Origin of the sequence: Escherichia sp. S10b (genome assembly GCF_028421345.1) — a bacterium.
Taxonomy (GTDB): domain Bacteria; phylum Pseudomonadota; class Gammaproteobacteria; order Enterobacterales; family Enterobacteriaceae; genus ECMA0423.
The window spans coordinates 1-115,343 of sequence record NZ_JAHZSO010000164.1 but is presented as its reverse complement, the minus strand read 5'-3'; the positions used below and the strand labels follow the sequence as shown (position 1 = coordinate 115,343).

Sequence of the window (115,343 nt, the reverse complement as noted above, 5' to 3'; positions counted from 1 at the left end):
TGGGTTGTCGCCAATGACGGGGCGTGCACACAAAATGGAGTGGCCCAAACCTAAAGGTTCACCCTGACGCACGTTCATAATGGTCACGCCCGGCGGACAGATAGATTGTACTTCCGCCAGCAGTTGACGCTTCACGCGCTGTTCAAGGAGAGATTCTAATTCATAAGAGGTGTCGAAGTGGTTTTCGACCGCGTTCTTGGACGCGTGAGTTACCAGGAGGATTTCTTTGATCCCTGCAGCCACAATCTCGTCAACAATGTACTGAATCATTGGCTTGTCGACGATCGGTAGCATCTCTTTGGGAATCGCCTTAGTGGCAGGCAACATATGCATCCCAAGACCTGCTACCGGTATAACTGCTTTTAAATTCGTCATTCTTTTCCTACCTCTAAGTGGCTGATAGTGCGTAAATTATTGCCATAGGTTAGCCAAACGTTATGGCTATATACCAAAGCTTAGTTCCGCATAACTTTGATTAAACCTTACGATAACACTACACACCATCAGCATCTGGGTTACTCGGATTACTCGGAATTCCGCATACTGATAATTTAATCAGTACCTCTTTCCGAATAATAGTAGTCCAACCTGGTCCTTTTTTCTCTGACTCGTCTGCATTACTCAGAAACAAACGTTATGTCGTCTTTTTTGGCATGAACGAATTCATACTGCAGAGTTCGATCCAGACCTTGCGACAGCGTATACGGTGCCACAAAACCTGAAGAATGCACTTTCGTTGCGTCAAACTGTGTTGTTGCGCAGAATTTTTTCACGCGCACAGAGCTGACAGCGTATTTTTTGCCCGTAATTTTGCTCAGGATATCAAAGCAATATCCACCCAGCATTCCTAGTGGGTAAGGCAAGTGCACAGAAGGGATCTTTTTGTTCAGGCTTTGTTCAACTTCAGCAACCAACTGGTTCATGTTCAGGTCTGGCTTATCAACATAGTTATAAACCTCATAACCTGCGGCAACATTCTTCAGTTTGTACTTGATAAACTCAACAATGTTTCCAACATAAGCCATGGACTTATAGTTAGTCCCTGCGCCCACCATCATAAACTTGCCGCCAGCGATCTGTTTCAGCAAGTTATAGACGTTACCGCGGTTGCGTTCACCGAAGATAACGGTAGGACGGATGATGGTTAATGAACGTTCTGTTGGTGCTTTGTTATACCATTCACGCAGCACTTCCTCTGCCTGCCACTTACTTTTGCCGTAGTGGTTGAAAGGGTCGTGTGGATGGTTTTCGTCAGGGTTGTGTTTGTTCAAACCATAAACAGCAACGGAACTGGTAAAGATGATATTTTTAACGCCATTTTTTTCCATGGCCGCCAGCACATTGCGGGTACCCTGAACGTTGACATCATAATAGAGAGAAGTAGGGCTGACGTCATCGCGGTGTTCCGCTGCCAGTAGTACAACAGTGTCAAAACCGGCTAACGCCTGGTCGAGTGCCTGTTGATCACGAACATCGCCAATCTGTGTGATTTCTGGATAAAAGTGGCTCTGCTGTTTGTCCAGGTTCTTGATATTAAAGTCAGCAATTGCCGTTTCAAGTAGTCGGGTTCCTACGAATCCGGAAGCTCCTATGAGCAAAACGTTATCGTTCATAAATCACTTTAGTCTGGTTGTTACGTAAGAAACACAAGATAAAGATGAGTACCTTCCCTGAGTAGTCAATGCTGCCCAGCCCCAGCTTTAACAGTTAGTGTGAGGATTATAATCTTTTAGAACATTATATCCAGTAAGTTTATGAATGGTCGCAAATCTACTCCCTCCGTTCTGGCAATCTAAAGTTAATCTTCTCCACATTAACAATATGGTGATTAATCCTGTCGATATCGACGGAGATTTGTCCTTTTTCATTCACCGCATGAACATTTGCAAGAGACAGCAGTGTTTCTTTTTTCGCCATAAACACGCCGCGAACGTCTTTGCGCATGTCAAAGTTCATGCTCAATGCGGGTCCAACTGAGGATTCCTGCATCACATTGATATTTCGCATAAAAAGATGTTGCGGTTTGTTGTGTAACTCCAGCGACGCACGCTTCATCTCAATGTTAGTCAGCGCCACAAAGGAGACAGCATTCCCGGCGGAGATTTGGATGCCGCGCAATTTATAAGCAAGATGAGTATTATCCAGTTGAATATCATTCACTCGGAAATTCTGCGGTATCGAGAGATATTTGCCTTTAATTACCCCATAGCCGATTAACATCCCGGCACTATTAATCATTTCAATATTATCAATCACAAAGTTGTCACAACCATAAATAGCAACTGTGGCGTTATCAATACCTGCTTTCTTACTGAAATCCGGCGTGATATTACGAGCTTTGATATTACGGATAACAAAATGTTTACCATTTTCAACATGGATCAGTTGCCGACAATCTGATCCCGTGATATTCGCAACGACAAAGTTTTTCACTGCCTGGTCTTCCGGGTAGTTGTTATCGTAGGTACTTCCCGCAAGACCTATGCCAATGCCCCAGTTGATTTTGCCGTTAGTACAGTTGATGCGCTCGATGACATGGTCAGATATCAAAATATCACTGTCGTTAATTGCCACGTTCCATTCAATGGCGTCGCCTTGTAAGTCACTGAACTTACAATTGGTGATGTTGGCACCGATTATCTGGTTATGAAATCCCTGGCGCAAAATAGCGTAATTAGCGTGGTTAACGGTGAGATTATCGATGGTCAGGTTGCGCATGACCCGTTTATTTTTGCCGCCGATATAAATCTGCGTTACCGGGCCAAAACCGCTCATCGCCAGCCCTTTGATGATGCAGTCAGAACCGCGCACATCCAGGGTGATGTTATGCATACGGCCGCCCTTCTCCCCTGTCACCTGGCTGCCGTCTTGTAAGACAAAACGCCCTCTGCCGTTGCCGCGCAGGCTTCCAAGGATGTGCAACGTTTTGCCAGGAGGAATGAAGATGCCGGTGTTGATATTTTCACAAACGAATCCGGCAGGCACGACGACCGTTTGCCCTTCGCTGAAGGCTTGTTTAAATGAGGCGATCCAGTCGTGTGGGTTGTAGTCGTTAATGTTAACGATTTGTCGGGCGGGAAGCGCGCGAGCGAAAGGGGTATGGAGGAAGGCAAGCGCCGAGCTTGCCGTCAGGAAGGTGCGTCGGGAGAGTTTTTTAAATGGCATACGTTCTCCTCTATAAAGCCTGCAGCAAGCTGGCGAGTTCTCGATTGATCACCTGCTGGTTAAAATCGTGTTCGACTTTTTCGCGCGCACGTTTGACAACCGTAGTAAGTTCGTCGGTGTCCAGTTGGCTAAACGCCGCCAGTCGTTGCGCCAGTGCACAGGCATCGTTCTCAGGCACCAGCCAACCGGATTTATCGGCCTCCACCAGTTCCGGTATTCCGCTGTGCAGAGTAGAAACAACCGGAATGCCAACCGCCATCGCTTCCATTAGCGCCACCGGAATACCTTCCATATCGCCATCCGCACCTGTAACCGATGGCAACAGGAAGACATCCGCGTCATCGAGCATCGCTTTCACTTCATGGCTCGGTTTAAAGCCCGGCATCTCTATCACATCTTCCAGTTGATATTGTTCGATGAGGGTGCGCAGGCGTCGTTCCCACGGGCCAATGCCGAGGATGCGATAGCGAAATGCCACGCCCTGCTCTTTCAACTGGCGGCAGGCTTCAATCGCCACATGCAGGCCTTTTTTCTCGGTTAAGCGTGCGACGGAGATGATTTCCAGCGGCGTTGCGGGCGCTTTCACCGGACGCGGGCTAAAACGCGTCATGTCCACGCCCATGCGCGATACGGCGATTTTTTCCCTCGGGCAGCCCATTTTTTGCAGCCTTCCGGCCCACAGATTGCTTATTGGTAACATCAGGTCGCCACGGCGAAACAGTTGTTGATATTCGGGAGTGTAGTGGTTGAGCACTTCCCGACTGGAGATATCAATACCGTGGAAGATAGTGGCAATTTTGCCGCGAATGACACCCAGTTCGCGTAGTTTTGCCGCGGTTACCCCAGCAGGGCCAAAATGAGCGATAAACACATCGGCATGAAACGGTGTTGCGACCTGGCCGCAAATGGCAGACAAAATCAGGTTCCGCGACTCAGCACCATAGCGTTTGAGGTTAAGCGCCTGCCAGGTATTTTTACGATGAATACCGCGCAACGTCTGGCTGGCGCGGTGGCGCAGTTTCGCCACTTTGCCTTGTGGCTCGTCCTGTAACCAGCGGGTTCTGGCGGCAAGGTTATATTTTGTCCATGCCGCGTGGGTGTTTTGTGTGTCGCCTTTTTGCAGCGCGACAATCTCCACCTCAAAGCCCATATCAATAAACGCGGTAATTTGATTGAGGACGAAGGTTTCCGACGACAGTGGAAATTTCAGTAAAAAGAAGCCGACCTTCATTTCGCCTCCCCGATGCGTTCAAGCACAGATTTCACCATCTGCATTCCCGTCTGACGTTCGCGACTGACGGCTTCGTTAAGTCGCGTGTTCAGTGCCGGAAGCTGGCCTAAGGTATCCGCAACCATCGCTTGCAGGCTGCCGTCTAATAAATGACGGATATCAATTGCCATCTCTGGTAGCCCCAGTTGTTGCATAATCCCGGCGGATTTATGTTCATAGTTGATGGCAATCGCCGGAGTGGCAAAGTTCATCGAGATAATGGCAGAGTGCAGGCGCGTACCGACGGTGAGTTCACAGGCCCCCAGAATTTTGCCCATTTCCAGATCGTTGAGTTCATCCATCACCACGTGGTAACGGGCAGGATCGCTGATGTGCTGGCGAAGATTGAGCGCCACCATGCGGTCGTCTTTGTTATAGCTGTCGATACCCGTACAGGTGGAGAGCGCAATCACCTGATACCCTTCGTCGAGAATGCGATTGACCACCCCGGCAAAGGCTTTTTCATACGCTTGCTGAGTGGTGCCGAGACGTTTGTCGAACGGTGCCAGTTCGCGCAGGGTAATTGCTACCGTTTTCTGTTGTGCGGCAACGTCCAGCCAGTGTTGAACGGCATAGCTGGCGGTGAAGTCTTCTGTGTGGTGATCGACCAGCCACGCAGTATCGACGCCATGTTCGACTTTTGCGGTGGTGATATTGCTGCGTTTCATCAAATCAAGGCTGACCGATTCGCGCAGGATCAGCGCGTCGCAGTGACCAAAAACGTAGTTCGCCAGTTGGTTAAATTGCTCATCCTGGAATGGACCAACGCTGTGACCAATCATAAATAGCGGCTTTTTCGCCATGAAAGTGCAAAGCGCGTGTTCAAACTGCGGCACGCCGTAGAGATCGACAAAAAACGATCCGCCGACCTGAATAATGGCGTCGTAACCTGACAGCAGGCGCACGAAGTCAGTGAATCCCTGGGCGATGGCGATATTACGCAGCTTGCCAGTGTCGGTGACGCGTGAGAGCAATACCTGATGCTGATAGCGGCGACGGAGGACTTTTTTAACGCGCCCGACAACGCCCGCCGCGCTGTTGTGTTTTTTCATTTGCAGGAACAGCGGATCGCCCATTACCGGGCGGTTGAGCAGCCAGGAAGAACTGACCGGATAGCGGCTCATCACGTCCACTTCGGCGTGTGGATTGAGGATGTTGATGGCATCAAGTAAGCCGCGCAGGATGGCGCTGTCGCCACGATTGCCGCAAGTGTGGTTGCCCAGAATAAGTAATTTCATTATGACCTCAAAAGGAGTTCTAAATTGCGTCGGTGCTATGGTTGATGATTAAGAGTTAAACCGGTGACATATTCAAAGCTGTGCTCGATCAGTCCCCTCGCCCCCTGGGGAGAGGGTTAGGGTGAGGGGGAAAATGCGCACGACCTTACGGGGATAGCCATTCACCCCGCCCGTAAAAGCATTTTCATTTTTTCGCTGCGACAAAACTGACGCTTCACTTCCACCACCAGCGGATGGCGCGACAGCACAATCATCACCACAAACGCCAGCACGCCCGCGGCTATTTGCACCGCCAGCAGCATCCCCAGCGCCAGTTGCCCTTTCAGCAATAGGCCCAGCGCATAACTGACCACCAGTGTCGGCAGCGAGAGATAAAACGGCAGCCACAAACTCAGGATGTACTGACGATAACTGGAACCGAGCACCGGTTTAATCATCACGAAATAGCTCAGAATGGTGTTGATCATCTGCACCAGCAGGAAACCAAGCGTGACGCCGATTGCGCCCGCCATCTGCCCACCAATAACAATCGCCGGAATAAACATAAAGGTTTTGAATACGTTGAATTTAAAGCTGATATCGACCCGCGCTTTCGCCATCAGCAGCGAACCAATCGGGTTCCCCACTGAGCGCAGCAGCCCCACCACACACAGCAATTGCAGCACCGGAATAATGCTGTTCCACTTCTCACCAAAGACCAGCGGTACACAGTTATTCGACACCACCATCAGCCCCAGCAGCGCCGGAAAGTTGATAATCCCCACTACCGACAGCAGCTTGTAGAAGTTAACGCGCAGCTTTTCGGTGTCGTCCTGAATTTTGGCAAATGCCGGAAACAACACGCGGGTGATGATTGGGTTCAGCTTCATCGGCGGCACAACGGCCACGTTGTACGCCAGGTTGTATCCCCCTGCCACGCCCGCGCCGAGAATACGCGCCAGCACCAGCGTTGAAAGGTTGGTATTGAGATAGTTGATGATGCTGTCCGCCGTCAGCCAGGCACCAAAGCGTAAGTTCGGTGCCACCGACGCCAGCGAGAAATGCAGACCGGGGCGATAAATTTTGCGACCAAAGTAGCCAAACAGCAGCGTTCTTACCGCACTATTGACCAGATAACCGAGGATCGCGGTCATCGCCAGTGGCCAGAAATGGGCGCTAACCACCGTAAAAGTGAAGCCCGCCAGCACCGCGCTGGTTTCGATCATGCCGATTTTGTTGAACTCCAGCTCTTTTTGCATCAACGCGCGGAACTGCTGTCCGTGGGGGATCACCACAAACGCCAGCGACAATATTTTAATCAACGGTGCCAGGTCTGGGTTGTTCAGCACGTCACCAATGAGATCACTCAACAAAAACACCGCCACGCACACCACAAGCCCCAGCCCGACGTTCAGCCAGTACAACGTGGTAAGTTCCAGGTGACTGATTTCTTTTCGCTGAATAATCGAGTTAGCGATACCGAAGTCAGAAAGCGTATCTGCCAGCGCGATAATCACCAGCGACACGGTAAGCAGGCCGAACTGGTGGTTGTCGATAATCCGCGCCAGCACGGTCATCTGCACCAGCCCGAGGCCGATGATGATCACCGTGGCAATCGCCGACCACTTCGCGCCGCTGATGGTTTTTTCACGTAAGCTCATATCAATATGCCGCTTTGTTAACGAAGCCCTTGAATACCGTCAGGAAAACGATTTTGATATCGAACCAGACGCTCCATTCGCGGATGTACTCAAGGTCGAACTCGACGCGTTTTTCCATTTTCTCCAGCGTGTCGGTTTCGCCACGCCAGCCATTAATCTGCGCCCAGCCGGTAATGCCCGGTTTCACCTTATGGCGCAGCATGTAGCCTTCAATGAGCTGTCGATACTGTTCGTTATGCGCCACCGCGTGCGGACGTGGACCGACAATCGACATCCCGCCAGTCAGCACATTGATAAACTGCGGCAATTCGTCCAGCGAGGTGCGGCGCAGAAAGTTCCCCACTTTGGTGACGCGCGGATCGTTCTGCGTCGCCTGAGTCACCACTTTGTCGTTCTCCATCACTTTCATGGATCGGAACTTCCACACTTTGATCGGTTTGCCATCCATGCCGTAGCGAGTCTGGCGGAAAATAACCGGCCCCGGTGAGCTCAGTTTCACCGCCAGCGCAATGCAGCACAGCACCGGGGAGATCAGCAGCAGGATAAGCGTCGCCAGCACAATGTCTTCCGCACGTTTGAGCAGGCGGTTAACCCCGGAAAGCGGCGTGTCATACAGCGGCACCACCGGTACGCCATTCATCTCTTCGAGGCGTGAATGGAGAATGTTGAAGGTAAAGACATCGGGGATCAGCAGCACCGAACAGGTGGTGTCCGCCAGTTGATGGACCAGTTTTTTCACTCGCGCGCCGTCGCACATCTGCATCGCGATATAGACGTTATGAATCTTGCCCGCTTTCGCATCCTCGACCAGTTGTTGCAGATTGCCCGCCCTGTCGTTAGAAACGCCGCCCGGTTTTGGGTCGTGGTATACGCCCACCACTTCAAACCCTAACCACGGCTGATTACGGAAGCTCTCCATCAGCATTTGTCCGGCGGCTAAATCCCCCGCTACGGCGACCATGCGCTTGTTATAGCCATGATTACGCAGCCAGCCCGCCCCAATGCGAATACATGAACGGCAAACCACCAGTCCGATACTGGTCAGCCCATACCACGCCAGCCAGATTTTCAGTTGCGTGTCGAAATCATTGTTGAACGCCACCAGTCCGGCGCTGAAAATCACGCTTAAGGTCCAGTTTTGTAGCAGCAGGGCAAATTCTGTCGCTGCCCGAACACCGCGCCATGAGCGATAAAAATCGGTGATGCCGCCCAGCATCTGGAACACCACCAGCGTAATCAGCGCCACCAACAGGTGCATGTAGAGGAATGACAGTCCGCTCACTTCGCAAACCAGCCATAGCCCGGCAAACATGATGGTGATATCTGAAAAGCGTTGCACCATAGAGATTAACGATGCATTGGTTTTCGCTCGCTCGCGCTTTTTTAGATTTGTCATCGTTGTTCCTGTTATTAGCCCCTTACCCGCAGTGGGGTAAGGGAAGATCCGACATTACTCGTTCAGCAACGTCAGCAGAGTTCGCGTTCGCGCTTCCATCAGCGGCACATCACCGCGCGATTCCACATTCAACCGCACCACCGGTTCGGTGTTGGAGGAGCGCAGGTTAAAGCGCCAGTCGGCAAAGGTCATGCTGATGCCATCGGTGCGATCCACCGCCAGCGCCTCACGGCTAAAATGCTGTTCCACGCGGTTAATCGCCTCAACGGGTTGCGCCAGTTTGCTGTTGATCTCACCGCTTGCCGGAAACGCCGCCATCCGGTCGCGCACCAGTTCGCCCAGCGTTTTTCCTTTCAGGCACACCAGTTCGGCGACCAGCAGCCACGGGATCATGCCGCTGTCGCAGTAAGCGAAATCACGGAAGTAATGGTGGGCGCTCATTTCGCCACCGTAGATAGCGTCTTCCTTGCGCATACGTTCTTTAATAAAGGCGTGTCCGGTTTTCGACATTACCGGGGTGCCGCCTGCGGCAGTCACCACATCAACGGTGTTCCAGGAGAGACGTGGATCGTGGATGATCTTCGCGCCGGGATTTTTTTCGAGGAATGCTTCTGCCAGCAGGCCGACAATGTAGTAGCCCTCACTTTTTCGTCAAACAGGAAACAGCGGTCAAAATCGCCATCAAAGGCAATGCCCATATCCGCGCCGTGTTTGATGACCGCATTACGGGTGTCGTCGCGGCATTCCGGCAGCAACGGGTTAGGAATACCGTTGGGGAAATTGCCGTCCGGCGTGTTATGCACTTTGATTAACTCCACCGGTGCGCCGAGGGCTTTAAAACGGGCTTCGATGGCGTCCACCACCGGACCCGCTGCGCCGTTCCCGGAGTTGATCACCAGCTTGAGCGGCGTAAGGTTTTTGACATTGATATAACCGAACAGGTGATCAACGTATGCATCACGCAGGTTGATTTGCTGATAGCGACCGCGTTTGGTTTCATCAACGGGAGGAAAGTCGTTGGCTTCTGCCAGACGCTGGACGTCGCGCAGTCCGGTATCACCGCTGATCGGGCGAGCCCCTTCGCGCACCAGCTTCATGCCGTTGTAATCCATCGGGTTATGGCTGGCGGTAACTTCGATGCCGCCATCCACGCCGAGATGGAACGTGGCGAAATAGATCTCTTCGGTGCCGGACATGCCAATATCCAGCACATCGACGCCCGCATCCTGTAAACCTTTCGCCAGCGCCAGTTTTAAGGTTTCGCTGGTGAGGCGGACATCACCGCCTAACACAATGGTTTTCGGTTTGAGAAATTCGCCATAGGCGCGACCAATGCGCCAGGCAATATCTTCATTCAGTTCTTCGCCTAATTTCCCGCGAATATCATAGGCTTTAAAGCAGGTTAATTTTTTCATGTCGTTACCCTTTTTCAGGCAATAGTTGGCCCTGACCGAAACGGCCAATTTTGTTTTTGTCGTTATTTACCGAAGAATTAATCCGGTTGATTATGCAACTGCTACACCCGTCCGTAGCGATCCGCGAAGCGCACCACATCATCCTCTTCGAGATAAGAGCCGGAGCGTACTTCAATTAAATCGAGCGGAATTTTCCCCGGGTTTTCCAGGCAATGCGTCGCCCCCAGCGGAATATAAATGGACTCGTTTTCACCAAGCAGCTTGATATCACCGTCGATGGTGACTTTTGCCGTTCCTGCGACCACTACCCAGTGTTCCGCGCGGTGATGATGCATCTGTACCGACAAACCTTCGCCCGGTTTCACGGTGATGCGTTTCACCTGGTAGCGATCGCCCGCGTCGATAGAGTCATATTTGCCCCACGGGCGATACACTTCGCGATGCACCCGATGCTCATGGCGACCATCGGCTTTGATCTGCTCGACCACTTTTTTCACATCCTGAACCGCGTTACGGTCGGCAATCAGCACCGCATCTTTGGTCTGCACTACCACCAAATCTTTCACCCCGACGGTGGTGACCAGGCCAGATTCGGCATACACATAGCTGTTTTCGGTTTTGTGATTAATCACATCACCGTGGCAAACGTTGCCCTCGGCGGTGTGGGCGCTGATCTCCCATAAAGAGGACCAGGAGCCGACATCGCTCCAGCCTGCATCCATCGGCACCACAACGGCATCTGCCGTTCGTTCCATGACCGCGTAATCCACCGACTCTTCCGGGCAGGCCAGAAACGCTTCTTCATCCACACGAATAAAATCGAGATCCGGATCGACGGCGCTCATCGCTTTTTCACAGGCGTCGAGAATATCCGGGCGATATTTTTTCAGTTCTTCGAGATAGCATCCGGCGCGGAACAGGAACATGCCGCTGTTCCAGTAATATTCGCCGCTTGCTACATAGGCCTGGGCGGTTTCCAGATTCGGTTTTTCGACAAACTGCGCCACTTCAAAGGCCACCGTATCCTGCTCACCCGCAGACACTTCACCGCGACGAATATAGCCATATCCGGTTTCAGGTAGATCCGGCACAATGCCGAAGGTCACCAGCTTGCCCGCTTCGGCATATGGCATGGCATTACGCACGGCGGCACGGAACGCGTCTTCATCGGCAATCACATGATCCGCCGCCAAGACCAGCATTAACGGGTCGCTCTCCGGGCTATGACGTTTTGCCGCCAGCGCCGCCAGCGCAATGGCAGGTGCAGTGTTACGCCCTGCCGGTTCGAGAATAATGTTCTCGGTGAGTTTGTTCAGTTGACACAGCTGTTCCGCGACAATAAAGCGGTGCTGCTCATTGCAAATCACCACCGGGCTTTCGCACTCCACGCCGTTCAGGCGGCAGATGGTGGTTTGCAGCATGGTGAGATCGCCTTTCAGGCATAAAAACTGCTTGGGGTAAAGTACGCGGGAAAGCGGCCATAAGCGGCTACCGGAGCCACCTGCCATCACAACTGGATAGAGTTTCGACTGCGCCATAATTATCCCCGAATATCATTTATAAATTGACGTAACACGTTCTCTTTATCGAGCGTGCGTTCGGCATATTCACGTGCCACCGTGTTGTGTTTGGGCAGCAGGAGCGCCTGACGGATCCCCGCCACCAGCGCCTCGACCGATTCCGGTTCTACGCAAACCGCAATGCCCGGAAAGGTTTCGCAAAGCTGTCCCAGTTCTGTGTGGGCTTCAGCAGTAATCACCGCGTTACCGCCTACCGCCAGAATATTGGTCAGTTTCGACGGTAATACGGCATCTGCCGCGCCGCGTTTTTGCACTACCAGATGGCAATCGCCCATCTTCAGCAGTGCGGGTAAAGCGTCATACGATTGCAGCGGAAAAAATTGCATGATGTGCAGACCACGCTGTTGCGCCATTTTTTCCAGCCGAGCTTTGCCGCCGCCCTGCCCGACAATGGCAAAAATCAGCGGTTCATCACGCAGGCGATCGGCAGCTTCAATAACGTTTTCCAGCCCCTGCTTTTCACCAATATTGCCGGAGTAAAGAATGATTTTTTTGTTATCCGGCAGGCCAAGCTGGTTACGAAGGGCATCAACATCGGCGTCTGCGACATGCTGAAAACGGGCAATTTCTGACCAGTTGGGGAAGAAGATGACGTTTTCTGCCGCCACGCCTTTTTCGATGGCTTTATTCATCATCGAACGCGAAATCGTGGAGACGTTATCGACGTTATGCAGTCCGCTACGTTCGAACGCCGTCGCCAACTGTGCCACTTTGCCGCCTTTGCCTTTTCCGGCAAGGCCCAGCCCCAGCATGGCGTCCACTTCGTAATCCTGAATATGCAGCACGGTACGCGCACCAGAGAGTTTCGCCAGCAGGCGCATTCCCGGCGTGCAAAACAGCGTTGGCACTACGCCAATAATGCGATCCGGCTTCCAGCGACGTTGCGCCATCAACGGGAAAAAACTGCTGACGGCAAAACTGCCGAGATGTAACAGGCGTTTCAGGGTGCTCGGCTGTTTTGGCACGTACAGCGGGCAGCGCCACACCGTGGCGGCCCCCTCTTCTCGTTTGTACCGCCAGGCGGAATAGTTCTCGCCCACCTGCCATTGCGGGTAGTAAGGCGGTGCGGTAATAACCCGCACCTCATGACCTTGTGCCGCCAGCCATTCCACCATCTCGCCGGTGTACTTGCCGATGCCGGTTAACTCCGGCGAGTAGTTAATGCCGTAGACCAGTATTTTCATAATCCGGGTACTCCGGCACGCTTCTCAGCGAGAAAATAGGCGCGGCTGTTAGCGTGAACATTGTCACTGGCGAGCAACGCGTCCGGCGTCAGCCAGCGGTAATCGTCATGCTGCTCATCCGGCAGTAACAGTTCTTCTTCCGCTACTCTGAAGCGAAAACCGAGCACCACATAGTGAGTGGTGAAATCCGTGCCAGAGAAGTTATCGTCATAAAAGTGCTGCCAGACACCGTAAAACTGGCCTGCTGTTATCGGCAGACGCAGCCCCAGTTCCGCCATCGTCAGCCGCTCAAATGCGGCTTCCAGCGTTTCGTCTTTCTGCACGCGCCCTCCCGGCACAAACCAGTAACCCTGCGCCGGGCGGTTGGTTCTTTTGCCAAGCAGAAACTCGCCGCGACTGTTCTCGACAATAAAGTCGAGAGAGACAAGCGGAGTGGAGCGCACTACCGTGGCAAAGTCTTCCTGACGTAAAAACATCATTACCCCCGAAAGCGGTCTTGATTCTCAAGGAACCACTGGTAAGTGCTGGCAAGCCCCGCTTCCAGTGAGATTTCGTGATACCAGCCAAGCTGATGCAGGCGCGTCACATCCAGCAGTTTGCGCGGCGTACCATCCGGTTTACTGGCATCAAAAACCACCCGACCTTTGTAACCCACCACTTTGGCGATGGTTTGCGCCAGCTCGCGGATAGTGCAGTCAACGCCCGTGCCGACGTTAATGTGCGACAGCATCGGTTGGGTGTTCTCCAGCCAGACTTCGTGCGCCAGCTCCATCACATGAATGCTCGCCGCCGCCATATCATCGACGTGCAGAAATTCGCGCATCGGTGTACCGCTGCCCCACACCACCACGTCCGGTGCATTCTGTGCCGTCGCCTCGTGGAAGCGACGCAGCAATGCAGGGATCACATGCGAATTACTCGGGTGGAAGTTGTCATGCGGGCCATACAGGTTGGTCGGCATGACCGAGCGGTAATCGCGTCCATACTGGCGGTTGTAAGATTCGCACAGTTTGATCCCGGCGATTTTGGCAATAGCATAAGGCTCGTTAGTCGGCTCCAGCGTACCCTGCAATAACTCGCTTTCTGCCATCGGCTGTTTTGCCAGTTTCGGGTAGATACAGGACGATCCGAGAAACAGCAGTTTGTTCACGTCGTTCTGATGCGCGGCGTGAATGATGTTGCTCTCAATCATCATGTTCTGATAGATGAAATCCGCCGGATACGTGTTGTTGGCAACAATGCCGCCCACTTTCGCCGCCGCCAGATAGACCTGGTCAATACGTTCGCTGGCAAAGAAATCATGCACGGCGCGGCTGTCCAGCAGGTTCAGTTCATCGCGGGTGCGTAATACCAGCTCTACATCACCGCGCTGTTCGAGCTGCCGCCTGATGGCGGAACCGACCATCCCGCGATGGCCAGCAATAAAAATGCGTTGTTTACTCATGCTTATGACTCCAGCGCGATCGCCACGTCGTAGCCGTGAGATTTCAGCAGAGAGTGTTTTTTCGCCGCTTCGAGGTCATTAGCCACCATTTCAGACACCATCTCTCTGAGGGTGATTTCCGGTTTCCAGCCCAGTTTTTCGTGCGCTTTGGTCGGGTCGCCGAGCAGTGTTTCTACTTCAGCAGGACGGAAGTAGCGCGGGTCAACGGCGATAATCACATCACCCGGTTTAACGCCTGGTGCATCATGCCCGGTGACGGAAACCACAATGCCCTTCTCTTCAACGCCCGTGCCTTCAAAGCGCAGTTTGATGCCCAGCTGTGCCGCCGCCATTTCCACGAACTGACGCACGGAGTACTGAACGCCGGTGGCAATAACGAAATCTTCCGGTTGTTCCTGTTGCAGCATCATCCACTGCATTTTTACGTAGTCTTTGGCGTGGCCCCAGTCACGCAGGGAATCCATATTGCCGAGATACAGGCACGACTCCAGCCCCTGGGCGATATTGGCGATTGCGCGGGTGATTTTGCGGGTAACGAAGGTTTCGCCACGGCGCGGGGATTCATGGTTGAAGAGAATACCGTTGCAGGCGTACATGCCGTAGGATTCGCGGTAGTTAACGGTGATCCAGTAGGCGTACAGTTTGGCGACCGCATACGGAGATCGCGGGTAGAACGGCGTGGTTTCTTTCTGCGGAATTTCCTGCACCAGACCGTACAGTTCAGAGGTGGAAGCCTGATAGAAACGGGTTTTCTTTTCCAGACCGAGGAAGCGGATCGCCTCGAGCAGGCGCAGCGTACCCATCGCATCAACGTCAGCGGTATATTCCGGTGACTCAAAAGAAACCGCAACGTGGCTCATTGCCCCCAGGTTGTACACTTCATCCGGCTGTACTTCACGCAAAATGCGCGTCAGGTTGGAGGTATCACTCAGATCGCCATAATGCAGATGGAATTTCGGGTTGCAGGTGTGCGGATCCTGATAAATGTGATCCACGCGCTCGGTGTTGAATGACGATGCACGACGCTTAATACCATGCACCTCGTAACCTTTTTCCAGCAGAAACTCTGCCAGGTAAGAACCGTCTTGTCCGGTTACACCGGTGATGAGAGCGACTTTTGACATGTCTTATTCCTCTGTATTTTTTGAATTTATTCAGTTTCAACGCGTTCGCGTATCACCACTGCGGGATTCCCCCGGCAAACCACATTTGCCGGAAGCGATTTAAAAACACTGCTTCGCGCACCCACGACGGTGCCGTTGCCGATCGTGACGCCAGGGGCAACAAAGACATCGGTTGCCAGCCAGCATTTCTCGCCAATCACAATAGGCGTGGCGTTAATGGTGAAATGTTGACTTGCATGGTCGTGGCTACCGGTGCATAAATAACTTTTTTGCGATATCACCGAATGTGCGCCAATGGTTATTTCACCGAGGGTATATAAATTGACCTCATCGCCGACCCACGCGTAATCACCTAAGGTTAATTTCCACGGATAGGTAATTTTTACTGACGGACGAATCACTACGTTTTTTCCTATTTTTGCGCCGAATAAACGTAATAAAAATGCCCGCCAGCGATACAATACTTGTGGCGACCAGGCAAATATTGTTGCCTGTACTGCCCACCACAATTGCACTTTAATAGCGTTGCCACCCCGGAACCCTTTCGGCACCGAGAATCCACTTAAATCCTGCATCGTTTTCCCTTATATTCAGCTTTTGTTATATAAGGCTTTCGTCTTTGAGGTCGTACGTTGGCGTAAATGCCAGGATAATTCAGCCCAAAAGCCAGGCACGTGCAATATCTGCCGTTGGACTTTTTTGGCGTCAGCACACAATTCCATATTATTGGTGGTTGATACCCCACCCATAGAAAATTCAGACACCAGGCCATTGAGTTTTTTAAATGCATAACCAGCTTTATACATTTTGGCCGCCAGCGCGTAGTCGGACGAAACTTTATATTCCAGGTCATAACGCCATTTCTTCAAGCCGGACACCGGGAAAAATATCGCCTGATGACTGGCGGGCAGGCTGTGGTAAATATACCAGCCCGGTTTGGCGCTACGTTTAATTTTATGCCCGTCGCCAAAATCCAGCAGCGCATCGCCGGTGATCATCACGTTATCTTTTTGCACTTTTAACTTACGGACAAAATATGCGGCATCCTGATGAAAAATATCGCCCGAGTTGAGAAACAACGCGAACTTGCCTTGTGCCATCGCAATGCCCTTGTTCATGGCGTCGTAGATACCGTTATCTGGCTCGCTGACAAAGCGTAGGTTATAGATACCATTGAGATTTTCCAGGTACTCACGGGTGCCGTCATTGGAACCGCCATCGACAACAATCCATTCGAAGCTGATATCGTCCGCCTGCGCCAGATGCGCCAGCGAGGCGTGTGTTTTGACTATCCCTTCGAGGTTACGAAACGCGACAGTGATTATGCTAAGCAACATGTTTTACCTCGTAATACCCGTCATACTTCAAGCGGCATGTGCGTTGGTTTTCCTCGCTCACCAACTTCCTGCAACTCGAATTATTTAGGGTGTATATTTAACGCTTTTCGCAAAATAAACGGACAGACGATTAAAAATGCATATTCCGGGCTAAATATCGAACCGGTAAAAAACAGCGATACCGGAGTAAAAAGATATAATTGCACGCGAAAATTGCGGTTATCACCAAAAGCGTTGATCATCATTTTTATCACTTTCCCCATGTACCACAGTGATAAAAACACCGCGAACCAGGAAAAATAAATAATCAGCAGATACAAACCATTGTCTATGGTTTTTCCGACATCCGCACCGTTAAATATTCCGAATGATGCGACATATTCATAAAGTGAGCCAAATCTGACTACACCGTCAATATGGGTCAAAGAATAACCGACCATCACCAGCGGACCGACAATACGATAATATGATGACGATCCTTCTGTACCTAAATCGCCCAGACGGGTGGAAATATAAGGAAACGCGATTACCACACCAACCAGGAATACAGCCAGAGAAATCAATGCTAACGGTAACTTTTTCTTAATCGCCTCTTTATTCAGATATTGAAATGCCCACTCCAGCAAATAAAACAGGATAAAGGTCATAACCCCTGAAAACGATCCGGATAATATTATCCCTGCGAGAATCATAGCATCGGTTTTAGGCGTTTTGATACCAAACTGTTTGATGCTGAGCCAAATTGAGATTAACGCCAGAGCGAAAAATGCCGGTTCGAAATAAAGTGCTGTCGTGCGCTTGCCGCCGAATTTGATGAAATTCAGCACATAGCTGTTGCTGTAAATCAGATATTTCGAAATCGACTCCATAATACTGCTGCCACCGGTGAGGATAATTTGCGCCATCTCCATCGCCGCCAGCGCCACCACCAGCCCGACCACCAGATAAAAGAAACGTAAAATCTTGCGATGGTTGTGTGGCGAAATCGTTTTAAAGCGAATACTCCACACCATGCCAATAATGATCACAATATAGACAAACAGCATGGTTGAAGTGACGTATTTACTGGCATCCAACGACTGACCAAACAGGTAGTTAAACGCCGTGAGTCCCGCGCCAATCCCTAAGGCAATCATCAATTTTTTAACGCTGATGCGTTCTAAAAACAGCAGTAACAAAACAGGTAAAAAAGTGACGATGGTGATGGGGAAACTTTCGCCAAGCTGGGCGATTTTGACGTTAACCAGCAGGTAAATCAGCGGCAGCAGCAGGTAGCTACAGATTCTGATAGAAGTTGACATACTCCTCCAGCATCTGTTGTCCACTGTAGGCCGCGCGGCTGCGTTGGCTGAACTCAGCCAGCGTGGTACCAAATATCGCCTGCGCGATTTCCGGTTTGCTTAACTGCACCAGTTGCAGCACGTCTTCTTCGCTGACGGTTTTACCGCCGGATTTTTGCAACACTTCACGTGCCGCGTCGCTATGGGTGGCAATCACCGGCACGCCAATTGATAACGCCTCACACAAAATCAGTGGGTAGTTATCGACGCGAGAACTGAATACCAGCGCATCCATCTGATTGAGCGCGCTCATCAACTTGCGCTTGTCAGTTTCAAAGCCGTGATTAACCACGTTGCCAGCGGTGAACGGCGAGAACTTACCAAAGGTATGCAGTTCGATTTTGTCGCCCAGCGCCATCATCTCACGCACCAGTTGCTGGTTAGTCTTGCCGTCGTAACGCAGGTCATGCGCCACCACCGCGATTTTCGGCTTGCCCTGGGTTTCGCGCACCGGAGGCAAGTCCGCCAGAATCGCTTCGGTTGCCATATCAATACCATTATTGATGATCCGGCAACGCCCTGGACCGTACAGACTATTGAAAGCATCAGCCACATGCTGGCTGGGGGAAATAAACTGACAACCCAGCGCCAGCATCTCACGGAATAACTGGCGTTTGCCCGCCACCAGCTGGTGTGCGCGATCAATCTTCACCGGCGGATAGTTATTTAAGGTCGGGCATTTCTCGCAGCCCGTTTTCCAGCCTTCACAACCGTCAGTAAAGGCGCAGCGCCCGGTTACACTCCAGTGGTCGTGCAGCGTCCAGACCAGAGTGACGTCCGGTTTATGGTTTTTCACTTTTTCGCAAAAGCGCACCACGCTCTTAAGATTTAGCCAGTAGCTATGCAGCACATGGAAATGCAGGACCACCGGCCCCGGGGTGCGGGTAATGGTGCGATATAACTCATTGAAATTGCCGAACAGATCGCGATTAAACAGACGAAACAGGGCAATATTCGCCATTGCGGTCATCCGCGGCGTATGTTTGATTACCTGCGGATAGTTCTGATGGCTGACGCTCTCTTTGCCGCCTTTGCCGTAGCCGTAGACAAAATGTGACGCCAGCCCCTGTTGCAGCGCACGCTGGTGGAGATCTAACGCCACACCTGCCGCCCCACCTTCCGCCAGTCGCACATTAAATTGCAGAATATTCATTTAATTACCTTCACTCGCGCTTTTTCTCCCACCACCAGCGCGTTGTCCGGGACAGAGTCGAGCACCACGCTGCCCGCGCCCACGGTGACGTTGTTACCAAGCGTGATATCACCAAGAATAATGACGTTGGCACCGAGTTCGACGCCGTTGCCAATGTGCGGACATGCCATGTTATCGGCCCCCCGATTGCCGATAGTGACGCCGTGGCGAATGGTGAAATCATCCCCCGCTACCACGTTTTTATTGATCACTACGGCGTAACCGTGATGGATAGTAAAGCGGCGGCCAATGGTCGCGGCAGCCTGGATTTCATAACCGAAAAAGCATTCGGTGATAATGCGATACAGCACCAGCAGCGGGGCCGCCCACAGATTGTTGAGAACGTTCTTTTTGCGCCACACCGAACAAAAATGAGCGACGCGATAGGCAAGAACCATGCAGCACGGGCGTAAACTCCAGCTGTTGGCGCGTAGATCTTCCAGCATCTTTAGCGCCCCCGAATACCATCAGCCAGACGTTTGCCGTTACGCACCGACAGCAGCGTCAGCAAAGTGCGCCAGGTCATACGTTTATTGCGGATCTGGTAGAGGGTAAACAGCTGATATTTTTTACTGGCACGGTCGAATTTGTCTTTGTGCTTGCGGTAAAAGTGGAAGTATCCGGAGAATTTTTTCGGTGACGAGGTGATCTGCATTTCACCGTGATTGATATGCAGGATCTGCGTCGCTTCTTCCACTTTCCACGGTTCGCCATACTCCACCACCATCCGCAGGAAGATGTCGTAATCCTGTGCCGCTTTCAGTTCGGTATCGAACAAACATTCTTTGAAACGCCACGCCCAGGTAAAGACCTGATTGCCAATGATATTGCGTTTATAGAACAGGCGGCGTGAATACGGCGATTTGGGATACAGCGGCAAACTTGCTGGTTGGGAATAGACTTCGCCCTGGCAAACGTAGTCGTTAGCGTACAAAAAGGCGTGAGTGACCAGTTGCTGTTTATGGGCGAGGAAGACGCTCAGGCGGTTGGGCGTCCATTCATCATCATCATCGATCCCGGTGATGTATTCCCCTTGCGCCAGCATAATCGCCTGGTTACGCACCGCGCACGCCCCGCTGTTAATGTCGTTGTGGATGTAAGTGATACGCGGATCGTTGAGGGCAGTGACGTACTGTTGCAGTTGTTCCCAGGAGGTGGAACAATCATCCACGATGATCATCTCCCAGTTGCTGTAGTCCTGGCGCAGAACCGATTTTATCGCCCGAATCGCCAGTTGTTGGCGGTTCCAGGTTGGCATATAGATTGAGATCAGCGGATTGTCTTTCATAGGTTGTTCTCCCGGCTTATGAGCTGGTTTGCTTGCCGGATGCGGCGTGAGCGCCTTATCCGGCCTACGGGGCGGTGCGAATGCAGGCGTCGTTATTTCGCATCCGACTTATATTCGTATTCGTAATAGCCATAATCCTGATACGCGCTGGCGCGGCGGAAGATGGAGTTCAGAATCACCCCTTTCACCGGAATACCATTTTGCTCAAAGCGGCTCAGACTGGTTTCCACTTCTTTCAATGTGTTGACCGCATAACGCGCCACCATTAACGTGGTTCCGACATGACGACCAACAATTGCCGCATCGGTCACTGCCAGAATCGGCGGCGTATCAATCAACACCAGGTCGTAGTTTTTACTCGCCCAGTTCACCAGTTCGGCAAAGCGTTCGCTCATCAACAGTTCAGAAGGATTTGGCGGCACCTGACCGCGCGGGATCAGGTCAAATTTGGCAATAGAGGTCGGTTTAGCAGCGGTAGTAATATCGCCCTGACCAATCAGAATTTCCGACAGGCCATTAACGTTATTAGTGCCCAGCAGCTCGTGGGTGTAGCCTTTGCGCATATCGCAGTCGATCAACAACACCCGTTTATTGGTCTGGCTGATCACCGCCGCCAGGTTGGCGCAGACAAAGGTTTTACCGATTGACGGGCTAACCCCGGTCATCATCAACACATTGTTCTGTGCCTGCATCATCGCGAAGTGCAAACTGGTACGCAGACTGCGGATGGCTTCAATCGCCAGATCGGTTGGATTCCCCACCGCCAGTAGCTGGCTCTGTTTATAGCGTTTAATCCCTTTGATGGTTTTGACGCTATCGCGCGCTTTCTGCCATTCCGACAACGGGATGCTGGCATAGACGCTGATACCGTGTTCTTCCAGCACCTGCGGGCTTTCGATGCCGCGATTAAACAACGAGCGCAGCAGCACACCCACGATAGAGAGCATCAGGCCAAGAATAATCGCCCCAAGGATAATCAGCCCTTTCTTCGGTTTCAGTACACCTGGCTGGGTGATTGCCGGGTCAACAATGCGCACATCGCCGACGGTGCTGGCTTCGGTGATTTTCAGCTCCTGCTCTTTATTCAGCAGTTGCATATAGACCTGCTGACCAGACTCGACATCGCGGGTCAGACGGACAATTTCCTGCTGGGTTTTCGGCATCGCCGTTACGCGACCATTAAGTTTGGCTTTTTCGTCTTCCAGCGCCTGACGTTTCTCCAGCAGCGTGCGGTACGCGGGGTGAACTTTGGTGTACAGCTTGGAGATTTCCGCCTCTTTAAAGGTCAGTTCGTTCAACTGCGCGTCGATGTTCACCATCGAATCGAGCACCGCTTTCGCTTCCAGCGGCAGATCAACAGAATCTTTATCCTGACGGAAGGCATTCAGTTTGTTTTCGGCAACATCGAGGCGGCTACGTACTTCCGGTAACTGTTGCGCGAGGAAAGCGAGGCTTTTCGACGCTTCCGCCGATTTGCGCTCAATATTTTGTTCCTGATAGTTACGGGCGATGCTGTTAAGAATGTCGCGGATCTGTTCGCGATCTTCACCGGTATAAGTCAGGCTCAGTACGCCTGCGTCTTTGCCGTTCTCCGTTACCGTCAGGCTGTTTTGCAGTTGGTTGATCATCCCCAGCGTGGAGTATTTGGTGACGGTAAACTCACTGCCCGGGCTGGCGTGAATGGCTTCAACCATCAGCGTGACGCCTTCTTTTTTCAGTATCTGGCCCGCTTGCCCACGGGCGCTAAAGCCGCCATCGCTGCTCAGGGTGTAGTTTTTATCGTCCAGCACATTAAGCGTAAACACCTGATCCGCCATCTCTTTCGGGCGGTTAAAGGTGGTCACTTTCACCGTTTCGTTCTGACGTCCCATCAGGCGATCCCAGCCCGCACCGAAAATCGGGAACGTGTTTTTGCTCACCGCAATATCGAGGTCGAGATCGTCCACCGTTTTACCAAGCACCAGGCGCGAACGAATCAACTGGATCTCGGCGTCCGATGCAGGCGGTTTGTTGGCTAACGCCGATCCGATATCCTGCACTAACGAATTGCCGCTGTTTTGCTCGATTTGTACCAGTGCGTCGGCACTATAAATCGGCGTGGCGAAGAAGGTGTAAACCACGGCACAGACGGCAAATACGGCGGTGATGCCAATCACCCACCAGCGCGCTTCAATGACGGTGCCGACCAGGCGACCAATATCGATTTCATCACTGCCCGTTACCGGAGCGGCATGTTGTTTTACTTTTTCTGTCATTCTTATACCTGCTCTGCGTTCAATGCCTGCGCCCACTGGCGGGCAGACCGTTCAAGTAATGTGTACACCGCTGCAAACGTTTCCCGGCTTTTGCGATACGGATCGGGGATTTCACATTCGTTATCCCAGTGACCAAACAGCATCACTTTGCCGCGCATCTCAGGTGCCATCTCGCATAAGCGTTCGATATGGCGCTTTTCCATGGTCAAAATCAGGTCATAGTTGCGACACAGACGGCGGCTGATTTGCCGTGCACAGTGACCTTCCAGAGACAGTTGATGTTCTGCGGCGACGCTGATAGCGGTAGGATCAGCGCCCTTACCGACCAGCGCGCCGAGTCCAGCGGACTCCACTTTCAGCTCCGGGTGATAACGTTGCAGTAAGCGTTCCGCCGTCGGGGAACGGCAAATATTGCCGACACAGACAACTAAGATGTTGTTAAACATGACGATTACCAGTTATGAATGTCGCTGGCTGTATCCGTCATGTAACGGACACCGCTAATAGTTGGCAGCAACTGATTGATCAGACGGTTCCAGCGGGAAACCGGGGCGGTGGTGACATACACCACGTCATAAGGTTGCAGGCGGAATTCTGTCGCCATCACCAGCGACGTCGCATCGGACATATCCAGCTGGTAGATATTGGCAATCTTGCCGTTACGCCCGCCCTCGCCTTTCAACGGACGAATGACAAAGATGCCGCTGGCGTTGGAGGTGGTCATGTCGATGCCTTCGGCATTGCCCAGGGCTTCAGTCAGGGTCATGCCGCTAAAGTCCATTTTCAGGGTGCTCTGTTTCTTCACTTCACCCATCACAAATACTTTCAGATCATCATTACGCGGCACGTAGAGAATATCGCCGGGATAAAGCAGTCGGTTCTGATTGAGGTCGCCGTTTTGCATCAGCGCCTGCAAAGAAATGCGTTCTTCACGACCATTGTGTGTTAGCACCACGTTGCGCCAGTCAGCGGTGTCGGTCAGGCCACCTGCGGCGTTGATGGCGTCGAGAATGGTCAGTGGTACGTTGGTGATCGCCTGTTGACCGGATTTATTCACCTGACCTGAGATATAGGCCTTTTGTGAGCGGAAGGCGGCGATATTAACGTCCACCTGCGGGTCAGCGATGTACGTCGCTAAGCGCCCGGTAATATCACTGCGGATTTCAGCGAGCGTTTTCCCGACTACGTGAACCTTGCCGATATACGGGTAAAACATAGTGCCGTCAGGCTGTACCCAGTTGCCGGTGTCGCTGGAGCTGCGGTACTGACCGGCTGGCGTGGTGAGTTCCGGGTGATCCCAGACGGTGACATTAAGAACGTCCCCCGGCCCGACGCGATACTGGTAATTCGCGATCTCACTTTCCAGCGTCATATTGGGGCGCGCTACATTCGGGCGTGGGCGTAATTGGTCAATCAGGCGCGGGGTCAGCGGATAAACATTCACCATTTTGTCGAGATCGAAATCAGCGTCCTGCTGTTTGATGACGTCTTTGCCCATCGTCGACATATTGCTGCCCGGAAGTACTGTGCAACCGCTTATCAAGGTTACTGACACCAATAATGGCATCAATTTCATTTTGGATTTCATCATTGTTTATTTATCACTTTGGCAGAGTAATTATCCTGTGCACTATTAATAGCAATGTCGCCATGCACATTTACCTTGCAGTTAATTGAATAAAAATTTAACTGGCATCAGTCCTAAAAAAATTGATTTCATCCGCAGGCTATTGACAGAATAATTCAGACTGGTCTTTCAGGCATCCAGACACGCTACCGCCCCTGGCTTTTTAGCTACCAATACACTGATTTAGCTTAATTTTTCAAACCCTCTCTGCATACAATCGTTGATGAGAAAGGGTTATTGCGGAAATTAACTTCCGAATATAAGGTGACATTATGGTAATTGAATATTGGCTCTCCAATAATGCAGGAGGAAGTGTTACAGCTAACGGAATAGCAGGCAAGGTAACAATTCGGCAATTGGTTATTTTTAAGAATTATATTAAGTGTCATTCAATATGGTTTTTAGGAGTTTCTTTAGGTTGACAATATTTAATATTGCGTCTCCACATGCGATATTTCTTAAATAATGTTTTATTATTACCACTTTTAATTCAGGGATAATGTGATGTTATTACCCTCAAATAATATGAGATAAATAGTGCTGCAACATTGCATTTTTGCCCCGATTTATCCATGATCGAATTGTGACATTTGTCATACAACGAATAGGTTTTGTACTTACTATGGAATGGATTGCCGATCCGTCTATCTGGGCCGGGTTAATCACGCTGATTGTGATCGAACTGGTCCTCGGCATTGATAACCTGGTCTTTATTGCCATCCTCGCCGAAAAACTACCGCCGAAGCAGCGCGACCGCGCACGGGTTACCGGGCTGCTGCTGGCGATGTTAATGCGCCTGTTACTGCTGGCGTCAATCTCCTGGCTGGTCACCCTGACGCAACCGCTGTTCAGCTTCCGCTCGTTTACCTTTAGCGCCCGCGACTTAATCATGCTGTTTGGTGGTTTCTTCCTGTTGTTCAAAGCCACGATGGAGCTGAACGAACGGCTGGAAGGGAAAGACAGCAATAATCCCACACAACGCAAAGGTGCGAAGTTCTGGGGGGTGGTGACACAAATTGTGGTACTGGACGCCATCTTCTCACTCGACTCGGTGATTACCGCCGTCGGGATGGTCGACCATTTACTGGTCATGATGGCCGCCGTGGTTATCGCTATCAGCCTGATGTTGATGGCCAGCAAGCCGTTAACCCAGTTCGTTAATAGCCACCCGACCATCGTTATTCTCTGCTTAAGCTTCCTGTTGATGATTGGCTTTAGCCTGGTGGCAGAAGGTTTCGGCTTCGTCATTCCGAAAGGCTACCTGTACGCTGCCATTGGTTTCTCGGTGATGATCGAGGCACTCAATCAGTTGGCTATCTTTAACCGGCGACGTTTTCTTTCCGCTAATCAGACGCTACGCCAGCGGACTACCGAAGCGGTAATGCGCCTGCTTAGCGGGCAAAAAGAAGATGCGGAACTGGACGCCGAAACCGCGTCCATGCTGGTGGATCATGGAAACCAGCAGATCTTTAATCCGCAGGAACGGCGGATGATTGAGCGGGTACTTAATCTTAACCAGCGTACCGTCAGCAGCATTATGACGTCGCGCCACGATATTGAGCATATCGATCTCAACGCGCCGGAAGAAGAAATCCGCCAGTTGCTGGAGCGAAATCAGCATACGCGGCTGGTGGTTACCGACGGTGATGACGCAGAAGATTTGCTCGGTGTTGTTCACGTTATCGACCTGCTACAACAGTCTCTGCGCGGCGAACCGCTCAACCTGCGGGTGTTGATTCGCCAGCCGCTGGTGTTCCCGGAAACCTTGCCGTTGTTACCTGCCCTGGAGCAGTTCCGTAATGCCCGCACGCACTTTGCTTTTGTGGTGGATGAGTTTGGCTCGGTGGAAGGGATTGTGACATTAAGTGACGTCACTGAAACCATTGCCGGTAACTTACCGAACGAAGTGGAAGAGATCGACGCCCGCCATGATATTCAGAAGAATGCGGACGGTTCCTGGACGGCGAATGGTCATATGCCGCTGGAAGATCTGGTGCAATATGTGCCGCTGCCGCTGGATGAAAAACGTGAATATCACACCATTGCCGGGCTGTTGATGGAGTATTTGCAGCGTATTCCAAAACCTGGCGAAGAAGTTCAGGTGGGGGATTATTTGCTTAAAACGTTGCAGGTAGAAAGCCATCGCGTGCAGAAGGTGCAGATTATACCGCTGCGTAAGGATGGCGAGATGGAGTACGAGGTGTGATGGTATCGGTCATTTTACCCGATAGCCGAAAGGAATAAGATGAGGGAACCGCGCCAGCGGCGATTTACCGCCGGGAGCCCGGGTTGCCAGGGTGGTGGAGATTGAGCCACCCTGGCACGTTCACCGGCTTGAGCGTTCCATAGTAGTGAGGAACATCAAGTGAACGGAACAGCCTTCGATCTTACATATTCAGAATATAATGGTGCCGCCGCGAACGCCTGATGCGACGCTTTACGCGTCTTATCAGGCCTACAGGACTGGTCACCTGGTAACCTACATCTTCTCCAGCAACTTCTTCACATCTTTGCCATTGCGGGAATCTTTATTCCGCTCGGCCCAGTCATTCAGGCGACGTTTCGCTTCGTCCTGTAGATGTTTGCGCAGTAACTGATCCACTTGCAGGCTGTAATTGAGTTGCTGCCAGTTGCCATAAACCCGCAGCGGTACTGGCGTTTCTTTCAGGAAATCAATCAGTTTACTTTCCCCGTTCCAGCCACCCACGACCCGAATATCAAACTGGGTGTCGCAGGTTTGATCTGCCAGATTCAACGTACCAGCCCCGGAAAGCGCCAGCATGGGCGACTCGCCCTGCATGTCATCAAGTGTCACAACACCATTGTCGAGCGTCAAATCGGTAGAGAAGTGATCAAGCCGGGTCACGTTATCAAAGTTTTCAGCGGCCTTCACATCACCGCCATTACGCTCTACCGCTTGCTGAATCATCTGCTGGAAGTTCATCCCTTCCATACGTGTGTCGGTCATCTCAACATGCGCCTGCCCTTGCCAGTTACGGCGAAATGCTTCGGCATCTATGTCAGCACCAGAGAAATCCCCCGCCAGTGACATTTTACCGGTCAGCGAAATGGGGTAGTTAAAGGCATTCAGAATGGAACCAATCTCGACATTTTCCAGCCGTGGATGGAAAACTATACGCGGGTGAGAGGCTGTGGCATCCAGCGTACCAGGTAACGACACAACACCCTGGTTAAGTTTGCCCTGCAACTGGATAATCTCCAGCAAACCCGACTTGTTGGTCATTTGCGTAGCAACATCTGTAAAATTCATTCCGCGCCAGCGCACGTTACTGGCCTGCAACAAAATATCAGCCGTAAAGCCTTGCAGTCCCTGATAGGCCGGTTCATCAATACGCGAAGAAATAACCGGGCGCGGCAACGTTGATTGGCTCTGCCCCTGCTGCGCGGCACCGTTTTCACCATTCGCGGTTTCATTAAGCGGGATGAGGTTGTCAAGATTCAGTTGCGGGAATTGCAGTCTCAGCTGCCATTCAGGTTTCTCTGTCAGCGTGACCTGTGCTTGCCCGCTCAGCGTGCTGTCATTGGCGGTCAAGCTGATTTGGTTAAATGAAAGGCGTTTATGTGACTCCTGCCACTGGGCCTGGAAACTCCCCTGCCCCTGAATACCTTGTTTTGGTAAATCGGCACCCTGCAACTGCCAGTTAATTTGTTCAATAGCCGCCGTTAAATCATGCGGATAATCAGAAGCATCCACCGTACCGTTAAGGGATATTGTGAGATTGCGCTGATCGCGATTAACCCGCCCGGAGAACTCAAATGAGCCACGATGTTGGGGATCTTGTTCCATTTGCAGGCGGATATTGCGGATTGTCACCTGCTCGTCATCTTCATGCTGGAACACCAGCACGCTGTCCGCCACCTTAAGACTGGATATATCAAACGACCATCCGCGATCGTCTGACAGATCCGGCAAGGTATTGTCGCGCGGTGCAACCGGAGCGTCTTCACTGCGCACCGCTTCCGTCTGCGGCGTCAGTTGGATCACTGCCCCTTTTAGCATCACCTGCTTAACGCTCAGTTGATGACTCAGTAGTGGTAAAAGCGCCACGTCCAGACGCATGTTGTCGGCGCGAACCAGTGGCTGGCTTGCGCCCTGGGCGGTGAGAGACATTCGCCCGGAGAGGATACTAAGCTGCGGCCAGACGTGCCAACGCAGTGGCCCGTCGAGCTGCAATTGATAACCGCTACGTGCAGCAACTTGCTTGACCATATAGTCGCGGAAATCATTCGGATTCACCAGCAACACTAACGCAGATAACCCGGCCACCAGCACGACCAGGAGTATCATCAGCGTCGTCAGAAATCGTCTCATGGTATCCTCAATGGGCCTGAATTAGTCTTTATCGATTCGGCTGGCTACCGCGCCCTGCTGGTTGCGATATTTCGCATCTTCACGGCGGTTGTAAGGTCGCGCCGCCGGGCCGGAAAGCGGCTCAAAGCTCAGCGCACCAATTAACATGCCCGGACGCAGCGCCAGCGGCAGCTTACCGGAGTTGTAGAACTCCAGCACAATGCAGCCAGACCAGCCCGGATCGATGCGGTGCGCGGTGACGTGCACCATAAGCCCCAGACGCGCCAAAGAGGAACGCCCGTCCAGCCAGCCCACCAGATCGGCTGGCAGCGTCACCGACTCCAGCGTCACCGCCAGCGCCAGCTCTCCTGGGTGAAGATAGAACGCCTCGCCCTCGTCGAGAACGATCTCATCGCTCATCACGCGGTCAAGCGCGGCGCTCACTTCATCTTTGGGACCGCTCAGATCGATAAACGCTGCCGTGTGACCACGGAAGGTACGAAATTTATTGCCCAGGCGTACATCCACCGTCGCGCCGTTAATACGCTCCACTGGCGGACGTGGGTTGATCGACAAACGGCCTTCATCAAGCCAGGCTTCAATATCTCGGTCACACAGACGCATGGCATTTTCTCCTTTCGCGCATCACTCCCTTAACGCCAATTACGTCAAGGGCATACCAGGTTATCACTGAACGGTACACAATTTATCAAGCTTATTCAAAGAACTGACTTATTTTCGCTTTCAATATATCGATCGCAATGCGGTTTTTCCCGCCGCGCGGCACGATAATGTCCGCATATTGTTTAGAAGGCTCAATGAATTGCAGGAACATCGGGCGCACGGTTTTTTGATATTGCGCCATCACGGAATCCATTGAACGCCCACGCTCGTTAACGTCACGCTTGATGCGGCGCATCAGGCAGATATCCAGCGGGGTATCAACGAAAATGGAGAAGTTAAGTTCGTCACGCAAACGCGCATCCGTCAGCAACAAAATGCCTTCGAGAATGATGACTTTCTTCGGCTCAACCGTCACCGTTTCTTTCATACGCGTATGTTCAACATAGCTGTAAACCGGCAGGTCAATTGCCGAGCCGCGTTTCAACGCTTGTAAATGCTCAAGCAACAGGCTGTGATCCATCGCGCTAGGATGGTCGTAGTTGGTCTTAATGCGTTCTTCCATCGACAGATGGCTTTGATCTTTGTAATAGCAGTCTTCGGGAATTACGCCGATGTGTTCATCACCGACTTGCTCACGTAATTCACGATAAAGGGTACTGGCAATAAGACTCTTGCCGGAAGCCGATGCGCCAGCGATACCGATAATGACGCACTGATGAGACTGATCAGTCATATATTTAGCGACCTGATTAACCTGGATGTTAGGAAGGGGGCGACGAAGCGCCAAACGCGGCAATTATAGGGATTTCATCCGCCTGATACCAGTCGAATAGCGTTGCCGCGCGCTCAGAGTTAATTGTTGACGAAGAATTCCCGGTGGCAAATTACGTTGATCAGTTTTATACAAGGTAAAAAATGTTATACGCAGTTGCGCAAATTATCCGCCTTTACGTCACTTTATGAGCAATTCGCATATAAAATGTAAAACTTTTGTACTAGCATAAACACAGAAACGAATACTGGCGACCTGGTCTTGCGGATAAAGCGGTAATGAGCAAACAATCACAGCATGTATTAATTGCCCTGCCCCACCCGCTGCTTCACCTGGTCAGTTTAGGTTTAGTCTCGTTTATCTTTACCCTTTTCTCGCTTGAGCTTTCGCAGTTTGGCACCCAACTCGCCCCACTGTGGTTCCCGACGTCCATCATGATGGTGGCGTTTTATCGCCATGCCGGGCGCATGTGGCTGGGAATTGCGCTGAGCTGTTCGCTGGGAAATATCGCCGCATCCATCCTGCTTTTTTCCACCAGCTCGCTGAACATGACCTGGACGACCATCAATATTGTTGAAGCCGTGGTCGGGGCAGTGCTGCTACGTAAATTGCTGCCGTGGTATAACCCCTTGCAAAATCTGGCTGACTGGCTGCGTCTGGCACTCGGCAGCGCCATTGTTCCGCCTCTGTTGGGGGGTGTTCTGGTTGTCCTGCTGACGCCCGGAGACGATCCTCTCAGGGCATTTTTGATATGGGTACTGTCAGAATCCATCGGCGCTCTGGCACTGGTGCCGCTGGGATTGTTATTTAAGCCACACTATCTGCTGCGCCATCGCAACCCACGGTTACTTTTTGAGTCACTGCTCACGTTAGCCATCACGCTGACGTTAAGCTGGCTTTCTATGTTGTACCTGCCGTGGCCTTTTACTTTCATTATTGTGCTGTTGATGTGGAGCGCCGTGCGCCTGCCACGAATGGAAGCCTTTTTGATCTTCCTTACCACGGTGATGATGGTGTCGCTGATGATGGCCGCGGATCCCTCCCTGCTTGCTACGCCGCGTACATACCTGATGAGCCATATGCCGTGGCTACCGTTTTTGCTGATCCTGCTGCCCGCCAACATCATGACGATGGTGATGTATGCCTTTCGTGCGGAACGCAAACACATTTCCGAAAGCGAAACCCGTTTTCGGAACGCCATGGAATATTCCGCTATCGGTATGGCGTTAGTGGGCACCGAGGGACAATGGCTGCAAACCAACAAAGCGCTCTGCCAGTTTCTCGGGTACAGTCAGGAAGAGCTGCGCGGACTCACCTTTCAGCAACTGACCTGGCCGGAGGATCTCAATAAAGATCTCCAACAGGTTGAAAAGCTGATAAGCGGTGAAATAAACACCTATTCAATGGAAAAACGCTACTACAACCGCAATGGCGATGTTGTCTGGGCGTTGCTTGCCGTCTCACTGGTGCGCCACACGGATGGCACGCCGCTCTATTTTATCGCTCAGATTGAAGACATTAACGAGCTAAAACGCACCGAACAGGTGAATCAGCAACTGATGGAGCGCATCACGCTGGCTAACGAAGCGGGCGGGATTGGTATCTGGGAGTGGGAGCTGAAGCCGAATATTTTTAGCTGGGATAAGCGGATGTTCGAGCTGTATGAAATTCCTCCGCATATCAAACCGAACTGGCAGGTGTGGTACGAGTGCGTGCTGCCGGAAGATCGCCAGCATGCCGAAAAAGTGATTCGTGATTCGTTGCAATCACGCTCGCCCTTTAAGCTGGAATTTCGCATTACCGTAAAAGACGGTATTCGCCATATCCGCGCCCTCGCCAACCGGGTACTGAATAAAGAAGGCGAAGTCGAACGCCTGCTCGGCATTAATATGGATATGACCGAGGTTAAACAGCTTAACGAGGCATTGTTTCAGGAAAAAGAGCGCCTGCACATTACGCTTGATTCCATCGGTGAAGCCGTGGTCTGTATTGATATGGCGATGAAAATTACCTTTATGAATCCAGTGGCGGAGAAGATGAGCGGCTGGACGCAGGAAGAAGCGTTAGGTGTTCCGCTCCTGACGGTGTTGCATATTACTTTTGGCGACAACGGACCATTAATGGAGAACATTTACAGTGCCGACACCTCACGTTCCGCGATTGAACAAGATGTGGTGTTGCACTGTCGGAGCGGCGGCAGCTACGACGTGCATTACAGTATTACGCCGTTAAGTACTCTGGACGGCAGCAATATTGGTTCGGTTCTGGTGATTCAGGACGTCACCGAATCACGCAAAATGCTGCGCCAGCTGAGCTACAGCGCCTCCCATGATGCACTGACGCATCTCGCCAACCGCGCCAGTTTTGAGAAACAACTGCGTATCCTGCTGCAAACGGTAAACAGTACACATCAGCGACATGCCCTGGTGTTTATCGATCTTGATCGCTTTAAAGCGGTGAATGACAGCGCCGGGCATGCGGCGGGTGACGCTTTACTGCGCGAACTGGCGTCGTTGATGCTGAGTATGCTGCGCTCCAGCGACGTGCTGGCGCGACTCGGTGGTGATGAATTTGGTCTACTGTTGCCAGACTGTAATATCGAAAGTGCGCGTTTTATCGCTACACGCATTATCAGTGCCGTGAATGATTATCACTTTATATGGGAAGGACGTGTACATCGGGTAGGTGCCAGTGCCGGGATTACCTTGATTGATGACAACAATCATCAGGCGGCTGAAGTGATGTCGCAGGCTGATATCGCCTGTTATGCCTCCAAAAATGGTGGCCGGGGCCGGGTGACGATTTACGAACCGCAGCAAGCTGCCGCACATAGCGAGCGGGCAGCGATGTCGCTTGATGAACAGTGGCGGATGATTAAAGAGAATCAGTTGATGATGATCGCCCACGGTGTCGCTTCGCCACGGATCCCGGAAGCACGTAATTTGTGGCTGATTTCACTTAAGCTCTGGAATTGCGAAGGCGAGATTATTGATGAACAAACATTTCGTCGTAGCTTCAGCGATCCGGCACTTAGCCATGCTCTTGACCGACGGGTATTCCACGATTTTTTCCAGCAGGCCGCCAAAGCGGTTGCCAGTAAAGGCATAAGCATCGCCCTCCCTCTTTCCGTTGCCGGTTTGAGTAGCGCCACGCTGGTGAATGATCTGCTTGAGCAGCTGGAAAATAGCCCTCTACCACCACGGTTATTACATCTGATTATTCCGGCTGAAGCGATTTTAGATCACGCAGAAAGCGTGCAAAAACTGCGGCTGGCGGGATGTCGGATAGTGCTCAGCCAGGTGGGCCGCGATCTGCAAATCTTCAACTCGCTGAAAGCGAATATGGCAGATTACCTGCTACTTGATGGTGAGTTATGCGCCAACGTGCAGGGTAATTTGATGGATGAGATGCTGATTACGATTATTCAGGGGCACGCTCAGCGACTCGGGATGAAAACCATCGCCGGGCCAGTCGTTTTACCCTTAGTGATGGATACGCTTTCTGGCATCGGCGTCGATCTGATTTATGGTGATGTGATTGCCGATGCCCAACCGCTGGATTTGCTGGTGAATAGTAGTTATTTCGCGATTAACTGAGGCGTGCTTCCCCATCGCCTGATGCGACGCTAACGCGTCTTATCATGCCTACAAATCGCTCATTCTCCAGGCCGGATAAGGCGCTCGCACCGCATCCGGCGACCAACGTCATGCTTCGTCTGGTTGCCAGCCTTCCGTATACCAGATATGCAACAGCGCATAAGAACGCCAGGGCTTCCAGCGTTCGGCATAAAGGCGGATTTGTGCCGGTGTCATCCCCGGAAATCGCTGTTTAATCAGATAATCATCCGGCAGAAAAACATCTTTCGCCTGCCAGCCGCGCAAGGCGAAATAATTCGCCGTCCAGCGCCCGATACCCGGAAAAGTTTGCAGCGTTTTCATCGCCTGCTCCACATCGCCCGGTATTGTCATTGGTAAGGTGCCCTCCAGCGCCGCATTTGCCAGATGAATCAGCGCCTCTGCCCGTTTCAACGGCATACCTAACGCTTTTAATGCCTGCGGGTCGGCTGCTGCCAGCCGCTGAGGCGTCGGGAAGCAGATATACTCCGGAAAATCATCCAGCCGTTCGCCATAAAGCTGTACCACTTTGGCAGTCAATTTTGCCGCCATCGCCACGCTCACCAGTTGGCCTAAAATCGCCCGCACACCCTGCTCAAAAGCATCAACACAGCCGGGTAAACGCAATCCGGGCCGCGCCGCGCCTAACTTGCCCAACGCACCGTTAACAATCTGCGGGTTACATTGCAGATCAAGCAGGCGGCTCATTTTCGCCAGACACTCAGCGGCAACAGGTTCTAAACCTGCACTTAAATTTATGTGCAGAGTATGACGGGCCATATCCGGAATAGCAGTCACCACGCCGCGATATTCGCCCACCGCCAGACTACGGGCATAATAATCGTCAGCGACCGTTTCCACACCACTCACTGCACGGGCGGCGAGAAATCCCAACATCCACGACCAGTCATACGGCGGCTGCCAGTTCAGGGTATACATCGCATCTCCTTATTCATCCGCTTTCAGCATAAACGTTATTCAGACGCTACGCTTTGCTTTCATATTCCGGTTGTCGCGACGGCAACATTTCGCTAAAGTCACGCCCCTTCTTCACCGGCATGGGGATTAATTCGTGTTTATTGGTTTTGATTACGGTACAGCAAACTGTTCAGTGGCGGTCATGCGTGACGGTAAACCGCAATTACTGAAAATGGAAAACGACAGCACGCTGCTGCCTTCAATGCTTTGCGCGCCAACGCGTGAAGCAGTAAGTGAATGGCTGTACCGCCATCATGATGTTCCGGCAGACGACGATGAAACGCAGGCGCTGTTATGTCGGGCGATTCGTTATAACCGCGAAGAAGATATCGATGTTACGGCGAAAAGCGTGCAGTTCGGTCTTTCCTCACTGGCACAGTACATTGATGATCCAGAAGAAGTGTGGTTTGTGAAATCACCAAAATCGTTCCTCGGTGCCAGCGGCTTAAAACCGCAGCAGGTAGCGCTGTTTGAGGATCTGGTCTGCGCAATGATGTTGCACATTCGCCAGCAGGCGCAGGCGCAGCTGCCAGAAGCGATTACTCAGGCGGTGATTGGTCGCCCGATCAACTTCCAGGGGCTGGGCGGCGATGAAGCAAACGCCCAGGCGCAAGGGATTCTGGAACGCGCGGCGAAGCGTGCCGGATTCAGGGACGTGGTATTCCAGTACGAGCCGGTCGCGGCTGGGCTGGATTACGAAGCCACCTTGCAGGAAGAAAAACGGGTGCTGGTGGTGGATATCGGCGGTGGTACGACTGACTGTTCATTGCTGCTGATGGGACCGCAGTGGCGTTCGCGTCTCGATCGTGAAGCCAGCCTGCTGGGTCACAGTGGTTGTCGTATTGGCGGTAACGATCTGGATATCGCCCTGGCGTTTAAAAACCTGATGCCACTGCTGGGTATGGGTGGCGAAACCGAAAAAGGCATCGCCCTGCCGATCCTGCCGTGGTGGAATGCGGTTGCCATCAACGACGTACCTGCGCAGAGTGATTTCTACAGTAGTGCCAACGGTCGTCTGCTTAACGATCTGGTACGCGATGCCCGCGAACCGGAAAAAGTGGCCCTGTTACAGAAAGTCTGGCGTCAGCGTTTAAGCTATCGCCTGGTGCGTAGCGCAGAAGAGTGCAAAATTGCTCTTTCAAGCGTAGCGGAAACCCGCGCCTCACTGCCGTTTATCAGCAATGAACTGGCTACGCTGATTAGCCAGCGAGGGCTGGAAAGCGCCCTCAGCCAGCCACTGACGCGGATTCTGGAACAGGTGCAACTGGCCCTGGATAACGCCCAGGAAAAACCGGACGTTATCTACCTGACCGGCGGTAGCGCCCGTTCTCCGCTGATTAAAAAAGCGCTGGCAGAACAGTTGCCGGGCATTCCGATTGCAGGCGGCGATGACTTTGGCTCCGTCACCGCCGGGCTGGCACGCTGGGCGGAAGTGGTGTTTCGTTAATTGAAAAATGGCTCAGCAGCGGCTTAAATCTGCCTGCGCCTGAGCCAGTTTTTCTGCTGCCTGACGTAACGGTTCCATCAACGGCATGGTCCGTGCTGGAGCATGAAGGCGGAATCGCTGCAACTCTGTCGCGCCGACTGTCAACGCCGATTCCAGCCGATGTCGTTTGGCGGTCATTTTCGCCATTACCGCTTGTCTGTCTGCTGGCGTTATCGCTTCATTCGGCCTGAACACAAAACGGCGTTCACAGCTCGCTTTCCAGTCGATAACCGCCTGGGTCAGATGGTCGCCAAACCCTTTCACTTGCTTAACGCCACGACGGGTAACATCTGCGGCTGTTTCAATACCAAAAGACCGTAACGCCGCTTTACGCGCAGGGCCAACGCCGGGAATAGAGGCAACATCAATAAAAAATCCCTCCAGAAACTTCTGCTTCTGCCGTTCCCTTGCAGTGTCATGAAGTGCTGCCAGAGCGCGTTTCTCTTCTTCCGGTAACCCGAGAATTTCGTCCTTCATTTTTTCGAACATCGTCCGTTTGGCGATAAAACCTTCCAGGCCGCCTACCTGCTGGATCTGGCGGACTAAATGGTCATAGTCCATTTTCGCACGATTAAATGCCTCACGGCGTTGCTGAACTTCTGCTTTGTACGCTTTGCTTGTCAGACTGCCAATAATCCAGATAGCCGCCAGCACAGGAACCAAAATAATATAACGCGGTTCTGCCTGAAGGCCGCAAAGCAGCAGCGATAATGCTGACAGTGCGATCTCAAGCAGAATGATGTATTCGCGCCGTAACAGGCCTAAAGGAAGCGGCCTGCCAGTCGGTTGGAAATGATCGGGTAATGGCAGTTGCAATGCTGGCGGTGCTACTGACGCCATCACCATCGCCCAGACTTTCGCCAGCACAAAATTCCCGCCGGTGGTAATGACCTCTTCGCCGAGATCAATAAAATAGATAACACCTTGATTATCCAGCGCACACCACGGGCAGTCAGTCAAATGAGCGGGGTAAACATGCATTGCTGAAACGATACATTTCTTTAACTGTTGGCGTAGAGAGTCCAGTGCCGCTACCCACGCTTTAGCCGTCGGACGCCCGGTTGCCACGCCACTTTCCGTGAATGCCTGCTGAAACATGGCTTCAACATCACTCGGTAACATCGATAGCGGAATAGATCGTGGCGGCGGTTTTAAACCACGTCGCTGATTATCTGACGCGTAGGCATAACGGAAATGGGTAATATCCGTCTCCAGCGCATTACCCGCATCAGAGATAAGCGGCACACCAGAATAAGGATGCCGCCCACCAAACAAGACGTGAAAAATTAGCAACGCAAGGCCAAAATTATCGTGATTTTCTGTGCGTTCAAAACCGACAAATGATGGCAAGGTTTGTAGCTCTGGCGGCGTAAAATGCGACACGCCGACTTCGCATAAATGCAGTGTGCCATTGGCGTTAATTTGAAAGGAGTCGCTATCAATCAGTACCACTTTGCTGTCGCGACCTACCATAAAACTGTTCTGGTTTACGTCACCCACGACGTGCCCGTGCTCGTGAACCGTAGCAAAAGATGAAGCAATATTGCGCGCAACATAGAGTAGAAAATCCCACGCACAATGAGGGTAACTCTGGCGACGATGTGCCGGGCTATAGATCATATGAATCGGTTCTTTACCAGAAACTTTTGGCATCATAAAACCGATAACTTTTCCGCCTCGTCCACCGTGAAGCGTTGCCTGCGGCCAGGCGACATAATTCAACAACTGCGCGTCAGCTGTCGCAGCCATAAAGGCAAGTTTGTCCTGTTTTAAGGCGGGTGGCGGCGTGTGATAAATCTTGGCGACGCTATCGACAAACTCCTCGATATCATAAACCGCGCCTTCACCACCTTTGCCCAGTTCACGGCCAAGAGTGGTCAATTCACCTGTCGATGTAAATACTTTTATATTTGTTTTCATAATATTTCGCGGGTAGTTATATTATATTTCAATGAATAATAACAACTAACCATTAAAATTATTTCTATATGGGGAAAACCCACTCAAGAATAAAAATGATAATGCAATTTTATCAGGATACAATTCAATTTCGGCCTGATAATGATTAACTTCCACAGGTTTTTGCTAACTTTGACTACAAAGGGATTCTGGAGAAAAAATGAAAAAGATATTACTTATGTTGAGTCTGCTATTTTTTACTACCGCGGGCTTTAGTGAAGTTTCGGATACGTTAGTGACGGGAGGTTATGATAAACAAGCGATGTCTGACGCGATTAAACATGCGCGGAAAGAAACCGATAAATTCATCGAGGTTATGAATAAAAAAGATGCCGATACTTTCGCAGTCAAAGCCCCGATAACCGATCACGGAAGAACCGAGCATTTCTGGCTTACGGATGTCACTTATTCTAACGGCATGTTTATTGGCGTAATCAGCAATGACCCTGGTATTGTTACAAACGTAGAATATGGCCAGGAGTGGAAAATCAAGAAAGAAGATATTTCAGACTGGATGTATACGCGCGGGGATAAAATTTACGGCGGTTATACCATTGATCCTTTATTGGTCACCTATCCAAAAGAAGAAGCCGACGAGCTAAGAGCAAAATTAGTTCGCTAATCAGCCGTTATATTTATTGTTTAAACTGGCGGTTGAATTGTTGTCTTCAACCGCCATGAGAAACTCACTCTGCCCACAGCGCCAGTGCCAACGTTTTATCATCATCCGTACGCTCGTTTACCGCCGGGCTGGACAAAAACTGCTTTAACAATTCAGGTAATAAATCGAGTTGTTCCTGCGTTGCTGCCGCCAGTCCATTGAAAAACGGGGTAAAGAAAGGCACATGAGGAGAATTATCCAGCATATTTAACGCCAGTCGCTGGATACCATCCGTAAATGCTGCAACTTTGTGCGCACGCCCAGTGCTGGTGAAAGTTTCCAGTCTGGAAACGGCATCTTCGTCGGTAATGAAGTGCGTCATGTTGGCATATTCACCCGCCATCGGCGTGAGAGGCAATTGCAGACCGTGACCCAAATCTACCACCACGCCGCCATCGCCAATCTGCATAATCAAGGTGCCGTCAGGCGATGAAATCAGTCCCAGAAATGTGCAGGCAAAATCGCGAACCGCTAATTCTTTGGCTTCCGCCTCGGCAAAAAGTCGTTGACGAATGGTCAGTACCATATTTGTGGCGAGGACATCATTAAGCCCCAATTCCCCGCCCTGCACTTTTTGCGACATATAAGCCATCGCTTCATTGACGGCGAGCATCGCGCCTTCGCCACCCTGCGAGACACTGCCTGCGCCATCAGCGACAAATACCGACAATAATGGCTGCTGGTCATTTAACCAGGCAATCTGCATCTGGCAGGCATCCTGACAAGGCAAGTCCGCGCTGATGTGCGACGTTCCAACGGTTGATGCATAGACCAGACGCCAGCTCACACTGACGTCCAGCCTTTTGGCGCTTCCAGCACAACTTCCGTTCCCGGCGTGGAGCGGGAAACCGAACGCAGCGAACTGGATAACCAGCTAAACAGTTCACGGAATTGTAATCCTTGCAGAGGCAAAGGCTGACGAACGCTAATTTGTGCCAGCGTCTTCATATCCGCCCCCTGAACACCGATGGAAAAGAAAGCAAACCTTTTATCTTCTTCCCCCCGAAACACTTTGTTGGCTGCAGCCTGCCACTCATCGGTTGGTGCACCATCGGTAATCAGGAAAATCCACGGGCGATAATACGAAATACCATTTGCACGATACTCACGTTTCCGCTCCTCTACCATATCCAGGGCTTTGGTAATGGCCGCACCCATTGGTGTATCGCCCTGGGCAAACAGGATGGGCGGAAAAAAATTAGCGGCGCTGGTAAAGGGTTGTTCCACATGCACCGGGCCGAACGTCACAATGCCGAGTTCCACTCTTTTTAAAGCCAGCGGATCAGCAAGCAGTTCATCACGAAAGGTAACCAATCCGGCGTTAAGTTCATTAATAGGTCTACCGTTCATAGAACCAGAAACATCCAGCAGCAAAATGCAGGGGCAACGTGGTTCCGGGTTACTGGCAAAATCGCTGGTGGCAAACGTGATTTGTTCGCTCATAAGAAATCCTTTCTTAGAGAATTATCGAGGTCCGGTATCATACCGACTGCAATAATGAAATAAGAGCAAACGAAGAAACTTTCAGAATTAGGCCCGGCGGCGCAGAAAATTTTGCTATTCGCCTCGCAAGAACGGAGAGCCGTCGATTGACACTAAGGGCGGAGTGACATAATTTCAGGAGTGAGGGTTAGGGAGAGGTTTCCCCCTCCCCCTGGTGTTCTTAGTAAGCCTGGAAGCTAATCACTAAGAGTATCACCAGTATGATGACGTGCTTCATCATAACCCTTTCCTTATTAAAAGCCCTCTTCTCCGGGAGAGGCTTTCCCGTTTCAGCGTCCCGCTGAAATCATCGGCTTACCTCCTTTCGCCCTGAATGCAGTCTATCGCTAACGCGTGAATAAAATAGTTTCCTCTGTGATTATTGCGTAACGACTCGCAAAGAATATTTGCTGGCAGGATCGCAGACTACAAAGCCTGCGGATTGACAATCTTATCGTGAAGGCATACTTTCAGGAGTGAGGGTAGAGCGGGGTTTCCCCCGCCCTGGTAGTCTTAGTAAGCGGGGAAGCTTATGACTAAGAGCACCACGATGATGAGTAGCTTCATCATGACCCTTTCCTTATTTATGGCCCCTTCCTCGGGAGGGGCTTTCCCGTTTCAGCGTCCCGCTGAAATCGTCGGCTTACCTCCTTTCGCCATGCAAGCAGTCTATCGCTAACGCGTAGATAAAATAGTTTCATGTGTTATTACTGGATGCGTGCTCGCAAATGTGCCCGTCATTCAGACGATTCCAGACAGTGTTTCATAATTCCTCCATTTTTCTCCCTTATTGGCTGGCTACACTAGTATCATTCCGCGAAACGTTTCAGGAAGAGAAACTCTTAACGATGAAAGGTAGTTATAAATCCCGTTGGGTAATCGTAATCGTGGTGGTTATCGCCGCCATCGCCGCATTCTGGTTCTGGCAAGGCCGCAATGACTCCCGGAGTGCAGCCCCAGGGGCGACGAAACAAGCGCAGCAATCGCCAGCGGGTGGTCGACGTGGTATGCGTTCCGGCCCATTAGCCCCGGTTCAGGCGGCGACCGCCGTAGAACAGGCAGTTCCGCGTTACCTCACCGGGCTTGGCACCATTACCGCCGCTAATACCGTTACGGTGCGCAGCCGCGTGGACGGCCAACTGATAGCGTTACATTTCCAGGAAGGCCAGCAGGTCAAAGCAGGCGATTTACTGGCAGAAATTGACCCCAGCCAGTTCAAAGTTGCATTAGCACAAGCCCAGGGCCAACTGGCAAAAGATAAAGCCACGCTTGCCAACGCCCGCCGTGACCTGGCGCGTTATCAACAACTGGCAAAAACCAATCTCGTTTCCCGCCAGGAGCTGGATGCCCAACAGGCGCTGGTCAGTGAAACCGAAGGCACCATTAAGGCTGATGAAGCAAGCGTTGCCAGCGCGCAGCTGCAACTCGACTGGAGCCGGATTACCGCACCAGTCGATGGTCGCGTTGGTCTCAAGCAGGTTGATGTTGGTAACCAAATCTCCAGTGGTGATACCACCGGGATCGTGGTGATCACCCAGACGCATCCTATCGATTTAGTCTTTACCCTGCCGGAAAGCGATATCGCTACCGTAGTGCAGGCGCAGAAAGCCGGAAAACCGCTGGTGGTAGAAGCCTGGGATCGCACCAACTCGAAGAAATTAAGTGAAGGCACGCTGTTAAGTCTAGATAACCAAATCGATGCCACTACCGGTACGATTAAAGTGAAAGCACGCTTTAATAATCAGGATGATGCGCTGTTTCCCAATCAGTTTGTTAACGCGCGCATGTTAGTCGACACCGAACAAAACGCCGTAGTGATCCCAACAGCCGCCCTGCAAATGGGCAATGAAGGCCATTTTGTCTGGGTGCTGAATAGCGAAAACAAGGTCAGCAAACATCTGGTGACGCCGGGCATTCAGGACAGTCAGAAAGTGGTGATCCGTGCAGGTATTTCTGCGGGCGATCGCGTGGTGACAGACGGCATTGATCGCCTGACCGAAGGGGCGAAAGTGGAAGTGGTGGAAGCCCAGAGCGCCACTACTCCGGAAGAGAAAGCCACCAGCCGCGAATACGCGAAAAAAGGAGCACGCTCCTGATGCAGGTGTTACCCCCGAGCAGCACAGGCGGCCCGTCGCGCCTGTTTATTATGCGTCCTGTGGCCACCACGCTGCTGATGGTGGCGATCTTACTCGCCGGGATTATCGGTTATCGCGCCCTGCCCGTTTCGGCGCTGCCGGAAGTGGACTATCCGACCATTCAGGTGGTCACGCTCTACCCAGGTGCCAGCCCGGATGTCATGACCTCTGCCGTTACCGCGCCGCTAGAACGCCAGTTCGGGCAGATGTCTGGCCTGAAACAGATGTCGTCGCAAAGTTCCGGCGGTGCGTCAGTTATCACTTTGCAGTTCCAGCTAACATTACCGCTCGATGTCGCCGAGCAGGAAGTGCAGGCCGCGATTAACGCTGCGACCAACTTGTTGCCGAGCGATCTGCCTAACCCGCCGGTTTACAGCAAAGTGAACCCGGCAGATCCGCCGATCATGACGCTCGCCGTCACCTCAACCGCCATGCCGATGACGCAAGTGGAAGATATGGTGGAAACCCGCGTCGCGCAGAAAATCTCGCAGATTTCCGGCGTCGGCCTGGTGACGCTTTCCGGCGGTCAGCGTCCGGCTGTTCGCGTCAAACTTAACGCTCAGGCGATTGCCGCCCTCGGCCTGACCAGCGAAACCGTGCGCACCGCCATTACCGGCGCTAACGTTAACTCGGCAAAAGGTAGCCTCGACGGCCCTTCCCGTGCGGTCACGCTTTCCGCGAACGACCAGATGCAATCCGCCGAAGAGTATCGCCAGCTAATCATCGCCTACCAGAACGGCGCGCCAATTCGTCTGGGCGATGTCGCAACTGTAGAGCAAGGTGCAGAAAACAGCTGGCTCGGCGCGTGGGCGAACAAAGAACAGGCCATTGTGATGAATGTTCAGCGCCAGCCCGGTGCTAACATTATCTCCACCGCCGACAGCATTCGGCAGATGCTGCCACAGCTCACTGAGAGTCTGCCGAAATCGGTGAAGGTGACAGTGCTTTCCGATCGCACCACCAATATCCGCGCATCCGTCGATGATACTCAGTTTGAATTGATGATGGCTATCGCGCTGGTAGTCATGATTATCTACCTGTTTTTGCGCAATATTCCGGCGACCATCATTCCCGGTGTTGCCGTGCCGCTGTCGTTAATCGGCACTTTTGCGGTTATGGTGTTTCTCGATTTTTCAATCAATAACCTGACGCTGATGGCGTTAACTATCGCCACCGGGTTCGTGGTCGATGACGCCATCGTGGTGATCGAAAATATTTCCCGCTATATCGAAAAAGGCGAAAAACCGTTGGCGGCGGCGCTCAAAGGCGCAGGTGAAATCGGCTTTACCATTATCTCGCTGACCTTCTCGCTGATTGCGGTGTTGATCCCACTGCTGTTTATGGGCGATATCGTCGGGCGACTGTTCCGCGAATTTGCTATTACCCTAGCGGTAGCGATTTTGATCTCAGCGGTGGTGTCGCTGACCCTGACACCGATGATGTGCGCGCGGATGCTCAGCCAGGAGTCGCTGCGTAAACAGAACCGCTTCTCCCGTGCCTCGGAGAAAATGTTCGACAGGATAATCGCCGCCTATGGCCGTGGACTGGCGAAAGTGCTGAATCATCCGTGGCTGACCTTAAGCGTGGCGCTCAGCACGCTGCTGCTTAGCGTTCTATTGTGGGTGTTCATTCCGAAAGGTTTCTTCCCGGTACAGGATAACGGCATTATTCAGGGCACTTTGCAGGCACCGCAATCCAGCTCCTTTGCCAATATGGCCCAGCGGCAACGCCAGGTCGCGGACGTGATTTTGCAGGATCCGGCAGTGCAAAGTCTAACCTCATTTGTTGGCGTTGATGGCACTAACCCGTCGCTGAACAGTGCGCGTTTGCAGATCAACCTCAAACCGCTGGATGAACGTGATGATCGGGTGCAAAAAGTCATCGCCCGTCTGCAAACGGCGGTGGATAAAGTGCCGGGCGTCGATCTCTTCCTGCAACCAACGCAGGACCTGACCATCGATACTCAGGTCAGCCGCACCCAGTACCAGTTTACCTTGCAGGCCACGTCACTGGATGCGCTCAGTACCTGGGTGCCACAGTTGATGGAAAAACTCCAGCAGCTGCCACAGCTATCTGATGTCTCCAGCGACTGGCAGGACAAAGGGCTGGTGGCGTATGTCAATGTTGATCGCGACAGCGCCAGCCGTCTGGGGATCAGCATGGCGGACGTCGATAACGCCCTGTACAACGCGTTTGGTCAGCGGCTGATTTCCACTATTTATACTCAGGCTAACCAGTATCGCGTGGTGCTGGAGCACAACACCGAAAATACCCCAGGCCTCGCGGCGCTGGATACCATTCGCCTTACCAGCAGCGACGGCGGCGTGGTGCCGTTAAGCTCAATTGCCAAAGTTGAACAGCGTTTTGCGCCGCTTTCCATCAACCATCTGGATCAGTTCCCGGTAACGACCATCTCTTTTAACGTGCCAGATAACTATTCGCTGGGCGATGCGGTGCAGGCGATTATGGACACCGAAAAGACGCTGAATCTGCCGGTGGATATCACCACGCAGTTCCAGGGCAGCACCCTCGCCTTCCAGTCGGCGCTGGGCAGCACTGTCTGGCTGATTGTCGCGGCGGTGGTGGCGATGTATATCGTGCTCGGCATTCTGTACGAGAGCTTTATTCACCCGATCACCATTCTCTCGACGCTACCCACGGCAGGTGTTGGCGCCCTGCTGGCGTTAATGATTGCCGGTAGCGAACTGGATGTGATTGCGATTATCGGCATTATTTTGCTGATCGGTATCGTGAAGAAGAACGCCATCATGATGATCGACTTCGCGCTGGCTGCTGAGCGCGAGCAAGGCATGTCGCCGCGCGATGCAATCTACCAGGCTTGTCTGTTGCGTTTTCGTCCGATCCTGATGACCACCCTGGCGGCTCTGCTTGGCGCGCTGCCGCTGATGTTGAGTACCGGGGTCGGCGCGGAACTGCGTCGTCCGTTAGGTATCGGCATGGTCGGCGGCCTGATTGTCAGCCAGGTGCTGACGCTGTTCACCACGCCGGTGATTTATCTGCTGTTTGACCGCCTGGCATTGTGGACCAAAAGTCGCTTTGCCCGTCATGAAGAGGAGGCGTAAGTGAAGTTTTTTGCCCTCTTCATTTACCGCCCGGTGGCGACGATTTTACTGTCGGTCGCCATTACCCTGTGCGGCATACTGGGTTTCCGTATGCTGCCGGTCGCCCCGCTGCCGCAGGTCGATTTTCCGGTGATTATGGTCAGCGCCTCGCTGCCCGGTGCGTCGCCGGAGACAATGGCGTCTTCCGTTGCCACGCCGCTGGAGCGCTCACTTGGGCGCATTGCCGGGGTCAGTGAAATGACCTCCAGCAGTTCGCTCGGCAGCACGCGTATTATTTTGCAGTTTGATTTTGACCGGGATATCAACGGTGCGGCGCGTGATGTGCAGGCGGCGATCAACGCCGCACAAAGTCTGCTGCCCAGTGGGATGCCCAGCCGCCCGACTTATCGCAAAGCGAACCCGTCGGATGCGCCAATTATGATCCTGACGCTAACCTCCGATACTTATTCGCAGGGTGAATTGTACGATTTCGCCTCGACGCAGCTGGCTCCGACGATTTCGCAAATCGACGGCGTCGGTGATGTCGATGTCGGCGGCAGCTCGCTGCCCGCCGTGCGCGTCGGGCTGAACCCGCAGGCGCTGTTTAATCAGGGCATGTCGCTGGACGACGTACGCACTGCCATCAGCAATGCCAACGTGCGTAAACCGCAGGGGGCGCTGGAAGATGGCACTCACCGCTGGCAGATCCAGACCAACGATGAACTGAAAACCGCCGCTGAATATCAGCCGTTGATTATTCATTACAACAACGGCGGCGCGGTTCGTCTGGGTGATGTGGCGACGGTGACAGACTCGGTGCAGGATGTGCGCAACGCCGGGATGACCAACGCCAAACCGGCTATTTTGCTGATGATCCGCAAGCTGCCGGAAGCCAATATTATCCAGACGGTTGACAGCATCCGGGCAAAATTACCGGAGTTGCAGGAAACCATTCCGGCAGCGATTGATCTGCAAATTGCCCAGGATCGCTCCCCCACCATTCGCGCCTCGCTGGAAGAAGTCGAGCAAACGCTGATTATCTCGGTGGCGCTGGTGATTCTGGTGGTGTTTTTATTCCTGCGCTCGGGTCGCGCCACTATTATTCCCGCCGTTGCGGTGCCGGTTTCGCTGATTGGTACGTTTGCGGCGATGTACCTGTGCGGATTCAGTCTCAATAACCTTTCGTTAATGGCGCTCACCATCGCTACTGGTTTCGTGGTGGATGACGCCATCGTGGTGCTGGAAAACATTGCACGTCATCTGGAAGCGGGAATGAAACCGTTGCAAGCCGCACTGCAAGGTACTCGCGAAGTCGGTTTTACGGTGCTGTCGATGAGTCTGTCGCTGGTGGCGGTGTTCCTGCCGCTGCTGTTGATGGGCGGATTGCCGGGCCGACTGTTACGCGAGTTTGCCGTGACGCTTTCTGTCGCCATTGGTATTTCGTTGCTGGTTTCTCTGACATTAACGCCAATGATGTGTGGCTGGATGCTGAAAGCCAGCAAGCCGCGCGAGCAAAAGCGACTGCGTGGTTTTGGTCGCATGTTGGTAGCCCTGCAACAAGGCTATGGTAAGTCACTGAAATGGGTGCTCAATCATACCCGTCTGGTGGGCATGGTGCTGCTTGGCACCATTGCTTTGAATATCTGGCTATATATCTCGATCCCGAAAACCTTCTTCCCGGAGCAGGACACTGGCGTGTTGATGGGCGGGATACAGGCGGATCAGAGTATTTCGTTTCAGGCGATGCGCGGTAAGTTGCAGGATTTCATGAAAATTATCCGTGACGATCCGGCAGTGGATAATGTCACCGGCTTTACCGGCGGTTCGCGAGTGAACAGCGGGATGATGTTTATCACCCTCAAGCCACGCGACGAACGCAGCGAAACAGCGCAGCAAATTATTGACCGTCTGCGCGTGAAGCTGGCGAAAGAACCGGGGGCGAATCTGTTCCTGATGGCGGTACAGGATATTCGCGTTGGTGGGCGTCAGTCGAACGCCAGCTACCAGTACACGTTGTTATCCGACGACCTGGCGGCACTGCGCGAATGGGAGCCGAAAATCCGCAAAAAACTGGCGACGTTGCCGGAACTGGCGGACGTGAACTCCGATCAGCAGGATAACGGCGCGGAGATGAATCTGGTTTACGATCGCGACACCATGGCACGGCTGGGAATCGACGTACAGGCCGCCAACAGCCTGTTAAATAACGCCTTCGGTCAGCGGCAAATCTCGACCATTTACCAGCCGATGAACCAGTATAAAGTGGTGATGGAAGTGGATCCGCGCTATACCCAGGACATCAGCGCGCTGGAAAAAATGTTCGTTATCAATAACGAAGGAAAAGCGATCCCGCTGTCGTATTTCGCTAAATGGCAACCGGCGAATGCCCCACTATCGGTGAATCATCAGGGATTATCGGCAGCCTCGACCATCTCGTTCAACCTGCCGACCGGAAAATCGCTCTCGGACGCCAGTGCGGCGATCGATCGCGCAATGACCCAGCTTGGTGTGCCTTCGACGGTGCGCGGTAGTTTTGCCGGCACGGCGCAGGTGTTCCAGGAGACGATGAACTCACAGGTGATCCTGATTATCGCCGCCATCGCCACGGTGTATATCGTGCTGGGTATCCTTTACGAGAGTTACGTACATCCGCTGACGATTCTCTCCACCCTGCCCTCGGCGGGCGTTGGAGCGCTGCTGGCGCTGGAGCTGTTCAATGCCCCGTTCAGCCTAATCGCCCTGATAGGGATCATGCTATTAATCGGCATCGTGAAGAAAAACGCCATTATGATGGTCGATTTTGCGCTTGAAGCCCAACGGCACGGTAACCTGACGCCGCAGGAAGCTATTTTCCAGGCCTGTCTGCTGCGTTTTCGCCCGATTATGATGACTACCCTGGCGGCGCTGTTTGGTGCGCTGCCGCTGGTATTGTCGGGCGGCGACGGATCGGAGTTGCGCCAACCCCTGGGGATCACCATTGTCGGCGGTCTGGTAATGAGCCAGCTCCTGACGCTGTATACCACGCCGGTGGTGTATCTCTTTTTCGACCGTCTACGGCTGCGTTTTTCGCGTAAACCTAAACAAACGGTAACCGAGTAAATGACAGATCTTCCCGACAGCACCCGCTGGCAATTGTGGATTGTGGCTTTCGGCTTCTTTATGCAGTCGCTGGACACCACCATCGTTAACACCGCGCTTCCCTCAATGGCACAAAGCCTGGGGGAAAGCCCGCTGCATATGCACATGGTCATTGTCTCTTATGTGCTGACCGTGGCGGTGATGCTGCCCGCCAGCGGCTGGCTGGCGGACAAAGTCGGCGTGCGCAATATTTTCTTTACCGCTATCGTACTGTTTACTCTCGGTTCACTGTTTTGCGCGCTTTCCGGCACGCTGAACGAACTGTTGCTGGCACGCGCGTTACAGGGCGTTGGCGGCGCGATGATGGTGCCGGTCGGCAGGTTGACGGTGATGAAAATCGTACCGCGCGAGCAATATATGGCGGCGATGACCTTTGTCACGTTACCCGGTCAGGTCGGTCCGCTGCTCGGTCCGGCGCTCGGCGGTCTGCTGGTGGAGTACGCGTCGTGGCACTGGATCTTTTTGATCAACATTCCGGTGGGGATTATCGGTGCGATCGCCACATTGATGTTAATGCCGAACTATACCATGCAGACGCGGCGCTTTGATCTCTCCGGCTTTTTATTGCTGGCGGTTGGCATGGCGGTATTAACCCTGGCGCTAGACGGCAGTAAAGGTACAGGTTTATCGCCGCTGGCGATTACTGGCCTGGTCGCAGTTGGTGTGGTGGCACTGGTGCTTTATCTGCTGCACGCCAGAAATAACAACCGCGCTCTTTTCAGTCTGAAACTGTTCCGCACTCGTACCTTTTCGCTGGGCCTGGCGGGGAGCTTTGCCGGACGTATCGGTAGCGGCATGTTGCCCTTTATGACGCCGGTTTTCCTGCAAATTGGCCTTGGCTTCTCACCGTTTCATGCCGGACTGATGATGATCCCGATGGTGCTTGGCAGCATGGGAATGAAGCGAATAGTGGTTCAGGTGGTGAATCGCTTTGGTTATCGTCGGGTACTGGTAGCGACCACGCTGGGTCTGTCGCTGGTCACCCTGTTGTTTATGACTACCGCTCTGTTGGGCTGGTACTACGTTTTGCCGTTCGTCCTGTTTTTACAAGGGATGGTCAACTCGACCCGTTTCTCCTCCATGAACACCCTGACGCTGAAAGATCTCCCGGACAATCTGGCGAGCAGCGGCAACAGTCTGCTGTCGATGATTATGCAATTGTCGATGAGTATCGGCGTCACTATCGCCGGGCTGTTGCTGGGACTTTTTGGTTCACAGCATGTCAGCGTCGACAGCGGCACCACACAAACCGTCTTTATGTACACCTGGCTTAGCATGGCGTTGATCATCGCCCTTCCGGCGTTCATCTTTGCCAGAGTGCCGAACGATACGCATCAAAATGTAGCTATTTCGCGGCGAAAAAGGAGCGCGCAATGAAGTTCTGGCGACCTGGTATTACCGGCAAACTGTTTCTGGCGATTTTCGCCACCTGCATTGTCTTGCTGATCAGTATGCACTGGGCGGTGCGTATCAGTTTTGAGCGTGGCTTTATTGATTACATCAAGCATGGTAATGAACAGCGATTACAACTGTTAAGTGATGCGCTTGGCGAGCAGTATGCGCAGCATGGCAACTGGCGCTTCCTGCGCAACAATGATCGCTTTGTCTTTCAGATCCTGCGTTCATTTGAACACGATAATTCGGAAGATAAACCCGGCCCGGGTATGCCACCGCACGGCTGGCGTACCCAGTTCTGGGTGGTTGATCAAAACAACAAAGTGCTGGTTGGTCCGCGAGCGCCGATTCCACCTGACGGTACACGGCGACCCATTCTGGTCAACGGTGCGGAAGTTGGCGCGGTGATCGCCTCCCCCGTTGAGCGGTTAACGCGCAATACTGATATCAATTTCGATAAACAACAGCGGCAAACCAGCTGGTTGATTGTCGCTCTGGCAACGTTACTCGCGGCGCTCGCCACCTTTCTGCTGGCGCGCGGTCTTTTGGCCCCGGTCAAACGGCTGGTGGACGGCACGCACAAACTGGCGGCGGGCGATTTCACTACCCGCGTAACGCCCACCAGTGAAGATGAACTGGGCAAACTGGCGCAAGACTTCAACCAGCTTGCCAGCACACTGGAGAAAAACCAGCAAATGCGGCGCGATTTTATGGCCGATATTTCTCACGAACTGCGTACGCCATTAGCGGTGCTGCGCGGTGAACTGGAAGCCATTCAGGATGGCGTGCGTAAATTCACGCCGGAGACGGTGGCGTCTTTACAGGCGGAGGTCGGTACACTGACCAAACTGGTTGACGATCTCCATCAGTTGTCGATGTCTGATGAAGGCGCTCTCGCCTATCAAAAAGCACCGGTAGATTTGATCCCACTGCTGGAAGTGGCGGGCGGCGCATTTCGCGAACGATTCGCCAGCCGTGACCTGAAACTGCAATTTTCCCTGCCAGACAGTATTACCGTATTTGGCGATCGCGACCGTTTAATGCAGTTATTCAATAACTTACTGGAAAACAGCCTGCGCTACACTGACAGCGGCGGCAGCCTGCAAATCTCTGCCGGGCAGCGCGACAAAACGGTGCGCCTGACCTTTGCCGACAGTGCGCCAGGTGTCAGTGACGATCAGCTACAAAAATTGTTTGAACGTTTTTATCGCACCGAAGGTTCCCGCAACCGTGCCAGCGGCGGTTCCGGGCTGGGGCTGGCGATTTGCCTGAACATTGTTGAAGCACATAATGGTCGCATTATTGCTGCCCATTCGCCTTTTGGCGGGGTAAGCATTACAGTAGAGTTACCGCTGGAACGGGATTTACAGAGAGAAGTATGACCGAGTTACCAATCGACGAAAACACACCGCGTATTTTGATCGTGGAAGATGAACCGAAGCTGGGGCAGTTGCTCATTGATTATCTGCGTGCTGCGAGCTATGCGCCGACGCTTATCAGCCACGGCGATCAGGTACTGCCGTATGTGCGCCAGACACCACCGGATCTGATCCTGTTAGATCTGATGCTCCCTGGCACCGATGGCCTGACGCTGTGCCGGGAAATTCGTCGTTTTTCTGACATTCCGATCGTGATGGTGACGGCAAAAATCGAAGAGATCGATCGCCTGCTGGGGCTGGAGATTGGCGCAGATGATTATATCTGTAAGCCGTACAGCCCACGGGAAGTGGTAGCGCGCGTCAAAACCATTTTGCGCCGTTGCAAACCGCAGCGCGAGTTGCAGCAACAGGATGCTGAAAGCCCGTTGATTATCGACGAAGGTCGTTTTCAGGCTTCATGGCGCGGTAAAATGCTTGACCTGACGCCTGCGGAATTTCGTCTGCTGAAAACGCTCTCTCACGAACCAGGAAAAGTGTTCTCCCGCGAGCAATTGCTCAATCATCTTTATGACGACTACCGCGTAGTAACCGACCGCACCATCGACAGCCACATTAAAAACCTGCGCCGCAAGCTGGAATCTCTCGACGCCGAACAGTCATTTATCCGCGCCGTTTATGGCGTCGGTTACCGCTGGGAAGCCGACGCCTGCCGCATCGTTTAGTTTTAGCGACATTATTTTGTTAGCCGGAGATGGCGTTCAGACCAGATCCGGCAACATTATCCCACGCATGGTCAGCAAACTGACATTATCTCTCCGCCCTGGCAGGCATCAGAAAATCGCTCATACTTTAATCGGTAAACAGCACCTTTAGATGCTGTTTTCGATACACAATTTCAATCAAGGAGTCATTATGGCTGGTTGGTTTGAACTCAGTAAGAGCAGTGATAATCAGTTCCGGTTTGTGCTAAAAGCGGGCAATGGTGAGACTATCCTCACCAGCGAGCTTTATACCTCAAAAGCCTCTGCGGAAAAGGGCATCGCGTCGGTGCGTAGCAACAGCCCGCAAGAAGAACGCTATGAGAAAAAAACGGCAAGTAACGGCAAATTCTATTTCAATCTGAAAGCCGCTAATCATCAAATTATCGGCTCCAGCCAGATGTACGCCACCGCGCAATCTCGTGAAACCGGAATTGCCTCCGTTAAAGCCAATGGCACAAACCAGACGGTGAAAGACAATACGTAATTACGATGCCGGGCGTGGGTTGTTGGCGTCCGGCGCTTTACCAGATCCCCCCACAGCGCTACAATGCCCGCCCTTAAAGTGGGGGCACTCCCCTAACCGCTTCATCAGGTGAAGCGGATCTGACCTGTCATCAGAACGAGAGAATTATGTTTAAACCGGAACTCCTTTCCCCGGCGGGAACGCTGAAAAATATGCGTTACGCTTTCGCTTATGGCGCAGATGCTGTTTATGCGGGCCAGCCGCGTTACTCCCTGCGTGTGCGCAACAACGAATTCAACCACGAAAATCTTCAGCTCGGCATCAATGAAGCCCACGCGCTGGGGAAAAAGTTTTATGTCGTGGTCAACATTGCACCGCACAACGCCAAGCTGAAAACCTTTATCCGTGACCTGAAACCGGTGGTGGAAATGGGGCCGGATGCGCTGATTATGTCCGATCCAGGGCTGATTATGCTGGTGCGTGAGCACTTCCCTGAAATGCCGATCCACCTCTCGGTGCAGGCTAACGCCGTAAACTGGGCGACGGTGAAATTCTGGCAGCAAATGGGCCTGACCCGCGTGATCCTCTCTCGCGAGCTGTCGCTGGAAGAGATTGAAGAGATCCGCAATCAGGTGCCGGATATGGAGATCGAGATCTTCGTTCACGGCGCACTGTGCATGGCCTACTCCGGTCGCTGCCTGCTCTCTGGCTATATCAACAAGCGCGATCCGAACCAGGGTACCTGCACCAACGCCTGCCGCTGGGAGTACAACGTCCAGGAAGGGAAAGAAGATGACGTTGGCAACATCGTACACAAGTACGAGCCGATTCCGGTGCAAAATGTTGAGCCGACGCTGGGTATCGGCGCGCCAACCGACAAAGTGTTTATGATCGAAGAAGCCCAGCGTCCGGGCGAGTATATGACCGCGTTTGAAGATGAGCACGGCACTTACATCATGAACTCGAAAGATCTGCGCGCCATCGCCCATGTAGAACGCCTGACCAAAATGGGCGTGCATTCGCTGAAAATCGAAGGCCGTACTAAATCTTTCTACTATTGCGCACGCACCGCACAGGTTTACCGTAAAGCTATCGATGACGCCGCTGCGGGCAAACCGTTCGATACCAGCCTGCTGGAAACTCTGGAAGGTCTGGCGCATCGTGGCTATACCGAAGGTTTCCTGCGTCGTCATACTCACGACGATTATCAGAACTACGAATACGGTTATTCAGTTTCTGACCGCCAGCAGTTTGTTGGTGAGTTTACCGGTGAGCGCAAGGGGGACCTCGCGGCAGTAGCGGTGAAAAATAAATTCTCCGTTGGCGACAGCCTTGAGCTGATGACGCCGCAAGGCAACATTAACTTTACCCTTGAGCACATGGAAAACGCCAAAGGTGAAGCGATGCCGGTCGCACCAGGCGATGGTTATACTGTGTGGCTCCCGGTCCCGCAGGATCTTGAGCTCAATTACGCTCTGCTGATGCGTAATTTCTCCGGGGAAACCACGCGTAACCCACACGGTAAGTGATTAATTTCGATTATTTTTCCCGGATGGAAAATTCTTAGAAACCGATCACATACAGCTGCATTTATTAAGGTTATCATCCGTTTCGCTGAAAAACATAACCCATAAAATGCTAGCTGTACCAGGAACCACCTCCTTAGCCTGTGTAATCTCCCTTACACGGGCTTATTTTTTTATGCATAAGCCCTATCTCTGGTAACCGTCTTCCATTGACCACATCGATAGAATCCTCCTTCATAGCACGATGCCTTTCACTTATCGGCATCGTGCTCCCACAGGTTCCGGCTACGCACAGCCAGAACGCGCATATTTGACGCTTACCAAAAAATATTCTCACTCTCCACATTTGAATGTCAGACGAGCGACACCATGTAATCCTACACCTTCTGTCTTCAGCTCAACTATTTGCATTTTTTTGCCCTGAGTAACACAGAAATGAGTTGCATCATTTTTTACTATATTTTCTGCACCAGATATTCTACCCCTGGCTAAAGAAGCTTCGGCTTCGGTGTAGTATTGGTTATCGAGTTTACGCTGAATATTACTTTTATATGCAAGACCAAATTTACCGATACTTGTCTCATCATTATGCACAGCACAACCAGACATAATAAAAATACTAATTAATGATATAGCAGCTATCTTTTTCATCTCACCTTCCCCCATTAAATACCAACGACACTCTCTAGTGTTTAAATATAATAATGGCATGATTATTATAATTGAATAGGATTATAATAAATGTTCTGTACAACATTTCCTACATAAGTAGGAATTACGGACATTGAGGCCCTTCAGGGTAACTCCATGGGGGCTTTAATATATTATATTGAAGATGCCACTGTTTAGTTGAATATTAGGTATATGCTCTTTTTTGAAATTTATCGGTGGCAGCCGTTAGTATTCGCTGTCCCCATTGCAAGCTCCTGGTGGTAACCACTGAATCCTCCATACTTGAACTGACTTTTTATCCTCCGACTTTCATCCTGTTCTGACTCCACCTTTTGTTTTCTGCTCTACACTATCTACAGACCAATCATAAAGGCACATACGATCATGGCAGAATTTCCCGCCAGCTTACTGATTCTTAATGGCAAAAGTACTGACAATTTACCCTTGCGCGAAGCAATTATGCTGTTGCGTGAGGAAGGAATGACGATCCATGTGCGGGTCACCTGGGAGAAAGGCGATGCCGCACGATATGTAGAGGAGGCCCGGAAGTTGGGCGTCGCAACGGTGATTGCCGGTGGTGGCGATGGCACCATTAATGAAGTTTCTACGGCGTTGATTCAGTGTGAGGGGGATGACATACCCGCGCTGGGAATTTTGCCATTAGGAACCGCCAATGATTTTGCCACCAGTGTAGGGATTCCTGAGGCACTGGATAAGGCGCTGAAACTGGCAATTGCCGGTGACGCCATTGCGATAGATATGGCGCAGGTCAACAAACAAACCTGTTTTATTAATATGGCGACAGGCGGATTTGGGACGCGTATTACCACAGAAACGCCGGAAAAATTAAAAGCCGCGCTGGGTAGCGTCTCTTACATCATTCATGGCTTAATGCGTATGGATACTCTGCAACCGGACCGTTGTGAAATCCGCGGTGAAAACTTTCACTGGCAAGGTGACGCCCTGGTCATTGGTATTGGTAACGGGCGTCAGGCCGGTGGCGGTCAGCAATTGTGTCCGAACGCGTTAATTAACGATGGCTTGCTGCAACTGCGCATTTTTACCGGCGATGAAATACTTCCGGCTCTCGTATCAACCTTAAAATCTGACGAAGATAACCCGAATATTATCGAAGGCGCTTCGTCGTGGTTTGATATTCAGGCACCACACGACATCACCTTTAATCTTGATGGCGAACCGTTGAGTGGGCAAAATTTTCATATTGAAATACTTCCGGCAGCGTTGCGTTGTCGATTACCACCAGATTGTCCACTGTTGCGTTAATCAAACTATTCTCTCTTGAACCAGGGAGAATCCGTAATGCCGGATGCGGTGTAAACACCTTATCCGGCATACAGAACAATACTACACCGTAATTAATTTTACCCGCGTCTTCTGCAATGCCAGTTTATCCACCTCTGACACAGCATCATCGGTAATAATAATGTCAATTTTTTCGATTGGTAGTACCTGATTAAAACCGCGACGGTTAAATTTCGATGAATCGAGAACGGCAATCACTTTATTAGCGGCTGTGACCATCGCACCGCTAATAGAATAACCTTCATTAAAGGTCGTAATACCATTAACCGCATCAATACCATCAGCACCGACAAACATTAAATCGGCATTAATATCCTGTAATGAACGCTCGGCAATGGAACCATGCATCGAGCGCGTTTTATGGCGGACCGTGCCACCACAGACGACCAGAGTAATGTCTTTATTTTCGGAAAGGGCAAACGCTGCCGGGAGACTGTTGGTAATCACCGTGATATTTTTGGCGGTCATTAATCCTTCGGCGATAAGCATTGTCGTACTTCCGCTGTCGAGAATAACGGTCATCCCTTCGTGGATCATTTTGACTGCCGCCTGCGCTATTCTGTTTTTTGGCGCGCTGGCGAGCTGAAATCGCTCTTTAAACCCGACTTCCTGGGTCTCGGTTTCACTATTACCAGACATTATTTTCGCCGCACCGCCATGAAAGCGCGTAACCACGCCTTTTTGTTCGAGAAAGCGCAAATCGGCACGGATTGTCGCTTCCGAGGCAGCAAATACTCCCGCCAGATCCTGAACAAGCACGGTTCCCTGTTCATTCACTAATTGGATGATCTTATTCCTTCGCTCGAATGAATTCATCGTCATTTACCCATATTCAATTGTGGCTAGTGTAAACGAAGGGGGACCATTGGTGAATGATCTGTTTTGCACAATACCGGGCCAGCATCACGCTGGCCCGCGGTTTCAGGGAATGAGCAACACTTTGCCCGGCATGGCATTACGAGCGATGTCACGCACCGCCTGGGCGAAGCTTTCAAAGCTTCCACGGTGAGCGATTAATGGCTCCAGGCTTAACTTACGTTCTGTCAGCAACCGGCTCGCCGTTTCCCACTCCTGCCCCGGCCAAGGGCTGGAGTAGTTCATCCAACTGCCGATAACCGTCAGCTCTTTACGCAATATTTTGCCAAACGTTGCCGATGTTAAATGCAGATCCTGATGCAACGTGCCCACCAGCGCCAGTTGGGCATGAGGACCGGCAATCTCTACCGCCAGTTCGACAGTTTGCGGTACGCCAGCCGTCTCGAGGATAAGCTGATTAAAGCGCAGTTCGCGTAAAACGCTCTGCATTTGCGGCGCGCTCATTTCGCTACTGTTAAATGTTTGCATCGCACCGAAAGATTTTGCCAGTGCCAGTTTTTCTGAACTAATGTCGATCGCCGTCACACTCTTTGCTCCCAGCGCGACAGCGCACTGAATGGCCAGCAGGCCAATGGTTCCGGCACCAATAATAATAACGTTTTTATTCTCACAACCTTGCGCTAAATGAAAAGCATGCAGACCAACGGTAATCGGCTCAATAAAAGCCCCATCCTCAATAGGCATATCCGTGGGTAGAGCAAAGACATTTTTTCGCTTAACGACAATATATTCAGCAAATCCACCATCACGCCGCGAGCCAATAAAATCATATTTTGCGCACTGGGAATAAAACCCTTTCAGACACTCTGGACAAGTAAAACAGGGTAATAACGGCACACAGGCAACCGCATCGCCAGGGTGTAAATCATCAACACCGGATCCCACCGCATCAATATAGCCGCTAAATTCATGGCCTAACGTTATTGGATAATAATGTGCACCATTTTTAAATATCCTGGGTAAATCGGAACCACATAAGCCCGAGCTGGCAATTTTTACCCGCACCTCATCCTGATGTTTAATTTCAGGAATGACGCTTTCTGCAACGCGCACGATACCATCAGTATCATTCACCACTGATTTCATAAAAACTCCTGATTGTTAAGGGGGATAACCTCCCCCTCAGGTAAAAATTATTCTGCGAGAACGACTTTCTCTTGTTTAATAAAGCCACGCGCTCTACGCCAGGTCATGAAAATACCGGTCAGATAAATTGCACCGATAATAATGAAACCGGGAATATTTTGCGGGGAGAAAACCTGAATCAGTAACCAGGTAATGGGAGAACCGCCCTGATCCATTGAAGCCACCATACCCCCGGCTTTTAACGCCCCAGCATTAGCCGCCAGTTGGGTGTGCAAACCAATAGTTTGCGTCGCGATCCACAGGGTGATGCTCATAATGATGACACCCGAGATTAAGGTGCGGAACAGATTTCCACGATGCACGGCGACCGCCATCGCCACGAAGAAGCCGATGGTGGCAAGATCGCCAAACGGCAGCACCTGATTACCCGGCACACAAACAGCAATTAAAATGGTGAGTGGGATAAAAATCAGGCTTGCCGATACCACCGCCGTATGTCCCAGCAGCAACGCCGGATCAAGGCCAATCAGGAACTCCTGACCGCCGAACTTCGCCTGTAAACGACTACGAGCCTGCTTAGCGATGGGCGTTAAACCATCCATGATGGGTTTAATCACCCGTGGCATTAGCAGCATCACTGCCGCCGTTTTTACCGCCAGCTGCAATACACCTTTGACATCGTAACCCGCGAGGATGCCGATAATCAGCCCCATCACAAAACCCACGGTGACAGGCTCGCCAAATGGACCAAATTTGCGCTGAATATCGTCGGCGCTAAATTTAATTCGGTTAACGCCTGGGATTTTCTCGATGATAGCATCGACCAGCACCGCAATCGGCCCCATATACGCCGACGTACCGTGCGGAATAGCAATACCTTCCAGCTCAAAGAAATTTCGGGTATCGCGGGCAAACCAGTCGCCGAGCTTATAAACAAACGCCGCGTGAATTACCACACCTGCCATCCCTATCATCCATGAACCGGTTGCCAGATGCAGCAACGCGCCGGTGAAGGTCATATGCCAGATATTCCAGATATCAACATTTACCACCCGCGTCATACGGGTCAGTAACATCGCCACGTTAACCAGAATCGCAATCGGAATCGCCACCAGCGCAATTTGCGACGCCCAGGTCATTGGTGAAGAGCCCGGCCAGCCAACATCGACCACATGCAGATTCAGGTCGAAATTTTCCGCCATCGCTTTCGCCGCCGGGCCAATGGAATCCAGCATTAAGCCAATCACAAGGCCAATGCCAACAAAGCCAATCCCGATATGCAGACCCGCTTTAAAGCAATCGCCTGCCTTCATGCCTAATATTTTAGAAAAAATAATGATGACAATCGGCAGCATCACCGTAGGGCCGAGGTCGAGAATATAACGCATGACTTCTGAAAACATAGGTCACCCCTGTAAGATAGTCAGAATTTTATTTTGTAATGCTTCGATACCGATACCAGAAATAAAAGGCATGCCGTGAACTAACGGAATATCGCCAAAACTACGATCCACTTTGGCAGTGGTGCATATCAAATGCACACCATCCATATAGGTTTCTATTTCATTAACCCGACACTGGATTAATTCAACAGGAATATTATGATTCTGACACAACTCTTTAATTTCTTCCGCCGCCATCGTAGAGGTCGCAACCGCGCCTCCGCAAGCGACAATAATCTTGCGTTTCATAAATAGTCCTTTTTATTGTTACAGAGGGATTTATTCGTCTGAATCTAAAACATACTTTGTGAAGTATTCCTTTAACTGGGTTTCAGGAAGAGTGATTAGTGTCTCGACGATATCGGGCTGTTGTAACTTGCCAAATAAACAGCGTAAAAGTTTCAATTGCTGCTGCGGATTTTCCACAATCAACGCAATAACCAACGATACCGCCACGTCGTTATCATCATCCGCTTGCTGAAAATGAACTTTATTTGTTGGCCTTAACAGATAAATGGCTGACGACTTAGCATGAATCGCCTCACAATGCGGTATTGCAATAGCGTGCTGCTCAAGCATTATCCCGGTAGGGAATTCTGCTTCTCTGGCAATTAATGCCTGTGGCCAGGTATCATGAACCACACCTTTGGCGAGCATCTCATTACCGATATGGGTTAAAACTTCGCTACGATCGACAAAAGAAATTCCGCTACGAACAAACAGGTTAGTCATATACCGTCCTTATTCCGCACAGCCGTAGCGATAGGCGCGCAAAACATCATAAATTTTATCCATAATCAGCTGATGCGGTATTGCTGATAATTCCCCGGACTGAATGCGTTCAAATTGTTTGGGAAGATACTGACTAATCATGCCCAGTGGGATGTCCACGCCTTCAAGATTCACCATCATCGTTTCGACGCTATTTTTAATCCGACTATGCGGCCAGTAATAACGAATACGATCCGACAGGCTGTAACGAATATCCAGTAATGAATCGTTAAAACCCGTACGATAATATTTTTTCCAGTATTGCGGTTCGTCGAGCATCACTTCTTCAATTACCGCCAGGCAACCGCTGCGATTTTCGGGGGCGATAAGTTCCTGCTCAATTTGCGCCAGTGCAAATACCGCCTCACGTAAAGCAAAGGTTAATGCGGGACCAACTTTCAAAATTGCAAAGTGATCGCGGACTAATTCCCAATAAGCCGTCCGGGTCTGGTAATCGGTAGAATGTGCTTCATAAACCATTCGGGTGTTTTCTATCCATTGCGCCAGCGCCTGCGCTTCCTGCGGCTGATAATGGATAATATTGCTGTGATCAAATTCCACACCCGGCTGCACCACGATGGCAATCACGCGTGTTAACGCCTCTGCCAGCCCACGGGCAATAAAGGCCTTTTGATGCGTACGTAAAGTATTGGCGGCATCTTCAACATGGGTGATGTGTACTGACTGAATGGCGCTGGCCTCACCGCCCGGAACCGGAACTTCGGTGCCAATGACATAGCTCAGTTGCTCACGCTGGCAATCTGTCGCCACACTTTCCGCAGCAAAGCAAAGCACAGCAGCTCGTTCCGCAACCGTTTCTGGTGCTAACGGTATGGGATCCCCCGCGCAGGACATTGACGCATCAAGATGAATTTTACTGAAGCCAGCACGAACATATGCTTTTACCAGCTCGACGGATTTTTCCATCGCCGCATCCGCATTTTCTTGCTGCCAGCAGTTTGGCCCCAGATGATCGCCGCCGAGAATAATGCGTTCGCGTGCAAACCCAACTTTATCGGCAATCGTAAAAACAAATTCGCGAAAGTCTGCCGGTGTCATTCCGGTATAACCGCCAAATTGATTGACCTGGTTTGACGTTGCTTCAATCAGCACTTTGCGCGTGCTGTTGCGATCAAATGCCAGCGCCGCTTCGATAACCAACGGATGGGCAGAACAGACTGAACATATGCCGATATGTTCACCAGCTTTATGCCGGGCAATTAACGTTTTCATGTTTTTTCCTTGTTAAATGGCAGGTGCGTTATGCCCTGCCCTCGCAGCCACAATCGGCAATCACTTTGCTCACCACATCGCGCATTGCGGATTTAGCCGACTGCAAATAATCCCGGGGATCGGTCGCTTCGGGGTGCTCGGTCAGGTAATTTTTTAACGCCTGCGAGAAGGCATTTTTCAGCTCCGTTGCAACGTTGATTTTGCATATCCCCACTTTGATGGTTTGCTGAATATCCTTAGTCGATAATCCTGACGCGCCATGCAGCACCAGCGGTAAGTTCACCCACTGGCGAATGTTCTCCAGTCGAGAAAAATCAAGCACCGGTGCGCTGGCATACATACCGTGAGCCGTACCGATGGCGACCGCCAGGGAATCAATCCCGGTTGCCTCGGCAAATTCACGCGCCTGTGCGGGGTTGGTGTACAACGCATCGGCTTCATTGACTTGCACATCATCTTCCTGGCCGCCAAGTTGCCCCAGCTCCGCCTCGACGCTGACATCAAAGCGATGGCAAAAATCCACCACCTCTTTGACCCGTGAAATATTTTGCGCAAAAGGCAAATGCGAGGCGTCAATCATGACTGAGCGCACGCCAGAACGAACCTTCTGAGCGATATCGTCAAATTTCGTGTGATGGTCGAGATGAATTGCCAGTGGATGGTGATATTGCTTCGCCATCGCGCTGACCAGCGCCAACAGATTTTCTGTACCAGCATGAGTAAATGTGCCAGGCGTTCCGGCGATGATGACCGGCGCATGCAGGTTGGCAGCGGTTTCCACCACCACTTGCATCGTTTCGAGATTGTGAATATTGAATGCCGGAACCGCATAACCGCCGCGCTGTGCGTTGTTCAGCATCTGCTTTGTCGATACCACGTACATTTTCATATCCTGTCGTTTGTTTTCGATTTCAAAATATAATGAAATTATTTGTTTTTAAATATCGAGATAACGATCACAAAAACGACAATATGAAAATTGTTCGAGGAGTGAAAGGCAAAAAAACGGCCTCCCGATAGGGAAGCCGTAGCAAAGTGCGCGTGTTTTTATGCCGGATGCGGTGTAAACATACGTGGCAGTGCTATGTAGGCATGATAAGACGCTTCCGCGTCGCATCAGGCATAGGTTGCCGGATGCAGTGTAAACGCCTTATCCGTCCTACGGGGTGGTGCTGTTCGTATGAGGCGTATCAGGCAATAGTAATTTTGCTATCGAGATAAACGTCCTGCACGGCATTAATCAGTTTCACGCCGTCAGCCATCGATTTCTTGAACGCCTTACGTCCAAGAATCAGCCCCATTCCGCCAGCGCGTTTGTTGATAACCGCAGTACGCACTGCATCGCTGAGGTCAGTTTCACCGCCCGCAGCACCGCCGGAGTTTATCAACCCAGCCCGACCCATATAGCAGTTAGCTAACTGATAACGCACCAGATCAATCGGGTTTTCGCTGGTCAATTTGCTGTAAACACGATCGTCGGTGTAACCGTAATTAATTGCTTTATAGCCGCCGTTATTTTCCGCCATTTTTTGTTTGACGATATCTGCACCGATGGTTGCCGCCAGATGGTTTGCCTGACCGGTCAGGTCGGCGGAAACATGGTAATCAACGCCATCTTTCTTAAAGGCGGAGTTACGCAAATAGGCCCACAGCACTGTCACCATACCCAGCTCGTGCGCACGTTCAAAAGCCGCAGAAATTTCTTCAATCTGGCGACGTGACTCTTCCGAGCCAAAATAGATAGTCGCACCAACCGCAACCGCGCCCATGTTGAACGCCTGCTCCACGCTGGCATACAGCGTTTGATCGTAGGTATTCGGGTAACTTAGCGTCTCGTTGTGATTAAGTTTGACGAGGAATGGAATGCGATGCGCATAACGCCGCGATACCGACGCCAGCACGCCGTAAGTTGACGCCACACAGTTACAGCCCGCTTCGATCGCCAGTTCAACAATGTTTTTCGGGTCAAAGTAGAGCGGGTTAGCAGCAAATGAAGCTCCGGCAGAGTGCTCAACGCCCTGGTCAACCGGCAGAATAGAAAGATATCCTGTGCCAGCCAGACGCCCGGTGTTGTACAACGTCTGCATATTACGTAACACCGCTGGCGGGCGATTATTGTCAATCATTACGCGGTCTACGTAGTCATGTCCGGGGAGATAAAGCTGGTCAGAAGGAATTGTCATACAACGGTGCTGTAAAAGGTTGTCGGCGTCTTTGCCAAGCAACTGCGCAATATCTGTCATTACTATGCTCCCGTAAATTCCGATTGGATATCGGCTATGGATTGTCCTGGCCCGCCTTTTGCGGGCAATCATAATCCTGGTCGTTACGGGCGAGTTTTTCCATCTTTTGGATGTTTTTTCAGCGTTTTCTGTTGGCTCGATTCATCAGAAAAAATGTTAGCGCGGTCAAGTTTTCACCGCAAAGGTATTTAAAAGGTATTATTAAGTGGTATTGTCATCGCGTACCTTACATTACCTGTCATGAAGGAATTAAAAGATGAAAACAACAGCAAAGCTGTCGTTCATGATGTTTGTTGAATGGTTTATCTGGGGCGCGTGGTTTGTGCCATTGTGGTTGTGGTTAAGTAAAAGCGGTTTTAGTGCCGGAGAAATTGGCTGGTCGTATGCCTGTACCGCCATTGCGGCGATCCTGTCGCCAATTCTGGTTGGCTCCATCACTGACCGCTTTTTCTCGGCGCAAAAAGTGCTGGCGGTATTGATGTTCGCAGGCGCGCTGCTGATGTATTTCGCTGCGCAACAGACCACTTTTGCCGGGTTCTTTCCGTTACTGCTGGCTTACTCTCTAACCTATATGCCGACCATTGCGCTGACTAACAGCATCGCTTTTGCCAACGTGCCGGATGTGGAGCGTGATTTCCCGCGCATTCGTGTGATGGGCACTATCGGCTGGATTGCCTCTGGTCTGGCATGTGGTTTCTTGCCGCAAATGCTGGGATATGCCGATATCTCACCGACTAACATCCCGCTGCTGATTACCGCCGGAAGTTCTGCTCTGCTCGGTGTGTTTGCGTTTTTCCTGCCCGACACGCCGCCAAAAAGCACCGGCAAAATGGACATTAAAGTCATGCTCGGCCTGGATGCGCTGATCCTGCTGCGCGATAAAAACTTCCTCGTCTTTTTCTTCTGTTCATTCCTGTTTGCGATGCCACTGGCGTTCTATTACATCTTTGCCAACGGTTATCTGACCGAAGTTGGCATGAAAAACGCCACCGGCTGGATGACGCTCGGCCAGTTCTCTGAAATCTTCTTTATGCTGGCATTGCCGTTTTTCACTAAACGCTTTGGTATCAAAAAGGTATTATTGCTTGGTCTGGTCACCGCTGCGATCCGCTATGGCTTCTTTATTTACGGTAGTGCGGATGAATATTTCACCTACGCGTTACTGTTCCTCGGTATTTTGCTTCACGGCGTAAGTTACGATTTTTACTACGTTACCGCTTACATCTATGTCGATAAAAAAGCCCCCGTGCATATGCGTACCGCCGCGCAGGGGCTGATCACGCTCTGCTGCCAGGGCTTCGGCAGTTTGCTCGGCTATCGTCTTGGCGGTGTGATGATGGAAAAGATGTTCGCTTATCAGGAACCGGTAAACGGACTGACTTTCAACTGGTCCGGGATGTGGACTTTTGGCGCGGTGATGATTGCCATTATCGCCGTGCTGTTCATGATTTTTTTCCGCGAATCCGACAACGAAATTACGGCTATCAAGGTCGATGATCGCGATATTGCGTTGACACAAGGGGAAGTTAAATGAAAACAGAACGTATTCTCGGTGCTCTTTATGGGCAGGCGTTAGGGGATGCGATGGGGATGCCCTCCGAGCTTTGGCCACGCAGCCGCGTTAAAGCACACTTTGGCTGGATTGACCGTTTTCTTCCTGGACCAAAGGAGAATAACGCGGCCTGTTATTTTAACCGCGCCGAATTCACCGACGATACCTCGATGGCGCTGTGTCTGGCGGATGCGTTACTGGAACGTGAAGGCAAGATCGATCCGGATCTGATTGGGCGTAATATTCTCGACTGGGCGCTGCGTTTCGACGCCTTTAACAAAAACGTACTAGGTCCGACCTCGAAGATTGCGCTTAACGCCATTCGCGACGGTAAACCCGTTGCTGAACTGGAAAACAACGGCGTGACCAACGGCGCAGCGATGCGCGTCTCGCCATTAGGTTGTTTGCTTCCGGCGCGTGATGTTGATTCCTTTATTGATGATGTGGCGCTGGCGTCGAGCCCGACCCATAAATCCGATCTGGCAGTTGCAGGTGCGGTAGTCATCGCATGGGCGATTTCTCGTGCCATTGACGGAGAAAGCTGGTCAGCGATTGTTGATTCCCTGCCTTCAATTGCGCGACATGCACAGCAAAAACGCATCACTACCTTCAGCGCCTCACTGGCAGCACGTCTGGAGATTGCGCTGAAAATTGTGCGCAATGCCGACGGCACCGAATCCGCCAGCGAACAGCTTTACCAGGTCGTTGGCGCAGGTACCAGCACTATTGAGTCCGTTCCGTGCGCCATTGCGCTGGTTGAACTGGCACAAACCGACCCGAATCGCTGCGCCGTCCTGTGCGCTAACCTTGGCGGCGACACAGACACCATCGGCGCTATGGCGACGGCGATTTGCGGCGCGTTGCATGGCGTTAACGCTATCGATCCTGCATTAAAGGCGGAACTGGATGCGGTAAATCAGCTTGATTTCAACCGCTATGCCACAGCGCTGGCGAAATATCGTCAACAACGGGAGGCGGTATGAGCGGCGCTCGATTACACACGCTGCTGCCTGAATTAACCTCGCGTCAGCCGGTGATGGTCGTCGGCGCGGCGGTCATTGATGTGATCGCCGACGCTTATGCCCTCCCCTGGCGTGGGTGCGATATCGAACTGAAGCAGCAGAGCGTTAACGTTGGCGGCTGCGCACTGAATATTGCCGTGGCGTTAAAGCGCCTCGGCATCGAAGCGGGTAATGCCTTGCCGCTCGGTCAGGGCGTGTGGGCGGAGATTATTCGCAACCGGATGGCGAAAGAGGGGTTAATCAGCCTGATCGATAACGCCGAAGGCGATAACGGCTGGTGTCTGGCGCTGGTTGAGCCGGATGGCGAACGCACTTTTATGTCATTCAGCGGTGTGGAAAATCAGTGGAATCGCCAGTGGCTGGCGCGATTAACCGTTGCGCCTGGCAGCCTGCTCTATTTTTCCGGTTATCAACTGGCCTCGCCCTGCGGCGAATTGTTAGTGGAATGGCTGGAAGAGCTGCAAGACGTGACGCCGTTTATCGATTTTGGCCCACGTATTGGCGATATCCCGGATGCATTACTGGCGCGGATCATGGCCTGTCGACCTTTAGTGTCGCTCAATCGTCAAGAGGCTGAGATTGCCGCCGAACGTTTTGCTTTATCCGCAGAGATAACAACACTTGGCGAGCAATGGCAGGAGAAATTTGCCGCGCCGTTGATCGTTCGTCTCGATAAAGAAGGCGCATGGTATTTCAGCAACGACGCTTCTGGCTGCATTCCGGCATTTCCAACGCAAGTTGTAGACACCATTGGGGCGGGCGACAGTCATGCCGGTGGCGTACTTGCCGGGCTGGCCTCTGGTCTGCCACTGGCGGATGCCGTATTACTGGGCAATGCAGTGGCGTCGTGGGTTGTCGGGCATCGGGGCGGTGATTGTGCGCCAACGCGCGAGGAACTACTCCTCGCACACAAAAACGTATAGATCGCTGCGACAGTGGCTAATGCTGTACTCAATAGGCCGTTGCTGTTGGTCAAGCGCCACTTGCTTGATCACCAGCACCGGTATTTTGCTATCTAACTGAATATGTGACTGAAACTCGGCATCCGGCATCCGGGCGCTAACGCGGGAACGCGTACGTTGTGGGTAAATGTGCTGGCTGCGGAAATAGTCATAAAGTGAAATCCCGATGGCATCAACATCATGAATTAAATGCGCCGGAACCCACGATTCCTCAATCGATACCGCTTCTTCATCGACATAGCGAATACGCTTAAGCAAAAAGACATCACTTCCTGCTTCGACCGCCAGCTGCTGCGCGACTTCTTCGGGACATTTCACGACACGCTTGTTAACCCATAGCGTATCGGGCTTTTTCCCGCGCAATACCACCTGCTGAGAAAAACCTCGCGCTTCTTTCAACGAGTATTCGAAGATGTTGTTGATCTGCGTGCCGTAACCGCGCGAACGCGTCACCACACCCTCTTCTTCCAGCGCCTGCATCGCCTTGCGCACCGTAATGCGCGAAACGCCGGTTAACTGACTTAAATCACGCTCACCGGGCAAAATATTGCCATGCTCCAGCACCCCGCTGCGCACGGCATTTTTTACCGTTTCGGCAAACTTAATATAAAGCGGCGTGTTATCCGCCGCTAAAATACGCTCGTTCAGTTGGGCAATCAGCTGGGTATGCGCTTGTTCCATTTGTCTTTTTCCTGCCGAGGAGTCTGGTGGGAGTATATCACTGCTTCTTATTTAAGGCGTTTCTTTAATCCCATCAACGAATGCCTGCAACTCCTCCACCGTGCCATGAAATACATTAAAATCCACCGGACCATTGATGCCATCTACCTGTCCACGGTCGGAATGCTGCCAGAAGCGCCAGGCCATGCCGTCATTGTCCGGACGACGTTGATAATAGTGAGCCACCCACCACGGATATTCATTGAAATAGCCCGCCAGATTGGTGTGATAAAAAACGGCTCCTGAGTAAATAATCGGCTTTTTTCCCGTACTTTTTTCGACCATTTTTAGCCACTGACTTACTCGTTTGCGTAATTCTTTTGCCGATAATTTTCCCCGTTCTTCTACGTCCAGTACCGCAGGGAAATCGCCTTGTGAGAAATCCACCGTTTGCAGAAATAATCGTGCCTGAACCGGCGCTGCTACCGACGGGGAGAAATAATGATACGCCCCGCGCAGCAGGCCATTTTCGCGGCTTAGTTGCCAGTTACGCGAAAAATACGGGTCCACCAGCTTTTCGCCTTCCGTCGCCTTAATAAAAGCAAACTGTAAGCGGATACCGTTGTCGCGCATTTTTGCCACCCGCTGCCAGTCGATCCGCTCCTGCCAGCGAGAAACATCTATTCCGTGAATGGTGTAACTGGCAGGAATGCGAATAGCGAAAGATTTAACCGGGCGATAACCGTAGAAATGGATGTAGTCTGTAATCTGAACTGCTGTCGAATAGAAAAAATTCACCGTCTGACGCGGATAAATTGCAACGATGGAAATTAGCCCAAGAGCGCATAATAGAGAGGTGAGTTTTTTTCGACTGGTAATTCTTAGCTGCATTGGTTTCATCCCTGAATGTCAGTGCCAAAGGCTGACAATAACCAAAGCAGCTATAGTACGGTGCTCACCACCAGGCGTGGAAGTGGTGAACCGGACCAATACCGTGACCAACTTCCAGCGTGTCGGCCTGGGCTAATGCTGATGAAAGCCAGCTTTTTGCCTCCTGTACGGTGTCAGCCCAGTTTGTATGGCGCGGGCGTAGTGCAGCCAACGCCGCAGAGAGCGTACAACCAGTGCCGTGGGTGTTTTTGGTCATAATGCGCGGTGCGGTAAACCGTTGTTCACCCTCGCGGGTAAACAGCCAGTCCGGGCTTTGCTCATCATCCAGATGACCACCTTTCATTAGCACTGCGCCACAGCCCATCGCCAACAGCGATCGCCCTTGTTCCAGCATTTCCTGTTCGGTGCGCGCGTGTGGCGCGTCGAGCAAGGCGGCAGCTTCGGGCAAGTTTGGCGTTATTAATGAAACCTGTGGCAATAATCGACTGCGCAGCGTAGCAACCGCCGAAGGTGAAAGCAGCGGGTCGCCGCTTTTTGCCAGCATAACGGTGTCGAGTACCACGTTTTGGATCTGATAACGTTGCAACCGTTCTGCCACCGCTTCAACAATATCGGTTTCCGCCAACATACCGATTTTAGTGGTGTCGATTCGCACATCGCTGAACACCGAATCGAGCTGGGCGGCGACAAAATCAGGCTCAATGCGATACACCGACTGTACGCCACGGGTATTTTGCGCCACCAGTGCAGTAATAACTGAGCAACCATAAGCGCCAAGTGCCGAGAAGGTTTTAAGATCGGCCTGAATCCCCGCACCACCACTCGGATCAGTACCGGCAATCGTCAGAGCGTTAATTCGTTTCATGCCTGCACCTCCTGCGTCAATTGCCAGAGCGCATCAAGGAAATGTGGAACAAAACTGCCTGGCCCCTCGCTTCTGGCGACTGCGCGCTCTCCGGCTTGTTTCATCCAGTGACAGGCAGATGCGACATTTTCCAGCGTATCGCCTGGTAACGCACAGCAGGCAGCGACAACCGCCGATAATGCACAGCCAGTTCCTACCACTTTGGTCATTAACGGATCGCCACCGTGAATGCCAACGGCGCGATGGCCATCGGTAACATAATCCACCTCGCCAGTGACCACGACGATTGCGCCAGTTTCCCGTGCCAGTGTTTGTGCAGCGGGTATCGCGTTAGCTGCGGCGTCAGTGGTATCCACTCCCCGTCCACCATTAGCAATGCCAGCTAATGCCATGATTTCCGAAGCATTACCACGTATCGCTGCCGGTTTAAAAGATAAAAGTTCATGACAAAAATGGCGGCGATAATCGAGCGCACCAACCGCTACTGGATCAAGCGTCCAGGGTGTTTGAGAGCTTTTTGCTTGCTCAACGGCAGCACGCATCGCCTGAGCGCGTGGCTGCGTCAGTGTGCCAACGTTAATCAACAAGGCACTGGCGATAGCCGCAAACTGACTGGCCTCTTCGGTTTCGATAACCATCGCTGGCGATGCACCGAGCGCCAGCAAGGTATTGGCAGTAAAGGTTTGCACCACATCGTTGGTCATGCAGTGCACAAGAGGGGAATGTTGGTGAAAAAGGTGTAACGCGTGCGCAGATTGCGCTGAACTCAGCAGGTCGACTTGCATAGTTTGCTCCTGCCATAACGTGAAGAAGCAATGACCTGGTGGTCCGTGACTTCCCTACGCTGGCATTATCCAGATCAGGTGATACGGGTATTTCTCAGCCTTCACGCAGAAGGGCACCCCGAGTCGTTTGGTTGCGATGATAAATCGCAGAGGAGGATGGTAATGTCCAGCGCACGCGTTGTAAACGAGGAAAAACGGCAGTTTTACAATCGCGTTAATAAATTATTTGATATATGAATCCAGCACCTTCAGAACGACATCCAGATCTTCTTCACGTTTTAGCTCATCCCCCTGGTGAACGATGTGTTCCGTCAGATGACCTTTAATCACTTCCCGCATCAGACCGTTTACCGCGCCACGGATAGCAGCAATCTGTTGTAAAACTGCAGCGCATTCGTGCGGCTCGTCGAGCATTTTCTTGAGCGCCACGACCTGGCCCTGAATCTTACTGGCACGCGCTTTCAGTTTCTGTTTATCACGGATTGTATGAGACATGGCAACACCTGGTTAACAAGAATATGAAAAATCATAGCACTATTAATCTACTGGGGGGTAGTATCAGGTACTGGGGGGGAGTAGAATCAGATTGCCGAATTAATACTAAGAATTATTATCATGACCGAATTTACAACTCTTCTTCAGCAAGGAAACGCCTGGTTCTTCATCCCCAGCGCCATCTTACTTGGTGCGCTTCATGGCCTGGAACCAGGGCACTCAAAAACGATGATGGCGGCGTTTATCATCGCCATCAAAGGCACCATTAAACAGGCGGTGATGCTCGGACTGGCAGCAACTATTTCGCATACCGCAGTGGTCTGGTTAATTGCCTTTGGCGGGATGGTGATCAGCAAGCGCTTTACTGCTCAATCAGCAGAACCGTGGCTCCAGCTGATTTCCGCAGTGATCATTATTGGCACCGCGTTCTGGATGTTCTGGCGTACCTGGCGCGGCGAACGCAACTGGCTGGAGAATATGCACGAGTATGATCATGAACATCATCACCACGATCACGAAGATCACCACGACCATGGACATCATCACCATCACGAACATGGCGAGTATCAGGATGCCCATGCACGAGCCCATGCCAATGATATTAAACGACGCTTTGATGGTAGAGAGGTCACCAACTGGCAAATTTTGTTATTTGGCTTAACAGGTGGTCTTATCCCCTGTCCGGCAGCAATTACCGTGCTGTTGATTTGCATTCAGTTGAAAGCCCTGACACTGGGCGCAACACTGGTCGTCAGTTTCAGCATTGGCCTGGCGTTAACGCTTGTCACCGTAGGCGTTGGCGCAGCAATCAGCGTTCAGCAGGTCGCAAAACGCTGGAGCGGATTTAACACTCTCGCTAAACGCGCCCCCTATTTTTCCAGTCTGTTGATTGGCTTAGTCGGTGTGTATATGGGCGTACATGGCTTCATGGGCATAATGCGATAACTCAATCCTTTAGGCTTGCATGTTATCTTCAGCCCAGGATGATTCTTAAATCAGCTATTTCCGCTGACTCTCTGCTCGCTAAGGATGCTTTTAGGGCATCCTTTCATTTACACTTTTTACGAAATCATGGGATCACTAACAAAATATCGCTTGTCAGTTATATTGTATGGCAGGAAAGATATGCGACTGATATTACAGATCCCCAAAGTGGAGAGTTTATGACCATTAAAAATAAGATGTTGCTGGGTGTGCTTTTGCTGGTTACCAGTGCCGCCTGGGCCGCACCAGCCACCGCGGGTTCGACCAATACCTCGGGAATTTCTAAGTATGAGTTAAGTAGTTTCATTGCTGACTTTAAGCATTTCAAACCAGGTGATACCGTCCCAGAGATGTACCGCACCGATGAGTACAACATTAAGCAGTGGCAGTTACGTAACCTGCCCGCGCCTGATGCCGGGACGCACTGGACCTATATGGGTGGCGCGTACGTGTTGATCAGCGACACCGACGGTAAAATCATTAAAGCCTACGACGGTGAGATTTTTTATCATCGCTAAAAAAAGCCCCCTCATCATGAGGGGGAAATGCAGACACCTTGTTATTTTTTATTATTAGCCACTTGCTCGTCTTGCTTGTTATTAGTCGTATTTCACGTTGATTAATGCGGTTGCCTCCAGTGCGCCAGATTTAACTTTGTTTGTATCGTAGACGTAGTAACTGGCAGTTATCGGAATTGAAACCGTTGTATCTGTAAGTTTTGACTTTGCCGCAATTTCTTTTAAATTTGTGTATCCTTTACTGCTGTTAGTGATATTTAAAAGTGTGACTGACGAACCATTACTTTCAAGAATAAATCCTACGCCATTATCTTCCGCACCTTTCAGTATTGTGTTGCTGTTGGTTAACAAGTCAGAACTTGATAAATACACCTGCATTTTCCGTGATGTTTGATTTTGTTGACCTAATAAATTTTTACAACGCAGAATAATATCCCCTTGTTTACTATTTATTGTTGCTTTGTTACCTGTGGCTGGTAATTGTGAAACGGGAATACTGTCTAAAGTAATTAATAAATCGTCCGGTTTGCAGGTTGTGGTTATCGGGTTGTATGACAATGTCAGATTAAAGGAATAGACACCTGCATTTTGTGCCAATGCATTTCTGTAGCTATTTACACATGCATCCCATGACTTGCCACCTAATAAACACAGTAGAAATTGTACTGCGGCACTCCCGCGTGTCGATGATGAAGCACTGGATAATGTCGCAACTCCATTAATCATCACTGAACCGCCGCCCCCCGCAGAAACATTCACTTTTGCATTACTGGCCGCAGGTGTCACCGTTACCGAATAACCACTGGTGAAACTGGTCTGATTATTTGATAACGTGATGTTGTTTTTATTGGTCCATTCAAAATGTAAATTTAATTTAATGGTATCGTTATAAAGTCCAACAATAATATCCGACGGGCTCATAGGGGTGATAGTATTTGTACTCACGCATGACGAATCATTAAAATTATGCTCATATGTCGCCATTTGTGTTTGAGTAAGTGCAAAATCCCCCTGAACAACCAAATTGTGCTGAACAGATAACTCACTATAACATGCCGCATAGCTCACAGGCATAACCATCATCATTACTATAAATAACATTATACGAATATTCATAACCACCTGACTATTACTGGCAAATATAATTTCTACTTTCATCAATCTCTTTACCGAAGGTGATTGTGCATGAAAGTCCTTGTTGCTTATCAATTGCTACATTAACCGATGGCGGTATTTCATTGGTGCGAATAAATAACTGGCTTCCCTGGCCGACAACGCCAATATTATGACCGTGGATATCATTGACTTCATAACCAAACGTTAATGGTTGCCCATCCGCTCTTAACGCTTTTATAAACCAGGGCTTGCGCTGATCGGTATCAAAATTAACCAGTACAACCGCGCCGCGATAAGGTGCGGCAATTTTCCGGTTGCCACGTAATTCTGCTTCGCTATCGCTTTGCGACACATCCAGCATCAGGTGATTTTCCCGATAAGGTGTCATTCCGTCGTATACCACCACTCCATTACGGTTTGTTGTGCGATATTTTTGCCCATTGACATAAGCATCTTTAATTCCTGGCGCATTCATCACAGCAAACGTTTCGGAAAGACGGTTCGCCAGATTAACGCCACCCGACCAGGCGACAATGCCCCCTGAAACACTGGCTCCAGCCTGTCGATAAGTACTCGACTGACTATAACTGCCATTCACTGTTGCCACCGGCGCGTTCCAGGTTAAATTCGCTCCAGCTGTCGTTTCATTTCCCTGATGTTGATGACTCAGGTTGACACCATAATTGAACTGATCCCGACTCCCTACTGTTCCTGATAATCCCGTATTATTTGAGGCAAACCCCTGATCATCAAACGTCGTTGAGTTAGACATATATATTTGCCGACGAGGCGTCGAAACGTCATCACCCCAATCAAAGGGAATCGATATAAAAATATTAAAACGTTTCTCTTCATGATGATTCTCGTCATAAGCCTGGCTTGCCGCGAGGGTATAGCTTATCCGTCGCAGGTTGTTGGAATAACTCAACTGATAATCCTTACTACTGCCGCTACGCCCCCAGTAATCTCGCCATAACGTACTTAATGACACAGACCCCCAACCTTCTGGCAATGACTGGCTCATATTGGCGGAAAAGCTATTTTTGCGACCAAAATCATTCTGGTAATAATCGGCAATGTCATAGACATCGTTTTCATCACGGCGATAATTATCTTTATTGTTTGCCCAAACGTGATCGTTAAATGTCCGGTAATCACGCGACGAATAACGCCAGGCCGCCAGACCAAAACGCGTCGACGTTTGGCTCACAAATTTGTTGTAGGCAATTTGATAACTTTGCCCGTCAAACACATCGCCGTTGTCTTGTTTACTATGCGACTTCGTGGCATCGACGGAAATGGCACCAATGCGTGTATTCCAGCCAGTCCCCAGAGTGAACGCGTAATAATTATTCGCAACCATCGAGCCACCATACAACGTCAATAAGTTATTAAAACCATACTGATAACCCGCCTGGACAAAATCACTATGTTTGCTCGCCCCTTCAATATGGCTACGACCCGCCGCAAAATCATATTTCGACACGCCGGGTTGCAGCATATTTAGCACCGCTGCATAAGGCACCAGATAGGTGGTTACCGAACCGTCCGCCTCTTTCACGCTGACATCAAGATCTGCTCCACCACCGGCCAACTGCAAATCTGTAATCGCAAACGGGCCAGGAGGAACCTCTTTCTGATAAACCACAAAACCATTCTGTTCAATAGTTACCAGCGCGTTACTCTGAGCAATCCCCTGCACCCGTGGCGTAAAATTTTGTTTCGAGTTAGGCAACATCTGCATATCACGAAACAACCGCACACCTCTGAAGCGAACAGAATCAAAAATATCGCTTGATGTGTACATATCACCCACGCGAAGCGTGCCGAGAAGTTGGGCAAATCCACGTTCCAGATACAGGGTATTGCTTTTCCACACCCCTGGATTGTTATTTGTTTTACTGAAACTGGCATCAGAATGCAGTTGCCACCCCAGTAAATTTAACCCGCTGTTAAAACGTACATATGTACTCTTACTATTACCCGACGCTTTATAGTCACTGTAATACTGACTCACATAATAAGAGGTATAAAACGCATTAATACCCCGCTCCCAGTTTTCCGGTGGAACATAGCCACTTTCCAGTTCTTCCACCCAGGCCTGCGGGACACTGAAATCGAGACGAAAAACCCCGATATCCCAGGTATAGCTCCCACCCTGAACAAGTTGCTCAAATGTTAAACATTGCTTACCGCTGGCGAAGTTATCGCTATTAATGCCTAACCGCTTGATAACTTCTCTTGATAAACATGTTTCTTGCGGGTTGTCTTTAACAATAATCTCATATTTCCCGCGCCATTGCTTATTGACATAAATATCAATGTCATACTGCCCCGGTAAGGGTTGATTATCATCAAGACGAATATTTGCAACCTGCTGGTCTTTCATTCCACCTATCATAAAATGGGTATCAAAGGTTTCTTCAGCTGCATAAGCTTCAATGCCGAGCAATAACGCTACGATTGCTGATGCAAGTGGGGTCATTCTCAACATAGGCAGCTCCTGCAATTAAATTTTGTCACTAATATAGTTGCCGTGGTCATCGATAATGGTCAGATACCAGTTATTTGCATTATTACTTTTGACATTAACACTCTGACTTTCTAAGGGGGCAATCATTATAGTTTCATAATTGACTTTGACATTATTAGCTTTGACATCCGAAATCGTCACCCAATTAGCTGAGTCATTTTTTATCACCAATCCATTGCCACTGCGATTTACCAGTAACTTTTTAAAGGTCGCTTTATTTACCGGAGCAATACCCGCCGGCCGGTAAAACAATTTGATTCTGTTTTGCATCGCAAACTTCAGTGCATTCTTACCTTCTTGTTCTGGACTATTTGGTGGAATATCCAGAACATTCAGATAAAAAATGCTTTCTTTATTAGTGGGCAGTTTATTCGGCATAATTTTGATTTTTACTTGCTGCCCGGAATTTGCCCCTATTTTTGCAACTGGTGGCGTTAACATGAAAGGAACCTGAATTTTTTCTGGTGGTAACGACGTATCGCCATCATCAATCCACGCCTGCAGCAGCGAAGAACGATTTCCCTGGTTCATCAACTGCACCATAACTTCTTTATTTTCTGCCGGGTAAATAATGCGCGTCCCGTAGATAACAATTCCGGCATGTGCAGGAAGGACCATAGAAAAAATGAGTAAAGATAATAATCCTTTCATTTTAATGCCTCTTAAATTAAAAGGCCGCCATGGGATAGCGGCCATGTTTATTACCTGGAGAAACTTGCAATTTTATTTATTAATCCTGCGCCACACGCATAACCAGAGAAGATAACACATCACCTGATTGCACTGAGTTATCTGTTAGTTTCAGGTATTTTGCTTTAAACGGAATAGCATATTGACCTTCCGCTGTTTTATAACTCTCAATATTAAAAGGTGCAGAAACATCCAGGACATCGCTGTTATCACCTAAATAGAGATAGTAACCCACGGTATCGTTGCTACTGGCTATCGCCTTATCGTTGCCGGTTATTTTGTCGTTGGTAATCAACGAGAGTTTTACACCAGCAACTTCTTTCGGGCAGCTAATTTTTAACATGCTGCTGGTTACACCGACTGCATCATCATAGGTAGAATATTTAGCTTTACCTTCAAAGACAGTGGTTGGTACAGTCGGCATATTAATACTTACTGAATCACCACCCGCTTCGAATTTACACGGAGATTCTGCAATATTTCCTTTAATGGTTAATGTTCCGGTATCAACGTCTGCAGCAAATACTCCAGCGCTCATAAAAAAAGAAGAAAAGACAGCGGCAGCAATAATTGAACGTTTCATAATATGTTCCTTAATAAAATTTATTTTTGGTTGTTAAGAGTCTGTATCTCTTGGAAACAAATTTCTCACATCAAAAAAGTTGCCGCAATGTAAACATATTGTTTTATTGATTTAAAACAAATTAACCAATGCAATATAAATACAACAAATACTTAAGAGTATTAAATATTTATCGCATCTATTAATTAATGTAGATTTATGTAAATGGTATTGTTGATATCAATAAAAAAGCCGAAATCATTTATATAAATGATTTCGGCTTTCTAAATGCAATTAAAATCAGGTTGCCAAATTAATCGTAGCGATTTAACACGATTCGACGTTTGCTATCGCTACCTGCAACAACCACTTCTGTCGTAACACCTTTGACGGGCGAAGAAACCTGATGACGGGTGTCAACATTATACGTTAACTGACCACAATGCTGTTGTGGTTGACTATTAACCATAGCCATACTGCATGTTGGGGGACTGATCCTGCCATTAATCGTTAATGTGGCAGTCTCTGAAGAGAATGCGGGAGAAGCCAATCCATAGGCAAGAAAAATAATTCCTGACAGCCAGTACTTATTCATTGAACGTTATCCCTGTAGTAAAGGTTATGCCTGGATAGAATGAGTGCATAACAAACTATAGCTGTACATCCACTACACAGCCACGAAGGATGATAATGAAGCATTGCCTGTACGATCAATCGACTTTATAGAGTTTCGGACGAAGGTCCGCAGAATATTCGCAGTATTAAATAAGTGTTCATTAATGCGGCAAAAACTAATACACCGCATCAATGTAACATCTCTGCGGTGTATGAAGAATAACCAGAATGGTTAATAGGCGTTAGACCGCGCGGAAGGAAATCTCGCCTGGAATGACTTCACCCTGCCAGTAGAGCTGAGCTGCAACGCGGTCAGCCAGCTGGCGGTAGATAGCGGTAAATTCGCTCTCCGGACGGCTGATAACCGTTGGCGTGCCTTTATCGAGATCCTCACGTAAGGAGATGTGTAACGGCATCTGCCCCAGCAGCTGTGTGTGGTATTTTTCAGCCAGTTTCTCTGCACCACCGGTACCGAAAATCGGTTCATGGTGACCACAGTTACTGCAAATATGCACACTCATGTTCTCGACAATACCAAGCACCGGAACCTCGACTTTCTCGAACATCACAATGCCTTTTTTCGCATCGATCAACGCGATGTCCTGCGGGGTGGTGACCACGACTGCACCAGTTACTGGAATGTTTTGCGCCAGCGTCAATTGAATGTCACCGGTGCCTGGCGGCATATCAAGCACCAGATAGTCGAGATCCGGCCACAAGGTTTCCTGCAACATCTGCATTAACGCCTTGCTCGCCATCGGTCCACGCCACACCATCGCATTGTCGTCAGTGACCAGATAACCAATTGAATTGGTTGCCAGGCCATGAGACATAATCGGTGCCATATGGGTACCGTCCGGCGAAGTTGGACGCTGATTTTCTGCGCCCAGCATGGTGGGAATTGATGGGCCGTAGATATCGGCGTCCAGAATGCCGACTTTCGCCCCTTCCGCCGCCAGTGCCAGCGCCAGGTTTACCGCCGTGGAGGATTTACCCACGCCGCCTTTACCGGAACTGACCGCAATGATGTTCTTCACACCATTAATACCCGGCTGATTCTTCACGCGTTTTAAGGTGGCGATATTGTGCGACAGTTTCCAGTCGATAGCTTTCGCCCCGGTGATACGCAGCAGTTCGGCGCTACATTGCTCTTTTAACTCTTCAAACGCGCTATGCCAGACGAATGGCATAACCAGTTCCACATGCAACGTGTCGTCCATCCAGGCGACATGGTGCAACGCTTTCAGCGTGGTGAGGTTATGCTTCAGGGTTGGGTGCTGAAAATTGGCCAGTGTCCCGGCGACCATTGCGCGCAAGGCTTCTGGTGATTTGGCCTGGGATTGTTCGTTCATCCCGACTCCTTTTTTGTATAGATAAACCATCAGCTGATAGTTTACCTGAAGAATATAGAGAAGTACTTACTTAACATTTTCCCATTTGGTACTATCTAACCCCTTTTCACTATTAAGAAGTAATGCCTACTATGACTCAAGTCGCGAAGAAAATTCTGGTGACGTGCGCACTGCCGTACGCTAACGGCTCAATCCACCTCGGCCATATGCTGGAGCACATCCAGGCTGATGTCTGGGTCCGTTACCAGCGAATGCGCGGCCACGAGGTCAACTTCATCTGCGCCGACGATGCCCACGGTACACCGATCATGCTGAAAGCTCAGCAGCTTGGTATCACCCCGGAGCAGATGATTGGCGAAATGAGTCAGGAGCATCAGACTGATTTCGCAGGCTTTAACATCAGCTATGACAACTATCACTCGACGCACAGCGAAGAGAACCGCCAGTTGTCAGAACTTATCTACTCTCGCCTGAAAGAGAACGGTTTTATTAAAAACCGCACCATCTCTCAGCTGTACGATCCGGAAAAAGGCATGTTCCTGCCGGACCGTTTTGTGAAAGGCACCTGCCCGAAATGTAAATCCCCGGATCAATACGGCGATAACTGCGAAGTCTGCGGCGCGACCTACAGCCCGACTGAATTGATCGAGCCGAAATCGGTGGTTTCTGGCGCTACGCCGGTAATGCGTGATTCTGAACACTTCTTCTTTGATCTGCCCTCTTTCAGCGAAATGTTGCAGGCATGGACCCGCAGCGGTGCGTTGCAGGAGCAGGTGGCAAATAAAATGCAGGAGTGGTTTGAATCCGGCCTGCAACAGTGGGATATCTCCCGCGACGCGCCATACTTTGGTTTTGAAATTCCGAACGCGCCGGGCAAATATTTCTACGTCTGGCTGGACGCACCGATTGGCTACATGGGTTCTTTCAAGAATCTGTGCGACAAGCGCGGCGACAGCGTAAGCTTCGATGAATACTGGAAGAAAGACTCCACCGCCGAGCTGTACCACTTCATCGGTAAAGATATTGTTTACTTCCACAGCCTGTTCTGGCCTGCCATGCTGGAAGGCAGCAACTTCCGCAAGCCGACCAACCTGTTTGTTCATGGCTATGTGACGGTGAACGGCGCAAAGATGTCCAAGTCTCGCGGCACCTTTATTAAAGCCAGCACCTGGCTGAATCATTTTGACGCTGACAGCCTGCGTTACTACTACACTGCGAAACTCTCTTCGCGCATTGATGATATCGATCTCAACCTGGAGGATTTCGTTCAGCGTGTGAATGCCGATATCGTGAACAAAGTGGTTAACCTGGCCTCTCGTAATGCGGGCTTTATCAACAAGCGTTTTGACGGCGTGCTGGCAAGCGAATTGGCTGACCCGCAGTTGTACAAAACCTTCACTGATGCCGCTGAAGTGATTGGTGAAGCGTGGGAAAGCCGCGAATTTGGTAAAGCAGTGCGCGAAATCATGGCGCTGGCTGATCTGGCTAACCGCTATGTCGACGAGCAGGCTCCGTGGGTGGTGGCAAAACAGGAAGGCCGCGATGCCGACCTGCAGGCAATTTGCTCAATGGGCATAAACCTGTTCCGCGTGCTGATGACTTACCTGAAGCCGGTACTGCCGAAACTGACCGAGCGCGCAGAAGCATTCCTCAATACAGAACTGACCTGGGATGGTATCCAGCAACCGCTGCTGGGCCACAAAGTGAATCCGTTCAAAGCGCTGTATAACCGCATCGATATGAAGCAGGTTGAAGCACTGGTGGAAGCGTCTAAAGAAGAAGTGAAAGCAGCTGCCGCGCCAGTTACTGGCCCACTGGCAGATGATCCGATTCAGGAAACCATCACCTTTGACGACTTCGCAAAAGTTGACCTGCGCGTGGCGCTGATCGAAAACGCAGAGTTTGTTGAAGGTTCTGACAAACTGCTGCGCCTGACACTGGATCTCGGCGGTGAAAAACGCAATGTCTTCTCCGGTATTCGTTCTGCCTACCCGGATCCGCAGGCACTGATCGGGCGTCACACCATTATGGTGGCCAACCTGGCACCGCGTAAAATGCGCTTTGGTATCTCCGAAGGCATGGTAATGGCTGCTGGTCCTGGCGGGAAAGATATCTTCCTGTTAAGCCCGGATGCTGGTGCTAAACCAGGCCATCAGGTGAAATAATCCCCCTTTAAGGCGCTGCATCGACAGCGCCTTTTCTTTATAAATTCCTAAAGTTGTTTTCTTGCGATTTTGTCTCTCTCTAACCCGCATAAATACTGGTAGCATCTGCATTCAACTGGATAAAATTACAGGGATGCAGAATGAGACACTTTATCTATCAGGACGAAAAATCACATAAATTCTGGGCAGTTGAGCAACAGGGAAACGAGTTGCATATCAGTTGGGGAAAAGTTGGCACCAAAGGGCAAAGCCAGATAAAAAGTTTTTCAGATGCTGCGGCAGTGGCAAAAGCGGAGCTTAAGCTGATTGCGGAGAAGGTGAAGAAGGGGTATGTGGAGCAAGCGAAGGATAATTCTTTGCAACCTTCCCAAACGGTAACGGGCTCTCTCAAGGTAGCGGACTTATCCACCATTATTCAGGAACAACCCTCTTTCGTAGCAGAAACCCGTGCGCCTGACAAAAATACAGATGCTGTTTTACCGTGGCTGGCGAAAGATATTGCTGTCGTTTTTCCGCCCGAAGTTGTACACACCACGTTAAGTCATCGCCGCTTTCCCGGAGTTCCTGTTCAGCAAGCAGACAAATTGACCCAATTACGTCGCTTAGCCTGTAGTGTGTCGCAACGGGATAATAAAACAGCCACATTTGACTTCAGCGCCTGTTCTTTAGAATGGCAAAACACCGTCGCCCAGGCGATCAGTCAGATCGACGGCCTGAAAACAACACAGCTACCATCACCAGTAATGGCTGTACTCACGGCACTTGAAATGAAATGCACAAGATATAAAGTGCGTGAGGATGTTATGGATCAGATCGTCCAGGAAGGCGGTCTGGAATATGCTACTGATGTAATAATACACCTTCAACAGATTGATATTAAATGGGATTATGCGAATAATGTCATTATTATTCTGCCGTCTGGCATTGCACCTGACTACTTGGAGCAATATTCCAGATTTGAATTACGCCTACGTAAACATTTATCACTGGCGGAAGAGTCTCTCTGGCAAAAATGTGCACAAAAACTTATTGCCGCAATTCCACATATTCCAGAATGGCGGCAACCATTAATTGCTTTGTTATTACCCGAAAAACCAGAAATTGCACATGAAATTGCCCAGCGTCTACTGGGGCAAAAAAAATTACCCTCGCTTGAGTGGTTAAAAATAGTGGCGACTGATGAGCACATTCTTGCCTCATTAGAAAAATATCACGAGCCATATGCCATTTTTGATGATTACTATTGTGGTGCGATATGGTCAGCCACCGTATTACAGGAGCAAGGTGTTGCAGCCCTGCCCCGATTTGCTCCCTATGCCGCAAGTGACTACTGCGCCGATGTGTTGCGTCATATCAATCATCCGTTCGCATTAACACTGCTTATACGTGTAGCCGGGCATACTAAACGCTGTCACGATCGGATGACGAAAGCCTGCGCTGCGTTCCCACATGCAGCAATGGCGGCACTGACGGAACTTCTTGGGCAAAAAGAAGAGAACAGTTGGCGCATTATGCTAATGACAATGCTTATCTCACAACCAGCACTGGCAGAACAGGTCATTCCCTGGCTCTCGACACCCGCAGTTGCCGTACTGAAATCATGCCAGCAACAACTGACACAGCCCTCAAACCATGCCAGCGCCGATCTACTGCCAGCCGTAGTAGTCTCCCCTCCCTGGCTTTCGAAAAAGAAAAAATCGCCGATTCCGGTGCTGGATTTAGCGCCATTAGGCATTGAGCCAATCTGTTATCTGACAGAAGAAATCAGTAATCAACTTTTGGCGAAATATATCTGGTATTCAAAACACATCACGGTTAGCCATGAAGAAAGTACTACCAACCTGTTGGCAAGGATGGGTTTTCAACGACGGATCGCTGGTACATATATTAAAGCTCCCGAAGCGGTAGTTGAGGCATGGCTAAATGAAGATTATTCAACCTTACTAAGTGAATTTAAGGTGTTTCATTCACCTACCGGGCATTATTGGCAGTTGGGGATTTTGACAACATTGCCGCTGGAGAAAGCAGTAAAAGCATGGAATGCCCTTACCCTATCTCCACATACCGATACCGAATACGCCATGTTACATTTTGGACTCAAAGGGTTACCTGGGTTAGTAAACTCACTTGCACGCTATCCACAAGAAGCCTTGCCCATCACGAATTACTTCGCAGCGAGTGAGCTGGCTCCTGCCGTCGCCCGTGCCTTCAACAAACTGAAAACGCTACGCGAAAACGCCCGTAGCTGGCTGTTGAAATACCCGGAACATGCCCTTACCGGCCTGCTGCCTGCGGCGCTCGGCAAAGCCGGTGAAGCACAGGATAACGCCCGCGCTGCCTTGCGTATGCTTACCGAAAACGGTCATCAGCCATTACTGCAAGAAATCGCCCGACGTTATAACCAGCCGGAAGTAACCGATGCGGTGAACGCTCTGCTTGCGCTCGATCCCTTAGATAATCACCCGACAAAAATCCCCACTCTTCCGGCCTTTTATCAGCCATCGCTCTGGACGCGCCCGGTATTAAAAGCAAATGCCCAATCACTGCCAGATAGCGCCCTCCTCCACCTCGGTGAAATGCTCCGCTTCCCTCAGGAAGAGGCTCTGTATCCGGGATTATTGCAGGTGAAAGACGTCTGTTCCGCCGACTCACTGGCGGGATTTGCCTGGGATCTGTTTACCGCCTGGCAGACCGCTGGCGCGCCGTCGAAAGAGAGTTGGGCGTTCACTGCGTTAGGCGTTCTCGGTAACGATGACACCGCCCGCAAACTGACGCCATTAATACGCGCCTGGCCTGGTGAATCCCAGCATAAACGCGCCACCGTTGGGTTGGATATTCTCGCTGCTATCGGTAGTGATATCGCCCTTATGCAGCTTAACGGCATCGCCCAGAAACTGAAATTCAAAGCATTACAGGAGCGGGCAAAAGAAAAAATTGCCGACATTGCCGAGAGCCGCGAACTCACGGTGGCGGAGCTTGAAGATCGGTTAGCACCGGATCTCGGTCTGGATGATAACGGTTCGCTGCTGCTGGATTTTGGCCCACGGCAGTTCACCGTCAGCTTTGATGAAACCTTAAAACCGTTTGTGCGTGATGTTTCCGGCAGCCGCCTGAAAGACCTGCCCAAACCGAACAAAAGCGATGATGAAACGCGGGCGAACGATGCGGTTAACCGCTACAAATTGCTGAAAAAAGATGCGCGTACCATCGCCACCCAGCAGGTAGCAAGGCTGGAATCCGCCATGTGCCTGCGCCGCCGCTGGTCGCTGGAAAACTTCCAGCTCTTCCTGGTTGAGCATCCGCTGGTTCGTCACTTAACCCGCCGTCTGATTTGGGGCGTTTATAGCGCCGAAAACCAGCTACTGGCTTGCTTTCGCGTAGCAGAAGATAACAGCTACAGCACCGCTGACGATGATCTTTTCACCCTGCCGGAAGGCGATATCTCTATCGGCACTCCTCACGTTCTGGAAATATCACCAACGGATGCTGCCGCCTTTGGTCAGCTTTTTGCCGACTACGAACTGCTACCACCGTTCCGCCAGCTCGACCGTAACAGCTACGCCCTGACAGAAGCCGAGCGCAATGCCAGTGAACTGACCCGCTGGGCAGGCAGAAAATGCCCGAGCGGTCGGGTCATGGGACTGGCGAATAAAGGTTGGGTGCGTGGTGAACCGCAGGATGGTGGCTGGATCGGCTGGATGATCAAACCTCTGGGCCGCTGGTCGTTAATCATGGAAATCGATGAAGGCTTTGCAGTTGGTATGTCGCCAGCCGAACTTAGCGCCGAGCAACTCTTAAGCAAGCTGTGGCTATGGGAAGGCAAAGCAGAAAGCTATGGCTGGGGGAGTAATTCAACACAGGAAGCGCAGTTCTCCGTACTCGATGCCATCACCGCCAGCGAGCTGATTAACGATATTGAAGCCCTGTTTGAATAAGGAAAGAGCATGGACAAGGAATTACCGTGGCTGGCGGATAACGCCCAACTGGAACTGAAATATAAAAAAGGCAAAACACCACTCAGCCATCGCAATTGGCCGGGCGAACCAGTGCCTGTTATCACTGAAAGCATCATTCAGACACTGGGTGATGAATTGCTACAAAAAGCTGAGAAGAAAAAAAACATTGTCTGGCGTTATGAGAATTTTTCACTGGAGTGGCAGTCCGCCATTACGCAGGCCATCAACTTGATCGGCGAACACAAACCCTCAATCCCGGCCCAGACAATGGCGGCGCTAGTCTGTATCGCGCAAAATGACAGCCAACAGTTGCTCGACGAAATCGTCCAACAAGAGGGGCTGGAATATGCGACTGAGGTGGTGATTGCACGCCAGTTTATTACACGATGTTATGAGAGTGATCCTCTGGTAGTCACATTGCAGTATCAGAACGAGGACTATGGCTATGGTTATCGCTCAGAAACCTATAACGAATTCGATCTCCGACTGTGTAAGCATCTCTCTCTGGCAGAGGAAAGCTGCTGGCAGCGTTGCGCCGACAAACTCATTGCCACACTGCCAGGAATAACCAAAGTTCGCCGCCCTTTTATTGCGCTGATCCTCCCCGAAAAACCAGAAATCGCCAATGAGTTGGTAAGCCTTGAATGCCCGCGGACTCATTTTCATTCTAAGGAGTGGTTAAAAGTTGTTGCTAATGACCCCACAGCGGTGAGAAAACTCGAACGCTACTGGAGCCAGGATATATTTAGCGATCGAGAAGCCAGCTACATGTCGCATGAAAACCACTTCGGCTACGCGGCCAGCGCCGCCCTTTTGCGCGAACAAGGACTGGCAGCCGTTCCGCGCCTCGCGATATATGCCCATAAAGAAGATTGCGGCAGTCTGCTGGTACAAATTAACCATCCGCAAGTCATCCGCACCTTGCTGTTAGTTGCTGATAAAAACAAACCCAGCCTGCAACGTGTGGCTAAATACAGTAAAAACTTCCCCCATGCGACACTCGCCGCACTGGCAGAACTGCTGGCGTTAAAAGAACCACCAGCCCGCCCAGGTTATCCAATCATCGAAGACAAAAAGCTGCCTGCACAGCAAAAAGCACGCGATGAATACTGGCGTACGCTGTTACAAACGCTGATAGCATCGCAGCCACAACTAGCAGAAAGGGTGATGCCGTGGTTAAGTACTCAAGCCAGGGCAGTGCTGAATAGTTATTTATCGGCACCGCCAAAACCGGTTATTGATAGCACCGATAACAGCAGTCTGCCTGAAATGCTCGTTTCACCACCGTGGCGTAGTAAGAAAAAAATGACAGCTCCACGTCTTGATTTGGCACCGCTCGAATTAACTCCGCAAATTTACTGGCAACCAGGCGAACAAGAGAGGCTTGCCGCCACTGAGTCTGCCCGTTATTTCAGCACGGAATCTCTTGCGGAACGCATGGAACAAAAAAGTGGACGAGTTGTATTACAGGAACTGGGTTTTGGGGATGATGTATGGCTGTTTCTGAATTATATACTCCCCGGAAAACTGGATGCTGCACGCAATTCACTCATTGTTCAGTGGCATTACTACCAGGGGCGGGTTGAAGAGATCCTGAATGGCTGGAACTCCCCGCAAGCACAATTAGCAGAACAGGCGCTCCGCAGCGGTCACATAGAAGCGTTAATTAACATATGGGAAAATGACAACTTCTCACGTTATCGTCCGGAAAAGAGTGTCTGGAACCTGTATTTATTGGCACAGTTGCCGCGTGAGATGGCTTTGACCTTCTGGCTGCGTATCATTGAGAAAAAGCATCTGTTCGCGGGTGAGGACTATTTTCTCAGTATCCTCGGATTGGATGCGCTACCAGGTCTGCTGTTGGCTTTTTCACATCGTCCAAAAGAAACATTTCCGTTAATTTTAAATTTTGGCGCAACAGAACTGGCGCTGCCTGTTGCCCGCGTCTGGCGACGTTTCGCGGCGCAGCGTGATCTGGCTCGCCAGTGGATTTTACAATGGCCGGAACATACGGCTAGTGCACTTATCCCTCTTGTCTTTACCAAACCCAGCGATAATAGCGAAGCCGCATTACTTGCCCTGCGTTTACTGTACGAACAGGGACATGGCGAATTGCTACAAACCGTGGCAAACCGCTGGCAGCGTACAGATGTATGGTCTGCCCTGGAGCAGTTGCTTAAACAGGGTCCAATGGACATTTACCCGGCACGCATTCCAAAAGCCCCTGATTTCTGGCATCCGGCAATGTGGTCCAGGCCTCGACTTATCACTAATAATCAGCCTGTTACCGGTGACGCTCTGGAAATTATCGGCGAAATGCTGCGCTTTACCCAGGGGGGACGTTTTTATAGCGGGCTGGAACAACTGAAAACGTTCTGCCAGCCACAAACGCTGGCAGCTTTTGCCTGGGATCTCTTCACTGCGTGGCAACAAGCTGGTGCCCCCGCAAAAGACAACTGGGCATTTCTGGCGTTAAGTCTCTTTGGTGACGAAAGCACGGCACGGGATCTGACGACACAGATCCTCGCCTGGCCACAAGAAGGCAAATCTGCCCGTGCTGTCAGCGGCCTGAACATCCTTACCCTGATGAATAATGATATGGCGCTGATACAGCTGCATCATATATCGCAACGGGCTAAATCCCGCCCCTTACGTGATAACGCGGCGGAATTTCTTCAGGTGGTCGCAGAAAATCGCGGGCTAAGCCAGGAAGAGCTAGCGGACAGATTAGTCCCAACCCTGGGCCTTGATGATCCGCAGGCGTTGAGTTTTGATTTTGGTCCCCGGCAGTTTACCGTTCGCTTCGATGAAAACCTCAACCCGGTTATCTTTGATCAGCAAAACGTTCGCCAGAAAAGCGTTCCCCGGTTGCGCGCCGATGACGATCAACTGAAAGCGCCCGAGGCACTGGCCCGACTAAAAGGGCTAAAAAAAGATGCTACTCAGGTGAGCAAAAACCTGCTCCCGCGTCTTGAAGCTGCCCTACGTACCACCCGACGCTGGTCGCTGGCAGATTTTCATACTCTGTTTGTTAATCATCCCTTTACCCGCCTGGTTACCCAGCGATTAATATGGGGCGTGTATCCGGCAAATGAACCGCGTTGTTTACTCAAAGCCTTTCGTGTGGCCGCAGAGGGGGAGTTCTGCAATGCGCAAGATGAGCCAATTGACCTGCCTGCGGACGCTCTGATTGGCATTGCCCACCCGTTAGAAATGACAGTAGAAATGCGCAGTGAATTTGCACAGCTTTTTGCCGATTACGAAATTATGCCGCCTTTTCGCCAGTTGTCGCGCCGCACGGTGCTGCTCACACCTGACGAGTCAACCAGTAACAGCCTGACTCGCTGGGAAGGTAAATCCGCTACCGTTGGGCAGCTTATGGGAATGCGATACAAAGGCTGGGAGTCAGGTTATGAGGACGCATTTGTCTATGACCTGGGTGAGTACCGGCTGGTCCTTAAGTTTTCACCCGGTTTTAACCACTACAATGTTGATAGCAAAGCGCTAATGAGCTTCCGTTCTCTTCGAGTGCACCGTGACAATAAATCCGTCACTTTTGCCGAACTTGATGTGTTTGATTTGAGTGAGGCGTTAAGCGCACCTGACGTCATTTTCCATTAAAAACACAGCGGGCAGTGATGCAACTGCCCGTTATCAACACGACTTACCAGCGGGGAAAGCGATGATCGTGCAAAAAGAGCTGGTTGCTATTTACGATTATGAGATCCCTGTACCTGAAAATCCGTTTTCCTTCAGACTTGAGATCCATAAATGCTCTGAATTATTTACAGGTTCCGTCTATCGACTGGAGCGATTCCGGCTACGTCCAACATTTCATCAACGTGATCGAGAAGATGCTGACCCGCTAATAAATGATGCGTTGATTTATATAAGAGATGAGTGTATTGATGAGCGGAAATTACGAGGTGAATCACCTGAAACTGTAATAGCAATTTTTAATCGTGAACTACAGAATATATTCAACCAAGAAATAGAATAATATACTCTAGATAATTAAAGTCGCAGCACATGCAACTTGAAGTATGACGAGTATAGCTTTCTTAAAGGGGGAAACGGTATTCCCCCTTAGATGCGTTTCAATTTGCCCGTTACTTCAACAAATCAATCAACCGTAACAGAGCCACTAATAACTCCAGTACGGCAATGAGCACGGTTAACTTTTGTGTCAGCGTGTCCATCCGCTCTCCTTATTAAGGAGCGCAACACCAGCACCTTACCCTTACACTGCCTGTTGATACTGGTTTACGTATGTTGGTACGAAACGTTGCTCTCCGGATCAGGGCACCGCCTGCGGCACCACCCGTCCGGCAGCCAGGACTTAAAATTGGTCCGATCCGGCACAACCTCCCAACGGGCAGGATTATAAATCTCACTCACTGAATTGCAATGGAGTGTGGATATGGTTATAATTTATTCGTTGGTACGAAATGTTGCACAATCAGCAAGTTAGCGTCACTGTAGTAAATAAAAGAACCTGCCTCACCAGCAGGTTTTTTTATTTTCTGCGATCTACTTTCCAGATATTTTTTGCCAATAGCCCAACATAAATATTCACATCCCGGTCAAATGGTGCGTTGAATATAAAATCGATGAATTTATAAATAAAAATGAGTTATATGATGAATTAATAAAAACAGTAATCATTTTATTAAAGGGGGAAGCGGTTTTCCCCCTTAGATGCGTTTCAATTTGCCCGTTACTTCAACAAATCAATCAACCGTAACAGAGCCACTAATAGCTCCAGTACAGCAATGAGCACGGTTAACTTTTGTGTCAGCGAGTCCATCCGCTCTCCTTATTAAGGAGCGCAACACCAGCACCTTACCCTTACACTGCCTGTCGATACTGGTTTACGTATGTTGGACCACGATGTTGCACTCCGGATCAGGGCACCACCTGCAGCCCCCCCCGTCCGGTAGCCAGGACTTGAAATAGGTTCGATCCGGCGCAACGTCCCAACAGTCAGGATTATAAATCTCATTATCTTAATTGCAACGGGGTCCAGCCGTGGTTATAATTCGTTCGTTGGAACACGATGTTGCACAGGCTGTGGTGTTAGGCCTGAAAATAGTAAATAAAAGAACCTGCCTCACCAGCAGGTTTTTTTATTTACTGTGATCTGCTTTCCAGATATTTTCCGCTCAAACAACTAATGCGCCAAACATTTATTGCGCGTAAAATATCGTTTATTTCATTAATACATTTCAGGGATGAATATATGTCACCGCAGAATAATCATCTGCAGCGTCCGCCTGCTGCTGTGTTATACGCCGATGAACTGGCAAAATTAAAACAAAATGATAACGCACCTTGCCCGCCCGGTTGGCAGTTAAGTTTGCCTGCGGCCCGTGCTTTTATCCTTGGCGATAGCGCGCAAAATATTAGCCGTAAAGTGGTGATTAGTCCCTCCGCTGTCGAACGTATGTTAGTCACTCTTGCCACCGGACGCGGTTTGATGTTGGTGGGGGAACCTGGCACCGCAAAATCTCTCCTGTCTGAATTACTGGCAACCGCTATTAGCGGCGATGCCGGGTTAACCATCCAGGGCGGCGCATCTACCACTGAAGATCAAATCAAGTACGGCTGGAACTACGCTCTGCTTATCAATCATGGCCCATCAACGGAAGCGCTGGTCCCTGCCCCGCTTTACCAGGGAATGCGCGACGGCAAAATCGTCCGTTTCGAAGAGATAACGCGTACACCGCTGGAAGTACAAGACTGTCTGTTAGGTATGCTTTCTGACAGGGTGATGACGGTGCCGGAACTCACCGGTGAAGCCAGTCAGCTCTATGCGCGGGAAGGCTTTAATATTATTGCCACTGCCAATACCCGCGATCGCGGCGTCAATGAGATGAGTGCCGCGCTAAAGCGTCGCTTCGATTTTGAAACCGTCTTTCCGATTATGGATTTCGCCCAGGAGCTGGAGCTTGTCGCCAGTGCTTCGGCGCGTTTGCTGGCCCATAGCGGTATTCCGCATAAAGTGCCTGACGCGGTACTGGAGTTACTGGTCCGCACCTTCCGCGATCTGCGTGCCAACGGCGAAAAGAAAACGTCAATGGATACACTAACAGCGATTATGTCCACCGCTGAAGCCGTGAACGTGGCCCACGCCGTAGGCGTCCGCGCCTGGTTTTTAGCGAATCGCGCAGGTGAGCCAGCCGACCTGGTGGACTGCATTGCCGGAACCATCGTCAAAGATAACGAAGAAGATCGCGCTCGTCTGCGCCGTTACTTCGAACAACGAGTCGCCACACATAAAGAAGCTCACTGGCAGGCTTATTATCAAGCCCGCCACCGCCTGCCGTGAGGAAAGATGCATGAGCGAGCCGTTAATTGTCGGCATCCGGCATCATAGTCCGGCCTGCGCCCGGCTGGTGAAATCGTTAATCGAAAGCCAGCGGCCACGATACGTATTGATTGAAGGCCCGGCTGATTTTAATGACCGGGTAGACGAACTGTTTTTAGCCCACCAGCTTCCGGTAGCTATTTACAGTTATTGCCAGTATCAGGACGGTGCAGCCCCCGGGCGTGGTGCCTGGACGCCATTTGCTGAATTTTCGCCGGAGTGGCAGGCGCTACAAGCCGCACGTCGTATTCAGGCACAAACTTACTTCATCGATTTGCCTTGCTGGGCGCAGAGTGAAGAAGTGGACGATTCGCCTGATACGCAAGAGGAAAGCCAGGCCTTGCTGCTGCGTGCCACCCGCATGGATAACAGCGACACCCTGTGGGATCACTTGTTCGAAGATGAAAGCCAGCAAACTGCATTACCCTCTGCACTGGCGCACTATTTTGCCCAACTGCGGGGCGACTCCCCCGGAGATGCTCTCAATCGTCTGCGCGAAGCCTTTATGGCCCGCTGGATTGGATGGGCGATGCAGCAAAATAATGGCGACGTGTTAGTTGTCTGCGGTGGCTGGCACGCTCCGGTACTGGCAAAAATGTGGCGCGAATGCCCGCAGGAAATTAACACGCCAGAATTGCCGTCGCTGGCAGATGCCGTTACAGGTTGTTATCTCACCCCCTACAGTGAAAAGCGCCTTGATGTGCTGGCAGGATACCTTTCCGGAATGCCTGCCCCGGTCTGGCAAAACTGGTGCTGGCAGTGGGGCTTACAGCAGGCGGGAGAACAACTGCTAAAAACGGTTCTCACCCGTTTGCGCCAGCACAAGTTGCCTGCTTCGACCGCGGATATGGCTGCCGCTCATCTGCATGCGATGGCACTGGCACAGTTGCGCGGTCATACACTACCGTTACGCACTGACTGGCTGGATGCCATAGCAGGATCGCTGATTAAAGAAGCCCTGAATGCGCCGTTGCCGTGGAGCTATCGCGGTGTTATTCATCCCGACACCGATCCGATTCTGCTAACGTTGATAGACACATTAGCGGGTGACGGATTCGGTAAACTTGCCCCTTCTACGCCACAACCTCCTCTGCCAAAAGATGTCACCTGCGAACTGGAACGTACCGCAATCTCCCTTCCGGCGGAGCTTACCTTAAATCGCTTTAACCCCAATGGACTAGCGCAAAGTCAGGTGTTACATCGGCTGGCAATACTGGAGATCCCAGGGATTGTGCGCCAGCAGGGAAGCACACTGACACTTGCAGGCAACGGTGAAGAACACTGGAAATTAACCCGCCCGCTTAGCCAGCATGCGGCATTGATTGAGGCCGCCTGCTTTGGTGCCACACTCCAGGAAGCCGCACGCCATAAATTAGAAGCCGATATGCTGGACGCGGGTGGAATCGGCAGTATCACCACATGTCTTAGCCAAGCGGCGTTAGCGGGTCTGGCGTCCTTCAGTCAACAATTACTGGAGCAACTCACATTATTAATCGCCCAGGAAAATCAATTTGCCGAAATGGGCCAGGCGCTGGAAGTGCTATATGCCTTATGGCGGCTGGATGAAATTAGCGGTATGCAAGGCGCGCAGATATTACAAACGACGTTATGCGCGGCTATCGATCGCACGCTGTGGCTGTGTGAATCTAACGGCAGACCGGATGAAAAGGAGTTTCACGCTCACCTGCATAGCTGGCAAGCGCTTTGCCATATTCTGCGCGATCTACATAGCGGCGTTAATTTATCCGGCGTTTCGCTTTCTGCGGCGGTAGCCTTACTGGAGCGACGCAGTCAGGCGATTCATGCCCCGGCGCTGGATCGCGGCGCGGTTCTTGGCGCACTAATGCGTCTGGAACATCCCAACGCCAGTGCCGAAGCGGCGCTGACGATGCTGGCGCAGTTATCCCCGGCACAATCCGGCGAGGCGCTGCAAGGTTTGCTGGCATTAGCCCGTCATCAACTGGCCTGTCAGCCGACATTTATCGCCGGTTTCAGCAGTCATTTAAATCAACTAAGTGATGCCGATTTTATCAATGCCCTGCCCGATTTACGCGCGGCGATGGCCTGGCTACCGCCACGAGAACGCGGAACGCTGGCGCATCAGGTGCTTGAGCATTATCAACTGGCGCAACTTCCCGTTTCGGCACTGCAAATGCCGTTGCATTGTCCACCGCAAGCCATTGCACATCATCAACAACTCGAACAGCAGGCACTGGCATCGCTGCAACACTGGGGAGTTTTCCATGTCTAAACTGAACGATCTTCTGACCACCCGTGAGCTACAACGCTGGCGATTAATTCTTGGCGAAGCGGCAGAAACGACGCTTTGTGGGCTGGATGACAACGCCCGGCAGATAGATCACGCGCTGGAGTGGCTGTATGGGCGCGATCCTGAACGACTCCAGCGTGGTGAACGCTCTGGTGGATTAGGTGGCTCAAATCTCACCACTCCTGAGTGGATCAACAGTATCCACACGCTGTTTCCGCAACAGGTGATTGAGCGGCTGGAAAGCGATGCCGTACTGCGCTACGGCATTGAAGATGTGGTGACAAATCTCGACGTGCTGGAACGTATGCAGCCTTCCGAAAGCCTGCTACGCGCCGTTTTGCACACCAAACATCTGATGAATCCCGAAGTACTGGCTGCCGCCCGCCAGATAGTGCGCCAGGTTGTTGAAGAAATTATGGCGCGACTGGCAAAGGAAGTTCGCCAGGCTTTTTCTGGTGTCCGCGATCGCCGTCGCCGTTCATTTATTCCACTGGCGCGAAACTTTGTTTTCAAAAGTACTCTGCGCGCCAACCTGCAACACTGGCACCCGCAACACGGCAAGTTGTATATCGAATCCCCCCGCTTTAACAGCCGCATTAAACGCCAAAGCGAACAATGGCAACTGGTCTTACTGGTTGATCAAAGCGGATCGATGGTCGATTCGGTGATCCACTCTGCGGTGATGGCGGCCTGTTTGTGGCAGTTACCCGGCATTCGTACCCATCTGGTGGCGTTTGACACAAGCGTCGTTGATCTCACGGCAGACGTTGCCGATCCGGTAGAGTTATTAATGAAAGTACAGTTGGGCGGCGGGACCAATATCGCCAGTGCCGTGGAGTATGGTCGGCAACTTATTGAACAACCAGCGAAAAGCGTCATTATCCTCGTGAGCGATTTTTACGAAGGGGGTTCATCATCATTACTGACGCATCAGGTGAAAAAGTGTGTCCAGAGCGGCATCAAAGTGCTGGGACTGGCAGCGCTCGATAGCACAGCAACACCTTGCTATGACCACGATACGGCCCAGGCGCTGGTAAATGTCGGCGCACAAATAGCCGCCATGACACCGGGCGAGCTGGCATCATGGCTTGCGGAGAATCTTCAGTCATGAATTCACTACGTCCGGAATTATTAGAACTGACACCGCAGGCCCTGACGGCGTTAAGCAATGCCGGTTTTGTTAAGCGCAGTCTTAAGGAACTGGAAAATGGCAACGTCCCGGAAATCAGCCATGAGAACAGCGCTTTAATCGCCACCTTCAGTGACGGTGTCCGTACCCAGCTGGCGAACGGCCAGGCACTGAAAGAGGCTCAGTGCAGCTGCGGGGCCAGCGGTATGTGCCGTCATCGCGTGATGCTTGTGTTAAGTTATCAACGACTTTGTACTACCGCCCAGCCTACGGAAAAAGAAGAAGCGTGGGATCCGGCAATCTGGCTGGAAGAACTGGCTACCCTGCCCGATGCCACCCGCAAACGCGCGCAGGCGCTGGTCGCTAAAGGCATCACCATTGAGTTGTTCTGTGCGCCGGGCGAAATTCCCTCTGCCCGCTTACCGATGAGCGATGTGCGTTTTTATTCCCGTAGCAGTATTCGTTTCGCCCGTTGTGATTGTATTGAAGGCACACTTTGCGAACATGTCGTACTGGCTGTGCAGGCCTTCGTCGAGGCCAAAGCGCAGCAAGCAGAATTTAACCATTTAATCTGGCAGATGCGCAGCGAACACGTCACATCATCTGACGATCCGTTTGCCAGCGAAGAAGGCCAAACGTGTCGTCAATATGTTCAGCAATTAAGCCAGGCATTATGGCTTGGCGGCATCAGCCAGCCGCTTATTCACTACGAGGCAGCATTCAACCGCGCATTGCAGGCGGCAGAGGCCTGCAACTGGCGCTGGGTGAGTGAATCACTACGACAGCTACGGGCAAGCGTTGATGCCTTCCACACTCGCGCCAGCCACTATCATGCCGGAGAATGCTTACGTCAGCTTGCGGCATTAAACAGTCGATTAAATTGCGCACAAGAGATGGCCCGGCGCGACAGTGTTGGTGAAGTTCCTCCTGTGCCGTGGCGCACGGTCGTTGGCTCTGGCATTGCCGGAGAAGCAAAGCTTGATCATCTGCGGCTGGTGTCTTTAGGTATGCGTTGCTGGCAGGATATTGAGCATTATGGTTTACGCATCTGGTTTACCGATCCCGACACCGGCAGTATTTTGCACCTTTCGCGCAGTTGGCCGCGAAGTGAACAGGAAAACTCACCGGCAGCTACGCGTCGGCTGTTTAGTTTTCAGGCTGGCGCACTGGCGGGTGGGCAAATTGTTTCACAAGCAGCAAAACGCAGTGCCGATGGCGAGCTGCTGTTAGCTACCCGCAACCGCTTAAGCAGCGTTGTGCCGCTGTCGCCTGATGCCTGGCAAATGTTGAGCGCGCCGTTACGCCAGCCGGGCATTGTGGCTTTGCGGGAATATTTACGCCAGCGTCCCCCCGCCTGCATACGGCCTCTTAATCAGGTCGATAACTTATTTATTCTGCCGGTCGCTGAGTGTATTTCGCTCGGTTGGGATAGCAGCCGCCAGACGCTGGATGCGCAGGTAATCAGCGGCGAAGGTGAAGATAATCTCCTGACGTTATCCCTTCCGGCATCTGCCTGTTCTCCTTTTGCCGTTGAACGCATGGCGGCGCTTTTGCAACAAACAGACGACCCCGTGAGTCTGGTTTCTGGCTTTGTCAGTTTTGTTGATGGGCAATTGACACTGGAACCACGGGTGATGATGACAAAAACCCGCGCCTGGGCGCTGGACGCGGAAACTGCGCCTGTGGCACCGCTACCTTCTGCCAGCGTTTTGCCTGTGCCGTCTACCGCTCATCAGTTGCTGATGCGCTGCCAGGCGTTACTTATTCAACTGCTCCATAACGGCTGGCGCTATCAGGAACAGAGCGCTATTAGTCAGGCAGAGTTGCTGGCGAATGACCTCTCCGCGGTCGGTTTTTATCGGCTGGCACATATGTTGGGACAATTTCGTAATACAGAAAGCGAGGCACGGGTAGAAGCAATGAATAACGGTGTTTTACTTTGCGAACAATTATTCCCCATGCTTCAGCAACAAGGATGAAATAGTGCTTTTTACTAAGAGTTCTACTCCAGTTCCGGACTGCTCACGTCACGGTATTAGGCATATTCTATATAGCCCCTGGTGAGAGTCACCAGTTTCTTGATTAAATAAAATGGAGTTTTACATGAAGGCTTTCAATAAGCTGTTTTCCCTCGTTGTTGCATCTGTTCTGGTTTTCTCTCTTGCTGGCTGCGGTGACAAAGAAGAATCGAAGAAATTCAGCGCCAATCTGAACGGCACTGAAATTGCCATTACCTATGTCTACAAAGGTGACAAGGTGCTTAAGCAATCTTCTGAAACCAAAATTCAATTTGCTTCTATTGGTGCAACCACCAAAGAAGACGCTGCCAAGACACTTGAGCCGTTAAGCGCCAAATACAAAAACATCGCGGGTGTTGAAGAAAAATTAACCTATACAGATACCTACGCGCAGGAAAACGTGACTATCGATATGGAAAAAGTGGATTTTAAAGCCCTGCAGGGTATTTCAGGAATCAACGTTTCTGCTGAAGATGCCAAAAAAGGTATCACTATGGCGCAAATGGAACTGGTGATGAAAGCCGCTGGTTTTAAAGAAGTGAAATAATCGGTTGGCGGTCATGCTCTAAACATGACCGCCAATTTTTTAGCCTTTTTTCACATGCTGGCGCGCTGCCAGTCCACGCAGAAAATAACGTAAAAATTGATCGCCGCATTCGCGGAAGTTTTTATGATCCGGTGCACGCATCATCGCTGTAATTTCCGGCATCGAAACGCGGAACTGCTGTTCGGTGAGGATCGCCAGAATGTCATCGGTTTTCAGCGAAAACGCGATGCGTAATTTTTTCAGCACGATGTTGTTATTAATGCGACGTTCCGGCTCCAGTGCCGGAGCAGACTCATCCTTGCCGCGTTTTTCATAAATCAGGCCATTGAGGAATGACGACAAAACAATGTCCGGACAACGCTGAAAACCCTCTTCGTCTTCTTTACGTAGCCAGACGGCGATCTGTTCCGCGGTGGCTTCGACATTACCCAGCGCCAGAATACGCACCAGGTCATTATTATTGGCTTTCAAAATGTAGCGCACGCTGCGCAGAATATCGTTACTTAGCATGAGGCCTTCAGGTGTTGATGAGGCAAAAAGCCATTTTAGCAGTCTTTTACAGGCCAATCGCCTCTTTTAAGCTTTTCAGATAACGGCGGCTGACCGGCACGGTTAAGCCATTACGCAAAATCAACTCGGCCTGGCCGTTATCTTCCAGACGAATCTCCTGTAAATGCGCGAGGTTAACCAGATACTGACGATGGCAGCGCAGTAGTGGTGTACGACTTTCCAGGGTACGTAATGTCAATTCGGTAAAGCCCTCTTTCCCTTCGTGGCTGGTAACGTAGACACCGCTCATCCGACTGCTGACAAATGCCACATCTTTCATTTGCAGCAAATAAATCCGACTATGCCCCGTACAAGGGATAAATTTCAGCGCCTGTTGATTTTCCGGTAACAGCGAAACATCCTGCTTGCTGCGCTCCTGACGCAATCGCGCCAGCGTTTTCTCCAGTCGCGCTTCATCAATTGGCTTCAGCAGATAATCAAAGGCATGTTCTTCAAAGGCTTTAATAGCGTATTCGTCAAACGCAGTGAGAAAAACAATATACGGGCGATGTTCCGGGTCAAGCATCCCAACCATTTCCAGACCACTGATGCGCGGCATCTGGATATCGAGAAACAGCACATCCGGGCGCAGTTTATGCACCGCGCCGATCCCTTCCACGGCGTTTGAACACTCTCCAACGATTTCAATATCGCTCTGCTCCTGCAAAAATACACGCAGGTTCTCCCGTGCTAACGGTTCATCATCGACAATTAAGACTTTAATCATGCCTCGTCCCTCCATGGTAGTCGTAACGTTATTCGGGTGTAACTATCAGGCTCACAGGCGACGCTTATTCCATAGTCATCGCCAAACCGTTCACGTAAACGCTTATCCACCAGATTCATCCCCAGCCCACTGGCATTGGTTACCGGTTGATACAAACCGGCATTGTCTTCGATCTCCAGCATCAAATGTTGCCCCTCACGTCGGGCGCTGATTGCCACTCGCCCTGTATCCAGCAGTTGTGATGTCCCATGTTTAATGGCGTTTTCCACTATCGGTTGCAGGGTAAACGCGGGCAATTGCTGCTGGGATAATTCTTGCGGAATAGCAATGTTGACCTGCAACCGCGACTGGAAGCGCGCCTTTTCAATTTGCAGATAAGCGTTCACATGTTCAATTTCGTCGGCGAGAGTAACAAACTCCGAAGGCCGCTTTAAGTTTTTGCGGAAAAAAGTGGAAAGATACTGCACCAGCTGGCTGGCCTGTTCGCTGTCGCGACGGATCACCGCTTTAATGGTGTTAAGCGCATTAAACAAAAAATGGGGGTTCACCTGGGCGTGAAGCAGTTTGATCTCTGACTGGGTGAGCATCGCTTTTTGCCGCTCATATTGCCCGGCGAGGATCTGCGCCGAAAGCAGTTGCGCAATCCCCTCGCCCAGCGTGCGGTTGATTGAACTGAATAAACGGTTTTTGGCTTCATACAATTTGATGGTGCCCATCACCCGCTGATTTTCACCACGCAACGGAATTACCAGCGTCGACCCCAGTTTGCATTGCGGATGCAAAGAGCAACGATAAGGTACTTCGTTGCCATCAGCGTAGACCACTTCACCGGTTTCAATCGCTTTTAAGGTGTAAGTCGAAGAAATCGGTTTGCCGGGTAAATGGTGATCGTCACCAATTCCGGTAAAGGCCAGCAATTTCTCTCGATCGGTAATCGCGACTGCACCAATATCCAGCTCCTGATACAGCACCTGTGCCACTTTCATGCTGTTCACTTCGTTAAACCCCTGTCGCAAAATGCCTTCCGTCGAGGCTGCCACTTTCAGCGCAGTGGCAGAAAAAGCCGAAGTGTATTTTTCAAACATCGCGCGTTTATCGAGCAATATACGCATAAACAGCGCCGCGCCGACGGTATTGGTGACCATCATTGGCGCAGCAATATTACTCACCAGACGCACCGCATCTTCATAAGGTCGGGCGATCGCCAGGATGATCAGCATTTGCACCATTTCAGCGACGAACGTGACGGCACCGGCGGTAATGGGGTTAAAGACTTTATCAGTGCGCCCGCGACGGATCAGGATGCTGTGTACCAGGCCGCCGAGCAATCCTTCAACGATGGTTGAGATCATGCAACTTAGCGCGGTCATGCCCCCCATCGAATATCGATGTAAGCCGCCGGTCAGACCAACCAGCCCACCGACGACCGGACCGCCGAGTAAGCCGCCCATTACCGCGCCTATCGCACGGGTATTGGCAATAGAATCGTCAATGTGCAACCCAAACCAGGTGCCCATGATGCAGAAGATGGAAAAGACGATGTAGCAGAGAAATTTATGCGGCAGACGAACCGTGACCTGCATTAACGGTATGAATAATGGCGTTTTACTCATTAACCACGCAATGACTAAAAAAACGCACATCTGCTGAAGCAGCAGCAACACCAGATTAAAATCGTACATACCCGCAAACCACACTTCCCTTTAAAACGCGTAACATACATTGCCTGCGTTTAACTTTCTTTGAACTCTTGCAGAAAAATGAGAATTCGTGAGTACGATCACTCAAAATCGCCTGGCAAAAATAAAATCACCCTATAGATGCACAAAAAACGGGCAAAACTACCTGGTTCGCAAAACTGCGTCTAAAGTTAAACCGGGACCTCGCGAGCAAGGGTGAGACGATGGCGCTTTACACAATTGGTGAAGTGGCGTTGCTTTGTGATATTAACCCTGTCACGTTACGCGCGTGGCAGAGGCGTTACGGGTTGCTGAAACCGCAACGGACAGACGGCGGTCATCGACTGTTCAACGATGCCGATATTGACCGTATCCGCGAGATCAAACGCTGGATCGACAACGGCGTGCAGGTCAGCAAAGTTAAAATGCTGCTCAGTAATGAAAATGTTGATGTGCAGAACGGCTGGCGCGATCAGCAAGAAACATTACTGACCTACCTGCAAAGCGGCAATCTGCATAGCCTGCGAACGTGGATCAAAGAGCGCGGTCAGGATTACCCCGCCCAGACACTCACCACACATCTGTTTATTCCTCTGCGCCGACGGCTTCAGTGCCAACAACCGACTCTCCAGGCGCTGCTGGCGATCCTCGACGGCGTACTGATCAACTACATCGCCATTTGTCTGGCTTCGGCACGTAAAAAACAGGGTAAAGATGCGCTGGTGGTTGGCTGGAATATTCAGGATACCACCCGTCTGTGGCTGGAGGGCTGGATTGCCAGTCAACAAGGATGGCGCATTGATGTCCTCGCCCACTCGCTCAATCAACTACGCCCTGAACTATTCGAAGGCCGTACATTGCTGGTGTGGTGCGGTGAAAATCGAACCTCCGCCCAACAGCAGCAACTCACCAGTTGGCAAGAACAAGGCCATGATATTTTCCCACTCGGCATTTAATGATTCGTTAACAAATGCGCTTTACTGTACAATCCTTTCGTTAACATAAGGAGTGCAATATGCGCATAGCTAAAATTGGGGTCATCGCCCTGTTCCTGTTTATGGCGTTAGGCGGAATTGGTGGCGTCATGCTCGCAGGTTATACCTTTATTTTGCGTGCTGGCTAAGCGCCTGCACCAGCCTTTCAAACAGGCGGTCTGCGATGATCGCCGCCAGTGCCACCAGTAACGCCCCCTGGATCACATACGCGGTATTAAATCCGCTAAGCCCGATGATGATGGGCGTACCCAGCGTGCTGGCTCCTACCGTTGAGGCGATCGTCGCCGTACCAATGTTGATAATCACCGAAGTTCGCACGCCCGCCAGAATCACCGGAGCCGCCAGCGGTAGCTCGACCTTACGCAGTCGCTGACCACGACTCATTCCCATACCTTTCGCAACTTCTGTCACGCTGGCATCGATCGCTCCCAGCCCGGCAAGTGTCGCCTGCAGGACGGGCAGCACACCGTAAAGGATCAAGGCGATAATCGCTGGTTGCAGACCAAAGCCGATCACCGGAACGGCAATCGCCAGCACTGCGACAGGCGGAAAAGTCTGTCCAACGGCGGCAATAGTTTCCACCAGTGGGCGAAATTCCGCGCCCCACGGGCGAGTGACAGCAATTCCGGCACCAGTGCCAATGATCACCGCAAACAAACTCGAAATTCCCACCAGCCAGAAATGAGCCAGTGCCAGAGCTGCAAAACTTTCTTGCTGATAAACGGGTCGTGGCAGTTGTGGGAACAAGGCAGCAAACAGCGGCTGGCTGTAAGGCAGCCAGAAAATCAGTGCCACAAACAAAGCAATGAGCCAGAACAGCGGATCGCGCAACATTTTCATACGCTTACGCCTCCTCCAGCAGATCCTGAAAATGCAGCGTGCCGCAAGGCTGGCCCTGCGTGTTCATCACCGGCAGCACCTCGCATCCCCGCGCGACAAACAGGGAGAGCGCATCGCGTAGCGTCATCTCTTCTGCCAGTGCCTCACCTTCTGCCCGTTCTTCGCGACGCACGTAATCCGCCACACTACGTAACGAAAGCAGGCGCACCCCCAGTTCACTACGTCCAAAAAACTGGCGGACAAAATCATTCGCCGGACGAGTCAGCATCGTCAGCGGATTCCCCTGCTGCACCACTTCACCGTGATCCATCAATACCAGATGTTCTGCCAGCCTTAGCGCCTCATCAATATCATGAGTGACCAGCACAATAGTGCGCCCCAGCAAACGGTGAATGCGCGTCATCTCTTGTTGCAACGCGCCGCGCGTTACCGGGTCCAGTGCGCCAAAAGGTTCATCCATCAGTAAGACTTGCGGATCGGCAGCCAGTGCGCGCGCCACTCCCACACGTTGCTGCTGACCACCGGAAAGCTGATGCGGATAACGCTCACGCAAATTTGACTCCAGCCCCAGTAGCGTCATTAATTCGTCGATACGATCGTCAATCCGTGCCCGCGACCATTTTTGTAATTGCGGCACGGTAGCGATGTTTTGCGCCACGCTCCAGTGGGGGAACAGGCCAATAGATTGAATGGCATAGCCCATCCGGCGGCGCAACTCCAGTACTGGCAGCGAGCGAATTTCTTCTCCGGCAAAGCGGATCTCTCCGCTGTCATGTTCCACCAGGCGGTTAATCATTTTCAAGGTGGTGGATTTGCCGGAGCCAGATGTGCCAATCAGCACCGAAAAACTCCCTTCCTGAAAATTGAGATTAAGATCGTTAACGGCTTTTTGTGCGCCAAACAGTTTGCTGACATGGCTAAATTCAATCATTACGTTTCACCTTCAGCAGTGCGATAAGCAAATCGAACAGGGCATCGATCAGCACCGCCAGAACAATTACCGGGATCACCCCCAGCAACACTAAATCAATGGCGCTGCTTAGCAGCCCCTGGAAAACCAGCGCACCAAAACCGCCTGCGCCGATTAACGCCGCAATCACCGCCATACCTACAGTTTGCACCATCACCACCCGCAGGCTGCGCAGAAATACCGGTAACGCCAGCGGTAACTGAACATGCAGGAATCGCTGCGCCCCGCTCATCCCCATCGCTCTGGCGCTCTCCAGCACATCGCGCGGGATCTGGTTCAAGCCTACTACCACGCCGCGCACCAGCGGCAGCAAGGCATAGAGCACCAGCGCAATCAGTGCGGGTGTCATTCCGGTTCCTGCTATGCCGAGCTTCCCCAGCCACGGAAAGGCCGTCACCAGCGCGGCAAGCGGCGCAATCAACAGGCCAAAGAGCGCCACCGAAGGCACGGTCTGAATGACATTGAGCAGAGAAAAAATTGCCCCCTGCCGCGCAGTGGAAAAGTAGCACCAGATGCCCAACGGCACACCAATCACTAACGCAGGCAGCACCGCACCAAACAGCAACGTCAGATGTTGTGCCAGCGCGTCGTCAAACACATCCTGACGGTTGGCGTATTCTTTCATTAGCGAGAGATCGTTAAGCGTGCCGGAGTACAGCAACCACAGCGGAATAATGGCAATCTGCATATGCAACAACCAGCGCCACAGCGGATGCGTGGAGATTCGGCGGATGGCATCGCTACAGGCCAGCAATGCCAGCGCCGCAGCCAGCCAGAAACCACTGCCGAGGCTGGTACGCGCCAGCGCACTGCCATTTTGCGCCAGTTGGGTCGCCGCTTTTCCAGCTCCCCACACCAGCAATACGAAGACGAATTGCGCCAGAATGAGTGCAAAAATGCTGCCTTTTTTAGCGGGAATAAAACAGGCTGTCAGCCAGGCGCAACCAAAGCCCACCAGCATCCAGATCGTTTGCGGCCACAGCTGCCAGAGATGTCGCCCTTCACCCGAGACTAAACGATTAGGCGCGTAGCTGATAAACGGCAGCGCTGCTGCGATTGCCGTCAGCAACAGCAGCAGCGCCAGAACAGGATTAATACGTAGATAAGTCACGGGAAATTACTTCGTCCACCCTTTTTGTTTCAGGTAGTCGGCAGCCACTTTTTTGGCATCCAGTCCTTCCACTGCAATGCTGGCATTCAGTTGCTGCAATGTTTTTGCATCGAGGCTGGCGAAGACTGGCTGTAGCCACTGTGCCATTTGCGGATACTCTTTCAGCACCGACTCACGCACCACTGGTGCAGGCGCGTAGATAGGTTGCACGCCTTGCGGATCGCTTAAGGTTTGCAGCCCCAGCGCCGCTACCGGGCCGTCAGTGCCGTAAGCCATTGCAGCATTAACGCCAGAGGTTTGCTGGGCAGCGGCTTTGATCGTCACCGCCGTGTCGCCACCAGCCAGTGACAGCAACTGATCCTGACCGAGCTTAAAGCCATAGGCTTTTTCAAACGCGGGTAACGCATCGGCGCGTTCGATAAACTCTGCCGAGGCTGCCAGTTTGAAGGTGCCGCCCTCTTGCAGATAACGACTCAGGTCGGCAAGCGAAGTGAGTTTATTTTTCTCTGCCACATCCTGACGCACGGCGATAGTCCAGGTGTTATTTGCAGGCGCGGGCGTCAGCCAGATTAACTTGTTGTGCTCCGAATCGAGCTTTTTGACTTTCTCGTAACCTTGCTGCGCGTTTTTCCACGCTGCATCGTTTTCATCTTTAAAGAAGAAAGCGCCATTGCCGGTATATTCCGGATAGATATCCAGTTCACCGGAAGTAATCGCCCCGCGCACCACAGGAGTCGTTCCGAGTTGCACTTTATTCACCGTCGGTACGCCGTGGCTTTCCAGCACCTGCAAAATGATATTGCCGAGTAGCGCACCTTCGGTATCGATTTTTGAACCGACTTTAACGGGGGAAGCCGCCTGTAGCGGCAGGCTCACGGCTGCCAACATAACCAGTGAACCTGCCCAGAGCTTTAAGAGTGGCATGATGCTTTCCTCATTCTTTTACTGTTGTTTTCAGCGAATTAAGAGAAAAGCATAGTTGATAATGGCGGGGTTAGCTTGAGCGGAAGGATTCAGTTGCAGAATCAGATAAATACTTAAGAGGCATATTCGGTCCGGCGTTTCCTGCCGGATGCGGCGCGAGCGCCTTATCCGGCCTACAAAGGGCGCAAACGTCGCGCCCTTACTAAAGCATTACAGCAACTCAAACTCGCCTTTCTTAACGCGTGCGGAATCAGTGCCGATAAAGACATTGAACTTGCCAGGCTCGGCGTCATATTTCATCTGTTGATTCCAGAACTTCAGCGCCTCAATATCGATCGGGAAGCTGACAGTCTGAGTTTCGCCCGGTTTCAGGGTGATTTTCTCAAAGCCTTTCAGCTGTTTCACAGGGCGACTCATGGAAGCCGTCACATCCTGCAAGTACATCTGCACTACCGTGGCCCCCTCGCGCTTACCGGTGTTCGTCACCTGCACGCTGGCAGTCACTTTGCCGTCACGCTTCATGGTCGGCGCAGAAAGTTTCACATCAGAGACGGTGAAAGTGGTGTAGCTCAGCCCATAGCCGAACGGATACAACGCCCCGTTAGCTTCATCAAAATAACGCGAAGTGTATTTGTTCGGCTTGTCGGCATTATACGGGCGACCGGTATTCAGATGGCTGTAGTACACCGGGATCTGCCCGACAGAACGCGGGAAGGACATTGGCAGCTTGCCGGACGGGTTGTAATCGCCAAACAATACATCGGCAATTGCATTACCGCCTTCAGTCCCCGCAAACCAGGTTTCCAGAATCGCATCAGCCTGCTGATCTTCTTTCACCAGCGCCAGCGGACGCCCGTTCATCAGTACCAGCACCAGCGGTTTACCGGTGGCTTTCAGCGCCGCAATCAAGTCACGTTGGCTTTGCGGAATAGTGATATCGGTCCGGCTGGAGGCTTCGTGCGCCATCCCCTGTGCTTCACCGACTACAGCCACCACCACATCAGATTGTTTCGCCGTCTGCACCGCTTCATCAATCATCTCTTGCGGCGAACGCGGATCGACTTTGACCGCTTCTTCATACTGATTCAGGAAATCGATAATGCCTTTGTCACTGGTAACGTTCGCCCCTTTGGCATACAGCACTTTACCGTTTTCACCGACGGAATTTTTAATCCCGGTCAGTACGGTCACGGATTGATCGGCAACACCGGCTGCGGACCAGCTGCCCATCACGTCACGTTTACTGTCCGCCAGTGGCCCAACCACCGCAATGGTGGCCGATTTTTTCAGCGGTAACGTTTCGAGACGGTTTTTCAGCAACACCAGGCTTTCGCGCGCCACTTCACGCGCTTCTTTACGGTGCAGGCGGCTTTCGGCATTGGTATCCACCGGGTCAGACTCTTTCGGCCCCAAATGGCTGTATGGGTCGTTAAACAATCCCATATCATATTTAACGTTCAGTACATGGCGGGCAGCATCGTCCAGCTCTTCCATCGTCACTTTGCCGGATTTGATCAACCCAGGCAGATACTTCGAGTAATACTCGTCGCTCATACTCATGTTGATTCCGGATTTCAGCGCCACGCGCACCGCATCTTCCGGGTCTGCCGCCGTGCCATGTTTAATCAGCTCTTTGATTGCACCGTGATCGGAAACGGTGATGCCTTTAAAGCCCCACTGGTCGCGCAGAACATCTTTCAGCAGCCAGGAATCGGAGGTGGCTGGCGTGCCGTTCAGCGAGTTCAGCGCCACCATCACCGCGCCGCTGCCTGCGTCCAGCCCCGCTTTGTACGGCGGCATATAATCATTAAACAGGCGCTGCGGACTCATATCGACGGTGTTGTACTCTTTACCGCCTTCTACCGCGCCGTATGCGGCAAAGTGTTTGACGCTGGTCATCACCGAGTAGCGATCTGCCGGGCTTTTACCCTGCATCGCTTCCACCATGGTTTTACCCATTGTTGAGGTGAGATACGTATCTTCGCCAAAACCTTCGGAAGCACGTCCCCAGCGCGGATCGCGCGAGACATCGACCATCGGTGCCCAGGTCATATTCAGGCCATCATCTGCCGCTTCATAAGCAGAGACACGTCCGACCGTTTTCACTGCATCGAGGTTAAAAGACGAGGCCAGACCGAGGCTAATCGGGAACACCGTGCGCTGACCGTGCAGCACGTCGTAAGCAAAGAAAAGAGGAATTTTCAGGCGGCTTAATTCCATCACCTGATCCTGCATGGCGCGGATATCCTGACGGGTTACGGTGTTGAAAATCGCCCCAACCTGACCGTCTTTGATCATCTCGCGGATCGCCTCTTTCGGGTTATCCGGGCCGACGCTGATTAAGCGCAGCTGACCAATTTTCTCATCAACTGTCATTTTCTTAAGCAGTTCGGTGACGAACGCATCCCGCGCTTCGGGCGTTAATGGATGGTTGCCGAATAAATCATCCGCCAGTGCTGGCTGCAGGGCCAGACTCACCGCGATTCCTACTGAACATAGCCATTTCATATGGATTTTTCTTCCTCTGTTGCCCGACGAGGCAGCGAAAATGGTGCAAAAACCGTAGTTTGCCATAAGCATGATGGAGAGAGAAAAAGAATGCTCAGTTTATTGTCTGAATTTTCAAAATATTCACTCGCTGAATTGTCATACAAGGCGCTATTCTAGTTTGTGATATTTTTTCGCCACCACAAGGAGTGGAAAATGTCTTCCATGACAACAACTGATAATAAAGCCTTTTTGAATGAACTTGCCCGTCTGGTCGGTCATTCACACCTGCTCACCGATCCCGCAAAAACGGCCCGCTATCGCAAGGGCTTCCGTTCTGGTCAGGGCGACGCGCTGGCTGTCGTTTTCCCTGGCTCACTACTGGAATTGTGGCGGGTGCTGAAAGCCTGTGTCACCGCCGACAAAATTATTCTGATGCAGGCTGCCAATACAGGCCTGACCGAAGGATCGACGCCAAACGGTAACGACTATGATCGCGATATCGTGATCATCAGCACCCTGCGTCTCGACAAGCTGCACGTTCTTGGCAAGGGCGAACAGGTGCTGGCCTATCCGGGCACCACGCTCTATTCGCTGGAAAAAGCCCTCAAACCGCTGGGACGCGAACCGCACTCGGTGATTGGATCGTCGTGTATAGGCGCATCGGTTATCGGCGGTATTTGTAACAACTCCGGCGGCTCGCTGGTGCAACGTGGCCCGGCGTATACCGAAATGTCGTTATTCGCGCGTATAAATGAAGACGGCAAACTGACGCTGGTGAACCATCTGGGGATTGATCTGGGCGAAACGCCGGAGCAGATCCTTAGCAAGCTGGATGATGATCGCATCAAAGATGACGATGTGCGTCACGATGGTCGTCACGCCCACGATTATGACTATGTCCACCGCGTTCGTGATATTGAAGCCGACACGCCCGCACGTTATAACGCCGATCCGGATCGGTTATTTGAATCTTCTGGTTGCGCCGGGAAGCTGGCCGTCTTTGCGGTACGTCTAGATACCTTCGAAGCGGAAAAAAATCAGCAGGTGTTTTATATCGGCACCAACCAGCCGGAAGTGCTGACCGAAATCCGCCGTCATATTCTGGCTAACTTCGAAAATCTGCCGGTTGCCGGGGAATATATGCACCGGGATATCTACGATATTGCGGAAAAATACGGCAAAGACACCTTCCTGATGATTGATAAGTTAGGCACCGACAAGATGCCGTTCTTCTTTAATCTCAAGGGACGCACCGATGCGATGCTGGAGAAAGTGAAATTCTTCCGTCCGCATTTTACTGACCGTGCGATGCAAAAATTCGGTCACCTGTTCCCCAGCCATTTACCGCCGCGCATGAAAAACTGGCGCGATAAATACGAGCATCATCTGCTGTTAAAAATGGCGGGCGATGGCGTGGGCGAAGCCAAATCGTGGTTGGTGGATTATTTCAAACAGGCCGAAGGCGATTTCTTTGTCTGTACGCCGGAGGAAGGCAGCAAAGCGTTTTTACACCGTTTCGCCGCTGCGGGCGCAGCAATTCGTTATCAGGCGGTGCATTCCGATGAAGTCGAAGACATTCTGGCGTTGGATATCGCTCTGCGGCGTAACGACACCGAGTGGTATGAGCATTTACCGCCGGAGATCGACAGCCAGCTGGTGCACAAGCTCTATTACGGCCATTTTATGTGCTATGTCTTCCATCAGGATTACATAGTGAAAAAAGGCGTGGATGTGCATGCGTTAAAAGAACAGATGCTGGAACTGCTACAGCAGCGCGGCGCGCAATACCCTGCCGAGCATAACGTCGGTCATTTGTATAAAGCACCGGAGACGTTGCAGAAGTTCTATCGCGAGAACGATCCGACCAACAGCATGAATCCGGGGATCGGTAAAACCAGTAAACGGAAAAACTGGCAGGAAGTGGAGTAAAAATTACGGATGGCAGAGTATCGCCATCCGAATTCACTTAATCGTTCTGTGCCGTCTGCCCCGCCGCCGCCATTTGGGCGGCTTTTTGTTTTTTATAGCTCAACGCTGCTGCCGGCACAGGCATCACTTTACCGGTTTCAATCCAGGTACGCAGGCGGCTGGCATCGGCAAAATGGGTATATTTGCCAAACGCGTCCATCACTACCAGCGCCACCGGTTTATTATTGATAACCGTACGCATCACCAGACAATGGCCCGCCGCATTGGTAAAGCCGGTTTTGGTTAACTGAATATTCCAGTTATCGCGATACACCAGATGATTAGTATTGCGGAACGGCAGCGTATACGTCGGGTTAGAGAAGGTTGCCATATCTTCCCGGGTAGTACTTAACTGCCCGATCAACGGATATTGTTTGCTGGCAATGAGCAGTTTGGTTAAGTCACGGGCAGTTGAAACGTTATGCACCGACAATCCGGTAGGTTCAACAAAGCGCGTGTTGTTCATTCCGAGCGATTTCGCTTTCGCATTCATTGCCTTAATAAAGGCTTTGTAACCACCGGGATAATGGTGTGCAAGGCTTGCCGCCGCGCGGTTTTCTGAAGACATCAGCGCCAGCAACAGCATATCTTTACGGCTGATTTCGCTATTCAGTCGTACGCGCGAATAGACCCCTTTCATCTCCGGCGTCTGGCTGATATCCACTTTTAGTTTTTCATCCAGCGGCAGTCGTGCATCCAGCACAACCATCGCGGTCATTAATTTGCTGATAGACGCAATCGGACGCACCAGATCCGGGTGGTTCGAATAGATCACTTTGTTGGTATTCAGATCAACAATCATCGCGCTACCGGAGGCAATTTCCGGTTGTGAAGCGGTGGTAGCGGCTGCCGTTTTCGCAACGGCCTGCGGTGCAAAAGGCACAGCCAGCATCAGGGCCAGGCTAAATAAAGAAACTCGAAATTTCGGCATGATGAGCATTCAGATAGTGGTTCACGCGCACGGGTTGCGCACCGCCGGAGTAAGGATTTACTGAGGCTAGCGACGCCATCATAACGAGCAAAAAGTGCGATCGTCAAAGGAGAATCGTGAGGAAATGCTGCATTGCTGACATTTACGCCAGCAATGCAACGTCAAAGAACTTTCTAGAACAAACGATAACCGTAGCCCCATAGTATAACGGTTAGGGCGAGCAGCACTTCCAGTACCAGCACGCCAATCGCCAGCGTCGAACTAGAGAAGCTAAGGCCTTCCTCTTTGTTGATATTCAGGAAGCTCGGAATACCAAGGTAAAGCAGGTAGCCGGTGTAAAACAGCGCCACCGTGCCGACCAGCGCACACAACCAGACCAGTGGATAAAGCGCCACCAGACCGCTTAAAAACAGCGGAGTTGCAACGTAGCCCGCGAAGACCATGCAGTGCGCAAGTGACGGACGCTGCGGATAATTACGCGCCATCCACCAGATGACCCGCCCCATCACCGCGACCCCAGCCAGCATAACGCCGTAAAACAAGACAGCCAGCGCCAGTCCGGTAAACCAGGATAACTTCAGGATAGTGCCATCGCCAAAATTCCAGCCAATCTGTGTAGTGCCAATGAAGGCGCAAATCACCGGAATCGCCGCCATCAGCAAAACGTGGTGGGTGTAATGGTGAGAAATCGTTTCGTTTTCGCGATTAATCACCTGCATTTCACGATCGGGATGGGAAAACAGTCCCCAGACATGGCTCATACCGCCCCCTTGTTGTGAGTTCATGAACCTGACAGTTCAAGTATAAGTCAGCTTGTGATTATTTTTTGTTCGCCCATGTAATTTTCACTGTCTGATGAACGTCCTTTTTCAGCGTGAATGATTCACAGGGTGTATGCTTACTGGCAACCAAAGGGAGACAGACTGGCCTATGGATCTCAATACACTTATCTCACAATATGGTTATGCCGCGCTGGTGATCGGTAGCCTGGCGGAAGGTGAAACCGTGACTTTGCTGGGAGGCGTTGCGGCGCATCAGGGGCTATTAAAGTTCCCGCTGGTGGTACTTTCTGTGGCGCTTGGCGGCATGATTGGCGACCAGGTGCTCTATCTGTGCGGGCGGCGGTTTGGCGGCAAGCTGTTACGCCGTTTCTCGAAACATCAGGATAAAATTGAGCGGGCGCAGAAACTTATCCAACGCCATCCGTATCTGTTTGTCATTGGTACGCGCTTTATGTATGGCTTTCGGGTGATTGGCCCGACGCTGATTGGTGCCAGCCAGCTGCCGCCGAAAATCTTTCTGCCGCTGAATATTCTCGGCGCATTTGCCTGGGCGTTGATTTTTACCACTATTGGTTACGCTGGTGGTCAGGTGATTGCGCCGTGGTTGCACAATCTCGACCAGCATTTGAAGCACTGGGTCTGGTTGATTCTGGTCGTGGTTCTGGTGGTGGGCGTGCGCTGGTGGCTGAAACGGCGCGGGAAGAAAAAGCCGGATCATCAGGCGTAAAACCATTGCCCTGGGTAAGGCGTTCGCGCCGCATCCGACATCCGGTGCACCATGCCTGATGCGACGCTTGTGCGTCTTATCATGCCTACCAAAATTTTACCCATTGAAATAACCACGCACCTCACTGCGCTATTCTGGGTTGAACTGCGGATTCGCCAACATAAAGCCGCCATCCACTATCAACGACTGCCCGGTGGTGTAATTTGCGCCCTCTGAGCACAGCCACGCTACCAGGCTGGCAATCTCATGCGTTGCGCCAAAACGCCGCAGAGGAATCGAAGGCTCCGCGTCGGGCTTCACGTCGCTGTCATCCATGCCATTCATTGGCGTGGCGATCGCCCCAGGCGCGACTGCGTTCACCAAAATCTTATGCCTGACCAGCTCCAGCGCCATCGTTTTGGTTAACCCGCCGAGCGCATGTTTAGCGGCTGTGTAAGCGCTGGCATCCGGCAGCGGCGTATGTTCATGTACCGACGTAATGTTGATGATGCGACCGCCCTGCCCTTGTTTCACCATCTGGCGGGCCGCAATTTGTGAGCATAAAAATGCACCATCGACATCAACGGTAAAAATCTTGCGCCACTCATCGAAAGCCATATCAAGAAACGGCGCTTTGGTCATTGCGCCCGCATTATTCACCAGCACATCAATACGCCCCAGCCGTTGAATGAGTTTCTCCAGCGCCTGCGCACCTTCTGGCAGTTTACCGAGATCCAGCTGCACGATCTCCGCACGTACGCCGTGGCTAACTACCTCACGCGCGGTATCTTTTGCCCCTTCTTCATCTGAGTGCCAGGTAATGCCAATATCAAACCCCTGCTGCGCCAGTAATAACGCGCACTCTTTGCCGATCCCCGAATCGGAGGCGGTAATAATCGCAACCTGTGCCATCGAGTTCTCCACTTAACGCTGAATAAACGTTAAGTATAGAAGGCGCATATCATCAGCGTTTGTAACCCCCGCCCAACGCACCAGTGAGTTGAATGGAAGCATCCAGCCACTGCCCTTGCAATAACAGGCCATTGGCCCGCTCACGCAGCGCGGGGATTCTGGCTTCGCTGACGCGGGAACCAGCAATGATGCCCGCGTTAAAGCGCGCCTGCGCAAGACCTACCACACGCAAGGCATCGCGCTCAATTTGCGCCTGATGCTGGTTTTTCTCCGCAAGTGTCTGAACCTGACTGGCTGCCCGCGCCACGTCATTCACCGCTTCAACCACCGCTTTGTTGTAGCTGGCGATAGACAAGTTGCTTTCGGCTTTTGCGATATCGAGATTGGCGTTAAGACGACCACTATCGAAAATGGGTAGCGTCAGGCCTGCCGTAACGCCCATTTGCTGCGCGGAATGACGGAACAGATCGCTTAAGTGCAACGCATCCTGTTGCAGGAAGGCCATCAGGTTGATGTCAGGATAAAATGCCGCTTTTGCCGCATCAATGGTGCTTAGCGATGACTCAACGTACCAGTGCGCCGCCTGCAAATCTGCCCGCCGGGCCAGTAAGGAGTACCCCAGTTCATCAGGAAGCTGGCTTGCCACTTTCGGCAACGCGACCGGTTTAAGCTTCAATGACTTTGTCTGGTTATTTGTAAGTGCGCTTAACCGTGCCTCAATAATTTTCATTTTCCCCGCGACATCGTTGAGCTGCTGCCGGGTTTTGCTGGCATTAATATCGGTTTCCACACCTTCAACTGAAGAAGTAATCCCGTTCTGATATAGCTGGCGATCGGTCGCGATAATGGTGTTCTGCTCTTTTTCTATTTGCTGCAAGACCGTGTTTAACGCCGCCTGGGTTTGCCACTCCCAGTACAGGCGGGCTACGCTGCCAGCCAGCAATTGGCGGGTTTGCTCGCGTTCCGCCGCCCGTGCTTTAACCGTACCCAGGCGGGCAGTAACCTCCGCCCGATTCTTTCCCCAGATATCGAGATGCCAGCCCGCCGTTAAGCCAAAAGTTCCGTTGGTGTACCACGGACCGGTCGTACCTGCGGCCGGATCGTTCAGAGCAAACGGCCCCATTAAGCCTTCTGCCGACATTTTTTGCCGCTCCATATCCGCAGAAAAGTCGATCTGCGGACCATCCTGAGTAGCAATTGCCTTCGCCTGGGCTTCAGCTAGCTGAATGCGCTGTTCAGCCACCTGCATATCCGGTGCGTTCTGTAGTGCATTGTTAATTAAGGAAGTGAGTTGATTATCGTGATACTCCAGCCACCATTGGCTGTCTGGCCAACCATTTTTCAGCGCCGTGGGTAATGCGGTGTCAACTTGTGCAGCAGGCGTTTGCTGGCTTAACGCCTGGCGGGTTTCATGCATAGGTGCACACCCGGCCAGCATCAGTAACAGCGGAAAACAGGCGATGGCGGGATAAAAGGAATCACGATTCATGGGGGAATAATCAGGTAAGAAAAGGTGCGCGGAGATTACCGTGTGTTGCGATATATTTTTTAGTTTCGCGTGGCAATACATCAGTAGCAATAAAACGACATATCCAGAAAAATATACACTAAGTGAATGATATCTTCCGATTTATCTTAATCGTTTATGGATAACGGCAAAGGGCTTCGTTTTTTCCTATACTTATTCAGCACTCACAAATAAAGGAACGCCAATGAAAATTATACTCTGGGCTGTAGGTAATGACTCCAACTTATTGATAGTGTTTTATGTTCAGATAATGCCCGATGACTTTGTCATGCAGCTCCACCGATTTTGAG

General features: G+C 51.3%; 95 protein-coding genes, 1 pseudogene and 1 riboswitch (1 of these 97 running past the window's edge). Of the genes and pseudogenes, 32 read left to right on the top strand and 64 right to left on the bottom strand.

Annotated elements, in window-relative coordinates; translation table 11 throughout:
* The 22 genes and pseudogenes from galF to wza form a co-directional block, all read right to left on the bottom strand.
* Positions 1–375 carry the 5' end (the start) of a UTP--glucose-1-phosphate uridylyltransferase GalF gene (gene galF, locus FTE26_RS13915; RefSeq protein ID WP_001538012.1) on the bottom strand. It extends 519 nt beyond the left edge of the window, so 375 of the gene's 894 nt are visible here — the first part of the coding sequence; the start codon lies at positions 373–375; the stop codon falls past the left edge of the window.
* A gap of 242 nt (positions 376–617) precedes the next feature.
* Positions 618–1,613: an N-acetyl-alpha-D-glucosaminyl-diphospho-ditrans,octacis-undecaprenol 4-epimerase gene (locus tag FTE26_RS13910; RefSeq protein WP_000999468.1), complete on the bottom strand. Its 996-nt coding sequence runs from the start codon at positions 1,611–1,613 to the stop codon at positions 618–620.
* 157 nt (positions 1,614–1,770) lie between these two features.
* Complete coding sequence (wcaM, locus tag FTE26_RS13905; RefSeq protein WP_001538013.1) at positions 1,771–3,165, bottom strand: colanic acid biosynthesis protein WcaM; 1,395 nt, start codon at positions 3,163–3,165, stop codon at positions 1,771–1,773.
* A 10-nt stretch (positions 3,166–3,175) separates the two neighbouring features.
* On the bottom strand, positions 3,176–4,396 hold the full coding sequence (gene wcaL / locus FTE26_RS13900; protein ID WP_000862635.1) for a colanic acid biosynthesis glycosyltransferase WcaL: 1,221 nt from the start codon (positions 4,394–4,396) through the stop codon (positions 3,176–3,178).
* Entirely contained in the window at positions 4,393–5,673 is a 1,281-nt protein-coding gene (gene wcaK, locus FTE26_RS13895; protein WP_001538017.1) for a colanic acid biosynthesis pyruvyl transferase WcaK, read from the bottom strand. Before wcaK ends, wcaL begins: the two co-directional genes overlap by 4 nt.
* A 161-nt stretch (positions 5,674–5,834) precedes the next feature.
* On the bottom strand, positions 5,835–7,313 hold the full coding sequence (wzxC, locus tag FTE26_RS13890) for a colanic acid undecaprenyl disphosphate flippase WzxC (RefSeq protein WP_001538018.1): 1,479 nt from the start codon (positions 7,311–7,313) through the stop codon (positions 5,835–5,837).
* 1 nt (position 7,314) lies between these two features.
* Complete coding sequence (gene wcaJ, locus FTE26_RS13885) at positions 7,315–8,709, bottom strand: undecaprenyl-phosphate glucose phosphotransferase (RefSeq protein WP_077717716.1); 1,395 nt, start codon at positions 8,707–8,709, stop codon at positions 7,315–7,317.
* Positions 8,710–8,763: 54 nt separating this feature from the next.
* A pseudogene (gene cpsG / locus FTE26_RS13880) lies at positions 8,764–10,124 on the bottom strand (colanic acid biosynthesis phosphomannomutase CpsG).
* Between the two features lie 101 nt (positions 10,125–10,225).
* On the bottom strand, positions 10,226–11,662 hold the full coding sequence (gene cpsB / locus FTE26_RS13875) for a mannose-1-phosphate guanyltransferase (protein WP_001538019.1): 1,437 nt from the start codon (positions 11,660–11,662) through the stop codon (positions 10,226–10,228).
* A gap of 2 nt (positions 11,663–11,664) precedes the next feature.
* The gene (gene wcaI / locus FTE26_RS13870; protein ID WP_000699724.1) at positions 11,665–12,888 is read right to left on the bottom strand and encodes a colanic acid biosynthesis fucosyltransferase WcaI; all 1,224 of its coding nucleotides are present in this window, start codon (positions 12,886–12,888) and stop codon (positions 11,665–11,667) included.
* A complete protein-coding gene (gene gmm, locus FTE26_RS13865) occupies positions 12,885–13,364 on the bottom strand; it encodes a GDP-mannose mannosyl hydrolase (protein WP_000479836.1) in 480 nt (159 codons plus the stop codon). The genes wcaI and gmm overlap by 4 nt, the downstream gene beginning before the upstream one ends.
* A 2-nt stretch (positions 13,365–13,366) precedes the next feature.
* Entirely contained in the window at positions 13,367–14,332 is a 966-nt protein-coding gene (fcl, locus tag FTE26_RS13860) for a GDP-L-fucose synthase (RefSeq protein ID WP_000043606.1), read from the bottom strand.
* 2 nt (positions 14,333–14,334) lie between these two features.
* The gene (gmd, locus tag FTE26_RS13855; RefSeq protein ID WP_000048190.1) at positions 14,335–15,456 is read right to left on the bottom strand and encodes a GDP-mannose 4,6-dehydratase; all 1,122 of its coding nucleotides are present in this window, start codon (positions 15,454–15,456) and stop codon (positions 14,335–14,337) included.
* Positions 15,457–15,482: 26 nt separating this feature from the next.
* Positions 15,483–16,031 (bottom strand): colanic acid biosynthesis acetyltransferase WcaF, encoded by a 549-nt coding sequence (wcaF, locus tag FTE26_RS13850; protein WP_001153563.1) that lies wholly within the window; start codon positions 16,029–16,031, stop codon positions 15,483–15,485.
* A gap of 15 nt (positions 16,032–16,046) precedes the next feature.
* A complete protein-coding gene (gene wcaE / locus FTE26_RS13845) occupies positions 16,047–16,793 on the bottom strand; it encodes a colanic acid biosynthesis glycosyltransferase WcaE (RefSeq protein WP_077717714.1) in 747 nt (248 codons plus the stop codon).
* Positions 16,794–16,873: 80 nt separating this feature from the next.
* Positions 16,874–18,094: a colanic acid polymerase WcaD gene (gene wcaD, locus FTE26_RS13840; protein WP_000107799.1), complete on the bottom strand. Its 1,221-nt coding sequence runs from the start codon at positions 18,092–18,094 to the stop codon at positions 16,874–16,876.
* Entirely contained in the window at positions 18,069–19,286 is a 1,218-nt protein-coding gene (gene wcaC, locus FTE26_RS13835) for a colanic acid biosynthesis glycosyltransferase WcaC (RefSeq protein WP_001023894.1), read from the bottom strand. The genes wcaD and wcaC overlap by 26 nt, the downstream gene beginning before the upstream one ends.
* Complete coding sequence (wcaB, locus tag FTE26_RS13830; protein ID WP_000888740.1) at positions 19,283–19,771, bottom strand: colanic acid biosynthesis acetyltransferase WcaB; 489 nt, start codon at positions 19,769–19,771, stop codon at positions 19,283–19,285. The genes wcaC and wcaB overlap by 4 nt, the downstream gene beginning before the upstream one ends.
* Before the next feature lie 2 nt (positions 19,772–19,773).
* On the bottom strand, positions 19,774–20,613 hold the full coding sequence (wcaA, locus tag FTE26_RS13825) for a colanic acid biosynthesis glycosyltransferase WcaA (protein WP_000654503.1): 840 nt from the start codon (positions 20,611–20,613) through the stop codon (positions 19,774–19,776).
* Between the two features lie 92 nt (positions 20,614–20,705).
* A complete protein-coding gene (gene wzc / locus FTE26_RS13820; protein ID WP_000137188.1) occupies positions 20,706–22,868 on the bottom strand; it encodes a tyrosine-protein kinase Wzc in 2,163 nt (720 codons plus the stop codon).
* 2 nt (positions 22,869–22,870) lie between these two features.
* A complete protein-coding gene (gene wzb, locus FTE26_RS13815; protein ID WP_000482901.1) occupies positions 22,871–23,314 on the bottom strand; it encodes a low molecular weight protein-tyrosine-phosphatase Wzb in 444 nt (147 codons plus the stop codon).
* A gap of 5 nt (positions 23,315–23,319) precedes the next feature.
* Entirely contained in the window at positions 23,320–24,459 is a 1,140-nt protein-coding gene (gene wza, locus FTE26_RS13810; protein WP_000978094.1) for a polysaccharide export protein Wza, read from the bottom strand.
* Positions 24,460–24,767: 308 nt separating this feature from the next.
* Here wza and FTE26_RS13805 point away from each other — a divergent pair, with 308 nt between their 5' ends.
* Together FTE26_RS13805 and FTE26_RS13800 are read left to right on the top strand one after the other, a co-directional pair.
* Positions 24,768–24,917: a hypothetical protein gene (locus FTE26_RS13805; protein WP_162829787.1), complete on the top strand. Its 150-nt coding sequence runs from the start codon at positions 24,768–24,770 to the stop codon at positions 24,915–24,917.
* A 200-nt stretch (positions 24,918–25,117) separates the two neighbouring features.
* Positions 25,118–26,701 carry a TerC family protein gene (locus FTE26_RS13800; RefSeq protein ID WP_000454701.1) on the top strand — a complete coding sequence of 528 codons (1,584 nt, stop codon included), beginning with the start codon at positions 25,118–25,120 and terminating at the stop codon, positions 26,699–26,701.
* Between the two features lie 273 nt (positions 26,702–26,974).
* Here the strand turns inward: FTE26_RS13800 and asmA are convergent, their stop codons facing one another.
* From asmA to udk, 3 genes are all read right to left on the bottom strand, one after another.
* The gene (asmA, locus tag FTE26_RS13795) at positions 26,975–28,828 is read right to left on the bottom strand and encodes an outer membrane assembly protein AsmA (RefSeq protein ID WP_001400589.1); all 1,854 of its coding nucleotides are present in this window, start codon (positions 28,826–28,828) and stop codon (positions 26,975–26,977) included.
* A gap of 21 nt (positions 28,829–28,849) precedes the next feature.
* Complete coding sequence (gene dcd, locus FTE26_RS13790) at positions 28,850–29,431, bottom strand: dCTP deaminase (protein WP_001234767.1); 582 nt, start codon at positions 29,429–29,431, stop codon at positions 28,850–28,852.
* Positions 29,432–29,522: 91 nt separating this feature from the next.
* On the bottom strand, positions 29,523–30,164 hold the full coding sequence (udk, locus tag FTE26_RS13785; RefSeq protein WP_001369718.1) for a uridine kinase: 642 nt from the start codon (positions 30,162–30,164) through the stop codon (positions 29,523–29,525).
* A gap of 317 nt (positions 30,165–30,481) precedes the next feature.
* Here udk and FTE26_RS13780 point away from each other — a divergent pair, with 317 nt between their 5' ends.
* Positions 30,482–33,799 (top strand): diguanylate cyclase, encoded by a 3,318-nt coding sequence (locus FTE26_RS13780; RefSeq protein WP_021566433.1) that lies wholly within the window; start codon positions 30,482–30,484, stop codon positions 33,797–33,799.
* Between the two features lie 108 nt (positions 33,800–33,907).
* On the opposite strand, the gene alkA is transcribed toward FTE26_RS13780, so the two are convergent.
* On the bottom strand, positions 33,908–34,756 hold the full coding sequence (gene alkA / locus FTE26_RS13775) for a DNA-3-methyladenine glycosylase 2 (RefSeq protein WP_000288376.1): 849 nt from the start codon (positions 34,754–34,756) through the stop codon (positions 33,908–33,910).
* A 133-nt stretch (positions 34,757–34,889) separates the two neighbouring features.
* Here alkA and yegD point away from each other — a divergent pair, with 133 nt between their 5' ends.
* The gene (yegD, locus tag FTE26_RS13770; protein ID WP_000469723.1) at positions 34,890–36,242 is read left to right on the top strand and encodes a molecular chaperone; all 1,353 of its coding nucleotides are present in this window, start codon (positions 34,890–34,892) and stop codon (positions 36,240–36,242) included.
* A 12-nt stretch (positions 36,243–36,254) separates the two neighbouring features.
* Here yegD and yegI read toward each other — a convergent pair whose 3' ends face one another.
* Positions 36,255–38,201, bottom strand: coding sequence for a protein kinase YegI (gene yegI / locus FTE26_RS13765; protein WP_000856080.1), 1,947 nt, complete (start codon positions 38,199–38,201; stop codon positions 36,255–36,257).
* Between the two features lie 199 nt (positions 38,202–38,400).
* Between yegI and FTE26_RS13760 the strand changes: the two genes are divergently transcribed.
* The gene (locus tag FTE26_RS13760) at positions 38,401–38,862 is read left to right on the top strand and encodes a YegJ family protein (protein WP_000722348.1); all 462 of its coding nucleotides are present in this window, start codon (positions 38,401–38,403) and stop codon (positions 38,860–38,862) included.
* 64 nt (positions 38,863–38,926) lie between these two features.
* On the opposite strand, the gene pphC is transcribed toward FTE26_RS13760, so the two are convergent.
* The 4 genes from pphC to FTE26_RS13740 all read right to left on the bottom strand — a co-directional run bounded on the left by pphC (position 38,927) and on the right by FTE26_RS13740 (position 40,953).
* On the bottom strand, positions 38,927–39,688 hold the full coding sequence (gene pphC, locus FTE26_RS13755) for a protein-serine/threonine phosphatase PphC (RefSeq protein ID WP_000119090.1): 762 nt from the start codon (positions 39,686–39,688) through the stop codon (positions 38,927–38,929).
* A complete protein-coding gene (locus FTE26_RS13750; protein WP_000003154.1) occupies positions 39,685–40,344 on the bottom strand; it encodes a vWA domain-containing protein in 660 nt (219 codons plus the stop codon). Before FTE26_RS13750 ends, pphC begins: the two co-directional genes overlap by 4 nt.
* A gap of 220 nt (positions 40,345–40,564) precedes the next feature.
* Positions 40,565–40,624, bottom strand: coding sequence for a type I toxin-antitoxin system toxin IbsA (gene ibsA, locus FTE26_RS13745; RefSeq protein WP_010723109.1), 60 nt, complete (start codon positions 40,622–40,624; stop codon positions 40,565–40,567).
* A gap of 272 nt (positions 40,625–40,896) precedes the next feature.
* The gene (locus tag FTE26_RS13740) at positions 40,897–40,953 is read right to left on the bottom strand and encodes a type I toxin-antitoxin system Ibs family toxin (protein WP_001386899.1); all 57 of its coding nucleotides are present in this window, start codon (positions 40,951–40,953) and stop codon (positions 40,897–40,899) included.
* Between the two features lie 278 nt (positions 40,954–41,231).
* Here FTE26_RS13740 and mdtA point away from each other — a divergent pair, with 278 nt between their 5' ends.
* The 8 genes from mdtA (at position 41,232) to trhP (ending at position 54,245) form a co-directional block, all read left to right on the top strand.
* Positions 41,232–42,479: a multidrug efflux RND transporter subunit MdtA gene (gene mdtA / locus FTE26_RS13735; protein WP_000678989.1), complete on the top strand. Its 1,248-nt coding sequence runs from the start codon at positions 41,232–41,234 to the stop codon at positions 42,477–42,479.
* Positions 42,479–45,601 (top strand): multidrug efflux RND transporter permease subunit MdtB, encoded by a 3,123-nt coding sequence (gene mdtB / locus FTE26_RS13730; RefSeq protein ID WP_001197880.1) that lies wholly within the window; start codon positions 42,479–42,481, stop codon positions 45,599–45,601. The genes mdtA and mdtB overlap by 1 nt, the downstream gene beginning before the upstream one ends.
* Positions 45,602–48,679: a multidrug efflux RND transporter permease subunit MdtC gene (mdtC, locus tag FTE26_RS13725; RefSeq protein ID WP_000667496.1), complete on the top strand. Its 3,078-nt coding sequence runs from the start codon at positions 45,602–45,604 to the stop codon at positions 48,677–48,679.
* Positions 48,680–50,095, top strand: coding sequence for an MFS transporter (locus FTE26_RS13720; RefSeq protein WP_000130887.1), 1,416 nt, complete (start codon positions 48,680–48,682; stop codon positions 50,093–50,095).
* Entirely contained in the window at positions 50,092–51,495 is a 1,404-nt protein-coding gene (gene baeS / locus FTE26_RS13715; protein ID WP_000675141.1) for a two-component system sensor histidine kinase BaeS, read from the top strand. The genes FTE26_RS13720 and baeS overlap by 4 nt, the downstream gene beginning before the upstream one ends.
* Positions 51,492–52,214, top strand: coding sequence for a two-component system response regulator BaeR (gene baeR / locus FTE26_RS13710; protein ID WP_000137877.1), 723 nt, complete (start codon positions 51,492–51,494; stop codon positions 52,212–52,214). Before baeS ends, baeR begins: the two co-directional genes overlap by 4 nt.
* A 190-nt stretch (positions 52,215–52,404) precedes the next feature.
* On the top strand, positions 52,405–52,737 hold the full coding sequence (locus FTE26_RS13705; protein ID WP_125075400.1) for a YegP family protein: 333 nt from the start codon (positions 52,405–52,407) through the stop codon (positions 52,735–52,737).
* 146 nt (positions 52,738–52,883) lie between these two features.
* Entirely contained in the window at positions 52,884–54,245 is a 1,362-nt protein-coding gene (trhP, locus tag FTE26_RS13700) for a prephenate-dependent tRNA uridine(34) hydroxylase TrhP (protein WP_000476014.1), read from the top strand.
* Between the two features lie 330 nt (positions 54,246–54,575).
* On the opposite strand, the gene yegR is transcribed toward trhP, so the two are convergent.
* Entirely contained in the window at positions 54,576–54,893 is a 318-nt protein-coding gene (gene yegR, locus FTE26_RS13695) for a protein YegR (protein ID WP_001318299.1), read from the bottom strand.
* Between the two features lie 405 nt (positions 54,894–55,298).
* Here yegR and yegS point away from each other — a divergent pair, with 405 nt between their 5' ends.
* Complete coding sequence (gene yegS / locus FTE26_RS13690; protein WP_000807356.1) at positions 55,299–56,198, top strand: lipid kinase YegS; 900 nt, start codon at positions 55,299–55,301, stop codon at positions 56,196–56,198.
* A gap of 81 nt (positions 56,199–56,279) precedes the next feature.
* On the opposite strand, the gene FTE26_RS13685 is transcribed toward yegS, so the two are convergent.
* From FTE26_RS13685 to fbaB, 8 genes are all read right to left on the bottom strand, one after another.
* Positions 56,280–57,053, bottom strand: coding sequence for a DeoR/GlpR family DNA-binding transcription regulator (locus tag FTE26_RS13685; protein WP_001295426.1), 774 nt, complete (start codon positions 57,051–57,053; stop codon positions 56,280–56,282).
* Positions 57,054–57,158: 105 nt separating this feature from the next.
* Positions 57,159–58,199, bottom strand: a complete 1,041-nt coding sequence (gene gatD, locus FTE26_RS13680) for a galactitol-1-phosphate 5-dehydrogenase (protein WP_000844219.1) — start codon at positions 58,197–58,199, stop codon at positions 57,159–57,161.
* Between the two features lie 47 nt (positions 58,200–58,246).
* Positions 58,247–59,602: a PTS galactitol transporter subunit IIC gene (locus tag FTE26_RS13675; protein WP_000490679.1), complete on the bottom strand. Its 1,356-nt coding sequence runs from the start codon at positions 59,600–59,602 to the stop codon at positions 58,247–58,249.
* A gap of 3 nt (positions 59,603–59,605) precedes the next feature.
* A complete protein-coding gene (gene gatB, locus FTE26_RS13670; RefSeq protein ID WP_000823270.1) occupies positions 59,606–59,890 on the bottom strand; it encodes a PTS galactitol transporter subunit IIB in 285 nt (94 codons plus the stop codon).
* Between the two features lie 30 nt (positions 59,891–59,920).
* A complete protein-coding gene (gatA, locus tag FTE26_RS13665; protein ID WP_000182899.1) occupies positions 59,921–60,373 on the bottom strand; it encodes a PTS galactitol transporter subunit IIA in 453 nt (150 codons plus the stop codon).
* Positions 60,374–60,382: 9 nt separating this feature from the next.
* Complete coding sequence (gene gatZ / locus FTE26_RS13660) at positions 60,383–61,645, bottom strand: tagatose-bisphosphate aldolase subunit GatZ (RefSeq protein WP_028131438.1); 1,263 nt, start codon at positions 61,643–61,645, stop codon at positions 60,383–60,385.
* Positions 61,646–61,673: 28 nt separating this feature from the next.
* Positions 61,674–62,528 (bottom strand): tagatose-bisphosphate aldolase subunit GatY, encoded by an 855-nt coding sequence (gatY, locus tag FTE26_RS13655; RefSeq protein ID WP_001297423.1) that lies wholly within the window; start codon positions 62,526–62,528, stop codon positions 61,674–61,676.
* Positions 62,529–62,835: 307 nt separating this feature from the next.
* Positions 62,836–63,888: a class I fructose-bisphosphate aldolase gene (gene fbaB, locus FTE26_RS13650; protein ID WP_000129551.1), complete on the bottom strand. Its 1,053-nt coding sequence runs from the start codon at positions 63,886–63,888 to the stop codon at positions 62,836–62,838.
* Between the two features lie 256 nt (positions 63,889–64,144).
* On the opposite strand from fbaB, the gene FTE26_RS13645 reads away from it, so the two are divergent.
* From FTE26_RS13645 to FTE26_RS13635, 3 genes are read left to right on the top strand one after another with little or no spacing between them, the layout of a single operon-like run.
* Positions 64,145–65,422 (top strand): nucleoside permease, encoded by a 1,278-nt coding sequence (locus tag FTE26_RS13645; RefSeq protein WP_000858500.1) that lies wholly within the window; start codon positions 64,145–64,147, stop codon positions 65,420–65,422.
* Positions 65,419–66,423, top strand: a complete 1,005-nt coding sequence (locus FTE26_RS13640; RefSeq protein WP_000846217.1) for an ADP-ribosylglycohydrolase family protein — start codon at positions 65,419–65,421, stop codon at positions 66,421–66,423. Before FTE26_RS13645 ends, FTE26_RS13640 begins: the two co-directional genes overlap by 4 nt.
* A complete protein-coding gene (locus FTE26_RS13635; protein ID WP_000011951.1) occupies positions 66,420–67,385 on the top strand; it encodes a carbohydrate kinase family protein in 966 nt (321 codons plus the stop codon). The genes FTE26_RS13640 and FTE26_RS13635 overlap by 4 nt, the downstream gene beginning before the upstream one ends.
* On the opposite strand, the gene FTE26_RS13630 is transcribed toward FTE26_RS13635, so the two are convergent.
* The 5 genes from FTE26_RS13630 to rcnR all read right to left on the bottom strand — a co-directional run bounded on the left by FTE26_RS13630 (position 67,359) and on the right by rcnR (position 71,120).
* Complete coding sequence (locus tag FTE26_RS13630) at positions 67,359–68,105, bottom strand: GntR family transcriptional regulator (RefSeq protein ID WP_000434038.1); 747 nt, start codon at positions 68,103–68,105, stop codon at positions 67,359–67,361. The genes FTE26_RS13635 and FTE26_RS13630 overlap by 27 nt on opposite strands.
* A gap of 51 nt (positions 68,106–68,156) precedes the next feature.
* Positions 68,157–68,975, bottom strand: coding sequence for a glycoside hydrolase family 25 protein (locus FTE26_RS13625; RefSeq protein ID WP_001297420.1), 819 nt, complete (start codon positions 68,973–68,975; stop codon positions 68,157–68,159).
* 64 nt (positions 68,976–69,039) lie between these two features.
* Positions 69,040–69,840, bottom strand: a complete 801-nt coding sequence (gene thiD / locus FTE26_RS13620; protein WP_000822274.1) for a bifunctional hydroxymethylpyrimidine kinase/phosphomethylpyrimidine kinase — start codon at positions 69,838–69,840, stop codon at positions 69,040–69,042.
* Entirely contained in the window at positions 69,837–70,625 is a 789-nt protein-coding gene (gene thiM, locus FTE26_RS13615; protein WP_001195605.1) for a hydroxyethylthiazole kinase, read from the bottom strand. Before thiM ends, thiD begins: the two co-directional genes overlap by 4 nt.
* Before the next feature lie 34 nt (positions 70,626–70,659).
* A riboswitch (TPP riboswitch) is annotated at positions 70,660–70,756 on the bottom strand.
* 91 nt (positions 70,757–70,847) lie between these two features.
* The gene (gene rcnR, locus FTE26_RS13610; protein WP_000019944.1) at positions 70,848–71,120 is read right to left on the bottom strand and encodes a Ni(II)/Co(II)-binding transcriptional repressor RcnR; all 273 of its coding nucleotides are present in this window, start codon (positions 71,118–71,120) and stop codon (positions 70,848–70,850) included.
* A gap of 120 nt (positions 71,121–71,240) precedes the next feature.
* Here rcnR and rcnA point away from each other — a divergent pair, with 120 nt between their 5' ends.
* Together rcnA and rcnB are read left to right on the top strand one after the other, a co-directional pair.
* Positions 71,241–72,065: a nickel/cobalt efflux protein RcnA gene (rcnA, locus tag FTE26_RS13605; protein ID WP_000134576.1), complete on the top strand. Its 825-nt coding sequence runs from the start codon at positions 71,241–71,243 to the stop codon at positions 72,063–72,065.
* Between the two features lie 218 nt (positions 72,066–72,283).
* Positions 72,284–72,622, top strand: a complete 339-nt coding sequence (rcnB, locus tag FTE26_RS13600) for a Ni(II)/Co(II) efflux transporter accessory subunit RcnB (protein ID WP_000153074.1) — start codon at positions 72,284–72,286, stop codon at positions 72,620–72,622.
* Positions 72,623–72,703: 81 nt separating this feature from the next.
* Here rcnB and FTE26_RS13595 read toward each other — a convergent pair whose 3' ends face one another.
* The 6 genes from FTE26_RS13595 to apbC all read right to left on the bottom strand — a co-directional run bounded on the left by FTE26_RS13595 (position 72,704) and on the right by apbC (position 79,490).
* Positions 72,704–73,738 (bottom strand): putative fimbrial-like adhesin protein, encoded by a 1,035-nt coding sequence (locus FTE26_RS13595; protein ID WP_001026151.1) that lies wholly within the window; start codon positions 73,736–73,738, stop codon positions 72,704–72,706.
* A 13-nt stretch (positions 73,739–73,751) separates the two neighbouring features.
* On the bottom strand, positions 73,752–76,232 hold the full coding sequence (locus FTE26_RS13590) for a fimbrial biogenesis outer membrane usher protein (protein ID WP_063611721.1): 2,481 nt from the start codon (positions 76,230–76,232) through the stop codon (positions 73,752–73,754).
* Between the two features lie 15 nt (positions 76,233–76,247).
* Complete coding sequence (locus FTE26_RS13585; protein WP_000677395.1) at positions 76,248–76,922, bottom strand: fimbria/pilus periplasmic chaperone; 675 nt, start codon at positions 76,920–76,922, stop codon at positions 76,248–76,250.
* 79 nt (positions 76,923–77,001) lie between these two features.
* A complete protein-coding gene (locus FTE26_RS13580) occupies positions 77,002–77,544 on the bottom strand; it encodes a fimbrial protein (protein WP_000830468.1) in 543 nt (180 codons plus the stop codon).
* A gap of 292 nt (positions 77,545–77,836) precedes the next feature.
* Positions 77,837–78,118, bottom strand: a complete 282-nt coding sequence (locus FTE26_RS13575) for a YehE family protein (RefSeq protein ID WP_001307891.1) — start codon at positions 78,116–78,118, stop codon at positions 77,837–77,839.
* A 262-nt stretch (positions 78,119–78,380) separates the two neighbouring features.
* Positions 78,381–79,490 carry an iron-sulfur cluster carrier protein ApbC gene (gene apbC, locus FTE26_RS13570; RefSeq protein ID WP_001005448.1) on the bottom strand — a complete coding sequence of 370 codons (1,110 nt, stop codon included), beginning with the start codon at positions 79,488–79,490 and terminating at the stop codon, positions 78,381–78,383.
* Between the two features lie 131 nt (positions 79,491–79,621).
* Here apbC and metG point away from each other — a divergent pair, with 131 nt between their 5' ends.
* The 9 genes from metG (at position 79,622) to FTE26_RS13525 (ending at position 97,941) form a co-directional block, all read left to right on the top strand.
* Complete coding sequence (gene metG, locus FTE26_RS13565) at positions 79,622–81,655, top strand: methionine--tRNA ligase (protein WP_001295427.1); 2,034 nt, start codon at positions 79,622–79,624, stop codon at positions 81,653–81,655.
* A 140-nt stretch (positions 81,656–81,795) separates the two neighbouring features.
* Positions 81,796–85,590, top strand: a complete 3,795-nt coding sequence (locus tag FTE26_RS13560; protein ID WP_046464103.1) for a DUF4132 domain-containing protein — start codon at positions 81,796–81,798, stop codon at positions 85,588–85,590.
* Between the two features lie 9 nt (positions 85,591–85,599).
* Positions 85,600–89,232 carry a DUF4132 domain-containing protein YehI gene (gene yehI / locus FTE26_RS13555; protein ID WP_046464102.1) on the top strand — a complete coding sequence of 1,211 codons (3,633 nt, stop codon included), beginning with the start codon at positions 85,600–85,602 and terminating at the stop codon, positions 89,230–89,232.
* Between the two features lie 61 nt (positions 89,233–89,293).
* A complete protein-coding gene (yehK, locus tag FTE26_RS13550) occupies positions 89,294–89,611 on the top strand; it encodes a protein YehK (protein ID WP_001296834.1) in 318 nt (105 codons plus the stop codon).
* 1,239 nt (positions 89,612–90,850) lie between these two features.
* On the top strand, positions 90,851–91,939 hold the full coding sequence (locus tag FTE26_RS13545) for an ATP-binding protein (RefSeq protein ID WP_000074859.1): 1,089 nt from the start codon (positions 90,851–90,853) through the stop codon (positions 91,937–91,939).
* A 10-nt stretch (positions 91,940–91,949) separates the two neighbouring features.
* On the top strand, positions 91,950–94,229 hold the full coding sequence (locus FTE26_RS13540; protein WP_001294420.1) for a DUF5682 family protein: 2,280 nt from the start codon (positions 91,950–91,952) through the stop codon (positions 94,227–94,229).
* On the top strand, positions 94,222–95,358 hold the full coding sequence (locus FTE26_RS13535; RefSeq protein ID WP_000040703.1) for a vWA domain-containing protein: 1,137 nt from the start codon (positions 94,222–94,224) through the stop codon (positions 95,356–95,358). Before FTE26_RS13540 ends, FTE26_RS13535 begins: the two co-directional genes overlap by 8 nt.
* Positions 95,355–97,355 carry an SWIM zinc finger family protein gene (locus FTE26_RS13530; RefSeq protein ID WP_046464101.1) on the top strand — a complete coding sequence of 667 codons (2,001 nt, stop codon included), beginning with the start codon at positions 95,355–95,357 and terminating at the stop codon, positions 97,353–97,355. Before FTE26_RS13535 ends, FTE26_RS13530 begins: the two co-directional genes overlap by 4 nt.
* A gap of 124 nt (positions 97,356–97,479) precedes the next feature.
* Positions 97,480–97,941 carry a YehR family lipoprotein gene (locus tag FTE26_RS13525; protein WP_001295429.1) on the top strand — a complete coding sequence of 154 codons (462 nt, stop codon included), beginning with the start codon at positions 97,480–97,482 and terminating at the stop codon, positions 97,939–97,941.
* A 39-nt stretch (positions 97,942–97,980) separates the two neighbouring features.
* On the opposite strand, the gene FTE26_RS13520 is transcribed toward FTE26_RS13525, so the two are convergent.
* From FTE26_RS13520 to btsS, 3 genes are read right to left on the bottom strand one after another with little or no spacing between them, the layout of a single operon-like run.
* A complete protein-coding gene (locus tag FTE26_RS13520) occupies positions 97,981–98,451 on the bottom strand; it encodes a DUF1456 family protein (protein WP_000950409.1) in 471 nt (156 codons plus the stop codon).
* A 46-nt stretch (positions 98,452–98,497) separates the two neighbouring features.
* Positions 98,498–99,217, bottom strand: coding sequence for a two-component system response regulator BtsR (gene btsR, locus FTE26_RS13515; RefSeq protein WP_000598641.1), 720 nt, complete (start codon positions 99,215–99,217; stop codon positions 98,498–98,500).
* A complete protein-coding gene (gene btsS / locus FTE26_RS13510) occupies positions 99,214–100,899 on the bottom strand; it encodes a two-component regulatory system sensor histidine kinase BtsS (protein ID WP_001295431.1) in 1,686 nt (561 codons plus the stop codon). The genes btsR and btsS overlap by 4 nt, the downstream gene beginning before the upstream one ends.
* Positions 100,900–101,120: 221 nt before the next feature.
* Here btsS and mlrA point away from each other — a divergent pair, with 221 nt between their 5' ends.
* Both mlrA and FTE26_RS13500 read left to right on the top strand, forming a co-directional pair.
* A complete protein-coding gene (gene mlrA / locus FTE26_RS13505) occupies positions 101,121–101,852 on the top strand; it encodes an HTH-type transcriptional regulator MlrA (RefSeq protein ID WP_001240401.1) in 732 nt (243 codons plus the stop codon).
* A gap of 59 nt (positions 101,853–101,911) precedes the next feature.
* Positions 101,912–102,019 (top strand): protein YohO, encoded by a 108-nt coding sequence (locus tag FTE26_RS13500; RefSeq protein ID WP_001216963.1) that lies wholly within the window; start codon positions 101,912–101,914, stop codon positions 102,017–102,019.
* On the opposite strand, the gene yehW is transcribed toward FTE26_RS13500, so the two are convergent.
* The 5 genes from yehW to bglX all read right to left on the bottom strand — a co-directional run bounded on the left by yehW (position 102,000) and on the right by bglX (position 108,244).
* Positions 102,000–102,731, bottom strand: coding sequence for a glycine betaine ABC transporter permease YehW (yehW, locus tag FTE26_RS13495; protein WP_000783120.1), 732 nt, complete (start codon positions 102,729–102,731; stop codon positions 102,000–102,002). The two genes, FTE26_RS13500 and yehW, sit on opposite strands and share 20 nt — an antisense overlap.
* A gap of 4 nt (positions 102,732–102,735) precedes the next feature.
* Positions 102,736–103,662 carry a glycine betaine ABC transporter ATP binding protein YehX gene (gene yehX, locus FTE26_RS13490; protein WP_000569325.1) on the bottom strand — a complete coding sequence of 309 codons (927 nt, stop codon included), beginning with the start codon at positions 103,660–103,662 and terminating at the stop codon, positions 102,736–102,738.
* Positions 103,655–104,812 (bottom strand): glycine betaine ABC transporter permease YehY, encoded by a 1,158-nt coding sequence (yehY, locus tag FTE26_RS13485; protein WP_000221772.1) that lies wholly within the window; start codon positions 104,810–104,812, stop codon positions 103,655–103,657. Before yehY ends, yehX begins: the two co-directional genes overlap by 8 nt.
* 6 nt (positions 104,813–104,818) lie before the next feature.
* Positions 104,819–105,736 (bottom strand): glycine betaine ABC transporter substrate-binding protein OsmF, encoded by a 918-nt coding sequence (osmF, locus tag FTE26_RS13480; RefSeq protein WP_001130307.1) that lies wholly within the window; start codon positions 105,734–105,736, stop codon positions 104,819–104,821.
* A 210-nt stretch (positions 105,737–105,946) separates the two neighbouring features.
* A complete protein-coding gene (gene bglX, locus FTE26_RS13475; protein WP_000871517.1) occupies positions 105,947–108,244 on the bottom strand; it encodes a beta-glucosidase BglX in 2,298 nt (765 codons plus the stop codon).
* A 195-nt stretch (positions 108,245–108,439) separates the two neighbouring features.
* Here bglX and dld point away from each other — a divergent pair, with 195 nt between their 5' ends.
* Complete coding sequence (gene dld / locus FTE26_RS13470) at positions 108,440–110,155, top strand: D-lactate dehydrogenase (protein WP_000097369.1); 1,716 nt, start codon at positions 108,440–108,442, stop codon at positions 110,153–110,155.
* A 37-nt stretch (positions 110,156–110,192) separates the two neighbouring features.
* On the opposite strand, the gene pbpG is transcribed toward dld, so the two are convergent.
* Positions 110,193–111,125 carry a D-alanyl-D-alanine endopeptidase gene (gene pbpG / locus FTE26_RS13465; RefSeq protein ID WP_001319943.1) on the bottom strand — a complete coding sequence of 311 codons (933 nt, stop codon included), beginning with the start codon at positions 111,123–111,125 and terminating at the stop codon, positions 110,193–110,195.
* A 173-nt stretch (positions 111,126–111,298) separates the two neighbouring features.
* Positions 111,299–111,886 (bottom strand): Yip1 family protein, encoded by a 588-nt coding sequence (locus FTE26_RS13460; RefSeq protein ID WP_001295454.1) that lies wholly within the window; start codon positions 111,884–111,886, stop codon positions 111,299–111,301.
* A 169-nt stretch (positions 111,887–112,055) separates the two neighbouring features.
* Here FTE26_RS13460 and FTE26_RS13455 point away from each other — a divergent pair, with 169 nt between their 5' ends.
* A complete protein-coding gene (locus FTE26_RS13455) occupies positions 112,056–112,634 on the top strand; it encodes a DedA family protein (RefSeq protein WP_001296821.1) in 579 nt (192 codons plus the stop codon).
* A 129-nt stretch (positions 112,635–112,763) separates the two neighbouring features.
* Here the strand turns inward: FTE26_RS13455 and FTE26_RS13450 are convergent, their stop codons facing one another.
* The 3 genes from FTE26_RS13450 to FTE26_RS13440 form a co-directional block, all read right to left on the bottom strand.
* Positions 112,764–113,525 (bottom strand): SDR family oxidoreductase, encoded by a 762-nt coding sequence (locus tag FTE26_RS13450; RefSeq protein WP_000079526.1) that lies wholly within the window; start codon positions 113,523–113,525, stop codon positions 112,764–112,766.
* 52 nt (positions 113,526–113,577) lie between these two features.
* Positions 113,578–115,014 (bottom strand): multidrug resistance outer membrane protein MdtQ, encoded by a 1,437-nt coding sequence (gene mdtQ, locus FTE26_RS13445; RefSeq protein WP_001078114.1) that lies wholly within the window; start codon positions 115,012–115,014, stop codon positions 113,578–113,580.
* 262 nt (positions 115,015–115,276) lie between these two features.
* On the bottom strand, positions 115,277–115,343 hold a 67-nt coding region (locus FTE26_RS13440; protein WP_004209611.1), incomplete at its 5' end, for an IS1 family transposase.

Excerpts from the sequence above, each read along its gene's own strand:
- FTE26_RS13910 (WP_000999468.1), bottom strand. The coding sequence starts at position 1,613 with ATGAACGATAACGTTTTGCTCATAGGAGCTTCCGGATTCGTAGGAACC.
- wcaM (WP_001538013.1), bottom strand. The coding sequence starts at position 3,165 with ATGCCATTTAAAAAACTCTCCCGACGCACCTTCCTGACGGCAAGCTCG.
- wcaL (WP_000862635.1), bottom strand. The coding sequence starts at position 4,396 with ATGAAGGTCGGCTTCTTTTTACTGAAATTTCCACTGTCGTCGGAAACC.
- wcaK (WP_001538017.1), bottom strand. The coding sequence starts at position 5,673 with ATGAAATTACTTATTCTGGGCAACCACACTTGCGGCAATCGTGGCGAC.
- wzxC (WP_001538018.1), bottom strand. The coding sequence starts at position 7,313 with ATGAGCTTACGTGAAAAAACCATCAGCGGCGCGAAGTGGTCGGCGATT.
- wcaJ (WP_077717716.1), bottom strand. The coding sequence starts at position 8,709 with ATGACAAATCTAAAAAAGCGCGAGCGAGCGAAAACCAATGCATCGTTA.
- cpsB (WP_001538019.1), bottom strand. The coding sequence starts at position 11,662 with ATGGCGCAGTCGAAACTCTATCCAGTTGTGATGGCAGGTGGCTCCGGT.
- wcaI (WP_000699724.1), bottom strand. The coding sequence starts at position 12,888 with ATGAAAATACTGGTCTACGGCATTAACTACTCGCCGGAGTTAACCGGC.
- gmm (WP_000479836.1), bottom strand. The coding sequence starts at position 13,364 with ATGTTTTTACGTCAGGAAGACTTTGCCACGGTAGTGCGCTCCACTCCG.
- fcl (WP_000043606.1), bottom strand. The coding sequence starts at position 14,332 with ATGAGTAAACAACGCATTTTTATTGCTGGCCATCGCGGGATGGTCGGT.
- gmd (WP_000048190.1), bottom strand. The coding sequence starts at position 15,456 with ATGTCAAAAGTCGCTCTCATCACCGGTGTAACCGGACAAGACGGTTCT.
- wcaF (WP_001153563.1), bottom strand. The coding sequence starts at position 16,031 with ATGCAGGATTTAAGTGGATTCTCGGTGCCGAAAGGGTTCCGGGGTGGC.
- wcaE (WP_077717714.1), bottom strand. The coding sequence starts at position 16,793 with ATGTTGCTTAGCATAATCACTGTCGCGTTTCGTAACCTCGAAGGGATA.
- wcaD (WP_000107799.1), bottom strand. The coding sequence starts at position 18,094 with ATGTCAACTTCTATCAGAATCTGTAGCTACCTGCTGCTGCCGCTGATT.
- wcaC (WP_001023894.1), bottom strand. The coding sequence starts at position 19,286 with ATGAATATTCTGCAATTTAATGTGCGACTGGCGGAAGGTGGGGCGGCA.
- wcaB (WP_000888740.1), bottom strand. The coding sequence starts at position 19,771 with ATGCTGGAAGATCTACGCGCCAACAGCTGGAGTTTACGCCCGTGCTGC.
- wcaA (WP_000654503.1), bottom strand. The coding sequence starts at position 20,613 with ATGAAAGACAATCCGCTGATCTCAATCTATATGCCAACCTGGAACCGC.
- wzc (WP_000137188.1), bottom strand. The coding sequence starts at position 22,868 with ATGACAGAAAAAGTAAAACAACATGCCGCTCCGGTAACGGGCAGTGAT.
- wzb (WP_000482901.1), bottom strand. The coding sequence starts at position 23,314 with ATGTTTAACAACATCTTAGTTGTCTGTGTCGGCAATATTTGCCGTTCC.
- wza (WP_000978094.1), bottom strand. The coding sequence starts at position 24,459 with ATGATGAAATCCAAAATGAAATTGATGCCATTATTGGTGTCAGTAACC.
- FTE26_RS13805 (WP_162829787.1), top strand. The coding sequence starts at position 24,768 with ATGGTAATTGAATATTGGCTCTCCAATAATGCAGGAGGAAGTGTTACA.
- FTE26_RS13800 (WP_000454701.1), top strand. The coding sequence starts at position 25,118 with ATGGAATGGATTGCCGATCCGTCTATCTGGGCCGGGTTAATCACGCTG.
- asmA (WP_001400589.1), bottom strand. The coding sequence starts at position 28,828 with ATGAGACGATTTCTGACGACGCTGATGATACTCCTGGTCGTGCTGGTG.
- dcd (WP_001234767.1), bottom strand. The coding sequence starts at position 29,431 with ATGCGTCTGTGTGACCGAGATATTGAAGCCTGGCTTGATGAAGGCCGT.
- udk (WP_001369718.1), bottom strand. The coding sequence starts at position 30,164 with ATGACTGATCAGTCTCATCAGTGCGTCATTATCGGTATCGCTGGCGCA.
- FTE26_RS13780 (WP_021566433.1), top strand. The coding sequence starts at position 30,482 with ATGAGCAAACAATCACAGCATGTATTAATTGCCCTGCCCCACCCGCTG.
- alkA (WP_000288376.1), bottom strand. The coding sequence starts at position 34,756 with ATGTATACCCTGAACTGGCAGCCGCCGTATGACTGGTCGTGGATGTTG.
- yegI (WP_000856080.1), bottom strand. The coding sequence starts at position 38,201 with ATGAAAACAAATATAAAAGTATTTACATCGACAGGTGAATTGACCACT.
- FTE26_RS13760 (WP_000722348.1), top strand. The coding sequence starts at position 38,401 with ATGAAAAAGATATTACTTATGTTGAGTCTGCTATTTTTTACTACCGCG.
- FTE26_RS13750 (WP_000003154.1), bottom strand. The coding sequence starts at position 40,344 with ATGAGCGAACAAATCACGTTTGCCACCAGCGATTTTGCCAGTAACCCG.
- mdtA (WP_000678989.1), top strand. The coding sequence starts at position 41,232 with ATGAAAGGTAGTTATAAATCCCGTTGGGTAATCGTAATCGTGGTGGTT.
- mdtB (WP_001197880.1), top strand. The coding sequence starts at position 42,479 with ATGCAGGTGTTACCCCCGAGCAGCACAGGCGGCCCGTCGCGCCTGTTT.
- FTE26_RS13720 (WP_000130887.1), top strand. The coding sequence starts at position 48,680 with ATGACAGATCTTCCCGACAGCACCCGCTGGCAATTGTGGATTGTGGCT.
- baeS (WP_000675141.1), top strand. The coding sequence starts at position 50,092 with ATGAAGTTCTGGCGACCTGGTATTACCGGCAAACTGTTTCTGGCGATT.
- baeR (WP_000137877.1), top strand. The coding sequence starts at position 51,492 with ATGACCGAGTTACCAATCGACGAAAACACACCGCGTATTTTGATCGTG.
- FTE26_RS13705 (WP_125075400.1), top strand. The coding sequence starts at position 52,405 with ATGGCTGGTTGGTTTGAACTCAGTAAGAGCAGTGATAATCAGTTCCGG.
- trhP (WP_000476014.1), top strand. The coding sequence starts at position 52,884 with ATGTTTAAACCGGAACTCCTTTCCCCGGCGGGAACGCTGAAAAATATG.
- yegR (WP_001318299.1), bottom strand. The coding sequence starts at position 54,893 with ATGAAAAAGATAGCTGCTATATCATTAATTAGTATTTTTATTATGTCT.
- yegS (WP_000807356.1), top strand. The coding sequence starts at position 55,299 with ATGGCAGAATTTCCCGCCAGCTTACTGATTCTTAATGGCAAAAGTACT.
- FTE26_RS13685 (WP_001295426.1), bottom strand. The coding sequence starts at position 57,053 with ATGAATTCATTCGAGCGAAGGAATAAGATCATCCAATTAGTGAATGAA.
- gatD (WP_000844219.1), bottom strand. The coding sequence starts at position 58,199 with ATGAAATCAGTGGTGAATGATACTGATGGTATCGTGCGCGTTGCAGAA.
- FTE26_RS13675 (WP_000490679.1), bottom strand. The coding sequence starts at position 59,602 with ATGTTTTCAGAAGTCATGCGTTATATTCTCGACCTCGGCCCTACGGTG.
- gatB (WP_000823270.1), bottom strand. The coding sequence starts at position 59,890 with ATGAAACGCAAGATTATTGTCGCTTGCGGAGGCGCGGTTGCGACCTCT.
- gatA (WP_000182899.1), bottom strand. The coding sequence starts at position 60,373 with ATGACTAACCTGTTTGTTCGTAGCGGAATTTCTTTTGTCGATCGTAGC.
- gatZ (WP_028131438.1), bottom strand. The coding sequence starts at position 61,645 with ATGAAAACGTTAATTGCCCGGCATAAAGCTGGTGAACATATCGGCATA.
- gatY (WP_001297423.1), bottom strand. The coding sequence starts at position 62,528 with ATGTACGTGGTATCGACAAAGCAGATGCTGAACAACGCACAGCGCGGC.
- fbaB (WP_000129551.1), bottom strand. The coding sequence starts at position 63,888 with ATGACAGATATTGCGCAGTTGCTTGGCAAAGACGCCGACAACCTTTTA.
- FTE26_RS13645 (WP_000858500.1), top strand. The coding sequence starts at position 64,145 with ATGAAAACAACAGCAAAGCTGTCGTTCATGATGTTTGTTGAATGGTTT.
- FTE26_RS13640 (WP_000846217.1), top strand. The coding sequence starts at position 65,419 with ATGAAAACAGAACGTATTCTCGGTGCTCTTTATGGGCAGGCGTTAGGG.
- FTE26_RS13635 (WP_000011951.1), top strand. The coding sequence starts at position 66,420 with ATGAGCGGCGCTCGATTACACACGCTGCTGCCTGAATTAACCTCGCGT.
- FTE26_RS13630 (WP_000434038.1), bottom strand. The coding sequence starts at position 68,105 with ATGGAACAAGCGCATACCCAGCTGATTGCCCAACTGAACGAGCGTATT.
- FTE26_RS13625 (WP_001297420.1), bottom strand. The coding sequence starts at position 68,975 with ATGCAGCTAAGAATTACCAGTCGAAAAAAACTCACCTCTCTATTATGC.
- thiD (WP_000822274.1), bottom strand. The coding sequence starts at position 69,840 with ATGAAACGAATTAACGCTCTGACGATTGCCGGTACTGATCCGAGTGGT.
- thiM (WP_001195605.1), bottom strand. The coding sequence starts at position 70,625 with ATGCAAGTCGACCTGCTGAGTTCAGCGCAATCTGCGCACGCGTTACAC.
- rcnR (WP_000019944.1), bottom strand. The coding sequence starts at position 71,120 with ATGTCTCATACAATCCGTGATAAACAGAAACTGAAAGCGCGTGCCAGT.
- rcnA (WP_000134576.1), top strand. The coding sequence starts at position 71,241 with ATGACCGAATTTACAACTCTTCTTCAGCAAGGAAACGCCTGGTTCTTC.
- rcnB (WP_000153074.1), top strand. The coding sequence starts at position 72,284 with ATGACCATTAAAAATAAGATGTTGCTGGGTGTGCTTTTGCTGGTTACC.
- FTE26_RS13595 (WP_001026151.1), bottom strand. The coding sequence starts at position 73,738 with ATGAATATTCGTATAATGTTATTTATAGTAATGATGATGGTTATGCCT.
- FTE26_RS13590 (WP_063611721.1), bottom strand. The coding sequence starts at position 76,232 with ATGTTGAGAATGACCCCACTTGCATCAGCAATCGTAGCGTTATTGCTC.
- FTE26_RS13585 (WP_000677395.1), bottom strand. The coding sequence starts at position 76,922 with ATGAAAGGATTATTATCTTTACTCATTTTTTCTATGGTCCTTCCTGCA.
- FTE26_RS13580 (WP_000830468.1), bottom strand. The coding sequence starts at position 77,544 with ATGAAACGTTCAATTATTGCTGCCGCTGTCTTTTCTTCTTTTTTTATG.
- FTE26_RS13575 (WP_001307891.1), bottom strand. The coding sequence starts at position 78,118 with ATGAATAAGTACTGGCTGTCAGGAATTATTTTTCTTGCCTATGGATTG.
- apbC (WP_001005448.1), bottom strand. The coding sequence starts at position 79,490 with ATGAACGAACAATCCCAGGCCAAATCACCAGAAGCCTTGCGCGCAATG.
- metG (WP_001295427.1), top strand. The coding sequence starts at position 79,622 with ATGACTCAAGTCGCGAAGAAAATTCTGGTGACGTGCGCACTGCCGTAC.
- FTE26_RS13560 (WP_046464103.1), top strand. The coding sequence starts at position 81,796 with ATGAGACACTTTATCTATCAGGACGAAAAATCACATAAATTCTGGGCA.
- yehI (WP_046464102.1), top strand. The coding sequence starts at position 85,600 with ATGGACAAGGAATTACCGTGGCTGGCGGATAACGCCCAACTGGAACTG.
- yehK (WP_001296834.1), top strand. The coding sequence starts at position 89,294 with ATGATCGTGCAAAAAGAGCTGGTTGCTATTTACGATTATGAGATCCCT.
- FTE26_RS13545 (WP_000074859.1), top strand. The coding sequence starts at position 90,851 with ATGTCACCGCAGAATAATCATCTGCAGCGTCCGCCTGCTGCTGTGTTA.
- FTE26_RS13540 (WP_001294420.1), top strand. The coding sequence starts at position 91,950 with ATGAGCGAGCCGTTAATTGTCGGCATCCGGCATCATAGTCCGGCCTGC.
- FTE26_RS13535 (WP_000040703.1), top strand. The coding sequence starts at position 94,222 with ATGTCTAAACTGAACGATCTTCTGACCACCCGTGAGCTACAACGCTGG.
- FTE26_RS13530 (WP_046464101.1), top strand. The coding sequence starts at position 95,355 with ATGAATTCACTACGTCCGGAATTATTAGAACTGACACCGCAGGCCCTG.
- FTE26_RS13525 (WP_001295429.1), top strand. The coding sequence starts at position 97,480 with ATGAAGGCTTTCAATAAGCTGTTTTCCCTCGTTGTTGCATCTGTTCTG.
- FTE26_RS13520 (WP_000950409.1), bottom strand. The coding sequence starts at position 98,451 with ATGCTAAGTAACGATATTCTGCGCAGCGTGCGCTACATTTTGAAAGCC.
- btsR (WP_000598641.1), bottom strand. The coding sequence starts at position 99,217 with ATGATTAAAGTCTTAATTGTCGATGATGAACCGTTAGCACGGGAGAAC.
- btsS (WP_001295431.1), bottom strand. The coding sequence starts at position 100,899 with ATGTACGATTTTAATCTGGTGTTGCTGCTGCTTCAGCAGATGTGCGTT.
- mlrA (WP_001240401.1), top strand. The coding sequence starts at position 101,121 with ATGGCGCTTTACACAATTGGTGAAGTGGCGTTGCTTTGTGATATTAAC.
- FTE26_RS13500 (WP_001216963.1), top strand. The coding sequence starts at position 101,912 with ATGCGCATAGCTAAAATTGGGGTCATCGCCCTGTTCCTGTTTATGGCG.
- yehW (WP_000783120.1), bottom strand. The coding sequence starts at position 102,731 with ATGAAAATGTTGCGCGATCCGCTGTTCTGGCTCATTGCTTTGTTTGTG.
- yehX (WP_000569325.1), bottom strand. The coding sequence starts at position 103,662 with ATGATTGAATTTAGCCATGTCAGCAAACTGTTTGGCGCACAAAAAGCC.
- osmF (WP_001130307.1), bottom strand. The coding sequence starts at position 105,736 with ATGCCACTCTTAAAGCTCTGGGCAGGTTCACTGGTTATGTTGGCAGCC.
- bglX (WP_000871517.1), bottom strand. The coding sequence starts at position 108,244 with ATGAAATGGCTATGTTCAGTAGGAATCGCGGTGAGTCTGGCCCTGCAG.
- dld (WP_000097369.1), top strand. The coding sequence starts at position 108,440 with ATGTCTTCCATGACAACAACTGATAATAAAGCCTTTTTGAATGAACTT.
- pbpG (WP_001319943.1), bottom strand. The coding sequence starts at position 111,125 with ATGCCGAAATTTCGAGTTTCTTTATTTAGCCTGGCCCTGATGCTGGCT.
- FTE26_RS13460 (WP_001295454.1), bottom strand. The coding sequence starts at position 111,886 with ATGAGCCATGTCTGGGGACTGTTTTCCCATCCCGATCGTGAAATGCAG.
- FTE26_RS13455 (WP_001296821.1), top strand. The coding sequence starts at position 112,056 with ATGGATCTCAATACACTTATCTCACAATATGGTTATGCCGCGCTGGTG.
- FTE26_RS13450 (WP_000079526.1), bottom strand. The coding sequence starts at position 113,525 with ATGGCACAGGTTGCGATTATTACCGCCTCCGATTCGGGGATCGGCAAA.
- mdtQ (WP_001078114.1), bottom strand. The coding sequence starts at position 115,014 with ATGAATCGTGATTCCTTTTATCCCGCCATCGCCTGTTTTCCGCTGTTA.